Source organism: Candidatus Competibacteraceae bacterium, from assembly GCA_016699715.1.
Taxonomy (GTDB): Bacteria; Pseudomonadota; Gammaproteobacteria; order Competibacterales; family Competibacteraceae; genus Competibacter.
In genome coordinates this window covers 172,682-288,024 of the sequence record CP065007.1, presented here as the reverse complement: position 1 = coordinate 288,024, position 115,343 = coordinate 172,682, and the positions used below count along the sequence as shown (strand labels likewise).

At 61.4% G+C, this 115,343-nt stretch carries 100 protein-coding genes, 4 tRNA genes and 1 pseudogene (3 of these 105 only partly in view); 32 read left to right on the top strand and 73 right to left on the bottom strand.

What is annotated here, in order from left to right; genetic code table 11:
- Both IPM89_01330 and IPM89_01325 read right to left on the bottom strand, forming a co-directional pair.
- Positions 1-194 carry the 5' portion of a hypothetical protein gene (locus tag IPM89_01330; GenBank protein ID QQS54537.1) on the bottom strand. The gene continues 13 nt to the left of window position 1, outside the view, so only the first 194 of its 207 coding nucleotides appear in the window; its start codon is at positions 192-194; its stop codon lies beyond the left edge, outside the window.
- Between the two features lies 1 nt (position 195).
- The gene (locus tag IPM89_01325; GenBank protein QQS54536.1) at positions 196-333 is read right to left on the bottom strand and encodes a hypothetical protein; all 138 of its coding nucleotides are present in this window, start codon (positions 331-333) and stop codon (positions 196-198) included.
- A 252-nt stretch (positions 334-585) separates the two neighbouring features.
- Here IPM89_01325 and IPM89_01320 point away from each other — a divergent pair, with 252 nt between their 5' ends.
- Positions 586-3,450, top strand: coding sequence for a DUF349 domain-containing protein (locus IPM89_01320; protein ID QQS54535.1), 2,865 nt, complete (start codon positions 586-588; stop codon positions 3,448-3,450).
- 38 nt (positions 3,451-3,488) lie between these two features.
- Positions 3,489-4,361: an EamA family transporter gene (locus IPM89_01315; protein ID QQS54534.1), complete on the top strand. Its 873-nt coding sequence runs from the start codon at positions 3,489-3,491 to the stop codon at positions 4,359-4,361.
- A 12-nt stretch (positions 4,362-4,373) separates the two neighbouring features.
- Here the strand turns inward: IPM89_01315 and IPM89_01310 are convergent, their stop codons facing one another.
- The 24 genes from IPM89_01310 to IPM89_01195 form a co-directional block, all read right to left on the bottom strand.
- Positions 4,374-5,243, bottom strand: a complete 870-nt coding sequence (locus IPM89_01310) for a phosphoribulokinase (GenBank protein ID QQS54533.1) — start codon at positions 5,241-5,243, stop codon at positions 4,374-4,376.
- A gap of 241 nt (positions 5,244-5,484) precedes the next feature.
- Complete coding sequence (locus tag IPM89_01305; GenBank protein ID QQS54532.1) at positions 5,485-5,805, bottom strand: DUF2818 family protein; 321 nt, start codon at positions 5,803-5,805, stop codon at positions 5,485-5,487.
- 13 nt (positions 5,806-5,818) lie between these two features.
- A complete protein-coding gene (nuoN, locus tag IPM89_01300) occupies positions 5,819-7,258 on the bottom strand; it encodes an NADH-quinone oxidoreductase subunit NuoN (GenBank protein QQS54531.1) in 1,440 nt (479 codons plus the stop codon).
- A 42-nt stretch (positions 7,259-7,300) separates the two neighbouring features.
- Positions 7,301-8,815 (bottom strand): NADH-quinone oxidoreductase subunit M, encoded by a 1,515-nt coding sequence (locus IPM89_01295; protein ID QQS54530.1) that lies wholly within the window; start codon positions 8,813-8,815, stop codon positions 7,301-7,303.
- Between the two features lie 18 nt (positions 8,816-8,833).
- Positions 8,834-10,795, bottom strand: coding sequence for an NADH-quinone oxidoreductase subunit L (nuoL, locus tag IPM89_01290; protein QQS54529.1), 1,962 nt, complete (start codon positions 10,793-10,795; stop codon positions 8,834-8,836).
- 4 nt (positions 10,796-10,799) lie between these two features.
- Complete coding sequence (gene nuoK, locus IPM89_01285; GenBank protein ID QQS54528.1) at positions 10,800-11,105, bottom strand: NADH-quinone oxidoreductase subunit NuoK; 306 nt, start codon at positions 11,103-11,105, stop codon at positions 10,800-10,802.
- 97 nt (positions 11,106-11,202) lie between these two features.
- A complete protein-coding gene (locus IPM89_01280) occupies positions 11,203-11,805 on the bottom strand; it encodes an NADH-quinone oxidoreductase subunit J (protein ID QQS54527.1) in 603 nt (200 codons plus the stop codon).
- A gap of 43 nt (positions 11,806-11,848) precedes the next feature.
- Positions 11,849-12,346: an NADH-quinone oxidoreductase subunit NuoI gene (gene nuoI / locus IPM89_01275; protein ID QQS54526.1), complete on the bottom strand. Its 498-nt coding sequence runs from the start codon at positions 12,344-12,346 to the stop codon at positions 11,849-11,851.
- Between the two features lie 12 nt (positions 12,347-12,358).
- Positions 12,359-13,384: an NADH-quinone oxidoreductase subunit NuoH gene (nuoH, locus tag IPM89_01270; GenBank protein ID QQS55732.1), complete on the bottom strand. Its 1,026-nt coding sequence runs from the start codon at positions 13,382-13,384 to the stop codon at positions 12,359-12,361.
- A gap of 15 nt (positions 13,385-13,399) precedes the next feature.
- Positions 13,400-15,760 (bottom strand): NADH-quinone oxidoreductase subunit G, encoded by a 2,361-nt coding sequence (locus IPM89_01265; protein QQS54525.1) that lies wholly within the window; start codon positions 15,758-15,760, stop codon positions 13,400-13,402.
- Between the two features lie 37 nt (positions 15,761-15,797).
- Entirely contained in the window at positions 15,798-17,090 is a 1,293-nt protein-coding gene (gene nuoF / locus IPM89_01260; GenBank protein ID QQS54524.1) for an NADH-quinone oxidoreductase subunit NuoF, read from the bottom strand.
- Positions 17,091-17,096: 6 nt separating this feature from the next.
- On the bottom strand, positions 17,097-17,594 hold the full coding sequence (locus IPM89_01255; GenBank protein QQS54523.1) for an NAD(P)H-dependent oxidoreductase subunit E: 498 nt from the start codon (positions 17,592-17,594) through the stop codon (positions 17,097-17,099).
- Positions 17,594-18,853, bottom strand: a complete 1,260-nt coding sequence (locus tag IPM89_01250) for an NADH-quinone oxidoreductase subunit D (protein ID QQS54522.1) — start codon at positions 18,851-18,853, stop codon at positions 17,594-17,596. Before IPM89_01250 ends, IPM89_01255 begins: the two co-directional genes overlap by 1 nt.
- A 12-nt stretch (positions 18,854-18,865) precedes the next feature.
- Complete coding sequence (locus IPM89_01245; protein ID QQS54521.1) at positions 18,866-19,579, bottom strand: NADH-quinone oxidoreductase subunit C; 714 nt, start codon at positions 19,577-19,579, stop codon at positions 18,866-18,868.
- 11 nt (positions 19,580-19,590) lie between these two features.
- Complete coding sequence (locus tag IPM89_01240; GenBank protein ID QQS54520.1) at positions 19,591-20,067, bottom strand: NADH-quinone oxidoreductase subunit B; 477 nt, start codon at positions 20,065-20,067, stop codon at positions 19,591-19,593.
- Complete coding sequence (locus tag IPM89_01235; protein ID QQS54519.1) at positions 20,058-20,414, bottom strand: NADH-quinone oxidoreductase subunit A; 357 nt, start codon at positions 20,412-20,414, stop codon at positions 20,058-20,060. Before IPM89_01235 ends, IPM89_01240 begins: the two co-directional genes overlap by 10 nt.
- Before the next feature lie 302 nt (positions 20,415-20,716).
- Positions 20,717-20,801: transfer RNA gene (locus tag IPM89_01230), tRNA-Leu, on the bottom strand.
- Positions 20,802-20,813: 12 nt separating this feature from the next.
- Entirely contained in the window at positions 20,814-21,155 is a 342-nt protein-coding gene (gene secG / locus IPM89_01225) for a preprotein translocase subunit SecG (GenBank protein ID QQS54518.1), read from the bottom strand.
- Between the two features lie 9 nt (positions 21,156-21,164).
- The gene (locus IPM89_01220) at positions 21,165-21,917 is read right to left on the bottom strand and encodes a triose-phosphate isomerase (protein ID QQS54517.1); all 753 of its coding nucleotides are present in this window, start codon (positions 21,915-21,917) and stop codon (positions 21,165-21,167) included.
- Positions 21,918-21,979: 62 nt separating this feature from the next.
- On the bottom strand, positions 21,980-23,317 hold the full coding sequence (gene glmM / locus IPM89_01215; GenBank protein ID QQS54516.1) for a phosphoglucosamine mutase: 1,338 nt from the start codon (positions 23,315-23,317) through the stop codon (positions 21,980-21,982).
- 96 nt (positions 23,318-23,413) lie between these two features.
- Positions 23,414-24,244 carry a dihydropteroate synthase gene (gene folP, locus IPM89_01210; protein ID QQS54515.1) on the bottom strand — a complete coding sequence of 277 codons (831 nt, stop codon included), beginning with the start codon at positions 24,242-24,244 and terminating at the stop codon, positions 23,414-23,416.
- A 109-nt stretch (positions 24,245-24,353) separates the two neighbouring features.
- Positions 24,354-26,270, bottom strand: coding sequence for an ATP-dependent zinc metalloprotease FtsH (gene ftsH, locus IPM89_01205; GenBank protein QQS55731.1), 1,917 nt, complete (start codon positions 26,268-26,270; stop codon positions 24,354-24,356).
- 116 nt (positions 26,271-26,386) lie between these two features.
- Positions 26,387-27,007: a 23S rRNA (uridine(2552)-2'-O)-methyltransferase RlmE gene (gene rlmE, locus IPM89_01200; protein ID QQS54514.1), complete on the bottom strand. Its 621-nt coding sequence runs from the start codon at positions 27,005-27,007 to the stop codon at positions 26,387-26,389.
- Positions 26,997-27,266, bottom strand: coding sequence for a hypothetical protein (locus IPM89_01195; protein QQS54513.1), 270 nt, complete (start codon positions 27,264-27,266; stop codon positions 26,997-26,999). Before IPM89_01195 ends, rlmE begins: the two co-directional genes overlap by 11 nt.
- Here IPM89_01195 and yhbY point away from each other — a divergent pair.
- Both yhbY and IPM89_01185 read left to right on the top strand, forming a co-directional pair.
- Positions 27,265-27,576, top strand: coding sequence for a ribosome assembly RNA-binding protein YhbY (gene yhbY, locus IPM89_01190; protein ID QQS54512.1), 312 nt, complete (start codon positions 27,265-27,267; stop codon positions 27,574-27,576). The two genes, IPM89_01195 and yhbY, sit on opposite strands and share 2 nt — an antisense overlap.
- Positions 27,577-27,756: 180 nt before the next feature.
- Positions 27,757-32,421: a DUF3320 domain-containing protein gene (locus IPM89_01185; GenBank protein QQS55730.1), complete on the top strand. Its 4,665-nt coding sequence runs from the start codon at positions 27,757-27,759 to the stop codon at positions 32,419-32,421.
- A 113-nt stretch (positions 32,422-32,534) separates the two neighbouring features.
- Here the strand turns inward: IPM89_01185 and IPM89_01180 are convergent.
- From IPM89_01180 to IPM89_01155, 6 genes are all read right to left on the bottom strand, one after another.
- Positions 32,535-32,620 (bottom strand) — tRNA-Leu (locus tag IPM89_01180).
- 10 nt (positions 32,621-32,630) lie between these two features.
- A tRNA-Cys gene (locus IPM89_01175) sits at positions 32,631-32,704 on the bottom strand.
- A gap of 84 nt (positions 32,705-32,788) precedes the next feature.
- Positions 32,789-32,864: transfer RNA gene (locus tag IPM89_01170), tRNA-Gly, on the bottom strand.
- Between the two features lie 38 nt (positions 32,865-32,902).
- The gene (pgsA, locus tag IPM89_01165; protein QQS55729.1) at positions 32,903-33,460 is read right to left on the bottom strand and encodes a CDP-diacylglycerol--glycerol-3-phosphate 3-phosphatidyltransferase; all 558 of its coding nucleotides are present in this window, start codon (positions 33,458-33,460) and stop codon (positions 32,903-32,905) included.
- Between the two features lie 14 nt (positions 33,461-33,474).
- A complete protein-coding gene (gene uvrC, locus IPM89_01160; protein QQS54511.1) occupies positions 33,475-35,304 on the bottom strand; it encodes an excinuclease ABC subunit UvrC in 1,830 nt (609 codons plus the stop codon).
- A gap of 56 nt (positions 35,305-35,360) precedes the next feature.
- Positions 35,361-36,602 carry a sigma-54-dependent Fis family transcriptional regulator gene (locus IPM89_01155; protein ID QQS55728.1) on the bottom strand — a complete coding sequence of 414 codons (1,242 nt, stop codon included), beginning with the start codon at positions 36,600-36,602 and terminating at the stop codon, positions 35,361-35,363.
- 631 nt (positions 36,603-37,233) lie between these two features.
- Here IPM89_01155 and IPM89_01150 point away from each other — a divergent pair.
- The 4 genes from IPM89_01150 (at position 37,234) to IPM89_01135 (ending at position 40,844) form a co-directional block, all read left to right on the top strand.
- Complete coding sequence (locus tag IPM89_01150) at positions 37,234-38,247, top strand: quinone-dependent dihydroorotate dehydrogenase (GenBank protein ID QQS54510.1); 1,014 nt, start codon at positions 37,234-37,236, stop codon at positions 38,245-38,247.
- A gap of 25 nt (positions 38,248-38,272) precedes the next feature.
- Positions 38,273-39,304 (top strand): tRNA dihydrouridine(20/20a) synthase DusA, encoded by a 1,032-nt coding sequence (gene dusA / locus IPM89_01145; GenBank protein QQS54509.1) that lies wholly within the window; start codon positions 38,273-38,275, stop codon positions 39,302-39,304.
- Between the two features lie 101 nt (positions 39,305-39,405).
- On the top strand, positions 39,406-39,867 hold the full coding sequence (locus IPM89_01140; GenBank protein QQS54508.1) for a CBS domain-containing protein: 462 nt from the start codon (positions 39,406-39,408) through the stop codon (positions 39,865-39,867).
- Complete coding sequence (locus IPM89_01135; GenBank protein ID QQS54507.1) at positions 39,864-40,844, top strand: histone deacetylase family protein; 981 nt, start codon at positions 39,864-39,866, stop codon at positions 40,842-40,844. The genes IPM89_01140 and IPM89_01135 overlap by 4 nt, the downstream gene beginning before the upstream one ends.
- A gap of 16 nt (positions 40,845-40,860) precedes the next feature.
- Here the strand turns inward: IPM89_01135 and moeB are convergent, their stop codons facing one another.
- The 9 genes from moeB to IPM89_01090 all read right to left on the bottom strand — a co-directional run bounded on the left by moeB (position 40,861) and on the right by IPM89_01090 (position 53,358).
- On the bottom strand, positions 40,861-42,108 hold the full coding sequence (moeB, locus tag IPM89_01130; GenBank protein QQS54506.1) for a molybdopterin-synthase adenylyltransferase MoeB: 1,248 nt from the start codon (positions 42,106-42,108) through the stop codon (positions 40,861-40,863).
- A 32-nt stretch (positions 42,109-42,140) separates the two neighbouring features.
- Positions 42,141-42,764, bottom strand: coding sequence for a thiamine phosphate synthase (locus tag IPM89_01125; GenBank protein QQS54505.1), 624 nt, complete (start codon positions 42,762-42,764; stop codon positions 42,141-42,143).
- A gap of 11 nt (positions 42,765-42,775) precedes the next feature.
- A complete protein-coding gene (locus IPM89_01120) occupies positions 42,776-43,555 on the bottom strand; it encodes a thiazole synthase (GenBank protein ID QQS55727.1) in 780 nt (259 codons plus the stop codon).
- Positions 43,556-43,578: 23 nt separating this feature from the next.
- Complete coding sequence (gene thiS, locus IPM89_01115) at positions 43,579-43,779, bottom strand: sulfur carrier protein ThiS (GenBank protein QQS54504.1); 201 nt, start codon at positions 43,777-43,779, stop codon at positions 43,579-43,581.
- Positions 43,780-43,825: 46 nt separating this feature from the next.
- A complete protein-coding gene (gene thiO, locus IPM89_01110) occupies positions 43,826-44,908 on the bottom strand; it encodes a glycine oxidase ThiO (GenBank protein QQS54503.1) in 1,083 nt (360 codons plus the stop codon).
- A 48-nt stretch (positions 44,909-44,956) separates the two neighbouring features.
- On the bottom strand, positions 44,957-45,934 hold the full coding sequence (locus IPM89_01105) for a quinone oxidoreductase (protein QQS54502.1): 978 nt from the start codon (positions 45,932-45,934) through the stop codon (positions 44,957-44,959).
- A 72-nt stretch (positions 45,935-46,006) separates the two neighbouring features.
- Entirely contained in the window at positions 46,007-49,891 is a 3,885-nt protein-coding gene (gene purL / locus IPM89_01100) for a phosphoribosylformylglycinamidine synthase (GenBank protein QQS54501.1), read from the bottom strand.
- 363 nt (positions 49,892-50,254) lie between these two features.
- On the bottom strand, positions 50,255-52,519 hold the full coding sequence (gene ptsP, locus IPM89_01095; protein ID QQS54500.1) for a phosphoenolpyruvate--protein phosphotransferase: 2,265 nt from the start codon (positions 52,517-52,519) through the stop codon (positions 50,255-50,257).
- Positions 52,520-52,554: 35 nt separating this feature from the next.
- Positions 52,555-53,358, bottom strand: coding sequence for an RNA pyrophosphohydrolase (locus tag IPM89_01090; GenBank protein QQS55726.1), 804 nt, complete (start codon positions 53,356-53,358; stop codon positions 52,555-52,557).
- Between the two features lie 264 nt (positions 53,359-53,622).
- Here IPM89_01090 and IPM89_01085 point away from each other — a divergent pair, with 264 nt between their 5' ends.
- The 4 genes from IPM89_01085 to IPM89_01070 all read left to right on the top strand — a co-directional run bounded on the left by IPM89_01085 (position 53,623) and on the right by IPM89_01070 (position 61,851).
- A complete protein-coding gene (locus IPM89_01085; GenBank protein QQS54499.1) occupies positions 53,623-58,818 on the top strand; it encodes an alpha-2-macroglobulin family protein in 5,196 nt (1,731 codons plus the stop codon).
- A gap of 292 nt (positions 58,819-59,110) precedes the next feature.
- A complete protein-coding gene (locus IPM89_01080) occupies positions 59,111-60,433 on the top strand; it encodes a serine/threonine protein kinase (protein QQS54498.1) in 1,323 nt (440 codons plus the stop codon).
- Positions 60,390-60,983 carry a hypothetical protein gene (locus IPM89_01075; protein QQS55994.1) on the top strand — a complete coding sequence of 198 codons (594 nt, stop codon included), beginning with the start codon at positions 60,390-60,392 and terminating at the stop codon, positions 60,981-60,983. The genes IPM89_01080 and IPM89_01075 overlap by 44 nt, the downstream gene beginning before the upstream one ends.
- Before the next feature lie 28 nt (positions 60,984-61,011).
- Positions 61,012-61,851 (top strand): hypothetical protein, encoded by an 840-nt coding sequence (locus IPM89_01070; protein QQS54497.1) that lies wholly within the window; start codon positions 61,012-61,014, stop codon positions 61,849-61,851.
- 661 nt (positions 61,852-62,512) lie between these two features.
- On the opposite strand, the gene IPM89_01065 is transcribed toward IPM89_01070, so the two are convergent.
- On the bottom strand, positions 62,513-63,457 hold the full coding sequence (locus IPM89_01065; protein ID QQS54496.1) for an Rpn family recombination-promoting nuclease/putative transposase: 945 nt from the start codon (positions 63,455-63,457) through the stop codon (positions 62,513-62,515).
- A 238-nt stretch (positions 63,458-63,695) separates the two neighbouring features.
- Here IPM89_01065 and IPM89_01060 point away from each other — a divergent pair, with 238 nt between their 5' ends.
- From IPM89_01060 to IPM89_01030, 7 genes are all read left to right on the top strand, one after another.
- On the top strand, positions 63,696-65,615 hold the full coding sequence (locus IPM89_01060; protein ID QQS54495.1) for a protein kinase: 1,920 nt from the start codon (positions 63,696-63,698) through the stop codon (positions 65,613-65,615).
- A gap of 31 nt (positions 65,616-65,646) precedes the next feature.
- Complete coding sequence (locus tag IPM89_01055; protein QQS54494.1) at positions 65,647-66,567, top strand: formylglycine-generating enzyme family protein; 921 nt, start codon at positions 65,647-65,649, stop codon at positions 66,565-66,567.
- A 73-nt stretch (positions 66,568-66,640) separates the two neighbouring features.
- Complete coding sequence (gene avd / locus IPM89_01050) at positions 66,641-67,000, top strand: diversity-generating retroelement protein Avd (protein ID QQS54493.1); 360 nt, start codon at positions 66,641-66,643, stop codon at positions 66,998-67,000.
- Complete coding sequence (locus IPM89_01045; GenBank protein QQS54492.1) at positions 66,997-67,206, top strand: hypothetical protein; 210 nt, start codon at positions 66,997-66,999, stop codon at positions 67,204-67,206. Before avd ends, IPM89_01045 begins: the two co-directional genes overlap by 4 nt.
- A 10-nt stretch (positions 67,207-67,216) precedes the next feature.
- A complete protein-coding gene (locus IPM89_01040; protein QQS54491.1) occupies positions 67,217-67,486 on the top strand; it encodes an AbrB/MazE/SpoVT family DNA-binding domain-containing protein in 270 nt (89 codons plus the stop codon).
- Complete coding sequence (locus IPM89_01035) at positions 67,483-67,887, top strand: type II toxin-antitoxin system VapC family toxin (protein ID QQS54490.1); 405 nt, start codon at positions 67,483-67,485, stop codon at positions 67,885-67,887. Before IPM89_01040 ends, IPM89_01035 begins: the two co-directional genes overlap by 4 nt.
- A 269-nt stretch (positions 67,888-68,156) precedes the next feature.
- Positions 68,157-70,007 carry a sodium:proton antiporter gene (locus IPM89_01030; GenBank protein ID QQS54489.1) on the top strand — a complete coding sequence of 617 codons (1,851 nt, stop codon included), beginning with the start codon at positions 68,157-68,159 and terminating at the stop codon, positions 70,005-70,007.
- A 70-nt stretch (positions 70,008-70,077) separates the two neighbouring features.
- Here the strand turns inward: IPM89_01030 and IPM89_01025 are convergent, their stop codons facing one another.
- Positions 70,078-72,129 (bottom strand): glycogen debranching enzyme family protein, encoded by a 2,052-nt coding sequence (locus tag IPM89_01025; GenBank protein ID QQS54488.1) that lies wholly within the window; start codon positions 72,127-72,129, stop codon positions 70,078-70,080.
- An 87-nt stretch (positions 72,130-72,216) separates the two neighbouring features.
- Positions 72,217-72,654: a DUF192 domain-containing protein gene (locus IPM89_01020; protein QQS54487.1), complete on the bottom strand. Its 438-nt coding sequence runs from the start codon at positions 72,652-72,654 to the stop codon at positions 72,217-72,219.
- Positions 72,655-72,851: 197 nt separating this feature from the next.
- On the opposite strand from IPM89_01020, the gene tgt reads away from it, so the two are divergent.
- The 3 genes from tgt to IPM89_01005 are packed head-to-tail and all read left to right on the top strand — an operon-like array spanning position 72,852 to position 75,298.
- Entirely contained in the window at positions 72,852-73,967 is a 1,116-nt protein-coding gene (gene tgt / locus IPM89_01015) for a tRNA guanosine(34) transglycosylase Tgt (GenBank protein QQS54486.1), read from the top strand.
- A 58-nt stretch (positions 73,968-74,025) separates the two neighbouring features.
- Positions 74,026-74,616 (top strand): restriction endonuclease, encoded by a 591-nt coding sequence (locus IPM89_01010; protein QQS54485.1) that lies wholly within the window; start codon positions 74,026-74,028, stop codon positions 74,614-74,616.
- Positions 74,600-75,298, top strand: coding sequence for an S-adenosylmethionine-binding protein (locus IPM89_01005; GenBank protein ID QQS54484.1), 699 nt, complete (start codon positions 74,600-74,602; stop codon positions 75,296-75,298). Before IPM89_01010 ends, IPM89_01005 begins: the two co-directional genes overlap by 17 nt.
- 90 nt (positions 75,299-75,388) lie before the next feature.
- Here IPM89_01005 and IPM89_01000 read toward each other — a convergent pair whose 3' ends face one another.
- The 3 genes from IPM89_01000 to IPM89_00990 all read right to left on the bottom strand — a co-directional run bounded on the left by IPM89_01000 (position 75,389) and on the right by IPM89_00990 (position 81,755).
- The gene (locus tag IPM89_01000) at positions 75,389-76,390 is read right to left on the bottom strand and encodes a dihydroorotate dehydrogenase-like protein (GenBank protein ID QQS54483.1); all 1,002 of its coding nucleotides are present in this window, start codon (positions 76,388-76,390) and stop codon (positions 75,389-75,391) included.
- Between the two features lie 69 nt (positions 76,391-76,459).
- Positions 76,460-80,044, bottom strand: a complete 3,585-nt coding sequence (nifJ, locus tag IPM89_00995) for a pyruvate:ferredoxin (flavodoxin) oxidoreductase (protein QQS54482.1) — start codon at positions 80,042-80,044, stop codon at positions 76,460-76,462.
- A 52-nt stretch (positions 80,045-80,096) separates the two neighbouring features.
- Positions 80,097-81,755 carry an NAD(P)-binding protein gene (locus tag IPM89_00990; GenBank protein ID QQS54481.1) on the bottom strand — a complete coding sequence of 553 codons (1,659 nt, stop codon included), beginning with the start codon at positions 81,753-81,755 and terminating at the stop codon, positions 80,097-80,099.
- 325 nt (positions 81,756-82,080) lie between these two features.
- Between IPM89_00990 and IPM89_00985 the strand changes: the two genes are divergently transcribed.
- Positions 82,081-83,088 (top strand): zinc-binding dehydrogenase, encoded by a 1,008-nt coding sequence (locus IPM89_00985; protein ID QQS54480.1) that lies wholly within the window; start codon positions 82,081-82,083, stop codon positions 83,086-83,088.
- Positions 83,089-83,582: 494 nt separating this feature from the next.
- Positions 83,583-84,203 (top strand): protein-methionine-sulfoxide reductase heme-binding subunit MsrQ, encoded by a 621-nt coding sequence (gene msrQ, locus IPM89_00980; GenBank protein ID QQS54479.1) that lies wholly within the window; start codon positions 83,583-83,585, stop codon positions 84,201-84,203.
- On the opposite strand, the gene parC is transcribed toward msrQ, so the two are convergent.
- From parC to IPM89_00955, 5 genes are all read right to left on the bottom strand, one after another.
- On the bottom strand, positions 84,170-86,401 hold the full coding sequence (gene parC / locus IPM89_00975; protein QQS54478.1) for a DNA topoisomerase IV subunit A: 2,232 nt from the start codon (positions 86,399-86,401) through the stop codon (positions 84,170-84,172). The genes msrQ and parC overlap by 34 nt on opposite strands.
- A 13-nt stretch (positions 86,402-86,414) precedes the next feature.
- On the bottom strand, positions 86,415-86,978 hold the full coding sequence (locus IPM89_00970) for a Uma2 family endonuclease (GenBank protein QQS55725.1): 564 nt from the start codon (positions 86,976-86,978) through the stop codon (positions 86,415-86,417).
- Positions 86,979-87,138: 160 nt separating this feature from the next.
- Entirely contained in the window at positions 87,139-87,408 is a 270-nt protein-coding gene (locus IPM89_00965; GenBank protein QQS54477.1) for a hypothetical protein, read from the bottom strand.
- A gap of 30 nt (positions 87,409-87,438) precedes the next feature.
- Positions 87,439-88,725, bottom strand: a complete 1,287-nt coding sequence (locus tag IPM89_00960) for an IS66 family transposase (GenBank protein ID QQS55724.1) — start codon at positions 88,723-88,725, stop codon at positions 87,439-87,441.
- 345 nt (positions 88,726-89,070) lie between these two features.
- Positions 89,071-89,685 (bottom strand): hypothetical protein, encoded by a 615-nt coding sequence (locus IPM89_00955; GenBank protein ID QQS54476.1) that lies wholly within the window; start codon positions 89,683-89,685, stop codon positions 89,071-89,073.
- Positions 89,686-89,762: 77 nt separating this feature from the next.
- On the opposite strand from IPM89_00955, the gene IPM89_00950 reads away from it, so the two are divergent.
- Entirely contained in the window at positions 89,763-90,083 is a 321-nt protein-coding gene (locus IPM89_00950; protein QQS54475.1) for a hypothetical protein, read from the top strand.
- A gap of 108 nt (positions 90,084-90,191) precedes the next feature.
- On the opposite strand, the gene IPM89_00945 is transcribed toward IPM89_00950, so the two are convergent.
- Together IPM89_00945 and crcB are read right to left on the bottom strand one after the other, a co-directional pair.
- On the bottom strand, positions 90,192-90,560 hold the full coding sequence (locus IPM89_00945) for a DUF190 domain-containing protein (GenBank protein ID QQS54474.1): 369 nt from the start codon (positions 90,558-90,560) through the stop codon (positions 90,192-90,194).
- 72 nt (positions 90,561-90,632) lie between these two features.
- Positions 90,633-91,022, bottom strand: a complete 390-nt coding sequence (gene crcB / locus IPM89_00940) for a fluoride efflux transporter CrcB (protein ID QQS54473.1) — start codon at positions 91,020-91,022, stop codon at positions 90,633-90,635.
- 277 nt (positions 91,023-91,299) lie between these two features.
- Here crcB and IPM89_00935 point away from each other — a divergent pair, with 277 nt between their 5' ends.
- From IPM89_00935 to IPM89_00925, 3 genes are all read left to right on the top strand, one after another.
- Positions 91,300-92,739, top strand: coding sequence for an alanine:cation symporter family protein (locus tag IPM89_00935; protein QQS54472.1), 1,440 nt, complete (start codon positions 91,300-91,302; stop codon positions 92,737-92,739).
- Between the two features lie 76 nt (positions 92,740-92,815).
- Positions 92,816-93,865: an asparaginase gene (ansA, locus tag IPM89_00930; protein ID QQS54471.1), complete on the top strand. Its 1,050-nt coding sequence runs from the start codon at positions 92,816-92,818 to the stop codon at positions 93,863-93,865.
- 141 nt (positions 93,866-94,006) lie between these two features.
- Positions 94,007-94,222 carry a DUF2892 domain-containing protein gene (locus tag IPM89_00925; GenBank protein ID QQS54470.1) on the top strand — a complete coding sequence of 72 codons (216 nt, stop codon included), beginning with the start codon at positions 94,007-94,009 and terminating at the stop codon, positions 94,220-94,222.
- 73 nt (positions 94,223-94,295) lie between these two features.
- Here IPM89_00925 and der read toward each other — a convergent pair whose 3' ends face one another.
- Together der and IPM89_00915 are read right to left on the bottom strand one after the other, a co-directional pair.
- Entirely contained in the window at positions 94,296-95,681 is a 1,386-nt protein-coding gene (gene der, locus IPM89_00920) for a ribosome biogenesis GTPase Der (protein QQS54469.1), read from the bottom strand.
- 93 nt (positions 95,682-95,774) lie between these two features.
- The gene (locus IPM89_00915; protein QQS54468.1) at positions 95,775-96,815 is read right to left on the bottom strand and encodes an ABC transporter permease; all 1,041 of its coding nucleotides are present in this window, start codon (positions 96,813-96,815) and stop codon (positions 95,775-95,777) included.
- A gap of 566 nt (positions 96,816-97,381) precedes the next feature.
- Here IPM89_00915 and IPM89_00910 point away from each other — a divergent pair.
- From IPM89_00910 to IPM89_00900, 3 genes and pseudogenes are all read left to right on the top strand, one after another.
- The gene (locus IPM89_00910) at positions 97,382-98,674 is read left to right on the top strand and encodes a hypothetical protein (GenBank protein ID QQS54467.1); all 1,293 of its coding nucleotides are present in this window, start codon (positions 97,382-97,384) and stop codon (positions 98,672-98,674) included.
- Positions 98,675-99,016: 342 nt separating this feature from the next.
- Complete coding sequence (locus IPM89_00905; protein ID QQS54466.1) at positions 99,017-100,063, top strand: nitronate monooxygenase; 1,047 nt, start codon at positions 99,017-99,019, stop codon at positions 100,061-100,063.
- A 244-nt stretch (positions 100,064-100,307) separates the two neighbouring features.
- Positions 100,308-100,617, top strand: a pseudogene (locus tag IPM89_00900) (BrnT family toxin).
- Here IPM89_00900 and IPM89_00895 read toward each other — a convergent pair.
- The 7 genes from IPM89_00895 to argF all read right to left on the bottom strand — a co-directional run bounded on the left by IPM89_00895 (position 100,538) and on the right by argF (position 106,915).
- On the bottom strand, positions 100,538-101,227 hold the full coding sequence (locus IPM89_00895) for an electron transport complex subunit E (protein ID QQS54465.1): 690 nt from the start codon (positions 101,225-101,227) through the stop codon (positions 100,538-100,540). The pseudogene IPM89_00900 and the gene IPM89_00895 sit on opposite strands and share 80 nt — an antisense overlap.
- A gap of 43 nt (positions 101,228-101,270) precedes the next feature.
- Positions 101,271-101,909: an electron transport complex subunit RsxG gene (gene rsxG / locus IPM89_00890; protein QQS55723.1), complete on the bottom strand. Its 639-nt coding sequence runs from the start codon at positions 101,907-101,909 to the stop codon at positions 101,271-101,273.
- A 14-nt stretch (positions 101,910-101,923) separates the two neighbouring features.
- Positions 101,924-102,955, bottom strand: a complete 1,032-nt coding sequence (gene rsxD / locus IPM89_00885) for an electron transport complex subunit RsxD (GenBank protein QQS54464.1) — start codon at positions 102,953-102,955, stop codon at positions 101,924-101,926.
- 6 nt (positions 102,956-102,961) lie between these two features.
- On the bottom strand, positions 102,962-104,536 hold the full coding sequence (gene rsxC / locus IPM89_00880; GenBank protein ID QQS54463.1) for an electron transport complex subunit RsxC: 1,575 nt from the start codon (positions 104,534-104,536) through the stop codon (positions 102,962-102,964).
- Positions 104,533-105,102 (bottom strand): electron transport complex subunit RsxB, encoded by a 570-nt coding sequence (gene rsxB / locus IPM89_00875; protein ID QQS54462.1) that lies wholly within the window; start codon positions 105,100-105,102, stop codon positions 104,533-104,535. The genes rsxC and rsxB overlap by 4 nt, the downstream gene beginning before the upstream one ends.
- 4 nt (positions 105,103-105,106) lie before the next feature.
- Positions 105,107-105,688, bottom strand: a complete 582-nt coding sequence (gene rsxA / locus IPM89_00870) for an electron transport complex subunit RsxA (GenBank protein QQS54461.1) — start codon at positions 105,686-105,688, stop codon at positions 105,107-105,109.
- A 306-nt stretch (positions 105,689-105,994) separates the two neighbouring features.
- Positions 105,995-106,915, bottom strand: a complete 921-nt coding sequence (gene argF, locus IPM89_00865) for an ornithine carbamoyltransferase (GenBank protein ID QQS54460.1) — start codon at positions 106,913-106,915, stop codon at positions 105,995-105,997.
- Between the two features lie 220 nt (positions 106,916-107,135).
- Between argF and IPM89_00860 the strand changes: the two genes are divergently transcribed.
- Complete coding sequence (locus IPM89_00860) at positions 107,136-107,615, top strand: NUDIX domain-containing protein (protein QQS54459.1); 480 nt, start codon at positions 107,136-107,138, stop codon at positions 107,613-107,615.
- Positions 107,616-107,682: 67 nt separating this feature from the next.
- Here the strand turns inward: IPM89_00860 and ptsP (IPM89_00855) are convergent, their stop codons facing one another.
- A complete protein-coding gene (gene ptsP, locus IPM89_00855) occupies positions 107,683-109,440 on the bottom strand; it encodes a phosphoenolpyruvate--protein phosphotransferase (protein ID QQS54458.1) in 1,758 nt (585 codons plus the stop codon).
- A 12-nt stretch (positions 109,441-109,452) separates the two neighbouring features.
- Entirely contained in the window at positions 109,453-109,722 is a 270-nt protein-coding gene (locus IPM89_00850) for an HPr family phosphocarrier protein (GenBank protein QQS54457.1), read from the bottom strand.
- Between the two features lie 51 nt (positions 109,723-109,773).
- Positions 109,774-110,640: an RNase adapter RapZ gene (gene rapZ / locus IPM89_00845; protein ID QQS54456.1), complete on the bottom strand. Its 867-nt coding sequence runs from the start codon at positions 110,638-110,640 to the stop codon at positions 109,774-109,776.
- A complete protein-coding gene (gene hprK / locus IPM89_00840) occupies positions 110,631-111,575 on the bottom strand; it encodes an HPr(Ser) kinase/phosphatase (protein ID QQS54455.1) in 945 nt (314 codons plus the stop codon). The genes rapZ and hprK overlap by 10 nt, the downstream gene beginning before the upstream one ends.
- Positions 111,572-112,045: a PTS sugar transporter subunit IIA gene (locus tag IPM89_00835; protein ID QQS54454.1), complete on the bottom strand. Its 474-nt coding sequence runs from the start codon at positions 112,043-112,045 to the stop codon at positions 111,572-111,574. The genes hprK and IPM89_00835 overlap by 4 nt, the downstream gene beginning before the upstream one ends.
- A 9-nt stretch (positions 112,046-112,054) precedes the next feature.
- Positions 112,055-112,378, bottom strand: a complete 324-nt coding sequence (gene raiA, locus IPM89_00830) for a ribosome-associated translation inhibitor RaiA (protein ID QQS54453.1) — start codon at positions 112,376-112,378, stop codon at positions 112,055-112,057.
- Positions 112,379-112,539: 161 nt separating this feature from the next.
- The gene (locus tag IPM89_00825; GenBank protein ID QQS54452.1) at positions 112,540-113,994 is read right to left on the bottom strand and encodes an RNA polymerase factor sigma-54; all 1,455 of its coding nucleotides are present in this window, start codon (positions 113,992-113,994) and stop codon (positions 112,540-112,542) included.
- A 114-nt stretch (positions 113,995-114,108) separates the two neighbouring features.
- Positions 114,109-114,834, bottom strand: coding sequence for an LPS export ABC transporter ATP-binding protein (gene lptB, locus IPM89_00820; GenBank protein QQS54451.1), 726 nt, complete (start codon positions 114,832-114,834; stop codon positions 114,109-114,111).
- A gap of 2 nt (positions 114,835-114,836) precedes the next feature.
- Positions 114,837-115,343, bottom strand: the 3' portion of a protein-coding gene (gene lptA, locus IPM89_00815; GenBank protein ID QQS54450.1) for a lipopolysaccharide transport periplasmic protein LptA. Its footprint extends 18 nt past the window's final position; the window shows 507 of its 525 coding nt (coding positions 19-525); its start codon lies off the right edge, out of view; its stop codon occupies positions 114,837-114,839.
- Positions 115,342-115,343: a 2-nt sliver of an LPS export ABC transporter periplasmic protein LptC gene (gene lptC / locus IPM89_00810; protein ID QQS54449.1), read on the bottom strand. It continues 604 nt past the right edge of the window; only 2 of the gene's 606 nt are visible here; its start codon lies beyond the right edge, outside the window — the gene reads right to left on this strand; its stop codon straddles the right edge of the window (only 2 of its three bases are visible, at positions 115,342-115,343). The genes lptA and lptC overlap by 20 nt, the downstream gene beginning before the upstream one ends.

The following is a 115,343-nucleotide window of genomic DNA, read 5'->3' as shown; positions in this document are numbered from 1 at the left end:
CCCCCATATTTTCGAACGTATAAGGCCTTAGCCTGGCCGATCCAGCCATCGCGGCGAATCCGACCGCTGAGATGGATCACATCGGCTTCCAAGCCATTAATGTTGGTATCGGTCAGACTGGCGATCTGCCGGTAGGAGCAAAAGCTGGCGGCATTCAATTTACTTTCCAGCGCCGGGCCAATGCCGTTGATCATCTTAAGATTGCCTTTCTTTCTCACCTTCCCTGACCAACGCATCCATCAAATTACCGGTTTTCCGCTGTACCTCGCCCACCGCTGCCCTGACCGGACCGGTCATGGAGCCGGACTCATTCTTGTGGGTCTGCTCGCGCATGACATACTCTTTAATCGGCTATCACCTTAATATCATTTCGCTTTACACTTTCCATGGATTTCACTGTGGCAAGCGAAAGTAGTGCAAATACCCTAACCGGCCTCAAGATGGTTGCGACACGGCAATACGCGCCGCGGCAACAAGTCCGAGCCGGTATGCTAAAGTAGTCGGCATAATTAGCTGCCGGATATTGATCGAATCCACCCGAACCGGCAGGGCTTCACCCCACCCCCGAGCCATATCGATCTCCTCATGATCCTGAGCCGTTTCTTCAAACCCAAGTGGCAACAAGCCAACCCTGAAACCCGCAAGCAATCCCTGCGGGATCTGGACAGCAGCGATCCAAAACTGCTCGATCTGGCTCGGCGGGACCCCGATCCAGCCGTCCGCCGCGCCGCGCTGGAGCGACTCGACGATCTCGACCTGTTACGCCGCATCGCCGACGAAGATACCGACGCGACCCCTCGGGATGCCGCCCTGGCGCGCTATTATTCCTTGCTGGCCGGCAAAGTCGCCGGTGGCCCGACGCTGGCCAGCCGCTTGGAACGACTGCGGTGCGATCCGGATGCCAACCTTGTGGAATTTTTACTGCAACAGGCCACCGAGCCCGAATTGCGGTTGGTGGCGCTAGAGCGGATTAAGCTGGAATCCGCATTGGCCGACATCGCCATCGGGAATTCTCATCCAGACCTGCGGCTGGCGGCGCTGGAACGTGTGCGCGATCCTGAACTGCTCGATCGGATCGCCCGCCAGAGCCGTAACCGCGACAAGCGCCTGCACCGCCGGGCACGGGAACGCTTGGATGCCCTGCACACCGAACAGGCGCGTGCCTTGAGCCTGGAGCGACTGTGCGCTGAAATGGAATGTTTGAACTGGGATGGCGAAAGTGGCCTCAACGCAGGTCGGTTTCCCAAACTGGAACAGGAATGGCGCGAACAGGACATCGGCGCTCCACCCGAACTCCAGGCACGCTACGCGCAAGCTCGCGGTCGGTTTCTGGCCGAACGCCAAGCCAGCGCCAACCGCCGGACTCAACGACTGGAACTGCTTGCCACGCTGGAATCCCTGTTGGAACGGCTCCGCCAGCACAGTGAATCCAACTCAGAACTTGACGCGGCGATGCAGTACGCCACCACCGAGGCACCTACCGCCTGGACCCACCACGGCCCCGCCCAGGATAGCGAAAGCCGGCGGCAAACAGCACGATTCCAACAACTGCTTCAAGACATCCAAGAGCAAGAACGCCTCCTGCGGCGCAACCATAGCCGTACCGAACGCTTGCGCGAAGCGCTGGCGCAAGGCGAAACCTTGCTCCGACAGCCCAGCGAAGTACGCGACGCCGATCTCAAGCACCTGCGGCAGCGCTGGGAAGGACTGGAGCGACCGGAATCGCAAGCCCTCGCCAACGACCTGCAAAGCCATTTCGACGGTCTACTCGACAAACTGCGTGCCCGCCAACAACGACAGGCTCAGCATCGCGATCAGGAATGGCAAGACATTCAGGACCGGGTGTGCCAGCTCGAAACAGCCGTCGGGGATGGCGAATTGCAACAGGCCACCCAATTGCAGGAGCAAGTTCGCCACCAGATCAAACACAACATCGGCCTGAGCCGAGGACAAATGGCGGCGATCGAGGAGCGACTACAATCCTGCGCCGCGCGCATCGGCGAACTGCGCGGCTGGCGGCGCTGGGGCGCCAGTCAGGCTCGGGAGCAGCTTTGCGCCGCCGCTGAAAGCCTGATCGACCTCGACGCCGATCCGGCCGATATCGCTCAGCGCATCCAGCAAGTCCGTGCGGCCTGGAAAGAACTGGACCATCACGAAGGCGGTGCGCCCAAGGGACTATGGAAACGTTTCAACAACGCCTGCGAGCGTGCCTACGCCCCGTGTCAAGCCTATTTCGAGGCCCAGACCCGCGAGCGCCAGCACAATTTCGACCAAAAAACAGCGCTTTGCGAGCAACTGGAACAGTTTGAGGCGACCACCGACTGGCGACAGGTGGACTGGCGTGAAGCCGATCGGCTATGCCGCCGTGCCCGTGAACAATGGCACCAGCTCGGGCCGGTCAACCGCGCCGACCGTAAGGCCATCGATCGTCGCTTCCAACAGATCCTGCGGCGCCTGGACGCGCACCTCGATGTCGAACGTCAACGTGAACTGGAACGGCGCCAGCAATTGATCCAACAGGTTCAGGTTCTGGCGGACAACCCCGATCTGCGCATCGCCGTCGAAACCGCCAAACTCGCACAGGCTCAATGGCAGCCCACCGTGCAAGGCTCTTACCGGCAAGAACAAGCCTTGTGGAAGGCTTTCCGCACCGCCTGCGACGCGGTATTTGCCCGTCGTCACACTGAACAGCAAGCCGCCGACGCCGAACGTCAAGCCAATCTGACGCACAAGCTGGGCTTGTGCGAAGAGATCGAGTCGCTCGCCCTGATCGACCGTGAACAACTGGCGCGGGCGAACACCCGACTACAGGCGGCGCAACACGAGTGGCAGATCATCGGGTCGATACCCAGAACCGAACAACGTGCGACCGACCAGCGCTTTGAAGCAGCCGTTCGACAGTTCGCCCAACGGGAAAAACTCCTGCGCCAGGCCGATATCCAGGAAAGCTTCCAGCACTTGCGGCAGCGCGGCCAGTTATGCGCCCGACTGGAAGCCGCGTTGGAAACCCAGCGGGACGATACCCTGCTCTCATCGGTCCACCAGGAGTGGGCGGCCTTGCCGGATCTGCCGGCGGCGCCGGCAGCGGCACTGCAACAGCGCTTTGACGCCGTCTGTCAGGCACTGGTGGGCACTCCCGACCAAATGCAGGCCGCGCGCGCGCGTCTGGAGCATAACCTGGAACGCAAGCAAGCCTGGTGCGTATGCATGGAGATCGTGGCTGGCGTGGACTCGCCGCCTGAGTTCGTACAACTGCGAATGGAGTATCAGGTCGCCCGCTTGTCGGCCTCGCTGGCTGGTGCCGCCGTCGAAACCGAAGCGCTCTACGATCCCCATCAATTGCAGGAACGGTGGTGGCTCACCGGCGCGCTGCCGGCTGAAGCAGCAGCGGAACTGGATACCCGATTCCTGCACGCCGCAAGGGTCTGGTGGCAGCGGGAGGAAGCCTGAAATCGTTGCCCGGTAACGGCGCTCCGGCCCGTTACGGCATGCAACCTGGAGATCTGCTGCTAGCGCTACTCGCGAACACCGCTTGGGCGTTCAACTTTATCGCCGGCAAGGCGGGGGTCACCCACTTCCAGCCCTTTCTATTTACCAGCCTGCGTTTTGCCGTCCTGTTGCTGCTACTGCTACCGTTTCTGCGCCGGATTCCGGGCCAAATGGGCGGCGTACTGGGAATCGCCCTGGTGCAGGGCGTTCTGCATTTCAGCCTGATTTTCGCCGGTCTGGAGGCTAGCGGCGACATCGCCTCGGTCGCCATCGCCAGCCAGCTTTATGTACCGTTTTCGACCGTGCTGGCCCTGTTCCTGTTGGGCGAAACCCTGGATGCCCGGCAGGTGACCGGTATCGCCCTGGCGTTCGGCGGCGTGCTGGTCATCGGCTTCGATCCGGTGGTATTCCGCCATCTCGACGCTCTGCTGCTGGTCACCGCCGGCGCGGCGGCGATGGCGCTCGCCACCATTCAGATGCGGCGGTTGCGGGGGGTCGGCGTGTTCGCGCTGCAAGCTTGGATCGCACTGTGCGCCACGCCGGCACTGGCGCTGCTCTCGCTGTTGTTCGAGCAGGGACAATGGACCGCTCTGCGCACGGCGAGCACCCTGGAACTGGCCGCGCCGGTCTATTCCGCCTTGGGCGCGTCCCTGATCGGCCACGGCATCGTCTATTACCTGCTCGGCCGTTATCCGGTTGGGGTCACCACACCGCTACTGCTGCTGAACCCTGTGCTGGCGGTCGCCTTCGGCGTGTTACTGTGGGGCGATATCCTGACCTGGAAGCTGGCTTTGGGCGGCGCGATGACCTTGGCCGGCATCGCCGGCATCGCCATATCCCCACCGAGCCACGGAGGCGCGCGCGCCACCTGAGTGAACCCGCCTTCATAGTTCCCGGCGAACCAACCGTTCAATCAACGGTTGCAGGATGATTTCCATGGCGAAGCCCATCTTGCCGCCCGGCACCACGATGGTATTGCGGCGCGACATGAATGAGTCATGAATCATATGAATCATATAAGGGAAATTCGGCTGGGTTTTGCGAGCGTCCTTGAAACGGATCACGACAAAGCTTTCATCCAGCGTGGGGATATCGCGAGCGGTGAAGGGGTTGGAGGTATCCACCGTCGGCACCCGCTGAAAATTAATGTCGGTGCATGAAAACTGCGGCACGATATAGTGGGTGTAATCGTACATCCGCCGCAAAATGGCGTCGGTGACCGCCTCGGCGCTGTAGCCCCGCTCAGCGGTATCGCGGTGGATTTTCTGGATCCATTCCAGGTTGACGATTGGCACCACCCCGATCAGCAAATCCACATAGCGGGCGACATTGACCTTGTCGGTCACCACCCCACCGTGCAAGCCTTCGTAGAATAACAGGTCGGTCCTGGGCGGTAATTGCACCCAAGGCGAAAATGTTCCCGGGTCTTGGCCATAACGCTCGGCCTCTTCTCGGCTGTGCAGGTAATAGCGCCGCAGGCCGCTGCCACGCTCGCCATACTCCATGAACAGCGCTTCCAAGCGGTTGAACAGGTTCCCCTCGGGACCAAAGTGACTAAGATTGTGCCCCTCCCGGTAAGCTTGTTCGCATTGCCGTTGCATTTCCAGCCGATCATGGCGATGGAAGCTGTCGCCTTCGACGATGACGGCATTGATGCCATCTCGACGAAAAATATGCTCCATCGCGACCCGAACCGTCGAAGTGCCGGCGCCAGACGAACCGGTAATGGCGATAATCGGATGCTGTTTTGACATGATCGCCCTAGCAGTGACTGACAGGCAGCGAATGATAGCCCAACCTATATGACAGTGCGGCACATCAATGCGGAGGTACCCGATCAGGGGCTGACCTGTTTCAAATTAGCGAGATAGTCGGTTTGGCGAACGACGATAGCAAAAATGGGGGAACATAAGGAATATCAGAGAGAAGATCAGGGTCGGGTACTACACGAACATCGTCCGGCGGCGAAATGTCCGATTCAAATGCTTCCAGACATCATTGCCCACTCTGCTGTAGTAAGCGCCGCAGCTGGTGACGATAGATAAATCCAGGCATGGCGCTCACCGCAAACAGACACAAAGTCACCACATAAAACTCCCACCCCTGCGTATGCAGGACACCGGTCGTCTTGTATTCGAAACCAAAGCCTACACCAACGACCAAGCCGTAAAGCAATCCCCACTCGGCCAACCTCAGCCAAGAAGGCTTAGCCCGCTGACGCGGAATCGTGCACAGCCAGCGTTCACTCAGCCAAGGCAGGTTGGCGGCCACCACCGCCAACCCCAGCCAAAACCCAACCAGCAGGCCCTGCGACATGCCCAAACGATACCTAGTTCAGCAATGCCGTGGCGCACCAACTCATCAGCGCGGTCGGATACAACCCCAACACCACCAACAACAGCCCATTGGCGCTGATAACAATTTCAGTGTCACGGCTGATCTCGATAGGCGCGCTCTGTTCAGGCTTATCGAAGTAAAGGCACTTGACCACCCGCAGATAATAGAACGCACCGATCACCGAGAACACCACGCCGAGGACCGCCAACCACACCAACCCCACATCAACCACCGCCTGCAACACGACCCACTTGGCGTAGAAACCGGCCATGAACGGAATGCCGGCCATCGACATCATGACGACCATCATCAGGAACGCCAGCCACGAATTGCGGTCGTTCAGACCCTTGAAGTCATCAATATTTTCAGCCTCGAAGCCGGTCCGGCTCAGCATGATGATCAGACCGAAGGCACCAACCGCCATCAGTACATAAACGATGGCGTAAAACATGGCTGCGGCATAGCCCTCCGGCGTGCCGGCCAGAACGCCCAACAGCAGAAACCCAACATGGGAAATAGTCGAATAGGCCAACATCCGTTTGATGTTGGTCTGGACGATCGCGACCAGGTTTCCCAGCGCCATGGATAGCGCCGCCAGGATGATCAGCATCTGCTGCCAGTCGCCCTGCAACGAACCCAAGCCATCCACCAAGACCCGCATGATCAAGGCGAAAGCCGCCAATTTGGGCGCCGAACCGATGTACAGGGTCACCGAAGTGGGCGCGCCCTGGTAAACGTCCGGCAACCACATATGAAAAGGCACCGCGCCCAGCTTGAATGACAGTCCAACCACCAAAAACACCAGTCCGAACACCAAGACCAGATTATCCGCGCCTTGCCTAGCGACGGCGTCGGCCACCACTTGGAGATCCACGCTGCCGGTCGCGCCGTAGATCATCGAGATGCCGTACAGCAACATACCGGACGCCAGCGAACCCAGGACGAAATACTTCATGGCAGCTTCGGAGGACACCGGAGAATCCCGATCGGTCGCCACCAAAGCATAAAGCGACAACGACAGCAACTCCAACCCCAGATACACGCTGAGCAGGCTGTGGGCGGATACCATGACCATCATGCCGAGCACACCAAACAGACCCAGCACGTAGTACTCGCCCTTGAACAGATCGCGCTGGCGCAGATAATCGCGCGAGTAGAGAAAGCCGGCGGCGGTGGTCAGGTAGATGAACAGCTTCAGCAGATCACCCATCGCATCCTTGACGTAGTGACCGAACATCGTGGTCACCGGCGCCTGCGCGTAGGTCAAAAGCGTCAGCAGGGCCGCGCCCAGCAAGGTCAGTTGCGCCAACCCGTAGGTAATGTGGCGCTGCCGCTGTTCCAGGAACACATCGACGACCAGCACCAAACACGCCATGGCCAGCACGAACAGTTCCGGCAGCACCGGCAAGAAATCAGGGGCGACGAAGTTCATGGGGTTTCCCTATTCTCCGATTCTTCTCTGCGACAGGATGCCTTACAGCTTGGAAGCGGTGACATGTTGCAGTAGGTTCTCCACAGAGGCATGCATCACGGATGTCAGCGGGTCGGGCCAGACGCCGAGCAGTAACACCGCCACCGCCAGCAGGCTCAGTATGATAATTTCCCGGGTATTTACATCTTTCAGCTCGGCGACGTGACTGTTGCCGATGTCGCCGAAGATCACCCGCTTGATCAGCCACAGCGTGTAAGCCGCGCCGAGAATCAAGGTGGTCGCCGCCAGGAAAGCAATCCAGAAACTGGCCTTGAAACTGCTCAAGATCACCAGAAACTCGCCGATGAAGCCCGAGGTGCCCGGCAAGCCAGCGTTAGCCATGCCGAACAGCACCATGAACGCGGCGAACACCGGCATGGTATTGACTACCCCGCCGTAGTCCTTGATCTGGCGGGAATGCATCCGGTCGTACAGCACGCCCACACAGAGGAACAGCGCGCCGGAGATAAAGCCGTGCGATACCATTTGCACCATGCCGCCCTCAATACCCATGGCCGCGCCACTCAGGCTGCCGGTGTGGCGGTAGATGCCGAACACGATGAAGAAACCCAAGGTTACAAAACCCATGTGGGCGATCGAGGAATAGGCGATCAGCTTTTTCATATCCTGCTGAACCAGCGCCACCAAACCAATGTAGACCACCGCCACCAGCGACATGGTAATCACCAGCCAGTCCAGCATACCCGCCGCATCCGGGGTGATCGGCAGGGCGAAGCGCAGGAAACCATAGCCGCCGATCTTCAAGGTAATCGCCGCCAGAATCACCGAGCCGCCGGTGGGCGCTTCGACATGGGCGTCCGGCAACCAGGTATGCACCGGCCACATCGGCACCTTGACCCCGAAGCCAAGCATGAAGGCGAAGAAAATCAGCACCTGCTCGGTCAAGCTGAGCGGCAGCTTGTGGAAATCGAGAATCTCGAAACTACCGGCCTGGTTGTACATGTAGATCAGGGCGATCAACATGAACACCGACCCCAGAAAAGTGTACAGGAAGAACTTGAGGGTAGCGTAAACCCGGCGCGGCCCCCCCCAGATCCCGATGATCAGGAACATCGGGATCAACATCGATTCGAAGAAGACGTAGAACAGAATGGCGTCCAGCGCGGCGAACACACCGATCATCAAGCCTTCCATGATCAGGAAGGCGGCCATGTACTGGGCAATCCGATACTGCACCACTTCCCAACCGGCGATCACCACCAGCAGGGTCATGAACGCGGTGAGCAGGATCAGCGGCATGGAGAACCCATCCACACCCAAGTGATAATTGGCGTTGAGGGCCGGAATCCAGGGCATGAATTCCTGAAACTGCATCGCCGCTGTCGCGGGATCGAACGATGAGTACAAGGGGATGCTAATCAGCAAGCTCAGGATTGCCACCGTCAGCGCCAGCGCCTTGGCGCGCCCGGGGTTTTCATCACCCACGAACAACACCGCGACGCCGCCCAGAATCGGGAACCAGATGACAAGACTCAGCAAAGGCAGTTCCGACAGCATGGTTTTTCTTCTTCCAGGTTAGCGGGTGACGAACCAGGTCAACAGGACCAGCAGGCCGACGATCATGGCAAACGCATAGGTATATAGATAACCGGTCTGCACCTGCCGGGTGATGGCGCCGAACCAGCCCACCAGCCGCGCCGTGCCGTTCACCATCAGGCCGTCGATCAAGCCCGCGTCGGCGTACTTCCACAGCGCGGTGCCCAAGCTCCGACTGCCGCGCATGAACACCGCCTGGTAAATCTCGTCGAACAGATACTTGCGCACCATGATGTCGTACAGCGTGGCAAACTTCCGCTGGATCAGCTCCGGCAAATCCGGCCGCATCATGTACAGATAAAACGCCAAACCAAGCCCGGCGAGAACCAAGATGAAGGGCAGACCAATCACGCCATGCAAAGCGAGATCGAGAGATCCACCGACTTCATGGAAGTGTTCCTTGAAATGCTCCAGCACGTTATGTTCAGGGGATACCACGATGGGTCCATCGAACACCGTTCCGAACAACAATGGTCCGATCGCCATGGCACCGATCACCACCGAGGGAATCGCCAGCAGGATCAGCGGCACGGTCACCACCGCCGGAGTCTCGTGCAAATGCTCCTGGGTGTGATGGTCCATGCGCTCCTTGCCGTGAAACACGAGGAAGTATAGCCGGAACGAGTAGAGCGAGGTCACGAACACACCCAGCATCACCGCGAAATAGGCAAAGCCGGCACCGGCAATATGCGAGTAATGCACCGCTTCAAGGATACTGTCCTTGGAGTAGAAACCGGCGAATCCCGGAGTACCGATCAGCGCCAAGGTGCCCAACAGAAAGGTGAACCAGGTAATGGGCATATACTTCCACAATCCACCCATCTTGCGGATATCCTGCTCGTGGTGCATGGCGATGATCACCGAGCCGGCGCCCAGGAACAGCAACGCCTTGAAGAAGGCGTGGGTCATCAGGTGGAAGATGGCGGCGGAATAGGCGGACACACCCAGCGCCACCGTCATATAGCCCAATTGCGACAGCGTCGAGTAAGCCACCACCCGCTTGATGTCATTCTGGACGATACCGAGGAACCCCATGAACAGGGCGGTGATCGAACCGATGACCAGCACCACGCTCAGCGCCGTTTCCGACAACTCGAATAGCGGCGACATGCGAGCCACCATGAAGATACCGGCGGTCACCATGGTGGCGGCGTGGATCAGCGCCGAAATCGGGGTGGGGCCTTCCATCGAATCCGGTAGCCAAACATGCAGCGGTACCTGCGCCGATTTGCCCATCGCACCGATGAACAACAGGATGCAGATCAAGGTCATCAGCGACCAGTCGACGCCGGGGATAACCTGCACGGTCACATCGGCCATCAGCGGCGCGGCGGCGAATACGTCGGCGTAGTCGATGCTGTTGAAAGCCATCAGCACCGCGGCGATGCCCAATAGAAAACCAAAATCGCCGACTCGATTGACCAGAAAGGCCTTGAGACTGGCGAAAATGGCGCTCTCGCGTTTGTACCAGAAGCCAATCAGCAGGTAGGACACCAAGCCTACCCCCTCCCAGCCGAAGAATAATTGCAGGAAGTTGTTGGCCATCACCAGCATCAGCATGGCGAAGGTAAACAAGGCGATATAGCTGAAGAAGCGTTGATAACCATCGTCGTCGTGCATGTAACCGATGGTGTAGATATGGACCATCAACGACACGAAGGTTACGGTGGAAATCATCACCGCCGTCAGGTTATCCACCAAAAAGCCGACTTCCATGTGGATGCCTTCGATCACCATCCAGGTGTAGAGCGACTCGTTGTATGGCTCGGCGCCGTTCAAGACATGATGGCGAAGCACCACCAGCGACAGCAGGAAGGAAACCGCCACGCCGATGATGGTTACCCAGTGGGCGCCGGCTCGGCCGATTTTCCGGCCGAACAGACCGGCGACGATGGCGCCAAACAGGGGGGCAAGCACAATCCCGAGATAGACGTTTTGCATGCGGCTAACCCTTCAGCGTATCGAGGTCGGCGACGTTGATGGTACGGCGGTTGCGGAACAGCACCACCAGGATGGCCAAGCCGATAGCCGATTCGGCCGCCGCCACCGTCAAAATAAAAAAGACGAAGACCTGGCCGGTGGTATCGCCGAGAAACCGTGAAAAAGCGATGAAATTAAAATTCACCGCTAGCAGCATCAACTCGATCGACATCAGCAGGATAATGACGTTCTTCCGGTTCAGAAAAATGCCGGCCACGCTGAGACAAAAGAGGATCGCTCCCAGCACAAGATAATCAGTCAGCGCGATCATCTATTCCCCGCCTTGTATTTTTGAAATGGGTGAAAATCGGTCAGGCAAACAGGCGGGTACACGGACGACACCGGATCTCCCCGCCAACAAAACCGCACTACTTCTTCTCCGGCGCCATACGCACCAATCTCACCCGGTTATCGCGCGACGACACCCGAACCTGTTGGCTAGGATCTTGGGACTTGGTTCCCTCGCGGCGACGCATCGTCAGCGAGATGGCGGCAATGATCGCAACCAACAAAATCACGGATGCGATTTCGAACGGATAGACGTAGAAAGTGTACAAGACACTGCCCAATTCCTTGGTATTACTGTAATCGGCCGCGTGCGAAATCAGATGGTATTGTTCAGTGGCAAAATAGCTGGATCCGACCACCAATCCCATTTCGACCACGATCAGCAACGCCACCGTCGCACCGACCGGCAGGTATTTGATGAAACCCTCTCGTACCGGGTCGACATTGAGATCCAGCATCATGACCACGAACAAGAACAGCACCATCACCGCGCCCACATAGACCAGTACCAGGGTAATAGCCAGGAACTCAGCCTCAATCAGCAACCACAGGGCGGCGCTGGTAAAAAAGGCCAGCACCAGGAACAGCGCGGCATGTACCGGGTTTCGGACCGTAATCACCCGCACCGCCGCGAATATCAGGATCAGCGCGAAGACGTAGAACAGAAACTTTTCAAATCCCATGAGCGAACCTGTCTTCTTCTTTGCTTAGGCAAGTGGGAGTCAGCTAGCGATAAGCCGCGTCGGCGGCCCGATCGGCGGCGATTTGCGCTTCCCAGCGGTCACCGTGAGCAAGCAACTTCTCCTTGGTCATGATGTGCTCGCCGCGTTTCTCAAAATGGTAATCGAATACCCGGGTCTCCACGATCGAGTCCACCGGGCAGGCCTCTTCGCAAAACCCGCAAAAAATACACTTGAACAGATCAATATCGTAACGGGTGGTGCGGCGGGTGCCGTCCTCCCGCTGCTCGGATTCGATGGTAATCGCCAACGCCGGGCAGACCGCCTCGCACAACTTGCAGGCAATACAGCGTTCTTCACCATTGGGATAACGGCGAAGAGCATGCAAGCCGCGGAAGCGTGGCGACAGCGGGGTGCGCTCCTCGGGATATTGCACCGTAATCTTCTTGGCAAACAGATAGCGGCCGGTGACTCCCAAGCCGAGCAATAGCTCCCACAGCACAAAACTCTTGAAGTAATGCCGAAGGGTGTTGAGGGTATTCATCGCTTTCTCCGCTCAATCAAACCACGGGCCAACCTGCGCCAACACACCCAATCCAATCACCAGCAACCAGACCAGTGTCACCGGGATAAAGACCTTCCAACCCAAGCGCATGATCTGATCGTAGCGATAGCGCGGGAAGGTGGCGCGGAACCACAGGAAAAACAGCAGCAGGAATGAAATCTTGATCACCAGCCAAAGCGCGCCGGGCACGAAGGAGAACAATTCGCCGAGCACCGGGATACCCTCGAACGGCGACAGCCAGCCACCCAAAAACAAAGTAGCCGCCAACGCCGACACCAGGATCATGTTGGCATATTCCGCCAGGAAGAAAACCGCGAAAGCCATACCGGAATAATCCACATGGAATCCGGCCACGATTTCCGATTCTCCCTCGGCCACATCGAAGGGAGCGCGGTTGGTTTCGGCCACGCCGGAGATGAAATACACAAGAAACAAAGGCAACAGCGGCAGCCAAAACCAGTGCAACGGACTACCCTGCTGGGCCAGAACGATCTGATTGAGATTGAGGCTACCAGCGGCCATCAGCACTCCGACCAAAGCAAAACCCATGGCAATTTCATAGGAAACGATTTGAGCCGCCGAGCGCATCGCGCCCAGGAAAGCGTACTTGGAATTCGAGGACCAGCCGGCGATAATCACACCGTACACACCCAGCGACGTCAGGGAAAGCAGGTAGAGCAAACCAGCGTCCAAATGGGAAATCAGCATGCCATCGCCGAAGGGGATCACCGCCCAAGCCGCCAGTGCCGGCCCAAACGCGGCCACCGGCGCCAGCAGAAACAGGAATCGGTCGGCGCGGGTGGGGATGATGATTTCCTTGAACATCAGCTTCATGGCATCGGCGATGGGCTGCAGCCATCCCTTGGGACCCACCCGATTCGGACCGATCCGAACCTGCATGTAGCCAATGACCTTGCGTTCGGCGAAAGTCAGATACGCCACCCCCAGCAACAGGGGCGCCAACAGAGCAACGATTTTCAGCAGGATAATAACGACTGTCAGCAGCGTTTCCACGATCCAGGATCCTTGTTGTTATTGGATAGCCACCGGGCCAACCGCCGGACCAAGTGCCACGCTGGCGTACAATCCCGCCGGAATCCAGGCACAACCCTTGGGTACGCTCTCATCCAACACCAGCGGCAGATCGACCGCCGCGCCGTTCTGGCGTACCTGGACTTGTTCGCGCTCGGCCACGCCCAGATCCCGCGCCACATCCGGATGTAGCCGCACCTCAACCGGCCGCGCCAGCGGGCTTAGCTGCAGGGATCGTGCGCGCCGGACCAGCGAATCGGCGGCATAAATCGGCACTTCCGCCACCCGATGTAACCCTTCGGACTTAAAGGGGGCCAAGGATTTTCCGGAATCCAGCGTATTGTCAGGTTGGACTCGAGCGCAGGCGTTCTCGGCTTCGGCGCGTATTTGTTCGGAACTGACGTAATCAAAACCGGCCAAGCCAGATAGGTTGCCCAAAACTCGCAGCACCTTCCAGGCTGGTCGCGCCTCGCCAAACGGCTTGCTGGCCCCCGAAAAGCTCTGCCAGAGACCTTCGGCATTGACATAAGTACCGGAAGTTTCAGCGAAAGTAGCTACCGGCAAGACGACATGAGCATAGGCTTTGCTGGCGGCACTGGCGAATGGATTGAGCGACACCACCCATTCGGCCGCTTGCAGGGCCTTCAGTGCTGCGGCACCATCCCAGCAGTCCAATTCCGGCTCCACTCCCAGCAGCACATAAGCCTTGCGGGGCGACCCCAGCATCGACTGCGTATCCAGGCCCACCGCTGGTGCCGGCGCCCCCCCCGGCAAGCGGTGCGGCAGCGCGCCGGCCAGCCAGCCACCCGCCGAGTTGGCGGCTTCGGGCAGATAGCCCAAGCGGGCACCGCTGCAAGAAGCCACGAAGCCGGCCAGTGCCCGCAGGCGCGCGAAGGCTGGATGGGCAACGGCAAGATTGCCCAGCAGCACGGTGGCGGGCGCCTGATTGACCAGATGATCGGCAATGGCGCGTTCGGTTTCCCCGGCAGACACGCCGTCGACCAGGGCGGCGAGTTCCGTCGGCAGATCCTGGCCTTTCAATTCCGCGACCGCCCGCGCCACGCCAGCCAGCGCCGCCACCATGCCGGCGGGGTCGGCGATCACCTTGGCGGCAACCGGGAAAAGAAACTCGAAGTCACGGGGATTGATCAACAGGATTCGACTACCCGCCAGCGCCGCCTTGCGCAAGCGATGGCCAGCCAGCGGTTGCTCCATCCGTATGTTGGAGCCGATCAGCAATGCCGCTCCCACCTTCTCCAAGTCCGCTAATTCCTGCCCCAACCAAGGGAACACTGGCGCCGTATCCTGATCGCTGAAATCGGCCTGCCGCAGCCGGTGGTCGATATTCGTCACACCCAAGCCACGCGCCAGCTTCTGCGCCAGATACAATTCCTCCACGGTGGCGGTTGGCGACAACAGGAACCCAATCGCCTCGGCGCCATGCTGGGCGATCACCTTCTGCAAACCCTTGCTTGCCGTTTCCAAGGCCACTTCCCAATCGGCTTCCCCGCCTTGTACCCAAGGACGGCTCAAGCGGTCATCGCTGTAAATACCTTCGTAGCTGAATCGGTCGCGATCGGAAATCCAGGTTTCATTGATTGCCTCGTTCTCGCGCGGCACCACCCGCATGACTTGACCACGCAAGGTGTGAATGAAGATATTGGACCCGACGGAATCGTGCGGTGCGATGGCGGGATGCTGTACGTATTCCCAGGAACGACCCCGGTAGCGGGACGGCTTGGCGGTCAGCGCGCCCACCGGGCATAGATCGATGACGTTGCCGGACAGTTCCGAGCTGACACTGTGAGCCACGTAGGTTCCGATCTCCACGGACTCACCACGCCCGGTGGCGCCTAATTCGCGCAGGCCGGCGATTTCCTCGCCAAAACGCACGCAGCGAGTACAGTGAATGCAGCGCGTCATGTCGGTGGCGATCAATGGCCCGATGTTCTTATCCTTGACCACCCGTTTGCGTTCGGCGAACCGCGACACATCGGCACCGTAACCCAGCGCCATGTCCTGCAATTCGCATTCGCCGCCCTGGTCGCAAATCGGGCAATCCAGCGGATGGTTGATCAGCAAAAACTCCATGGTGCCCTTTTGCGCGGCGCGCGCCTTGGGCGACTCGGTATAAACTTTCATGCCTTCCATCACCGGCGTGGCGCATGCGGGCAAAGGCTTGGGCGCCTTCTCCACCTCGACTAGGCACATCCGGCAATTCGCGGCAACGGATAGCTTCTTGTGATAGCAAAAACGGGGGATGGCGATACCCGCCGCATCGGTGATTTCGATGAGCATCGCGCCCTTACACGCCTTCAGCGGGATGCCGTTGACTTCGATGTTGACCTGTTCCTCGCTCATCTCTTATCCACTGCAACCGTGTTATGGATTTTGTGGCTCAGGCGGCCAACGCCGTCGCGCCGGCGATCATACTGCGCTTGTGCTCAATGTAGTAGGCAAATTCGTGGCGGTAGTGTTTGACGAAGCTGCGAACCGGCATGGCCGCGGCATCGCCCAACGCGCAGATAGTGCGTCCTTCGATTCGGCTTGCCACGCTGTCCAGCAAGTCCAGATCCTCGGGCCGGCCCTTGCCTTCGACGATGCGGGTCACCATCCGATACAGCCAGCCGGTGCCCTCGCGGCACGGGGTACATTGGCCGCAGGATTCGGAGTAGTAGAATCGGGAAACACGCTGCAGCACCCGCACCATATCCGTGGTTTCGTCCATCACGATCACCGCGCCCGAACCCAGCATCGAGCCCGCCTTGACCACGGAATCGTAATCCATATTGACTTTCATCATAATCTCGCCCGGCACCACTGGTACCGAGGAACCGCCTGGAATCACTGCCTTGAGCCGGCGACCCCGCCAGATCCCGCCGGCCATGGCCAACAGATCGGCAAAGGGCGTTCCCAAGGCGATCTCGAAGTTGCCCGGTTTGTCAACATGACCGGAAATCGAGAAGATCTTGGTGCCTCCGGCATTGGCGGTACCAAGCTCGGCAAACCACTCGCCACCATTACGGATGATCGATGGAACCGAGGAAAACGATTCGGTGTTGTTGATGGTGGTCGGCCGACCGTAGAGGCCATAGTTAGCCGGAAACGGCGGTTTGAAACGCGGCTGACCCTTTTTGCCTTCCAGCGATTCCAGCAGGGCGGTTTCCTCGCCACAGATATACGCACCGGCGCCCAAGGTCGGGTACAGATCGAAATCGATGCCGCTGCCCTGGATGTTCTTGCCCAGCAATCCAGCGGCATAGGCTTCCTTGACCGCATTTTCGAAACGCTGGTAGGGCTCGTCCAGGAACTCGCCGCGCATATAATTGTAGCCAACCGTGGAACCGGTGGCAAAACCGGCGATCGCCATGCCTTCGACCAGGGCATGCGGATTGAACCGCAGGATATCGCGATCCTTGCAGGTGCCCGGCTCGGACTCGTCGGAATTGCAAACCACATATTTTTGGACGGGGGCGCTGCGCGGCATGAAGGTCCATTTCAAGCCGGTCGGGAAACCCGCGCCACCGCGACCACGCAGACCGGATTTCTTGACCTCGTCGATCACTTGGTTAAATGTCAATTCGCCGGCAAGAATTTTCTTCCATGCCTCATAACCACCCAAGCCAGCGTAAGTCTCGATCGACCACGGCCGGTCCAAACCGAGTGTCCGGTAACAAACCTCATTGGCCATCGCGGTTCACTCCAGGCTATCGAGCACCCGATCCACCTGTTCGGGGGTCAGATGTTCGTAATAGACATGATCGACTTGCATCATCGGTGCTCCGCAGCATGCGGCCAGACATTCCTCTTCTCGCTTCAGAAAAAACTTGCCGTCCGCCGTGCTTTCGCCCAGTCGAATGCCTAGTTTTTTCTCGATATGCGCCAGAATGGCGTCGCCTCCGCGCAACATGCAGGAAATATTGGTGCAGACCGAAATACTGTGCCGGCCAACCGGTTTCAATTCGAACATCGAGTAAAAGGTCGCCACCTCGTAGACGGCGATCGGCGGCATCCCCAGATATTCAGCCACCGCATCCATCAATTCAGTGGTGAGATAGCCGCCGTTCTCGTGCTGGACCTCGCGCAGGGCGGCCAATACGGCAGATTGTTTCCGATCGGCGGGATAGCGGCTAACCCATTCATCAATTTCCGCACGGGCATGAGCGGACAACAAATCACTCTTACGTGCGCTCATCAGCGGTCGACCTCCCCAAACACGATATCCTGGGTACCAATGACGGCGACGACGTCGGCCAACATGTGGCCGCGGGTCATCTCATCCATGGAGGACAGATGGGCGAAACCCGCCGCCCGCACCTTGAGCCGGTAAGGTTTGTTGGCGCCGTCGGAAATCAGGTAGATCCCATACTCGCCCTTGGGATGCTCGGTAGCCACGTAAACCTCGCCCTCGGGCACACAGTAGCCTTCGGTAAAGAGTTTGAAATGATGAATCAGTGCTTCCATATCCTCTTTCATCTTTTCCCGCGGCGGCGGCGCGACCTTATAGTCGTCCAGTATCACGGGGCCGGGGTTTTCCTTCAGCCATTGCACACACTGTTTGATGATGCGATTGGATTGGCGCATCTCCTCGACCCGCACCAGATAGCGATCATAGCAGTCGCCGTTGACGCCAACCGGGATATCGAAATCCATCTGATCGTAGACGTCGTAAGGCTGCTTCTTGCGCAGATCCCAAGCGAAACCGGATCCTCGCAGCATAGGGCCGGAAAAACCCAGTTGCAAAGCACGCTCGGGAGTCACCACGCCGATACCGACCGTCCGCTGCTTCCAGATGCGATTGTCGGTCAACAAGGTTTCATACTCATCCACACGACCTGGAAAGCGCTCGGTAAAGGCTTCGATGAAATCCAACAAGGAGCCTTGGCGGGTGGCGTTCCGCGCGTCCACGTCTTTCTTGCTATGGCATTTGGAATGCTCATACTCGTACTTGGGTATCGCATTCGGCAGATCGCGATAAACGCCGCCAGGCCGGAAATAGGTCGCGTGAAACCGCGCTCCAGACACCGCTTCGTAGCAATCCAGCAAATCTTCCCGCTCGCGGAAAGCGTAAATGAACATGGTCATGGCGCCAATATCCAGACCATGCGCGCCAATCCACAACAAGTGATTGAGGAGCCGTGTTATTTCCGCGTACATGACTCGGATGTACTGGGCTCGCGGCGGTGGCTGTATACCCAACAGCTTTTCGATGGCCAGCACGTAACCGTATTCGTTGCTCATCGCCGACATATAGTCGAGCCGATCCATGTAACCGATGCTCTGGTTGAACGGCTTGCTTTCCGCCAGCTTTTCGGTCCCGCGATGCAGTAGGCCGATATGAGGATCGGCGCGCTGTACCACTTCGCCATCCATTTCCAGTACCAGGCGCAACACGCCGTGGGCGGCCGGATGCTGCGGCCCAAAGTTCAGAGTGTAATTGCGAATCTCAGGCATCAGTGGTTTTCCTCAATGAGACTCGGACAGATAACGACTGTCATTGCGGATGACGCGGGGCACCAATACGCGCGGTTCAATGCTTACCGGTTCGTACACCACGCGACCGCGTTCGGGGTCGTAGCGCATTTCGACATGACCGATCAATGGGAAATCCTTGCGGAACGGGTGCCCGATAAAGCCGTAATCGGTAAGAATGCGCCGCAGATCCGGGTGACCTTCGAACACGATGCCGTACAGATCGAATGCCTCGCGCTCATACCAATCGGCTGCAGCCCACAGCCCCACCACCGAGGGCACCACCGGAAATTCGTCATCCGGCGCGAACGCGCGCGCGCGAAGCCGCTGATTGCGGGAAACCGACAAAAACTGGTAGACGGCGGCAAATCGGCCTTTACCGGCGAACTGGTGGCCACCGGTGGCATTCTGGATGGCTGTGGCGGCGCGTCCAGTCGCCCGTTCGACCACCCCACGACTGAATCCTTTGTTGGAGGACTCGCCGGTCGCCCATTCCACGGCACCGTAAGCCTGATAGTCGACACCGCAAATATCCATGACCTGCTCGAACACAAAATCTGGTTCGTCACGTAGCGCGGTAAATACTTCGATCAGTCTTTCCGGCGGAACTTCAATGGTCACTTCCCCATGATCCAGTTTACATTCCAATAGAATGTCGCCAAACCGGGTTTGGAGTTTTTCCACGAGATTTTGGAGAGCGTCGGCCATGGGGCATTATCTCAACGGGCTATGGTGTTGGTGCGTCGTATTTTATCGTGTAATTGAAGGATTCCGTACAGCAACGCTTCCGCCGTCGGTGGACAGCCGGGCACGTAAACATCCACCGGGACGATACGATCACAACCACGCACCACGGCATAGGAATAGTGGTAATAACCGCCGCCGTTAGCACAAGATCCCATGGAGATCACCCAGCGCGGCTCGGCCATCTGATCGTAAACCTTACGCAAGGCTGGCCCCATTTTGTTGCACAGGGTACCGGCGACGATCATTACATCGGATTGGCGAGGACTGGGCCGGAACACAATGCCAAATCGGTCCAGATCGTAGCGAGATGCACCAGCGTGCATCATCTCCACCGCGCAGCAAGCCAGACCGAAGGTCATCGGCCACATCGAACCCGTGCGTGCCCAATTGATCAGTTTGTCGGCCGTGGTGGTCACCACACCTTTTTCAAGAATGCCTTCTATTCCCATTCCAAGGCTCCTTTTTTCCACTCATAAATGAAACCGATCACCAGGATGCCGAGAAAAACCGCCATCGCCACAAAACCGAACAAACCGATTTTGTCGAGCACGACCGCCCAAGGAAACAGAAACGCAATTTCCAGATCGAAAATAATGAAAAGAATTGCCACCAGATAATAGCGGACATCGAATTTCATCCGGCTATCTTCGAACGATTCAAAACCGCACTCGTAGGCCGACGATTTTTCGCTGTCGGGGCGGCGTGGCCCGAGGAAAAAACCGAGGCTGATGGCAATCGTGGCGATTGCAATGGCGATGACGATGAAAATTAGGACTGGGAGATAATTGGACAACATCAGGATCGCACCTTCGACATGGCGGGCCGGAAGAAAGCGCTGCGGCGGCTAGTTAGGTCTTGGATCGGCGACGAAGGTTTCCGACAAGCTCAGCGACACGATCCCGGAATATTTCGTGGGCGCTATACGAAAGACGGTCGAGGCGTGGTGCTTATTGTAGTTAAAACGCCGCATCAATCATAAACCTCATGGGTGGTGGCCGCACTTCATTCCCTATCGTGAGCCAGTAAACAACATCAAGGTGTCCAGAAATATCGAAAGCATCTTGGCTGCGGTCCTAAGACACTTTCGCCCTATAATTTTGGTACCGATGGCCGGACTCGAACCGGCACGGCTTACGCCACTACCCCCTCAAGATAGCGTGTCTACCAGTTCCACCACATCGGCACGAGCAAGTCGTTATTTTCGCGGCAACTGAGGCACGTCCGCGGGGCCGCCACCCACATTAGGCTGTGGGGCTGTGGCTTCCTCAACCTGCAACCGTTCGACGACGCTCTTGGGGACGCTGGTTTGCGTGGCAAAGTAAGCCAGTGTCAGGCTAGTCAGAAAGAACACGGTCGCCAACACGGAGGTCGTCCGACTCAGGAAGGACGCGGCGCCGCGCGCTCCAAACATCGTCGCGGACGACCCACTGCCGAACGCCGCGCCCGCATCGGCGCCTTTGCCCTGTTGTAGCAGCACCAACGCGACCAAGGCGACGGCGACGATGATGTGCGCGACGAGAATCAGAGTGTGCAGCATGGCGGCAGTTTAACAGCCTGCCTTGGCAATCGCCAGAAACTCCTTGGCTTCGAGCGAAGCACCGCCGATCAAACCTCCGTCGATATCCGGCATGGCCAGCAGCTCCGCGGCATTGGCGGCTTTCATGCTACCGCCATACAGAATGCGAAGCTGGTTCGCCAGCGCAGAATCCAGTTGCGTCAACTTGGCGCGAATGAAGGCATGAACCTCCTGGGCCTGCCCAGCAGTGGCGGTCCGACCGGTACCGATCGCCCATACCGGCTCGTAAGCAATCACCGCATCGGCAAAACCACCAATGCCTTCCAGATCCAACACTGCCTTGATTTGCCGCTCGACCACCGCCTCGGTTACCCCCTGCTCGCGTTCCTGCAGAGTCTCTCCGACGCAGAGGATGGGCTTGAGTCCGACCTTACGGGCGGCGGCAAACTTTCGAGCGACAATCTCGTCGGTTTCACCATACAGGGTACGCCGCTCCGAGTGGCCGACGATGGCGTAGTCGCAATGAAAATCCTGCAACATCGAACCCGCCACCTCTCCGGTGTGCGCCCCCGAGGCGTACTCGGACAGATTTTGCGCGCCCCAGCCAACCGAGGAGCCAGACAATTGCTGCTCGACCAGCCCCAGGTATACGAACGACGGAAACACCGCCAGTTCGACGGCCGCAACCTCGGCGGCACCTTCGCGAACGCCTTGCAGCAACTCGCGAATGCTGTTGGCCGAGCCATTCATTTTCCAGTTTCCAGCCACGAACTTACGGCGCATATCGCTATCTCTCCCACTTTGAAAATCCCGGGGAGTTTACGTTTTTTACCCTCGAAAATCAATCACGCCGACAACGCATCCCGCACCACGCTGGCCAATTCGCGAGCGTGGCGCTCGACGGTTCCGGCATCCATACCCTCGACCATCACTCGAACCACCGGCTCGGTTCCAGAGGACCGCAGCAGCACTCGACCGTTGTCGCCCAACTGATTTTCGACGGCCTGAACCGCTTCCTGGATCGGCGCCCGCTGCAAATCCACACGCCCGGCAACCGACACATTGATCAGCGTTTGTGGACACTTGCTCATACCGGCCTTGAGATCGTGTAGACTCTTGCCGGAACGCAGCATCGCCGACAAGACTTGTAATGCGGAGATGATGCCATCACCGGTCGTGGTTCGATCCAAGCAGATAATGTGACCGGAGCTTTCGCCCCCCAGAATCAAATTTTCAGCCAGCAGGCATTCCATTACATAGCGGTCTCCAACCCGGGCGCGGCGCAGTTCGAGCCCCAGAGCCCGCAGCGCTACTTCAAGGCCCAAGTTGGTCATCAATGTACCGACCACGGCGTTGAACCGGGCGCCGATACGCAAACGGTCGCGGGCGATGATGAACAGCAGTTCGTCGCCATCCAGAATTTCACCGCGATGGTCCACCATGATCACCCGGTCGCCATCTCCGTCAAAGGCGATGCCCAGATCGGCGCTCTGTTCCTTCACGGTCGCGCATAACGCCGCCGGCTTGGTGGAACCACAGTCCAGATTGATGTTTAGCCCGTCGGGAGCGACGCCCAAGGGAATCACGGCCGCGCCCATTTCCTCAAAGACGCTCGGAGCAATGTGATAGGTCGCACCGTGCGCGCAGTCCACCACCATCTTGATACCCGCCAGACTGGTATAGGCGGGTATCGTGCTCTTGCAGAACTCAATGTAGCGGCCGGCGGCATCGACGATACGCTCGGCCTTGCCCAAGGCGTCTGGCTCGGCGGTTTCCAGCGGTTGCGCCAGCAATTCCTCGATTTGCTTCTCGACCGCATCGGGCAATTTTTGTCCGTCGCGGGAGAAAAACTTGATACCATTATCGTAATAGGGATTGTGCGAGGCACTGACCACGATACCCGCGCAGGCGTGCAGAGTGCGCGTCAAATAGGCGATACCGGGCGTGGGCATCGGACCCAGCAGAGCGATATTGACCCCGGCCGCCGACAGCCCCGCCTCCAGCGCCGACTCGAACATATACCCGGAAATGCGCGTGTCCTTACCGACGACGACTTTGTTGAAACCTTTGGTCTGGAGCACCCGTCCGACCGCCCAGCCCAGCTTCAACACGAACTCCGCCGTAATCGGATGTTCGCCGACCCGCCCCCGAATACCGTCCGTACCGAAGTAGCGTTTCTCCATTCCATATTCCCCTAAATTCAACGAAATAAAAAATTATTGTAGCGGGGAGTACGGGCAAAGCGCACTTCCCTGATTGACGGAGGCTGACTCCGCTCCCTAGCCAGCCGCCAGCACGGCGGCGCAGACGCGCAAGGCCTGGACCGTCTCCCGGACATCGTGGGCGCGGACGACACGCGCCCCCCGCCAAACGGCGATCGTCGCCGCCGCCAGACTGCCGGCCAGCCGCTCGCCCGCGGGCACATCCAGCAACGCGCCGATCATGCTCTTGCGCGAGATGCCGACCAGTACGCCAGCCGCCAGGTCGGTAAACCGATCAAGATGGCGGAGCAGGTGCAGATTGTGCTCCAAGGTCTTGCCGAAACCGAAACCGGGATCGACCAAAATCCGCTCGCGGGTAATGCCGGCCGCCTCGCAGGCACACACCCGCGCCGCTAAATAATCGCGGACCTCGGCAACCACATCGGCGTAAACAGGTCCTTGTTGCATGGTGACGGGTTCACCCCGCAAGTGCATCAAACAAACCGGCAGGCCACTGGCCGCCGCCACCGCCAGCGCCCCTGGCATTTGCAGTGCTCGCACGTCGTTGATCAGGCCGGCGCCGGTTCGCGCCAGCTCGCGCATGAGTTCGGGTTTACTCGTGTCCACCGAAATCGGCACCGGTAACTCGCACGCCAGCCGTTCCACCACCGGCAGCACCCGATCCAGCTCTTCCTGTACCGATACCGGCGCCGCGCCCGGCCGGGTGGACTCGCCGCCGACATCGACCAGCGCCGCGCCTTGCGCCACCATGATTTCAGCGCGACGCAACGCCGCATCCAGTTGCAAATATTGCCCGCCGTCGGAAAACGAATCGGGAGTGACGTTGAGCACCCCCATCACGGCCGGCCGGCTCAGATCAAGCGTTTTTCCCGCGCAATTTATTAGCATGGTTGACACACTCCCACAAAAAAACCTTCTCCCGCTAGCGGAAGAAGGTTTTCTCTGCGAGGAGCCCTGCTCCCGCCTGGGAGAAGGGCAAAAAAAGCCAGCGGAAAACTCAATGCTGCTGGGCAGGTCCGCCGATCGGCTTTTCGCCTCGCCGATCCTTGTCCAAACTCACCGGCGAACCGGTGCTGGGCGGGTCCGAATCGGTGTTCGAATCCGCTGGCTCGCGTGGCGGCCGACCGGCCATGATGTCGTCGATTTGCTCGGCGTCGATGGTCTCGTACTTGATCAGCGCCTCAGCCATGGCATGCAGCCTGTCGAGATTGTCGCGTAACAACTGTTCGGCACGCCGATAATTGCAGTCGATGATCGAACGGATTTCCTCGTCGATGACGTGGGCGGTTTCGTCGGACACGTTCTTGTGTCGGGTCACCGACCGTCCCAAAAACACCTCGCCATCGTCCTCGCTGTAGGTCAGCGGCCCCAGCCGGTCGGACAATCCCCATTTGGTCACCATATTGCGGGCGATATCGGTAGAGCGCTCGATATCGTTCTGCGCGCCGGTGGTGACGAAATCCGCCCCGAAAACGATGGCCTCGGCGATCCTCCCACCGAACAGGCTGGAGATCTGACTTTCCAGCCGCTGCTTGCTGAAGCTGTAGCGGTCGCCCTCCGGCAGAAACATGGTCACGCCCAGCGCCCGTCCACGCGGGATGATACTGACTTTGTATACCGGGTCGTGCGCCGGCACCAGCCGCCCGACGATGGCATGGCCGGCCTCGTGATAGGCCGTGAGCTTCTTTTCCTCCTCGCTCATCACCATCGACTTGCGCTCGGCGCCCATCATGATCTTATCCTTGGCCTTCTCGAAATCTTCCATGTCCACATCGCGCTTGTTGGCGCGAGCGGCGAACAGAGCCGCCTCATTGACCAGATTGGCCAAGTCCGCCCCGGAAAAACCGGGAGTGCCACGAGCGATGACCACTGGCTTGACATTGTCGGACAGCGGGACCTTGCGCATATGGACCTTGAGAATCTGCTCGCGGCCCCGCACGTCAGGCAAGGGAACCACCACTTGCCGATCAAAGCGGCCCGGACGCAGCAGTGCCGGATCGAGCACATCGGGGCGGTTGGTGGCGGCGATGACGATAATGCCTTCGTTACCTTCGAAGCCGTCCATTTCCACCAGCAACTGGTTCAGGGTTTGCTCGCGCTCGTCGTGACCGCCACCCAGACCCGCGCCGCGATGCCGGCCCACGGCGTCGATTTCGTCGATGAAAATAATGCAGGGCGCGTGCTTTTTGGCCTGTTCGAACATATCGCGCACCCTGGACGCACCGACGCCGACGAACATTTCCACGAAGTCCGAACCGGAGATCGAGAAAAACGGCACTTTGGCCTCGCCGGCAATGGCCTTGGCCAGCAGCGTCTTGCCGGTGCCGGGCGAGCCGACCATCAGCACTCCGCGTGGAATTTTGCCGCCGAGTTTCTGGAATTTGCCGGGATCGCGCAGGAATTCCACCAATTCGGCGACTTCCTCCTTGGCCTCGTCCACGCCAGCGACATCCGAGAACGTGATCTTGATCTGATCCTCACTCATCATCCGGGCGCGCGACTTGCCGAACGACATCGCCCCTCGGCCAGCGCCGCCACCCTGCATCTGCCGCAGGAAGAAGACCCAGATCCCGATCAACAACAGCATCGGGAACCAGGAGATGAAGATCTGCATCAACAGTCCCTGCTTCTCCGGCGGTTGGCCTTCAATATCGACACCGTGCTTGAGCAGCTCACCGATCATGGCGCTGTTATCCGTTTCCGGACTGTACGTGGTGAAACGCTCGCCACCACCGGTCCGGCCCTGAATGGCGCGCCCGTCGATCATTACCTGCGCGATTCGCCCTTCCTTGGCTTCCTGCAGGAACTGCGAGTAGGACATTTGGGCGGATGGCGCCACCTTCGGGCCAAAACTGTTGAAGACAGACATCAAGACCACCGCAATGACCACCCACAGAAGGATATTTTTTACCATGTCGTTCAAGGTGCGCACCTCAACACTGCAAAAGCTTGTGATCTGATACCGGAATGGGGAATCGCCCACCCCTTCCGGACTTAAGAGGTTCAAAAATCCAATATTTTTAGACTAGCTCATCCACGATAGTTCCTAGCCAACGCGTACTGTTCGGCACTACGGGCGCGTGACGCCTTGGGCTTGCGGGGCGAAACAGCGGCGAACGCGGCACGCAGTTCCCTGAGAAATGGATCGACGCCTTCACCCTGAAATACCTTGACCAGAAAATCCCCACCGGGCCGTAAACATTGTCGGGCAAAATCCAGCGCCAATTCGGCCAAATACATGCCACGTGGCTGATCCACCGCCTTGATACCCGTGGTATTGGGGGCCATATCGGATATTACAAGGTCTACGGGCCGGTTGTTCAGTGCATTCAGCAATCTTTCCAGCACCGCTGCCTCGCGGAAATCACCCTGGATGAATTCCACCCCGGCCAGCGGTTCAAGCGGCAGCACATCCAACGCGATCACCACGCCCCGTGGGCCAACCAGCCGCGTCGCCAGTTGCGACCAGCCTCCGGGTGCCGCGCCCAGATCCACTGCCGTAACACCGGGCCGTAACAATCGGTCCTTTTCCTGTATTTCCAGCAGCTTGTAGACCGACCGGGAGCGGTAGCCCTCCGCTTGGGCGCGACGCACGTATTCATCGCTGAAGTGTTCCCGCAACCAGCGAGTACTGCTTTTACTACGGGCCATCTGGATGCTGTTTCCGTGTACGGTTAAATTGAGCCATGACCCGACGGGCTCGAATGACGATCCAGACCAAACCCAGCAACCCGTAGCTCAGCAAGAGCAGCAATTGCAGCGACAGACTCTCCAGCGCCCGCCCCTGCACCAGCAGCAGCAACACGCCAACCGCCAGGATAATCCCCAAATCCAGCTTAACCTCATTCAGAGGGCTCGGAGCTACCGTCAGACCCTTACCGCCGGTTACACTGTTAGAATCTTTCGCCATGTCCGGTTATCCCGTGCTCACTCTGACCAACCCGCAAAAGCGTCATCTCAAAGCCCTGGCCCATCACCGCAAGCCGGTCGTGATTATCGGTGACAGCGGCATCACGCCGACGGTCACCCATGAGATCCTGCTGGCTCTCGACCATCACGAACTGATCAAAATTCGAGTCAACGCCGAAGATCGCGAAACGCGGGAAGCGATGATCGCGGAGATTTGCGCGACGACCGACGCGACGCTGGTCCAGCGGATCGGACACATCGCCACGTTGTTCCGCCGCAATCATGAAACGCCGCGCATCGAACTGCCGTGAACTATCCAAGGATTGTCAACGGTTCAGCAGCGTGGCGTCAATTGCGGATCGTGCGTTTTTACGCGCCAGCCTGAGCGAACCGACGAATAATTCAGGGTTTACGAGCAAGAACCGCTCTTTTTGAAGGATTATTCTATGAGTGCGACGCCCGTCAACGCCCAAATCGTCCAGCAGCTTGGCATGGCCCGGCAGGAACTGCTCGATCTGGGCCTTCGCAATCCACTGCTGAACTACCGAACCTCAAAGGCTCGTGGGGCTGACATTGTGGGCGGGCGCTCAGCCGATATCTTCGATTTGCTGATGCGCCAAGGCAAAGCCATCGGTTTCCTCGGTGTGCCCGAACCGCAAAACGACGAGGCAGGGCGACCAGAGCCAGGGAGCGACCAGGGTTCGAATCTCCTAACTCCCCACACCGAGAAGGTGCTGCAATCCCGCCTGCTGAAAACGCACTACGCTGCCAAAAGTTTCATCGAAGAGCGCGGCGCTAATGTCCTGTTCCTCGCGCTAGGGATGCTCACCTGGTTTGAAAATGAGAGCAACGAACAGCCGCGTAAGGCTCCGCTCATCCTGGTGCCAGTCGATCTGGACCGGAAAAACGTTCGCGGCCGGTTCCAAATCCACTATAACGACGATGATTTGGAACCCAACCTGTCGCTTGCCGGCAAGCTGAAAGATTTCGGTATCGTGCTGCCCCCTTTCCCGGAATCCGACGATTTCGATGTTTCAGCCTATTTCAACGCCGTTCGGAAGGTGATCGAACAGAAGCCGGGCTGGTCCTTGGCCGAGGATGAGGTCGCCCTCGGCTTTTTTTCCTTCGGTAAGCTCCTCATGTACCGGGATTTGGATGACAGCGCTTGGTCTGAAGCTGGAACACTGTCGGCGCATCCGCTCATCACATCGCTGCTCGGCGAGGGGTTCCGGGATGAACCGTCCCCGTTTACCGATGAGACCCATGTCGATCAGCATATCGATCCAGGCGCCACACACCAGGTCGTCGATGCCGACAGCTCCCAGTTGCTTGCGGTGCTGGATGTGGCCAGCGGTCGCAATTTGGTCATTCAGGGACCGCCCGGCACCGGCAAGTCCCAGACAATCACCAACCTCATCGCCGATGCCTTTGGCCGTGGCCAGAAGGTGCTGTTCGTTTCCGAGAAGATGGCGGCGCTGGAGGTCGTGAAGCGCCGTCTCGACGAGGTCGGCATTGGTGACGCCTGCTTGGAACTGCACAGCTACAACGCGCACAAGAAAACGGTGCTGGGCGAATTGAAGCGAGTGGTTGAACTGGGTCGGCCGTTGGGTCGGGATACAGACGGCCAGATCCAACTCTACCGGGAATTGCGGGACCGTCTCAACGCTTACAGTGAAGCGATGAACAGCCCACTGGGTGCGGCTCGCTGTACGCCACACCAGGCTATCGGGGCAGCGACTCGATTGCGCGAGCGGCTTACTGAGGTGGAACTGCCACAATTGCCTCCCGAGCATCTCTCGCCCGACTCGTTCCGGGCGACTTTGCTGAACTGGTCCAGGGATGACCTGCTTAAGAAACAGATGTTGGCTGACCGCGTGCAGGCCCATCTATTTTGGGAGATGGGCCCGCCAGCTCGGCACCTATTTTGCCAAAGCCAACTCCGCGTCCTGCTGCCAGCGGACAAGGAGGAAATCCGCAGGATGCTGACAGGGTTGCAAGACACGTTCATCAAGCTCGATGCCACCGCTCGATTGCTGGCCGCGACCATGGGCGTGGCAGTGCCCGCCAATCACCATGGCGTCGGTCTGCTCGACTTCGCTCGCCGTTTGCTGGACGCGCCGGTGCTGAAGGGAGTGGCGATCCGCAGTCGCCTGTGGGTCGAGGCGAGGGAACGAGTGGAAACGCTCCTACAGACCGGCCAGCAATACCAGAAACTTCAGGCACGCTACGAAGACGTATTGATCCCGGAAGCGTGGGACCAAGATCTGCTGGAAACCCGCCAGATACTGAACCGACTGGCACACAAATGGTGGCGCGGATGCTCCGGTGAGTATCGGCGGGCGCGTAATTACCTCGATGGTCTGTGCAAGGGTTCAGGGCCACGCGGGGCGGACCGACAACTTGAGTTGGTGGACGCTGTGCTTGAAGCCAACCGCGTGCGCGGGAATCTGCGGGAACTGGAGACGGTCGGGCGCGAACTGTTTGGTGCCGGTTGGCAAGGCGAGCGTTCCGACTGGTCGCAATTGGACGCGGTCATCCACTGGGTAGCCAGCCTGCATGCCGGTATTGCGGACGGAACCCTTCCCCCCGCCCTGATCGACTATGTTGAGGTCGGGATCGATCAAGACAAATTACAGCGCTTGGCGCAAGAAACGCGGACGCTGCTGGACACAGGGGGACACTACTACCAGCTTGCCATCCAGCGATTGGATTGCCGCAACGGAATGCTAAGCCCGACCAGACCCGACAGCGACTGGCGCACTCACGCCAGCGTCGTAGCGTCGATGCTCGAAAATCTGGACACCCTCTCCCAACAGATCGCCTTCAACCACTATGCGAGCGAGTTAACCGACGCCGGGCTCGACTGGCTCCTGCGGATTGCTCGGGATTGGCCTCATGCGGGTACGCATCTTGAGGCCATATTGCTTCACGCCTACTTCGACACGCTGATTCGCAAGGCGTATGAAGAACGCGCGCCGATCCGATATTTCGACGGCGGCAAGCACGAACTGGACATCGGCCAGTTTCGCGATTTGGACCGAACCCTCCTGAAACTCAACCGGATCAAGCTGGCTTCCCAGCACTGGGAAAATCTGCCACACAGTACGGGGGGCGGCCAACTGGGCGTACTGGCACGCGAGTTTGAAAAGAAAGCTCGTCACCTTCCTATTCGAAAGCTCATGACACGCGCAGCGCGGGCAATCCAGGCGATTAAGCCAGTGTTTATGATGAGTCCTTTGTCAATTGCGTCTTACCTGCCACCGGGGAGCGTCAGCTTCGATCTGGTGGTCTTCGATGAAGCGAGCCAGGTAAAACCAGTCGATGCGCTCGGCGCCATCGCACGCGGCAGGCAACTTGTAGTGGTCGGCGATAGCAAGCAGTTGCCGCCAACCCGTTTCTTCGACGCCATGATCGGGGATGGCGACGAGGATGAAGAGATCGAAAGCGCCACGGCCGACATGGAGAGCATCCTTGGGCTGATCGTAAGTCGAGGCGCGCCCCAGCGCATGTTGCGTTGGCACTACCGAAGCCGTCACGATTCCCTCATCGCTGTTTCAAACCATGAGTTCTACAACGACAGGCTGGTGATCTTCCCAAGCCCGCACGCCGAGCGGAATCACCTGGGTCTGGTGTTCCGGCCCCTGCCGGATACCGCTTACGACCGTGGTAAGACGCGCACCAACCCCCTCGAAGCCAAGGCGGTCGCCGAAGCCGTGCTGGATCATGCCAGACAACGACCCGACCTGACGCTGGGCGTTGCGGCATTCAGCTCGGCCCAGACGCAGGCGATTCTCGATCATCTTGAATTACTGCGCCGCCGCGATTCGACTTGTGAGGACTTCTTCAACCAGCACCCGCACGAACCGTTCTTCGTCAAGAACCTGGAAAGCGTCCAGGGCGACGAGCGCGACGTGATCTTTATCTCTATCGGGTACGGCAAGACGGCCGAAGGCTACGTCGCACACAACTTTGGTCCGCTCAACGGCGAAGGTGGCGAGCGACGTCTCAATGTATTGATCACCCGTGCTCGGCTACGCTGCGAAGTCTTCACCAACTTGCGCCACGATGACATCGATTTGGCGCGTACCCAATCTCGGGGAGTTGCGGCCCTGAAGACCTTCCTCAAATATGCGGAGACCGGTGTGCTTGATGTGCCACGGCCAACCGGCGGCGAAGCTGATTCGCCCTTTGAGGAGGCCGTTATGCAGGCAATTGCGTCCCACGGTCATCAATTGCACGCCCAGGTTGGTTCAGGCGGCTTCTTCATCGACTTGGCGGTTCTCGATCACGAGCAACCCGGACGCTATCTGCTCGGAATCGAGTGCGACGGCGCGACTTATCACAGTTCACGCTCGGCGCGGGATCGGGACAGGTTGCGCCAGCAGGTGCTCGAGGGTTTGGGGTGGCGCATTCATCGCATCTGGAGTACCGACTGGTTCACCTACCCGGATCGCGAGTTGCGCAAGGCGCTGGCGGCCATCGAGCAGGCCAAGGCTGGGCAAAATGCATCGACGCCCGTTATCGAAACAAAGCCCGAGCGATCCGAAGAGGCCACCGACATACCCCTTCAAAGGGCTGAGAGCGACGAAGCATCAGAGTCTATTCCCTCGGTCCCGGATTATCGGCTCGCGAGCCTTTCGCTGTCGCTTGAAGGTGAAGAACTCCATCGGGTATCGATGGCCAAGCGGGTGGAGTGGGTCAGGGGAGTCGTCGACGGTGAAAGCCCTGTGCATCGAGAAGAGGTCGTCCGCCGCATCGCCGAAGCGGCCGGAATCAAACGGCTGGGCAATCGCATCCAGAACGCCATCGACCAGGCAATCGAAATGGCACTCCGCAGTGGTCAGGTGTGCAGCAAGCGTTCGCAATGGCTGTGGAGCCCGCATATGACCACGGCGGTGGTCCGCAGCCGCGCCAAACTGCCGGCCAACATGCGTAAGTTGGATAAAGTCGCGCCGGAGGAGATCGAACAAGCCATCCTGTTGGTAGCCCGTGAGAGCTACGGGGTCGAGCGCGACGCTGTTCCGGCGTCTGTCTGCGAGAAGCTTGGGTTTGGCCGTGTCACCGAGGATATGCGCAACATCGTCTCGATCATTCTGGATGATGCCATTCAGCGTGGGGTCATCCAGAATGTGGCTGGACACATTGCTATAGCTTAAGCCCGGCCTGAAACAGCATCTTATGGAGTCCACGTTATGCAGGACATTCATGAAAAGCTTGTAAGTTTCGCGACAAACTGCATCAGTTGGGTATTTGCCTAACCACCTGATTATGGTGCTGGTGGTGGGACTCGAACCCACAAGGCCGCGAAGCCGCAGGATTTTAAGTCCTGTGTGTATACCATTCCACCACACCAGCGAGGGGAGGTTGGAGGCTAGGGTCGGAATCGAACCGGCGTCCACGGCTTTGCAGGCCGCTGCATGACCACTCTGCCACCTAGCCCGGTGACGAAGACTTATGCACCCAGCGGTATCAATGCCCGGTCGCATAAAAAAGCCTCGATTTTATTTCGAGGCCAGGGAATCTTGGAGCGGGAAACGAGACTCGAACTCGCGACCCCAACCTTGGCAAGGTTGTGCTCTACCAACTGAGCTATTCCCGCCGCGCAGAAGCGTTATATTAACGCAAAAAATTGGCTCGTCAAGCCCTCAGCGCCGGCCATGCCGCCAATAGATAATGCAACATGGACCAAAGCGTCAGTACCGCGGCAACCAGCAACAAACCCTGCCCCACCGCCAGGGTCGGGAAAAAACCGCCGAGTGGCTCCCGATATAGCAACAGCAGCACGGCAACCATTTGGGCGGTGGTTTTAACCTTGCCGATCATGGACACCGCTACTCGCCCATGACCGCCGATCTGCGCCATCCACTCCCGCAATGCGGAAATAGCGATTTCGCGGCCGATGATGATCATCGCCGTTACCGCCATCAATGGGGTGGGAATGGCCTGCACCAGCAAAACCAGTGCCGCCGCCACCATCAGTTTGTCGGCAACCGGGTCGAGAAACGCGCCGAAGGCGGAAGTCTGGCCAAGCCGCCGGGCCAGGTAGCCATCCAGCCAATCAGTCAGCGCCGCCAATCCGAACAATGTGGCGCATAGCAGATTGGCGCCGCGATATGGCAGAAAAAACACACCCACGAAAACCGGTATCAAGGCGATCCGCAGCAGGGTCAGAAAAGTGGGCAGGTTTAGTTGCATGGCTCGACGGGCGGTCAACTTTCATCGTGGAAAATATCGTAGATACGTCGCGCCAGGTCGGCACTAATGCCATCTACTTGGGTAATATCCTCGACACCAGCCCGTGCTAGTTGTTTCAAGCCACCGAACTGCCCGAGCAACGCCTGCCGGCGTTTGGTTCCGATGCCGGGAATGCTTTCGAGCGCGGAAGTGGTGCGCCCTCTGGCCCGGCGCTGGCGGTGGCCGGCAATCGCGAAGCGATGCGCCTCGTCGCGGATCTGCTGCACCAGATGCAGCGCGGCTGAATCAGCCGGCAGTATAATCGGGCGACTTTCCTCGAACAAGTAAAGCGTCTCCAACCCCGGCTTGCGTCCCGTCCCCTTGGCAATGCCAACCACCACGGGTCCGGTAACTCCCAACTCATCCAGTACCTTGCGGGCCTGAGTCAACTGGCCTTTGCCACCGTCGACGAACAGGACATCCGGCAATCGTTCCTGTCCATCACGCAGGCGAATGTAGCGTCGGGTCAGTGCTTGGTGCAGGGCGGCGTAATCGTCGCCCGGAGTAACCCCTTCGATATTGTAGCGACGATAGTCGGATTTGACCGGCCCTTCTGGACCGAATACCACACACGATGCCACCGTCGCCTCGCCGTAAGTGTGGCTGACGTCGAAACATTCCAGTCGAACCAGTTCGACTTCGCACCCCAGCGCTTCCTTTAGCGCCTCCAATCGGCGACGCATCCCGACCTGACTAGATAGGTGGGCGACTAGCGCGTGCTCGGCGTTTTGGAGCGCCATGGCCAGCCAGCGGGCGCGCTCGCCACGCGGGCGGTGGACGATTCGCACCCGATGCCCGGCCCGCTCCTGAAAGGCTTGGATCAACAGCGCTATCTCCGTCGGTTCGTGGCTGATCAACAGATCGGTCGGAATGGTCTTGTCGAGGTAGTACTGCGCCAGAAACGCGCTCAACACGGCACCCGCCTCCTCTTCTTCGGGCAGACGGGGGAAAAATGCCTGGTTGCCGAGCAGTCGGCCGCCGCGAAACATAAAAACCTGCACGCAGGCCACGCCACACCGCACCACGCAGGCCACCACATCAAGATCGCCGCTCTCGCCCTCGACATGCTGGCGCTGCTGGACCTGCCGTAAATCGGCAATCTGGTCGCGACAGAGCGCCGCCTGCTCGAAATCCAGCGCGGCGGCGGCGACCTCCATCCGCAGCACCAGATCGTCGATCACCTGCCCGCTCTTGCCTTCCAAAAACAGGATGGCATCGCGCAGATGGCGTTGGTAACCCGTTTCGTCGATCAAACCGACGCAGGGTCCGGTGCAGCGCTTGATCTGATATTGCAAACAGGGACGGCTTCGACCATGGAAAAAACTGTCCTCGCATGATCGCAGCCGAAAAGCTTTCTGCAGCAGGTTCAATGTATCGTGGACGGCATTGGCGTTGGGATACGGGCCGAAATAGCGCCCCGCCGCGCGCTTGGCGCCCCGATGCAGCACCATGCGGGGAAACGCACCGGCGGATACATGAATGTAGGGATAACCTTTGTCGTCGCGCAACAGAATATTGTAGCGCGGCTTAAACTGCTTGATCAGCGTACTTTCCAGAATTAGCGCCTCGACCTCGGTATGGGTCACCGTGACTTCGACGGCACGGATACGGGCAACCAGGCTGCGCACCTTGGCGGCTGTCTGGTTTTCCCGGAAGTAGCTGGAAACGCGCTGCTTGAGATTGCGAGCCTTACCGACATAAAGCACCGCGCCGCGCTCGTCCAGCATCCGATAGACGCCGGGCAACGCAGTGAGATGCTTGAGAAAAATCCTGGGGTCGAACGGCGGTGGTGGAGTTGCGGTCATCTTGGCGATATCGCGGCCCGCAACCTGGGCCACTCACTCAAAATGACCGCGCCAGATCAGGAATTATCCCGTCGGATATCGTATTTCTCCATCAAACGGTAGAGCGTCATGCGTGAAACCCCCAGTTCCTGGGCGGCGCGGGCGATGTTGAAGCGGGTTCGCAGCAAGGTCGATTGGATCGTTTCGCGATCGGCCGCCATCCGGGCTTCGTCCAGGGTCACAAAGCCGCGCCCAAGCGAGCGCCGTTCCAGTTCCAGGTCGTCGGGGGTGACATACGGCCCCTCGCTCAACAGCACTGCCCGGCGTACCCGGTTCATCAATTCCCGCACGTTGCCTGGCCAATCGTAACGATTGATGACCTCCAACGCATCGCGGCTCAAGCCCTTGGCGGAAGTCCTGGTTTCCGCGGCAAACTTGGTAAAAAATTGCTTGGCCAGCAATTCGACGTCGTTCTTGCGCTCGCGCAGAGCCGGTGCCCGCAGGTGCAACACATTGAGCCGATAGTACAAGTCCTCACGGAACCGACCGTCTCGGACCACCTGTTCCAGATGGGTGTTGGTGGCGGCGATCACTCGGACATTGACTGGAATCGGCTTGGTGCTGCCCAGGCGGCGGATCTTCTTTTCCTCCAGAAACCGCAATAGATTGGCTTGCAGTTCGGGAGCAAGGTCGCCGATCTCGTCCAGAAACAGCGTACCGCCATTGGCGGATTCGAGGTGGCCGACCCGGCGCTCGCCGGCGCCGGTGAACGCGCCCTTCTCATGCCCGAACAGTTCCGATTGAATCAGATTGGCGGGTAGCGCGGCACAGTTCATGGCGACGAACGGCGACACCACGCGGGCGGAATACTCATGAATGGCGCGGGCCGTTTGCTCCTTGCCGGTACCACTTTCACCGGTAATCAGCACCGGCACATCCACTTCCGCTGCTTTCTGAATGCCCCGAAACAGGGTTTGCATGACGGCGCTGTTACCGATCAATCCGTACTGGGATTCCGTCTCGCGCTGCTGGCGAAGAGCGGTTTCGGTCAGATTTACCATTCCGTAGGCGTGCCCAAGCGTCACCACCAGGCGCGCGGGATCAATGGGCAGGGTATGATAATCACAGCAGCGCTCAGCGATGATGCTGGACAGTAACTTGCGATCGAGGCACTGGCGAGACAGCGCCATGACCCACTGCATCTTTCGGCGGGCCAACATCAGGTCGATCACCCACTGGACCGATCGCTCGGGCTCGCAGCTAAAAAGGATAACCAAGCCCACCTCAAACGAATGCTCGGTGAGCAACGTTCTGGCCATGACGGGTTCTTGGGCCCAATACACTTCCCAGTCCGCCGCCGCGATTTTCTGGAGCAATGTCTCATCAACCGCTCCCGTGCTCAAAATCAGAAGCTTGCGCATCGAATCTCACCTACGTCGATTGGATGGAACACCGAGTTTCGCCTACCTGAGAAGGACACTCGGAATCATTAGTCGTCATACTCAAAGACACTCACGCTATACTGCGCCACCTTCAAAACATCCAATCCGACCAAATACCCTAAAGATGCCTCATAAATGTTTTATTTGTAATCAGTAACCTGCGATGAGCCAGATCGTATCAGTTTGAGAAATAACCTCAAAATCCCGACAAGGCTCCACCATGCATACAAAATCATGGCGCTAAACTTGGCTGACTTGTCATCCTTGATACTTGAAAAAGACACAGTAGTGTAAATATTATCCACTGAACCGTAGATATTGTCTACTACAATAGCCTTGGTTTCTCGAGAAATCTGTATTATGAACCTACACTATTGATATTTCTCTGTCAGGAAGGCAACACACCTGCCCTTTTCCGAGTAGTTCCCAGCCGACGTTTCATGTGACGATAGTCGCCCTATCCTCACGCTGGTGGCTTTTTTCCTCATCATTGAGCCCAAGGATAGTGATGCTCTATTTTCCGTTACGTACCCTGCTGTTTCAGCTCAACCCAGAAACCGCTCACAATTGGACGATTGGCTTACTACGTGCCACACCTACCTTAGCACTGGGCGCGCTATTCGGAGCGTGCGTACCATCCCAGCCGCGCCGGGTCATGGGACTGGATTTCCCTCACCCGGTTGGACTAGCGGCCGGTCTGGATAAAAATGGCGAATGTATCAGAGCGTGGGAAGCATTGGGGTTCGGCTTCATCGAGATTGGCACGGTCACTCCGCGCGCCCAGCCGGGCAACCCCAAGCCTCGAATGTTTCGGCTGCCGTTGGCACGGGCGTTGATCAACCGGCTAGGCTTCAATAACAAGGGGGTGGATTATCTGATCGAGCAAGTGCGGCGATCCGGCTTCAAGGGCGTGTTGGGCATCAATATCGGCAAGAACGCCGATACCCCGGTGGAGCGGGCAATCGACGACTACCTGATCGGCCTGCGCAAGGTCTACCCCTGGGCCAGCTATGTCACCGTCAACATCTCCTCGCCCAACACGCCGGGCCTACGCGACCTGCAATACGGCGCGGCGCTGGAGCAATTATTGGCGGCATTGCACGCGGAACGACAACGACTGTGCGATGCCCATGGTCGCTACGTGCCGCTGGCGATCAAGATCGCGCCGGATCTGGCCGACGCCGATTTGCTCACGGTGGGACAGACGCTGCTCCGGCACGGCATGGATGCGGTCATTGCCACCAACACCACCTTCTCCCGAACCGGCGTGGAAAGCTTGCCTCACGCCGGGGAAACCGGCGGCCTGAGCGGCGCGCCGCTGCGGGAGCGCTCAACCGCGGTGGTGCGGCGCTTGGCCGATATCCTGGCCGGCGAAATTCCGATCATTGCCGTGGGGGGCATCCTGAGCGGGGCCGACGCCGCCGCCAAGATCGAGGCCGGCGCTAGTCTGGTGCAAATTTACACCGGCTTTATCTATCGCGGCCCGGACCTGATCCGGGAAGCGGTGCTGGCATTGCGTTAACTTTTCCTCGGCTCGCTTTCTCACCATGCTCGACCGTCTAATCGCCGTCGCACCGATGTTGAACTGGACCGACCGGCACTACCGGTATTTCCTGCGATTATTGAGTCGCCATACCCTGCTTTACACCGAAATGGTCACGACTGGGGCGATACTGCGCGGCGATCGGGAACGACTGCTGGTCCATGATCCAATCGAACATCCGCTGGCCCTGCAACTGGGCGGCAGCGACCCCGCCGAACTGGCCCGCTGCGCCCGCATCGCCGCCGACTGGGGCTACGACGAGATCAATCTCAACGTCGGCTGCCCCAGCGATCGGGTTCAATCGGGCCGGTTCGGCGCCTGTCTGATGGCGGAACCGGATCTGGTGGCGGAGTGCGTGGCGGCGATGCGGGCGGCGACGGATCTACCGGTGACGGTCAAAACCCGCATCGGGATCGACCAGCGGGATTCCTACCAGGAACTGGCGGATTTCGTGCGCCGGGTCGCGGCGAGTGGGTGTACGGTATTCATCGTTCACGCCCGCAAAGCCTGGTTGAGCGGCTTAAGTCCGAAGGAAAACCGGGAAATTCCGCCGCTGCGTTATGAGATTGTGCATCAACTCAAGCAGGATTTCCCCGGATTGATCATCGTACTTAACGGCGGGCTGACCACACTGCAACAGGTGACGGAACAGTTGCGGCGAGTGGACGGCATAATGATCGGCCGCGCGGCTTACGAGAACCCTTACCTGCTGGCCGAGCTGGATCGACGGTTTTTCGGTTCGAGCGCGCCGCCACCGAACCGTCATCAGGTGGTTCGGGCATTGCTACCCTATCTGGCGGAACGACTCCGGGCGGGAACGCCGCTGCACTGCATGACCCGACCTATCCTCGGATTGTTTCAGGGCCTGCCGGGCGCACGGGCCTGGCGACGCGTCTTGAGCGAACGGGCCTGGCGGCACGGAGCGGGGGTGGAGGTGGTGGAAGCAGCACTGGAACGGGTGGCGGAAGCCGACCGAGAGACTCAAATCGCGGACGTGATTCCTAGCCACGATGCAGGATCGACGACAAGGGCGTAAAGTGACATCCGCCCGCATTAATCGCGGTTTCCCCAAGACCTATCCACCGTGACAAAATTTTCGGGCGCGAAACGCCACGACTCTGTAAAGGACCGCCACCGATGTACGAATTTCTGCAATATCAAATTCGCGACGTAATGACTGTCGACCCCATCGCCATCAGTCCAAAAGCCAAACTGCGCGAGGCCGAGGAATTATTCGAAACCCACGACTTCAACGGCGTGCCGGTGGTGGACAGCCAGCGCGACTTGCTCGGCATGCTAACCAAGTTCGACTTACTGAATGCGTTTCGTTTCGACGCTCACACCCTGGTCCCACATTACGACGACATCATGGAGCAGACCGTCGAAACGGTGATGACTCGCGAGCCGGTCACCGTCGCTCCACAATTGCCGCTCAGCCGACTGCTGCAAAAACTGGTGGAAATCCGCACCAAGAGCCTGCCGGTGGTCGAGGAAGGCAATCGATTGGTCGGGATCATCTCCCGCCAGGATGTTCTGAAAGCGCTGCGCCGCGCCACAACCAAACGCGAGGCATCTGCTCACGAGGACCCAGCGCCATGACCACTCTGCTCTACACTCATTCGGCTTGCCAGGAACACGACACCGGTTTCGGCCACCCGGAGTGCGCGGCCCGACTGACCGCCATCCTCAACGCTCTCGGCGCCGCCCCGTTCGCGGCGCTGGAGTGGCGCGACCCACCCGAGGCCACGCGCGAGCAACTCACCCGCATCCACAGCCAAAGCCACGTCGAGCGTATCCTCGCCCGGATTCCCAAACACAAACATTACGCCATCGACGGGGACACCGTTGTTTCGCCGCGCTCGGGAGAGGCCGCCCTACGGGCGGCGGGCGCGGTCTGCGCGGCGGTGGATGCCGTGCTGCGACAGGAAGCCAACAACGCCTTCTGCGCCATCCGGCCGCCCGGCCACCACGCCAAACCGGCACAGGCCATGGGGTTTTGCCTGTTCAACAACGCCGCCATCGGCGCCGCCCACGCCCGCGCCGTTTACGATCTGGAACGGGTGGCGGTGATCGACTTCGACGTGCACCACGGTAACGGCACCCAAGCGGCGTTCGAGCATGACCCCGGCTACCTGTACGCCTCCACTCATCAGGCTTACATCTACCCCGGCACCGGCCTCCGCGAAGAACGCGGGGTCGGCAATATCGTCAACGTCCCATTGCTGGCCGAGAGTGGCTCGGCCGACCTCCGCCACGCTTGGCATCAGGACATCGAACCCGCGCTACGGCGGTTCCAACCGGAATTGATTCTGATTTCGGCCGGCTTCGACGCCCATTACCTGGACCCGCTGGCCGAACTCAATTTCAACGAGGATGACTACGAGTGGCTGACCCGAGAGATTCTGACGGTCGCGGCCGACTGTTGCGAAAGTCGAGTGGTATCGGTGTTGGAGGGTGGCTACAACCTATCGGCGCTGGCCGCCAGCGTGGCGACTCACGTCAAGGCGCTGATGGAAGGCACCGCGCACGGTCCAACCCGCTTTGGTCAAGGACATCCTGGCACGGCAGAAGGCTAAACGGAACGCAAACGGCTCATGAACGTTCGATCACCGCCAAGGACGGTGGCTCCATGCCACCGTCCGCGAAACCATTGGCGGTTTCCGCCAGCCCGCCGCGCAGCCACCCCTCATACCCGCCTTGCAGCAGCGAAAGCCGCCCTTGCAACTGCTCCTTGAGCAGCTGATAGGCTCGCACGGCCCGTTCACCCCGCTGGCAGTAGAGCAAAAGATCGTCGTTTGGCCCCACCCGCGCGGGTAGGCTCTCGATCCGCTCCAGCGGTGCGTGTTCGGCCCCTGGAATATGCCCGGCGGCAAACTCGGCTTCGGTGCGGACATCGATCCAGCGTAATACGGGACACCGCCGACCAGCCTCCAAGCTAAGCCAGGGCAACTCGTCGATGGACATGGCCTGCTCCGTCGCGGGCCTCTCATCCGCCTGAAGTTCCGAAGTATTGGCGCAAACCCATTCGGTCTCGGTGAGCGCGCGGATCGTGGGCGCCCCGCCGCAAACCGGGCAACTCGGATCACGAGGCAATCGCGGTTTTTGAAAGCGCATCGTCAGCAAATCGACCGTGAGCAGCGCGCCGATCAACGGCTCTCCGATCCCCAGAATCAACTTGAGCGCCTCGTGGGCCTGCAAGGTTCCGAACAGGCCGGGCACCGTCCCCAGCACACCCGCTTGGGCGCAGGACGGTACCGTTTCGGGGTCCGGCATTTCTGGAAAAAGACAACGATAGCAAGGCCCCCCCGGCGCGGCGTAGACCGCGAGCATCCCCGAAAACGCGCGGATACTGGCGCCGACATAGGGCTTGCCCGCCAGTACGCAGGCGTCGTTCACCAGGTATTTGGTGACGAATCGATCAGAGCCTTCGATCAGCAGGTCATACGCATCGACCAGGCGCGCGGCGTTGGCCAGATTGAAAGCCTCGGGGTAAACCTCGATCTGGAGATGCGGGTTGAGCGCAAGCAGACGGGCGCGGGCTTGCTCGACCTTGGCCGCGCCGCAACCTGCCGTGTCATACAAAACCTGCCGCTGAAGATTACTCAGCTCGACCTGATCGGGATCGATGATACCCAAACGGCCGACCCCGGCCGCGGCCAAGTACAGCAAGGCCGGCGCGCCCAAGCCGCCGGCGCCGATCACCAGCACGCTCGCCTGTCGCAATTTCCGCTGACCGTCAAGCCCGATCTCGGGCAAAATCAGATGCCGGGCGTAGCGCAGTTGCTCTTCGATACCGAGCGCGCTTGTTGCGTCTGGGGACTGATGGAGAGGGTTGGACATCCCGAAGCGTCTCTATGCGGTTTTTTCGAAAGCTATGCGCGGGCCGCGGCGGCGCGGAAGAGATTCAGCCAGGCACGGACCCGCCCGTCCGGGTCTGGGGCGCGCAGCACGTCGGAGACGACCGCGATGGCGTCCGCCCCCGCCGCCAGCACCGCCGGCGCCCGTTCCAAGCTGATCCCGCCGATGGCGACCAGCGGACCACTAAGACGGGTTTTCCATTCGCCGATGCGCTCGAGTCCTTGCGGGGACCAGGGCATCTTTTTCAAGGTCGTCTCGTAAATCGGCCCCAAGGCGACGTAATCGGGCTTGGCGTCCAGGGCGTTCGCCAGTTCTTCGGGACTGTGGGTGCTGATCCCCAGCTTGATCCCGGCCGCCCGGATCGCTACGCGGTCGGCACCCGCCCAATCTTCCTGCCCCAGATGCAGCCATGCCGCGCCTTCCTGAATGGCTTCCCGCCAGTAGTCGTTGACGATCATCTGGCAGTCGTCGTAATCGGCGGCGATGGCCAAGGCTTCGCGGATTTGACGACGCACCTCCGTTTCGGGCCGCCCCTTGATTCGAAGCTGGATCGTCCGCACGCCCAGCGGCAGGAAGCGGCGCACCCAACTTACGTCGTCCACCACGGGATAAAAACCATGGCTACTGGCAGTCTTCATCAAATGTATTCCTATGACTGGTGCCAGAACGGCGTTCCGGTGACGGGTGTGCTCGGTTCAGCCATTTCCTGAACCGGCATCGCGCCGGCGAGGTAAGCCAACCGTCCGGATTCGACGGCCAGACCGAAAGCGCGCCCCATCTGGACCGGATCGGTCGCGCGGGCAACGGCGGTGTTGACCAGTACGCCGTCGAAGCCCATTTCCATCGCCGCGATGGCGTGGGACGGTTTGCCGATGCCGGCATCCACGATCAGCGCGATATCCGGGTAACGGGCGCGCAAGGTCCGCAGCGCATAGGGGTTGTTCAATCCTTGCCCCGAACCGATCGGCGCGCCCCACGGCATCAGGATCGAGCAGCCAGCCTGAATCAGCCGCTCCGCCACCACCATGTCTTCAGTGGTGTACGGAAAAACCTGAAAACCCCGTCGGCACAGTTCTTCCGCCGCCTCGACCAGCAGGAACGGGTGCGGTTGCAAGGTGTAATCGTCGCCGATCACTTCCAGCTTCAGCCACGCCGTCTCGAAAATTTCCCGCCCCATCTCGGCGGTGGTCACGGCTTCCTTCACGGTCTTGCAACCGGCGGTATTCGGCAGGACCTGTACCCCCATCTCCTTGATCGTGGACCAGAAGCGGTTTCCAGCCCGTTCGGTCGCTGACTCCCGCCGCAGCGAGACGGTCACGATCTCGGCGCCCGAGGCGGCGATAGCCTGTTGCAGCACCGCCAGCGACGGATAGCGGGCGGTCCCCAGCAACAGCCGCGAACGCAACTGGCGGCCCCCAATTTCCCAGATCGATGGGTTCGAATCGACCACCGCTAACCCCCCTGCATCGGAGATACGATTTCCAGACGATCGCCGTCCTGAAGCTGACGGGTGGTGTAGTCGCCACGCGGCACGAATTCATCGTTGCGCGCCACCGCGATCCGCGCGTCTTCGTAGCCCAAATCATGGATGGCTTCCGCCAGTGAACGGGGGCTTTCCAAGGTTTTCTTCTCTCCATTGACTTCGATGATCATGCACGACCTCAACACGTATTCTCGGGTTACCGTAACGGTGGGCATTCTAGCGCGGGGTGGGCACCTCCCAAAGCTTCGCCGTCTCGGCGGGCCGGCGCTGGTCGCAAATGAAGGTTGCGACGGTCTCCGCGACCAGCGGGCCAAGCAGATAACCATGCCGGTATAAGCCATTGATGCGCAATAAATTATCTTGCTGGACGATGCGAGGCAAATGATCGGGCAAGGTCGGTCGGCACTGGACATTCATCTCCACGATCTCCGCTTCGGCGAAAGCCGGATGCAAGGCGTAAGCCGCCGAAAGCAGCTCCAGGGCGGAACGGACGGTCGCTGGCCGCAACGAGTCGCTTTCGATGCTGGTCGCCCCGACCACGAAACGATCTCCGGGACGCGGCACGATATACAGCGGATAACGAGGGTGCATCATGCGGATCGGGCGGCGCAGGCGAACCTCGCTGGTACGCAGAGTCAAAATTTCACCCCGAACCCCCCGCAAATCCGTCATCTGGTCACTGGCCGCCAATCCCCGGCAATCCAGCACCCAGTCGAAGCCACGGCGTTCGCCCAGCACGGTGATCTCTCCCGGCGCCAAGTCTTCAACCTCGGTCATGAATTCCACTCTCGCGCCATCCCGACGCAGCGTCGCGACCAGGGCGGGCAGCAAGGAACGCGGGTCGATCTCGCCTTCGGGGGAAAGGTATAGCCCTTCGCCGAAGCGGCCTTCCAGTTCGGGTTCCAACTCGCGCAACTCGTCGCGCCGCAACCATTGCAGATGCGCGCCGAAGCCGGCGTGCTCGACCCGCTCGGCCAGATGTTGCATGCCCGCCCGGTCCCGATGATGCGCGACCACCAGCGTGCCCTCGCAGCTCATGTGCACGGCTTGCGCGAGCGTCGGCACGATTTGCCGCCACAACGCGAGGGCCGAGATGCCCCAGCCAGCGATTTCGGTTTCCGCCTCGCTCAGTTCGCAGTACGGAGCCAGCATCCCCGCCCCGACATGGCTGCAATGATGGTCCAGACGCCCGCCGCCGCGCTCGTAAACGCTGATTCGATGCCCCTGGCGCTGCAAGCACAGGGCATGGGTCAGACCGGTAATGCCCGCGCCGATCACGGCGATGTGGTATGGATGCACTTCGTCCTCTTCAAGCTTGGGGGGACACTCGCATTAACGGCCGCCGTCTCAAGGCAGCAGCACGGTGGAGCCGGTGGTCTTGCGTGCTTCCAGATCGCGATGCGCGGCGGCGGTTTCGGCCAGCAGATAGGTCTGCCGCACTTCGATCCTGACCGCCCCGCTGGAAACCACCTCGAACAGTTCGGCGGCGCTGGCCAGCAAATCCGCGCGCTCAGCCGTGTAGGCCATCAGGCTGGGCCGGGTCAGGAACAGCGAACCCTTGGCGGCCAGAATACCCGGATCGAAGGGCGGCACCGGTCCCGAGGCGTTACCGAAGCTGATCATCATGCCCAGCCGGCGCAGACAGTCCAGCGAGCCCATGAAGGTCTCCTGACCGACCGAGTCATAGACCGCCACCACGCCTTGACCGCCGGTGATCTCGCGCACCCGCTCGGTGAAATTTTCGCGGCTGTAAACGATGACGTGATGGCATCCGTGGGCGCGGGCCAATTCGGCTTTCTCGTCGCTGCCCACCGTACCGATCACAATCGCCCCCAGATGTCGCGCCCACTGACTGACGATCAGCCCAACTCCGCCGGCGGCGGCGTGCAGCAAAATGGCATCCCCCGCCTGCACCCGGTAGGTACGCCGCAGCAGATACTGCGCGGTCATGCCTTGCAGCATCATCGCGGCGGCGGTTCGATCGTCGATGGTGTCGGGCAGCGCCACGACCCGGTCGGCCGGCATCAAGCGGACTTCGGCGTAGGCGCCGACCGGCGGGCTGGCATAGGCGATCCGGTCGCCGGCCTTGAATTCGCTCACCCCCTCGCCCACCGCCTCCACTTGCCCCGCGCCTTCCATGCCCAGCGTCCAGGGCAGCGACGGCAAGGGATACAGGCCGGTGCGGTGATAGACGTCGATATAGTTGAGGCCGACGGCGCCGTGGCGCACCCGAAGCTGGCCCGGCCCGGGCTCCCCCACCTCCACCTCTTCCCAGCGCAGCACTTCGGGACCGCCGTATTCATGGATGCGGATGGCTTTGGGCATGACCTTCTCCTCAAATGGTGAATGGGGAATTATTCAAGTGTAGGCAAGCCTTCAACGGCTGCAATCCGCGATTCAACCGAGCCAGCGCCGGGCGTTGCGGAACAGCCGCAGCCACGGCCCGTCTTCGCCCCAGCCCTCGGGATGCCAGGAATATTGCATCGTGCGGAACAGCCGCTCCGGATGCGGCATCAGGATGGTGAAACGACCGTCGCGGCTGCTCAGGCCGGCAATCCCGCCCGGTGAGCCGTTAGGATTGGCGGGATAAGTCTCGGCGGGTTGCCCGCGGTTATCCACGAAACGCAGCGCGGCCACGCCCGCCGCCAGCGCCGCATCCGCGCCGCCCGCGTCGCGGAATTCCGCTCGTCCCTCGCCGTGTGCCACCGCGACCGGCAGCCGCGAACCTTCCATGCCGCGCAGGAACAGCGACGACGACGGCAACACCTCCACCAGGCTCAGCCGCGCCTCGAACTGCTCCACCCGATTGCGCACGAAGCGCGGCCATGCTTCGGTTCCGGCGATCAACTCATGCAGATTGGACAGCATCTGGCAGCCGTTGCAAATTCCCAACCCGAAACTGTCCGGACGGGCGAAGAACGCGGCGAACTGCTCGCGGACACGGGGGTTGAACAGGATCGACTTGGCCCAGCCCTCGCCGGCGCCCAGCACGTCGCCGTAGGAAAATCCGCCGCAGGCCGCCAAGCCGTGGAAATCCGCCAGAGCGACCCGGCCGGTCATGATGTCGCTCATGTGCACATCCACCGCCGCGAAGCCGGCGCGGTCAAACGCCGCCGCCATCTCGATCTGACCATTCACGCCCTGCTCGCGCAGGATGGCCACCCGTGGGCGCGCGCCGCCATTGGCGATGAACGGCGCCGCCACATCCTCGGCGGGATCGAAGCTCAGCCGCGCGCTCAAACCCGGATCAGCCGGATCGCAGGCGGCTTCGAGCGCTTCGCGGGCGCAGTCGGGATGATCGCGCAGCGCCTGTAGGTGAGTGCTGGTTTCCGACCACAATCGCCGCAATTCGACGCGGCTGGCGCTAAACACGGACTCGCCGGCATGGCGCAGAATCAGCCGGTCCTGGTCGTTCGGCGCGCCAATCACATGGCTATACTCGCCCAGTCCGGCGGCGATCAAGCGTCCCAATACCCCGTCGCGATCCCGCGCCCGCACCTGCACCACCGCGCCCAGTTCCTCGGCGAACAGCGCCGGCAGCAACTCCTCGCCCAGATCGTCCAGCAGCACCGTCACGCCGCGACCGCCGGCAAACATCATCTCCGCCAGCACCGCCAGCAGCCCGCCATCGGAGCGGTCGTGATAGGCCAGCAAGCGACCGGCCGCGTTGAGTTCCTGAATCACCCTGAAGAAAGCCGTCAGATCTTCCGGCTGGTCCAGGTCGGGAACGGCGTCGCCCAACTGGTTGTAAACCTGCGCCAGCGCCGAGCCGCCCAATCGATTTTTCCCACGACCGAGATCGATCAGAATCAGGTCGGTGTCGCCCCGGTCGGCGCGCAGTTGCGGCGTCAGGGTGCGGCGCAGATCCGGCACCGGCGCGAAGGCGGAGACGATCAGCGATAGTGGTCCCACCACGCTCTTGCGTTCGCCGTCCGCGTCCCAGACCGTTTTCATCGACAGCGAATCCTTGCCGACCGGAATGGCGATACCCAGCGCCGGGCACAGTTCCATCCCCACGGCCCGGACGGTATCGAACAGCCGGGCGTCCTCGCCGGGGTGACCGGCCGCCGCCATCCAGTTGGCCGACAGCTTGACATCGCCCAGCTTGTCGATCCGGGCGGCGGCGATGTTGGTCAGCGCTTCGCCGACCGCCATCCGGCCGGAAGCCGGCGCGTCCAGCAGCGCCAGCGGCGCGCGCTCGCCCATGGCCATCGCCTCGCCGGTATCGGCATCGAAGCTGGTGGCGGTCACCGCGACATCGGCGACCGGAACCTGCCAGGGTCCGACCATCTGATCGCGACAGACCAGTCCGGTCACGGTGCGGTCGCCGATGGTGATCAGGAAACTTTTGTCGGCCACCGCCGGGAAGCGCAACACCCGCGCCACGGCGTCGGCCAACCCGACCCCCGCCAGATCGAGCGGCCACAGCGCGGCGGGCTCCCGCGTCACCTCGCGCAGCAGTTTCGGCGGCTGGCCGAACAACACGTTCATCGGCAAATCCACCGGCCGGTTGCCGAACTGGCGGTCATCGACCGTCAAATGCGGCGTTTCCGTGGTCAGGCCGATCACCGCATACGGGCAACGCTCGCGTTCGCACAGCGCCTTGAAGCGCTCCAGCTCCTCGGCGGCGATGGCCAGCACATAGCGTTCCTGCGCCTCGTTGCACCAGATCTGCATCGGCGACATGCCGGGATCGTCGTTCGGTACATCGCGCAATTCGAAGCGCCCGCCCCGCCCGGCGTCGTGGACGATTTCCGGCACGGCGTTGGATAGCCCGCCCGCGCCAACATCGTGAATCGAGAGAATGGGGTTGTTCTGACCCAGCGCCGCGCAGCGGTCGATGACTTCCTGGACACGGCGCTGGATTTCCGGATTGCCGCGCTGCACCGAGGCGAAGTCGAGATCTTCGTGCGAGCTGCCCGCCGCCATGCTGGACGCCGCGCCACCGCCCAGCCCGATCAGCATCGCCGGACCGCCCAACACCACAATGGCGGCGCCCGGCGGCAGTTCGGCCTTGTGCACATGCGGTTCGCGGATATTGCCCAGGCCGCCGGCGATCATGATCGGCTTGTGATAGCCGCGTCGCTGCCCGTCGGGACCGTTTTCCTCGAAGCTGCGAAAGTAACCGGCCAGGTTGGGGCGGCCGAACTCGTTATTGAAAGCCGCCGCGCCGATGGGGCCTTCGAGCATGATCTCCAGCGCCGAGACGATGCGCGCCGGTTTACCGTAATCCCGCTCCCAGGGCTGGACGAAATCCGGAATGCGTAAGTTCGACACGGAGAAACCGCACAAGCCAGCCTTGGGTTTGGAACCGCGCCCGGTCGCGCCTTCGTCGCGGATTTCGCCACCGGAACCGGTGGCCGCGCCGGGGAAGGGCGAAATGGCGGTCGGGTGATTGTGCGTCTCCACCTTCATCAGGATATGCACGTCTTCCGGGTGATAGCGGTACTGATGGTCGGTCGGATCGGGGAAAAAACGCCCGGCGAAAAACCCCGTCATCACCGCCGCATTATCGTGGTAGGCCGACAGCACGTCGGCGGGGTGGCATTCGTGCGTGTTACGGATCATCGCGAACAGGGAGCGCTCTTGCGCGATGCCATCGACGATCCAGTCGGCGTTGAAGATCTTGTGCCGGCAGTGTTCGGAGTTGGCCTGCGCGAACATCATCAGTTCCACATCGCTGGGGTTGCGTCCCAGACGGATGAAGCTGTCGAGCAGATAGTCGATTTCGTCCTCCGACAGCGCCAACCCCAGTTCGCGGTTGGCGACCATCAGCGCGTCGCGCCCGCCGCCGAGCAAATCCACGCTGGCCAGCGGCATCGGTTCGGTCTGGGCAAACAGCACGGCGGGATCGTCGTCCGGCCCCAGCACCGCTTCGGTCATGCGGTCGTGCAGCAGCGGTTTGAGTTCGGCTGACTCGCCGTCGGTCAACGAACGTTCCGACTCCAGGTAATAGGCCACGCCCCGCTCGATGCGGCGGACATGTTGCAAGCCGCAGTTGCGGGCAATGTCAGTGGCTTTGGAGGACCAGGGCGAAAGAGTGCCAGGACGCGGAACGACCAGGAAAGCGGGTTCACCGCCGAGATGGCGCTGGGTCGCGGCGGGGCCGTATTGCAGCAGCCGGTCCAGCACCTCGCGATCGTGCGTGATCAGGCGACCGTCCACGAAATGGACGAACTCGGCGTAGACCTCGGTGACGACTGGCACCCGCTGGCGCAGCGCGGCCAGCAACTTCTCCAGACGGAATGGCGACAGGGCGGGGCTTCCACGAAAACGCAGCATCGCGAACACTCTCCTGGATCAGCGGGAAAGCGCGGATGATAGCAGCAATCGCCGATTTACCGGCCATGGTGGAGCGGTACGAACCCAGGGCAATCGCGCTATGGCAACCCTCTTTGAGTGGTGGAAGCGTGGACCGCCGAGACCAATCCCCTCTGCCGCTGGCGCGGCGCCCCCTTTGAAAAAAGGGGGGTTGGGGGGATTTCCGCTCCTGAGTCGGCCATAACTCATTGAGGAGAGTATATGTAGCCCTTGACAGAGGGACTTGGTAAGGCCAACCGCAAGCTTGCCTCGTTGGAGATGAGCGATACCGCCCGACCCTCATCCAGCTTTACCGGGCCGAGCGATAGCCACTGCCTGCTTTTTCTACTTCCCCACCCGTAACAGGCCGCTCAAGCCCTGCTGGTCGAGGAACAGATTGGCGTGCTCCCGGATGGCGGCGGCGTTATCCATCCGCATCGCCTCGGCGAGAACATCCTGAGCGGCGTCATGGCGAATGCTGCGGATCATCCACTTGATCTTGAGCAGGCTGCCCAGATTCATGCTCAGGCTGTCCACGCCCATCGCCATCAACAGCAGGGCGGACGCCGGATCGCCGGCCATCTCGCCGCACACGCCGACCGGCTTGCCGGCGGCCCGGACGCCCTCGATCACCTGGCGGATCGCCATGAGCACCGCCGGATGCAGCGGGTCGTACAGCTTGGCGACCCGGTCGTTGTTGCGGTCCACCGCCAATAGGTACTGGGTCAGGTCGTTGCTGCCGATAGAAACGAAATCCACCATCCGCACCAAGCGATCGATCTGATACACCGCCGACGGTACTTCCACCATGATACCCACCCGCGGCGTCCGAACCGGCACCCCGTCTTCCCGCAATTCCATCTCGGAACAACGCAGCAAATCCAGCGCCTCGCTCAACTCGCTGATGCCGCCGATCATCGGAAACAGGATCGCCAAGTTGGGATAGACCGCGCCGGCCCGCAGCATCGCTCGCAACTGCGTCTTGAACAGGTCGGGCTGATCCAGGCTGATGCGGATACCGCGCCAGCCCAGAAACGGGTTCTGCTCACTGATGGGAAAATACGGCAACGGCTTGTCGCCGCCCACATCCAGGGTGCGCAGCACCACCGGATGCGGTTCCATGATCCGCAGCACTCGGGTGTAGATGGTGGCCTGCTCTTCCTCGCCGGGGAAGCGATCGCGCAGAAAGAAATGCAGCTCCGAGCGATACAGCCCCACCCCCTGTACCCCACTGTTGCGGGCGGCGGCGATATCGGCGAACAAACCGGAATTGGCGTGCAGTTCCAGGCGATGGTCGTCCAGCGTCTCGGCTGGCAGATCGCGCAGATGCTGCAAGCCACGCGACAGTTCGGCTTCCTCGGCAATCAGCTTCAGATATTCCTGACGCAATGCCGAGCTGGGCTGGATGCAGACCCGTACCGTATAGCCATCCACCGCCACCTCACGGCCATTCAAGCGGCCCGGCGGCAGGTTGCTGACGCCGAACACCGCCGGCACCCCCAGCCCGCGCGCCAGCAAGGCGACGTGCGAGGCACCGGTGCCACGCACCGATACCAGCCCCTTGAGCTTCTCGGGCGGCACGTCCAGCAGTTGGGAAACGCTGATCTCCTCGCCCATCAGAATGGTGTGGTCGGGATAATGGCGGTTGACCACCTGCTCCTCCTGCAGGCGGTCCAGCAGACGCTGGCCGAGATCAAGGATGTCGGCGGCACGCTCGCGCAGATAGGGGTCGTCCATTTCCGTGAAGATATTGGCGTATTCCAGGACCGTGGCCCGCAGCGCGCCGGGCGCCCAGTTGCCAGCGGCGATCCGCTCCAGGGTGCCGTTGACCAGGCTGTCGCTGCTCAACAGCAGCGCGTAAGCGTCGAACAGCGCCCGGTCGCCAGCCGCCAGCAGCAGCCGCATCCGCTCGCTCAAGCGTTGCAGTTCGGCCAATTCCGCCGCCACCGCCTGGCGGAAGCGCGACGCCTCGGCCTCCGGATCGTCGATGTCCTTATCCGGTACCTGGTTCAGCGCGGTGGCCGGAAACACCACCACCGCCTCGCCGATCGCCAGACCGCGGGCGCTGGCGACCCCCTCCAGAAATAGCGTGCCCGACAGTGCGTCGTCGTCGAGTCGTTCCAGCGCTTGGCGAATTTCCGCCTGGTTGATGCAGCCGGCCAGTTGCGCCGCCAGCGTCACCAGAAACGACTCCTCGTCGACGGTGTACTTACGCTGCTCGCGATGCTGCGACACCAGCACGCCAAACACCTTGCGGCGGCGCACGATCGGCACGCCGATGAACCCACGGAACGGGGCTTCACCGGTGGCGGCGATGTAGCGGAAAGCGGGATGGGCCGGGGCGTTATCAACGTTGACCGGCTCGGCCCGGGTGGCGGCCAGCCCGGTCAGCCCTTGACCGAGTTTCAGCCGCACCTTGCCGATCGCGCCCGGCCGCAGGCCATCGGTGGCCATCAGCACATGTTCGCCACGGGTGTGATCGGTCATGTATACCGAGCAGACATCGGTGTGAATCGCGGCCTTGACCTCGACCACGATCAAGTTGAGCGCCTCGCTCAAATCGCGGGTAGCGTTGATGTCCTGCACGATACGCCGCAGGATGTCCAGCATGGAACCGTCCTCAACAGGCAGCGAATCGGGAACCGTCAGCGCCGGAACATGCGGTGCGGGCGCGAGACGGTCGGACGCGGCGAGCAAACCTCGTCCGGGGATGCCATGACGACTGGCGGCGGCTCCAGCGCCGGCACGGTGGGGGTTGCCTCCAATCCACTCAGGCGCCGTGCCGAAACCACCATGCGGGTGATGACGGGGTGCTGGCCGATCTCCACCCGTCGTAGTGGCAATACGACCACCTGCTTGACCACGGTGGTAGGTGATCGGGCCGACTCGGGCGGCCGGGGTCGGCCCGGCAACGACGGGTGGGATAAATCAATATCGTGCTGCCTGGAGTCGCGCGGCGCCCGTCGTGGTGGGCGGCCAGAAAACAGCAGCGGAGCCAGTTCGTACAGCGCCCGCCAGTAAACATGACGCTTAAAGGGCACCACGGCGCGCAGCGGGTACCAGTAGTCCACCCACCGCCAGTGGTCGAACTCGGGGCGTTCGGACAAATCCAGCCGCACTGCTTCCTCATCGCCCAGCATCCGCAACAAAAACCAGATCTGTTTCTGGCCGATGCAGCTCGACTTGCCGCCGCGCCGGATCAAACGCTTGGGCAAGCGGTAACGCAGCCAGCCCTTGGTGCAGCCGATCACTTGAACGTGCTCCGGCCGCAAGCCAACTTCTTCGGCCAGCTCGCGAAACATGGCCTGCTCGGGCGATTCATCCCGTTGGATGCCCCCCTGGGGAAACTGCCAGGACCGCTGCCCGATCCGCTTCGCCCAGAAAAGGCGCCCTTCTTCGTTACACAGAATGATGCCAACGTTCGGCCGATAACCCTCCGAATCGATCACGGTTGGAAACCGATAGGCTGCAATGAATAATTCATCGTATTTTTTCATAAGTATCAATCCTTGTTCCACTGGAATATCCATCGCAGTCACAAAATTTCTCGTGAGCCTTGCTGGCCGGGCAGGGGCGAGCACCGCATTTGCGCCCGACCAGCCGCTCTGGAACCCGCTATCATCAATACAATCAATCATAGCCCGCGATCGGGGCAAGTGTCGGAGCACGCTCGCGCCAGTCGCCCCCGCTGTCATGATTTCAAGGAGCCCGCGATGCGCCGTTTCCTGTTTCCGTTCTTCCTGCTGGCGCTACTGCTGTCGGTCGGCGCCCGCGCCTTCGACGATCCGACACTGGCGGTGGCCGCCGCCCAGTACCTGCAATCCATTCGCGACAACCGCGACCCCGCGAGTCAGCCAACCGCCACACTGACGCAACAAGCCGCGCAACTGGCCCGGCAAAACAATCTGAGCGCCGCCATCGAGCGCTACGAAACCGCCCTGGCCGCCAGCGCGCCAGCGGCGGTCTGGCTGGATCTGAGCCAAGCCTGGCGCGCTTTGGCGCAAAGCACCAAAGACGCGCAAACCCGGCGGCAGGCGCGGGAACGCACCCGGCAGGCGGCCTGGAACGCCCTCCAGGCGGCACGCGCGCCGTTCGAACGCGCCCGCGCCCTGTTCTGGCTGGGCGAACTGTACGACCAGGACCGGTCGCCCAAACAAGCGTTGGCCGCGTTTCGCGAAGGGCTGGAACTGGAAGACAACCCACGCATCGCCAAGCGTTATCAGGAACTAGCCGACGCCAACGCCTTCCAGATCAAGGGCGTCTCGGTCGAATCCGACAGCGCCGCGCCGAAAATCTGCCTGAACTTCTCCGACGACCTGGCCAAGGGCCGGCGGATTCATTACGAGGATTACCTGCTCGTCCAACCCGCCATCCAGGCGGTCGCCAGCGCCAAGGAACGGCAATTGTGCGTGGAAGGAGTCAGCCACGGCCAAAGCTACACCATGACCGCTCGAGCCGGCATCCCCTCCGCCACCGGCGAGAAAACCCGCGTCAGCCAGGAGTTCACCGCCAAGGTCGAGGATCGCGAGCCGACCCTGGGTTTCCGCGGCGCGACCTACGTGCTGCCCAAGACCGATGGCCAGCATCTACCCTTGACCAGTGTCAACCTGGACGCGGCGCGGCTGCGGGTGCTGCGGATCAACGACCGCAACCTGCCGCGGGAGATCGAAAACCGTCGCATCACCAACCTGCTGGACGGCTACGACCTCAACGCCATCGCCCAGCAATCCGGCGAGCAGGTGTGGGAAGGAACCCTAACCCTGGCCACTGGCGAGCGCAACCAGGAAATCACCACCGCCATCCCGGTCGGCGAGATCCTGCGCGACCCGCAACCGGGCATTTACATTGTCTCCGCCGAGCGGGTCGGCCAGGACCCGGACAGCTACGAGAACCGGGCCACGCAATGGCTGGTGGTTTCCGATATCGGGCTATTCACCCTGCGCGGCGACGATGGCTTGCATGTGTTCGCCCGCTCGCTGACCGGCGCCAAGCCGTTGCCAGGCATCGAACTGCGGCTGTTCGCCCGCAACAATGGCGAACTGGGTCAGGCGGTCACCGACCGCCAGGGCTACGCCCGGCTCGATCCGGGTCTGCTGCGCGGGGCCGGCGGCCGCGAGCCGGCGGCGCTGATGGCTTTCGGCAAGGGCGACTACAACTTTCTCGACCTGACCAAGCCGGCCTTCGACCTCAGCGACCGGGGCGTCGGGGGCCGCGCCGCGTCGGGGCCGGTGGACGCCTTCCTGTATACCGAGCGCGGGGTCTATCGGCCCGGCGAAACCGTGGAACTGATGGCGCTGGTGCGCGACAGTCGTGGTTACGCCCTCCCCGAGACGCCGCTGACCCTGAAGGTGTTCCGCCCGGACACCGTGGAAATCGCCCAGTTGCGGCCAGGCAATCCGGCGCTGGGCGGCTACCATGCCCAGTTGCCCATGCCATTGAACGCCCGTACTGGAACCTGGACGATCAAGGCTTATAGCGATCCCAAGGGCGAACCCGTTGGGCAACTGAGCGTTCAGGTCGAGGATTTCGTACCGCAGCAGTTGAAATTGGAGCTGAACTCGGCGGCAACGGTGCTGAAGCCGGGTGAGCCGGCGGTGATGGACATCGACGGCCGCTTCCTGTACGGCGCGCCGGCCGCCAACCTCAAGGCCGAGGCCGAACTGGTGCTGGACGAGGACGCCAACCCCTATCCGGCCTTCCCCGGCTATCGCTTCGGGCTGGCGCAGGACAGTTGGACCGCGCAACGTTTCCCGGTGGCGCTGGCCGGCACCGACGCCCAGGGCAAGGCGCAAGCGTTGATCGCGCTGGACCAGACGCCCGACACCACTCGGCCGCTGCTGGCCAAGGTGCGGGTATCGCTGTTCGAGCCGGGCGGGCGGCCGGTGAACCGCAGCCTGGATCTGCCCTACCGGACCCAGCCGTTCGCCATCGGCATCAAGCCGCGTTTTGGTGATGGCGGCGTCCAGACCGGGCAGGAAGCGGCGTTCGAGGTGATCGCGCTCGACCCGCTGGGCCAGCCGCAGGCCAAAAGCGGGCTGCGCGCCGAACTGGTGCGCGAGGAGTACCAGTATTACTGGTATCACGACGATGGCCGCTGGAACTACAAGATGATCATCCGCGACAGCGCGCCCGCCGGCGGGCAAACCCTGAACCTCGCCGCCGACCAGCCGGCCGTCGTGACTCAGCGGGGGCTGGACTGGGGCCATTACCGGCTGGACGTGCTCGATCCGGCCACCGGCGTCGCCTCCAGCGTGCGCTTCACCGCCGGCTGGTTCGAAACCCCCAGCGAGGGCGACACCCCCGACCAGATGAAGGTGACGCTGGACCAGCCACGCTATCAGGCCGGTGAAATCGCCAAGATCTTCGTGCGCGCGCCCTTCGCCGGCGAGGTGCTGCTAAACGTGGTCGGCGACCGGCTGTGGCTGAGCAAAACCGTCAGCGCCAGCGCCGACGGCGCGACGGTGGAACTGCCGATTCCCGCTGAGTGGGGTCCGGGGGTATACATCGCCGCCACCGCGTTCCGCCCGGCGGACAGCGCCAAGCAGCGCGGACCGGGCCGGGCCATCGGCGTGGCCTGGGTGGGGCTGGACCCCGCGCCGCGCACCCTGACCGTCACCCTGGACGCGCCGACCGAATGGAAGCCGCGCCAGACCGTGGAACTGCCGGTCGCGGTCGCGGGACTCGACGCGGGCCAACCGGCCTGGCTGACGGTGGCGGCGGTGGATGAAGGCATCCTGCAACTGACCGATTTCGCCACGCCGGACCCGGTGCAATACTTCCTCGGCAAGCGCCGGCTGGGCATGCAGGTGCTGGACCTGTACGGCAAGCTGATCGAAGCCGGCGGGCGACCGGGCCAGCTCCGGGCCGGCGGCGACGCCGGCAGCCGGCAACTGGACGCCTCCGGCATCCGCACGGTGAAAACCCTGGCGCTGTTCTCCGGGCCGGTGGCGCTGGACGGCGACGGGCGGGCGCGCGTGCCGCTGGCGCTGCCCGACTTCAACGGCCAGTTGCGCCTGATGGCGGTGGCCTGGAACCACGACCGAGTTGGCCAAGCCGAAGCCAAACCGCTGGTGCGCGATCCGCTGGTGGCGCAAGTCTACCTGCCGCGCTTTCTGGCGCCGGAGGACGAAAGCCGGATCACCGTAACCGTGCGGAACCTGAATGCCCCGCCGGGCGATTATCAACTGCGTCTGAGCGCCGAGGGCGCGGTGGCGGTGGACGAACCGGCGACCTTCACCTTTACGGTGGCCGATGCCGCCACGCAGAATCAGGACAGCCGGACCTTCACCCTGCGCGGCCGGCAACCGGGCAAGGGCCAGGTTCACTTACAGATCACGGGACCGAACGGCTTCCAACTGGCGCGGGAAGCGGATATCGGGGTGCGGCCGGCCCAGACCCTTGTCAGCAATCGCACCGCGCAACGCCTGAATTCCGGCGAAACGCTGCGGCTTGGTGGCGAGGTGTTGAGCGGCTTTCTGCCCGGTACCGGCCAGGCGCGATTGAGCGTCGCCAGTCGGCCCAATCTTAACGTGCCCGAACTGCTGGCCGAACTGGACCGCTATCCCTACGGTTGCCTGGAACAAACCACCAGCCGCGCCCTGCCGCTGCTGTATTTCAATCAGGTCGCCCAAGCCTGGGTCGGCCAGAACGCCACCGAAGCCGGCCTGCGGGCGCGGGTGCAGGAGGCGATCCAGCGCATCCTGAGCTTGCAGGACGCCGGCGGCGGTTTCGGGCTGTGGAGCCCCAGCAGCAATATCGAGGACTGGTTGTCGGCCTACGCCATGGACTTCCTGGTCCGCGCCCGGCAGGAGCAGTATCTGGTGCCGGAAGTGGCTTATCAGAGCGGCTTGAAACGCTTGCGGGAGCGGGTAAACGAAAGTGATTTCGACACCGAACAGCTTGGTTGGCGGGCCTACAACCTGTACGTGCTGGCGCGGGTGCAGCAGGCGGCCATCGGCGATCTGCGCTACCTGCACGACAACTACTTGCAGAAACTGCCGAACGCGCTGGCGCAAGCCCAACTGGGTGCGGCGCTGGCCCACTACGGCGAACTGGGCCGGGCGCGGGAAGCCTTCACCGCCGCGCTGAACCGGACCGAACGGACGACGACGCGCGATTACGGCAGCCCGCTGCGCGACCGGGCAGCGCTGCTGGCGCTGCTGGCCGAGGTGAAGCTGCTGCCGGAGCGGGTGCCGGACCTGGCCGGGCAAGTAGCCGCCGACTACAACACCCGTCGCTACAGCAGCACTCAGGAACAGGCCTGGCTGCTGTTGGCGGCGCGGGCGCTGCTGCAACAGCCGGGGCAACTGCAACTGGCGGTGGACGGGCGGACGATCAGCGCCGATCCGTTTTACCAGTCGCTGGCGGGGGAAACGCTGACCCAGGGGCTGACCGTAACCAACCAGGGCGGACAACCGGCCTGGTACACCCTGAATCGGAGCGGAGTGCCGGTCACGCCGCAACCGCCGGCCCAGGAAGGCTTTAGCATCAGCCGCCGCTATTACACCCGAACCGGCAAGGCGGTGGACCCGACTCAAATCCATCAGAACGATTTGCTGGTGGCGGTCATCAGCGGCGAAGCGGCGGGCAGGGAGCAGCAACAGGCGCTGGTGGTGGATCTACTGCCGGCGGGGCTGGAAATCGAGAATGCCCGGCTGGCGCACAACGCCTCGACTGCTGAACTGGCCTGGTTGCCGGAACTGACCGAAACGCTGCACACCGAGATTCGGGACGACCGCTTCGTGGCGGCGCTGGACCTCGATGCGGGCGACAAGCGGCAATTCACTCTGGCCTATCTGGCGCGGGCGGTGACGCCCGGCGTCTACCGGCAGCCGGCGGTGTATGTGGAGGATATGTATAAGCCGTGGCAGTTCGGGCGCGGCGTGATGGGAACGGTGAAGGTGGAGTAAGCCGGCGGACAGGCCGGGTTGCCGGGCCAGGGATCGGCCCGCGCCCGACTGTCGCGCCGTCGATGTGCCCGAGTAACCTCGCTCGGGTGCTTCCGGCGATTCCCGATCATATTTTTCTCGCAACTTCATACTGATAGGAACAGTACGTTGGGAACCTTCCAGAGGGGCAATATCGATGTCACCAAACAACACGGAGTGTCCGGGTTGTTTCCGTAAGCGCACGACGACAGATGAGGAATGTCCACGCTGCGGATACAACCCCAAGGACAAGCGCTCGGTATCGCTATTGCCTATGCAGACGCAATTGAGGCGGTATGTGATCGGCGAGAAGCTGGGACAAGGCGGTTTTGGCATCACCTATCGCGGTTTCGATCTGAAGCTAAAAATGGAAGTGGCCATCAAGGAGTATTTCCCGAGCGATTTCGCCAATCGAGCCGACGACCGGAAAACGCTGGTTCTGCTCTCGCCGGAAAATACCGAACTGTTCGACTATGGCTTGAGGGCATCTACTGAGGAAGCGCACACCCTGGCCAAATTGCAGCATCCCAACCTGGTGCGGGTGCTCAATTTGTTCGAAATGAACGCCACCGCCTATCTGGTGATGGATTACTACGAAGGCGAAACGCTCCACGACTATCTGGTCCGGCAGCCGGGCAGGAAATTGCCTTGGCGCGAGGCAATCCAGGTGTTGTTACCGGTGCTGGACGGTTTGCAGGCAGTGCACGACCAAGGTTTTTTGCACCGGGACATCAAGCCGCGCAACCTCTATCGCACGCACCAGGGTCAGATCATCCTGCTCGACTTCGGCGCGGCCCGGCAAGTGGTCAGTGATCGCGGCCACAGTATAGCGATTTATACCAATGGCTATGCGGCTTACGAGCAGCATACTCAGGGTGAGCAAGGCCCATGGACTGATGTGTACGGCGCGGCGGCCACGCTCTATTTTCTGCTCACCGGACAGACTCCACCGGCGGCGGATGCCCGCGCAATGGACGACGCGCTCAAGCCGCCCCGGCATCATGTTCCCGAACTGCCGCCCGCTTCTCGACAACATCCTGCGCCGCGCCCTGGCGGTGACCTCGGAACAACGCCTGCAATCCACCCAGGAACTCAAGCAACAACTCGAAACCGTGCTGGCGACGGAGGCAAAAAAACCCTCTTCGAACGGGCAAGGAGCGCGCAAGCCACCCAGGAAATTGAACGCACGGGCCGCCGCGATTGCTTTGTCGTTGGCAATTCCGGGGTGGGGTACATGGCTGGTCTTTTCCAACGGGACCACACCGCCCGCTCCACCGACACCGACCACTGCCCCCATCGCCGAGCCTGTGCCCCGACCGCCAGTTCCGGTCAAGGGCACTCTGGCGGTTTGCAGCGAGCCACCGGGAGCGACGATTCGGGTGAACAACGCCTTGCTGGGTTTGGCGCCGCAAGACTTCGTACACCCCGAGGGGCGGGTTACGGTCGAGGCGATCCTGGAGGGCTATCAGCCGCGCCAGGAATCGGTCTGGATTATGGCGGGGCGACGCAGCGATGTGGTGATCCGGTTGGAGCCGGTCCCGCCGCCGGCGAGCATGACCCCGCCGGTCGCCGAATCGCCGCCGGTGGTGGAACCTGAGCCCATTGTGGAGCCACGCGCCTATCTGACGGTCAAGGCCACGCCGGCGACCGCTCAAATCCGCATCATGAACATTGGCCCGGCGTATCGGGACGGGATTGAACTGACGCCGGGCGATTTTGATCTGGAAGTCAGCACCCCCGGCTATCAAACCTACCGGGCGTGGCGCCATCTGGCGGCGGACGTGCAAAAACTGCCGATCGCGTTGCCAGCGGAACCGCCAACCCCCACCACGCCGCCCCCGGACCCGGAAGGCATGGCCCGCCGGCAGCAACTCGATCTCCAATTGGCGGTGGCCAAAAAATTGTTGGAAGCGCGGGAAACGCAAGCGGCGCGGCGGGCTCTGGAGGATGCCAAGGCATCGGATCGGGAAGGACGGGTGGAAGCATTTCGGCGGGAACAGGCCACGATCATGCAAGCAACGGCGCTGGCCTTTCTAGAGCAGGGCCAAAGAGCGCTGGCCGAACGGGTAGCGGAGGACCTAAGCCAGTGGGACCCGCAAAGCCCCGAATACCTCGCGCTGCGAACGCGCTTGAGCGACGGACGGTAAGACACCGCCCACGAACATGAGGGAGAACATGATGCAAAGCAGGTGGCATTGGATCGGACTGGGGATTGTATTGGGGCTGAGCCACTGGCCGGCATGGAGCGCGGACCCGGACCCGGAGGCGGTGCGGCGGCTCATGGAAAAGTACCGGCGGGAAGCCGAGGCGGAGAAACACCCACCGGCCCACAAATCTACGGCCAAGCCGGCCCCCAAGCCCACGCCCAAGAAGCCGACGGTGAATTACGATCGTGAAGCCTGGAAATCGGCGGAGAACTGCGGAACGGCGGCGTGTTTCGAGGCATATCTAGCCGATTATCCGAAGGGGCAGTACGCCCGGATGGCGCGGGCGCGGTTGAAATCGGAACCAATACCGCAGACATCAAAAATAACAACTGTGCCAGTGGCGTCCCCAGCCGTGGAACAGGTTATAGAACGACCACTTAGCTGGCCGATGACAGTAACGGTGGTCGAATTCGCGATGCGCGGCGGCCTGATTGAACAGGCCGGGGCGATCATCGCCGATGTGATGATGTCGGCGATCGCCAACACCGGCCGCTTTACCTTGAAAGATCGCTTGCCGTTGTCGGCGGCGGCCAAGATCGCCAAAGCTCAGGAATTCGGCTCCACCGGCCTACTCGATCCCAAGACCGCCGCCGAACTGGGGCGGCTGTATGGGGTGGATGCCGTGGTGACCGGTGGCGTGTACAAGCTGGGCGACCTGATCACCGTCACGGCGCGGCTGATCGATACCAAGACGGCTTCCCTGCTGCGCAGCGGCCAGATCCAGGGCAAGGATATCGACACCATTCTGTTTAAGATGAGCGAATTGGTGACCATGATCATGGTTCCACCAGAACCACCAGCGAAGTAGAGATGGAGTTCATCTGGCTCCCACGCTCCGGCGTGGGAGCAGGTCCAGACGCTCCAGCGTCGCGGTTTCGAAGACCACCCGCAAGAGCCTGAGCTATGGGTCGAGACCGCTACCGTAGTACTCGTTCATCTGATACTAAATGCCTCTTGAATCCTTCATTATGTGCAGGTCGATACAAAATAATATCTATTAAAAACAATATCTTGTCATTAAAGTAACTGCTGGTTTTCAGACGCGTTTGGTATGACAACCGTGGGTCTTGATGTAAAGTTTGTGAGCCATCGGTAATTTTTGAACAATAACATCGGCGGGGAACTATAGCATCGTCGTTGGGGGCTGCTAGGTAATACCAATTCTGCATAGATTTTACGCTATTGCCTGTAGGTCGTAGGTTGGGCAAAAGCGCAGCGTTGCCCAACAATGAGCCTGGATGCTGGGCTAACAGCTCAATTCTATTCAGAAACGGTATAAGGAGTTTGTCGGCGTCCGCAGCGTTCGGACTCCTCCCTCTGGCCCCCTCTCGCTGGGAGGGGGATGAATGGTGAGGCTTGTGGAAAAATTGGGCTGTAGCGGCGGGTTTGCGACGGACGGCGATTGGGCTTTTTGATCGGGTTTCCACACTGGAGCACGGCGACGATCAAGGAGCTTTTTTGACTACGAATCAGGCCGACGGGCGACGCCGGGGCGTTTTGGGGAACACCTCATCGAGGGTGGCGGCGCTCAACAGCCGCAGGCTCCAAGTCCGCAAGTCTGCTTCATCGGCCTCAGCCAGGCGTTGCTGAATCCGTTTCGGCAGCGCCCCGAACTTGTGCTCCAGTAGCTCCCGTAACAGTTTGGCTTCACCCTCGCGATGGCCACGTTCGTAAAGTTGCTGCGCAGCGGTAAGCATGGCGTTCTCCAGCTCAGGTCGGGAATGGGTCAGCAGACCGCGCACGGCGTCGGGGGCCAGCGGGGTCACATGGAACAGGTAGGTCAGTAAAGCATGGACGATGCGCGCGCCGTTGCGTTCCCCATACAGGCCAACGGCCAGTTCGAGTAGGCGTCGGGTGCGTTCGGGATCGCCGCTGGCGGCGTTGCGCAGGGCTTCGATAAACAACTGAATCGCCAGCGGCGGTTCGGTGGGCGGTTGCCAGTCGCTCAGATCGTAGAGCAGGTAGCTGAAGTCCGGCAGGTAGGGCCGCAACAGGGCCTGTTGCGCGGCGGTCAGGGCAAACTCGTCGCCGAAGCGGAGTGGGAGAGTGAACGACGCCGCGCCGTGATAAAGCACCAGCGGGAGGATCGGCGTCCGGACGGGTTGTTTGCCGTACAGACGACCCAGATAACCGAGTAGTTGGGCGAGTAGCCCCGGGTCCAGATAAGACTTGTGCTCGAACAGCAGGTACAACTGACGCAGTTCGCCGGAACGGGTGGTTAGCGAGAACAACAGGTCGGATTGCAGTTCGTTGAGGGTTTCGTCGATCAGGCTGGTCGGTTCGGCGGCGAGCGTGTCAAGGTTGAATTCGGTTTGGAAAGCGGGCGGCAGGAGCAAACGAAAGAAGGCCCTCGCTTGGTCGAGATCGGCAAGGAAATCGCGAACGAAGACATCGTGAGGATGCGGAACGGACATGGCCGGGTCAGATCGAGCGGTGGGGTTGGCGCAGTATCGCCGGCATACCGAATTCGGTCAACGCGGCGAGTGCGATGCGCGGGTAGTCAGGGGTTCGATTTTCCCGGTTCCCGCACCCCGGGTCGCCGTCGCGCGGCAACGAAAAGAAGCGCCCACATCGAGCGTCTTGGAAAACGGCGCTATCCTATTGCCCTGATACAATAATCGTACAACCGTATTTATCGAGGGAGTTTGCCGCATGACCGCGCCATCGGAAGAAACCCGCGTCCAGCCGGTCGAGGTGACCTGTCCGGGGTGTTTCCACCCGCGCGAATGGGACGCGGCCGGAGTGTGCCCGATTTGCCATTACCGCGCCGGTCTGGAGGGGCGATCCGCCGCGCTGCTGCCGGTCGGGACGCAACTCAAGGGCTACGTGGTCGGGGAAAAGCTGGGCCAGGGCGGATTCGGGATCACCTATCGCGGTTTCGACATGACCCTGAAGATGAAGGTCGCGGTCAAGGAATACTACCCCAGCGAATTTGTCGGGCGCTCGACCAATCGCAAGATGGTGGTGCTCAACGCCCACGAGCATGAAGACCTGTTCCAGTACGGACTACGCACCTTCCTGCAGGAAGCGCAAACGATCGCGCAATTACGGCATCCGCATCTGGTGCGGGTCGTGAACTTCTTCGAACTGAACGACACCGCCTATCTGGTCATGGACTACTACGAGGGCGAGGACCTGGGGCGGCATCTAAAACCGCCCCGGAGAGGACAACCGGGAGTCCGCTTGCCGTGGCGACGGGCGATCAAGTTGCTGCTACCGGTGCTGGACGGCTTGCAGAAAGTGCATCAAGCCGGCTTCATGCACCGGGACATCAAACCGGGCAACCTGTATCTGACTCGGGACGACGAACTGATCCTGCTGGACTTCGGCTCGGCCCGGCAAGTGAGCGGCACCCACACCCGCAGCCTGCTGATCTTCTCCGAAGGCTTTGCCCCCTACGAACAATACCTGCAAGGTCATCTAAACCGACAAGGGCCATGGACCGACGTCTACGCCGTCGCGGCCACCCTGTACTTCATGCTGACCGCGCATCGGGTGCCGTCGGCGCTGGAGCGGAAGGAGGCCGAACTGCTGCAACAACCGGACTTGCTGAAACCGGCTCGTCATTTTGTCCCCGACCTGCCGCCGGCGCTGGACGCCGCCCTGCTTCGGGCGCTGGCGGTGGAACCGGAACAGCGGCTGCAATCGATTACAGCATTCAGGCAGCACCTGGAAACCGTGCTGGCGGAAGAGGACAAACCGCGTCCGACCTCGCTGCCCGAACCGCCGACCCAGCCCCGAGTCGCGCCAAAACCGCCGATTCCGCCCAAAGCGGTCCCGGTACGGCCGGTGAAGCCGCTCCCAGAAGCGCCGTCCCCGCCTAAAACGACTCTGGAACGGTCCGGCCAGCCGAACTGGCGGGTTGCGGCGGTGGTCATCGCCATGATCGGGTTGATAGCGTGGGGCGGGTGGTCGATTGGGTTGAGAACTTCGCCGGATTCGCCAAAGCCGCCAGTGATCGTGACGCCGCCGGTCGCCGAATCATCACCGGTTGCGGCGACGCCGCCGGTGGTGGAACCTGAGCCCATTGTGGAGCCACGCGCCTATCTGACGGTCAAGGCCACGCCGGCGACCGCTCAAATCCGCATCATGAACATTGGCCCGGCGTATCGGGACGGGATTGAACTGACGCCGGGCGATTTCGATCTTGAAATCGGCGCCCCCGGCTATCGAACCCACCGGGCGTGGCACCATCTGGTGGCGGGCGTGCAAGAACTGTCGATCGTATTGCCAGCGGAATCACCCGCGCCCGCCACGCCGCCCCCGGACCCGGAAGGCATGGCCCGCCGGCAGCGACTCGATCTCCAATTGGCGGTGGCCAAAAAATTGTTGGAAGCGCGAGAAACGCAAGCGGCGCGGCGGGCTCTGGAGGACGCGAAAGCATTGGATCGGGAAGGGCGGGTGGAGGCGTTCCGGCGGGAACAGACCACGCTCATGCAGGCTGCGGCGCTGGCCTTTCTAGAGCAGGGCCAAGAGACACTGGCCAAGCGAGTGGCGGACGATCTGGGCCAATGGGAGCCGCAAAGTCCCGCATACCAGGCATTGCAAGCGCGCTTGAGCGGCGGACGGTAAGACACCACCAACGAATACGAAGGAGATCACGATGCAAAGCAGGTGGCCTTGGATCGGATTGGGCATTGTATTGGGGCTGACGGTTTTGCCAGTGTGGAGCGCGGACCCGGACCCGGAGGCGGTGCGGCGGCTGATGGAAAAATACCGGCGGGAAGCCACGAAGAAACCACCCCCGACCCCCAAGCCGGTGACGAAGCCGGCGCCCAAACCCAGGTCGAGACCGGCGCCCAAACCCAGGTCGAAACCCACGCCTAATCCCGTGTCCACGCCGGTGATGTCCAGCCGGGTCGATGTGCCCGAGATGGTGCGCATCCCTGGTGGGTGTTTCCAGATGGGCAGCCCGAACTGGGAGGAGGGGCGATTGAGCGACGAGCGCCAACACCGGGTTTGTGTCGAGGCGTTCGAGATCGGCGTTTACGAAGTGACCCAAGGGCGATGGCGGGCGGTGATGGGCGACAACCCGTCTCGTTTCAAGGACAGCGACAACTACCCGGTGGAACAAGTCACCTGGAACGACATTCAGACGTATCTGCAAAAGCTCAACGCCCGAACGGGGCGGAACTACCGCCTCCCCACCGAAGCCGAATGGGAATACGCCTGTCGAGGTGGAGTTACAGGACAACGCTACTGTGGTGGCAACGACCCCGAGCGGCTGGCTTGGCACGGCGATAACAGTGGTGTCCGAACCCACCCGGTGGGTCAAAAAGCCGCCAATGGCTTCGGGCTTTATGACATGAGCGGGAACGTCTGGGAATGGACCTGCTCGTCATATGATGAAAGCTACGGCGGCGCGGAGATCCGATGTGCCGATAGTAATACAGGCGGCCCCTTGGCGGTGCGGGGCGGCTCCTGGTTCCACACTCCCGCGTGGGTGCTTTCCGCCGCCCGCTTCGGGAACACGCCGACCAGCCGCAACAACACCATGGGGTTCCGCCTCGCCAGATCCTTATAACGCTTTAGATCTTTGATCTTTTACCCTTTATCCCCGCGCGAAGCGCGGGCGATTTTTTGAAAAGTTATCCACAATGACCGATGAAAACGCGCGCGATGCGGTCCCCCGGGCAGTGCAAGCCTGCCACGAGTTGCTGGCCTGGCTGATCCCGCAACTGGATTTGTTCCCCCGCGCCCGGCGGTTTACCCTCGGCGAGCGGCTGGAAAGCGGCCTGCTGCGGGTGCTGGAAGCGCTGGTCGAAGCCGCCTACAGCCGGGAGAAACGGGCGGCGCTGGCCACCGCCAACCGCACCCTGGAAGTCGAACGGCATCTGTGGCGGTTGGCCCACGAACTGCGCGTCATCCCGCTCAAGCGCTACGAACACGGCGCCCGGCTGATGGACGACCTCGGCCGGCAGATCGGCGGCTGGCTGCGCGCCCGAACCGCCCCATGAAGCGACTGCACAACCTCTGGCCGCAGCTCATCACCTTCGATAACCTGTGGCGAGCTTGGCGACAAGCCCGGCGCGGCAAATCCCGCAGTGCCGGCGCGGTCGCCTTCGAGCTGGCCCTGGAACGGTTGCGCCCGCACCCGCGCAAGGCCCAGCTCAGTGACAGCATGATGATCATAGATATAAAATGTATCTATATGACCAGATAAGGAACCCATTATGCAAACCGCCAAGATCTTTCGGCACGGTGGAAGCCAGGCAGTGCGCCTGCCCGCTGAGTTTCGGTTTGACACGAGTGAAGTATTTGTCTGGCGCGATACCGCCACCGGCAACGTGGTGCTCTCAATCCACCCGGCATCCTGGACGGATTTTCTGGCGCTACGCGACCAAATGCTGGCCGGGGACCGGGATGAAATCGAGCGTTTTTCGCTGGATCGACGCGACTCGCCAACAGTTGACCGCGATCCTTTTGTCGGGTGGAGGGAATGAGTTCCCGTTTTCTGCTCGATACCGACACCTGTAGCTACATCATCAAGGGCAACCATCCGGCGCTGGACCGCCGCTTGCGGGACTTGAATCCCGGACAGGCCGCCATTTCCGCCATCACTCGGGCGGAATTGCGCTTTGGCATCGCGCTGCGCCCGGAAGCCACCCGACTGGCCATACTCGTCGAAGCCTTTCTGCAATTTGTGGTGACCTTACCCTGGGATGCCCCCGCCGCCGACCAATACGGGGCTTTGCGGGCGGCGCTGCAACAGATCGGGCAACCCATCGGCGATCACGACACGATGATTGCAGCCCATGCCCTGACGGCAAATGCAACTCTGATCACCCACAACCTGGCACACTTCGAACGAGTAAGTGGGCTTTCCTGCGCTGATTGGACATAAGCAATTCGGGCTCAAGTCTTGTCTTTTGTATCTCCGATATCGCCAACCTGACTCAGAAAATCGTTGCCATGGGAGTAAGCCGACAAAAAAACCAGGCTTGACCACCAAAGCTTCCCAGTCCCCCCGAAATCGGCTTGTCCTCAAAAACAGGCATCTTTCTTGCTAATCTCCTGCATGGACGCTCCTTCCGAACGCCACATAAATCTCCGCGCAACTGGCCCTAAACCGGTTACGCTTATTTATTCCCAACTCACCCCTCGCAAAACTTCATGCACGACCTCATTCCCCTGACGATCGCCGTCATCCTCCTGGTCGGCGTCGGCGCGCAATGGCTGGCCTGGTGGCTGGGTCTGCCCGCCATTTTGCCGCTGCTGGCCGTTGGCATCATCGCCGGCCCGGTCACCGGCTGGCTCAACCCCGACCACCTGTTCGGCGAGTTGCTGTTCCCCATGGTCTCGCTCGGCGTCGCCGTCATCCTGTTCGAGGGCGCGCTGACCCTGCGCTTCGCGGAAATCCGTGGCCGGGCCCGCGTGGTCCGCAATCTGGTTTCGTTCGGCGCACTGATCAACTGGCTGCTCATCGCGCTCGCCACCCGCCTGTGCATGGATTTGCCCTGGTCCATGGCCCTGCTGTTCGGCGCGCTGGTCACCGTCACCGGCCCCACCGTGGTGGCGCCGCTGCTGCGCAGCGTTCGTCCCCAGCGTGAAATCGCCAGCATCCTGCGCTGGGAAGGCATCCTGATCGACCCCATCGGCGCCTTGCTGGCGGTGCTGGTGTTCGAGTTCACCATTTCCGAGCAGGATCAGATCCAGAATACCCTGCTGCTGTTCGGCGCCAACATCGTCGCGGGCGCCCTGCTCGGCCTGGCCGGCGCCTGGCTGCTCGCCAACCTGATCCGCCGGCAACTGCTGCCCGAATACCTGCACCGCATCGGCAGTCTGGCGCTGGTATTGAGCGTGTTCGCCTTGTCCAACGCCCTCGCCGCCGAATCCGGCCTGCTGGCGGTGACGGTCATGGGCATGCGGCTGGCCAACACCCAAAATCTGATCATCGAGGACATCCTCAACTTCAAGGAAACCCTCACCCTGCTGTTGATCTCGATTTTGTTCATCGTGCTGGCGGCGCGGCTCGATCCTCATGCCTTTGCCGGAATGGGCTGGGGCGCGTTTGGCGTGATGTTGGCGATTCTCTTCGTCGCCCGCCCCGTTACGGTGTGGTTATCCGCCATTGCTTCGAAGCTCGACTGGCGGCAAAAAGCGGTACTGGCCTGGATCGCCCCGCGCGGCATCGTCGCGGCGGCGGTCTCCGCGCTGTTCGCCCTGCAACTGGAACGGCTGGGCCATGCCGAGGCCCGCACCCTGGCGGCGCTGACGTTTTTGGTCATTCTGGTCACGGTCATCCTGCAAAGCCTCACCGCCAAGGCCGTGGTGAAAAAGCTGGGACTGGCGGCGCCACCACCGCGCGGGGTGCTGCTGGTGGGCGCCACTCGAGTCGGACATGCGATAGCCAAGGCGCTGCACGAAAGAGAGATTCCGGTCATTCTGGCCGATCCGGTCTGGCAGAATCTCCGCGCCACCCGCATGGCCGGCATCCCCGTCTACCACGGCAATGTCATGTCCGAACACGCGGACACCTATCTGGATCTCACCGGTATTGGCAAATTGCTGGCCATGTCGCTGTGGATGGAACGCAATACCCTCGCTGGCCTGTACTACCGACCGCTGTTTGGGGCCGACCAAATCTACACCCTGCGCCTGGACGAGGAGCGGGACAACATCAACCGCAACCGGGTGATTGCGTCCTATCGTACCGCCCGGTTGTTCGGCGAGCAGGTCACCTTCGCCCGACTGCAGGACCGGCTGGATCAGGGCCACACCATCCGCGCCACGCCGCTGACCGCCAATTTCGACTTTGCCGCCTTCCGCGAAAAATGGGGCGAGCAGGCCATTCCGCTGTTCGCGCTCGACCCCAAGGACAAGCTCCGGGTGTTCTCGACCCGGGAAACGCTGCAACCCGCGGCCGGCTGGACCGTGATCAGTCTGTTGCCACCGGCGGAACCGAACCGCGGCGGCAACGGCAAGGACAACGCTAAAAACAAGGACAGGAAGGAGAACGGCTAAGGAGCAGAGCAGCGGGAAGGCCGGTTAACCACCCCGGTGAACGACCGGCCTCGTTTCGACTCGTTTCGAATTAAGCGGCGGTCGGCGGCTCCGAACGAGAGGCTGCTTTCCGCGGCCGCAACTGCTCCAAGCGTTGCCAAGCCTCCAGCACGCAAGCCACCGACCAGGCTTGGGCCGGTGCGCCGCGCGGATGGTGCGGCGGCGCGCCGTCGAAGATTTCGCTGACCGTGCCCAGGCCGGCATCGAACAGATGATCGCGGATCGGCTCCAGCCAGGCTTGCGCCGCCGCCGCGTCGCCATGCACCCGGTATTCGGCCAAGGCGTAGTGCCCCAGCAGCCAACCCCAAACCGGCCCTTGATGGTAGCCGCCGTCCCGTTCCATCGGGTCGCCCAGGTAATGGGGCCGGAATTCGGCATGGCACGACGCCAGGGAACGCAGACCATGGGAGGTCAGTAACTCCCGACCGCAGACCCGCACCACCGCCTGCCGCACCGCCGGATCGAGCGGACTATGAGGCAGGCTGACCGCCAGCAACTGATTGGGGCGAATGCTCGAATCGTTGCCGTCGGGTCCGTCCAGCACGTCGAACAAGCCTTCGCCGTCGGGCCGGACGAAGCGACGGAATCCCATCCGCGCCTGCGCCGCCAGATCATCGTATAGCGTCGGCGACTGCCGCAAGCGCCGGGCGAAGCTCGCCAGACAGAGCAAGGCGTTGTACCAAAGCGCATTGATTTCCACCGGCTTGCCGATACGCGGCGTCACCACCCAGTCGCCGACCTTGGCATCCATCCAGGTCAACTGCGTCCCCGGCTCGCCGCATCGCAACAGGCCATCGACCTCATCCTGGCCGATACCGTAGCGGGTCCCGGCGACATGCCAGGCGACGATCTCCTGCAAGACCGGAAACACCTCGGCCAGGGTTTTGGTGTCGGCGCTCGCCTCCAGATAGGCCCGCCAGGCTTCGACATACCACAGCGCGGCATCGGCGGTATTGTAAGCCAGCGGCTCGCCTTCGGCGGAAAACAGATTGGGCAACATGCCCCGATCGGCGAAACGGGCGAAGGTCAGCAGGATGCGGCGGGCAATATCACAGCGACCGGTCGCCAGCGTCAGCCCCGGCAGCGCGATCATGGTGTCGCGACCCCAGTCGCCGAACCAGGGATAACCGGCGATCACCGTCTCGCCCTCGGGCAAATCCGGCAATGGTCGGGCAACCAGGAAGCTGTCCGCCGCCAGCACCAGTTGCCGGACCCAGTCCGGGGCCTGTCGCAGTTCGGGAACCTGGGTGGTGGCCTGCTCCAGCAAGCGGGCTTCACGCGCCAGAAATCGCCGCCGCGCCGCGTCCAGATCGAGTTCTACCTCCTCGTGCAGGCTGGCGACGACGCCGGTCCAAACGCCTGGACGCAAGGTCAGCACCGCTTCTCCCAGGCAAAAATGATGGTCGCGGTGCGCCAGGCCGCGTTCGTGCTCGACCGGTAGGTCGTAATTCTCGAACCAGTTGGCGCCGTCCACCATAACGCCGTCGCGAATCCACAACCGCAGGGTGAAATCCGGGGTGCGCACCCGCCGCGACGCGGGATCGGGCGCCTCCAGCACCGGCTGGAACTCGTTCATCCGGGTTTTGACGTGATGGTCGCGGCCGTTCACCAGCAGGCGAACCTTCAGCTTCAGGTCGCGGGCGGTGCTCTCCGCCGCCAGCCGGTAGGCAACGTAGCTGGTGTTGGCGCCCGGCTCCAGCCAGATGCACTGCTCCAGCACGATATCGCCGATCGCGAAACGCCAGACCGGCATCCGCCCTTCCAGGTGGAACGATTCGAGGTGAACATGGCCGCGCGGACTGACCATATCGATGCCGGCCCAGCGGTTGCTGAACAATGGGATTTCCCGGTCCCGGTCCACCAGAGTGGCGTCGGCTTTGGCGAATACCAGCCAGCGACCGAGCGGCGGTTGCACCGGCGCCACCAGCAGGCCGTGGTAGCGCCGAGTCAGGGTACCGGCCACGGTGCCGGCGGCGTAGCCGCCCAAGCCGTTTGCCAGCCACCACTCGCGCCGCTCAGCCTGCGGAAGATCGCCGCACAATGCCCGGCCGCAGCGAATGAAACGCGGGATATCACCGTTCATGGGATCACTCGTCGGTTGGCTAAAATCGCGACATTTTGCAGTAAGTTCCAGACCCGGCATAGGGAAAACAACGCCCATCCCGCCGGCTCATTCCACTCGCAACCGGTCGCCGACCCGGATGCCACGCCGGGCCGCTTCGCCGGCGTTGATCTCCAGGATATAGCGGACCTCGCTGGTATCGCTGGGATACGATGGACAGTTCGGCGTCGCGCAGGGCGGCACGTCGGCCTCGATCTGCGATAGCCAGCCATTAACGTCGAAATACAGCAAATCCAGGGGAATATAGGTGTTTTTCATCCAGAACACCGCCGGACCCGGCGACTGCACGAACAGCATGCCCTGGTCGCGCGGCAGCTCCCGGCGGTACATCAGGCCGCGCGCGCGCGCTTGCGGCGTTTGCGCGATCTCGACTTGAAACGTTGCCGGGCCGACCGTGACCCGTTGCGAGTCGAGCGCGAAGGTGGGCGTGGCCACCAGCGCGATCAGCCAGCATGACAGGAGAATGGCACTGCGGTAAGGCTGCATCGTGAATCTCACCTTATATGCTTCGAACAAGAGCAAAAGCCCGGCTTCGCGGCGCTGAAGCGGCCGTCTCAATCGAGCCATCGGTAAACCCGGATTCTGGAGATTCCGGTAAACCGACGCAACACGCCTTGCCAGTCCAGCCCCTTGCCGCCAAGATAAGCGCCCCGCAATCCCACCGCACGGTTCGCCCTATATCCATGCACTTTCAGCGACTGCAAACCGATGGCGCCGCCCGCCGTGGCCGGTTGACCTTCCCCCGTGGCACGGTGGAAACCCCGGCTTTCATGCCGGTCGGCACCTATGGCACGGTCAAGGCCATGACCCCGGAGGAACTGCGCGCCGCCGGCGCCGAGATCATCCTCGGCAACACCTTCCATCTCATGCTGCGCCCCGGTACGGCGATCATCGAACAGCACGGCGATCTGCACGACTTCATGCACTGGGACGGGCCGATTTTGACCGACTCCGGTGGCTTCCAGGTATTCAGCCTGGCGGCGATCCGCAAGATCACCGAGGCCGGCGTGAAATTCCGGTCGCCGGTGGACGGCGGAATGGTGTTTCTGGGGCCGGAGGAGTCGATGGCGGTGCAGCGGGCGCTGGGCGCGGACATCGTGATGATCTTCGACGAATGCACCCCTTACCCAGCCACCGAAATCGAAGCGCGAACGTCCATGGAACTGTCGCTGCGCTGGGCGCGACGCAGCAAGATCGCCCACGACGACAATCCCGCCGCCTTGTTCGGCATCGTCCAGGGCGGCATGTACCCACCCCTGCGCCGTATCTCGGCCGAGGGGCTGCGCGACATCGGCTTCGACGGCTACGCCATCGGCGGGCTGGCGGTCGGCGAGCCACTGGCGGAGCGACTGGCGATGCTGGACTGCACCGTGCCGCTGCTGCCGGAGGCCGCGCCGCGCTACCTGATGGGCGTCGGCAAGCCGGAAGATATCGTCGAGGCGGTGTGCCGCGGCGTGGATCTGTTCGATTGCGTGATGCCGACCCGCAACGCCCGCAACGGCCATCTATTCACCCATCACGGCGATATCCGTATCCGCAACGGCCGATATCGAACCGACACCCGACCGCTGGACGATACCTGCGGCTGCTACACCTGCCGGCACTACAGCCGTGCCTATCTGCGCCATCTGGACCGGTGCAACGAGATTCTCGGCGCCCGGCTCAACACGATTCATAATCTGTACTACTACCTGGATCTGATGCGCGAGCTGCGAGCGGCCATCGCCGAACAACGGCTGGCGCGGTTCGTGGAGGTTTTCCACGAGAAACGTAGTCTGGGGCGCGCTCACCCGGTATGATTCGACGCTGGCCTACGGCTCCAATGTCTCCGCACCACGCTCTCAACCAAGAGACCCCATGTCCCTGGAAATTTTGCCAAGCTTTATCACAACCAACTACGAAATCCACGAATGGCGCCATGCCTGCGCCATTCTCGCTCAAGATTTTCCGGTCGAACTGAATGAATTGATTGATGTATTGACCCGCTTCCGGCTCAGACAAAGCTGGATCGTTATCGGCGGTGGCAATAAATCCCAAGTGTCCAATTGGATCGACAGCGAACTTGCCGCAAAAGGCTGGATGCCGAAGAATTTCGATACCCGAATTGTCGTTGACCAAGTGTCACTGGATTCACCCACACACGAAGTTGACTGCTTCAAGAACCGGATCGCTTTGGAAATCGAATGGAACAACAAAGATCCATTCTACGACCGGGATTTGAATAACTTCCGATTGCTTTTCGATCTCCGGGTAATTTCGGTTGGCATCATCATCACTCGCTGTGACGAACTCCAGGATCTCTTCAATAGTTTGGGAAGAGGCAAATCCTACGGTAATTCGACCACACACATATCCAAGCTGTTACCGCGCATTCAGGGCGGTGGCGGCGCGGGTTGTCCATTGCTGGTTTTCGGTATCAGGCGCTCATTGTATGAAGAAGACTGCTGACAGCATCCAGACAACCGCCGCCCAGGACTTAGCCGCCAAGGTCGCCGGAACCTATGCGACCATCCTGGCCGACCCGCCCTGGCGTTTCCAGAATCGCACCGGCAAGATGGCGCCGGAGCATCAACGGTTGCTGCGCTACCCAACGATGACTCTGGAGGAGGTGTGCGCGCTCCCGGTGAAACCCCTTCTTGCCCCCAACGCGCATCTCTACCTGTGGGTTCCCAACGCCCTGCTGGCCGAGGGGCTGGAAGTCATGCGTTGCTGGGGCTTCACCTACAAATCCAACCTGGTTTGGTACAAGGTGCGCAAGGACGGCGGCCCGGACGGCCGGGGGGTCGGCTTCTACTTCCGTAACGTCACCGAACTCATCCTGTTCGGCGTGCGCGGCCACATGCGCACGCTGCAACCGGGTCGGACTCAAACCAACGTGCTGATTTCGCAAAAACGCGAGCATTCCCGCAAACCCGATCAGATTTACCCTATCATCGAATCCTGCTCGCCCGGCCCCTACCTGGAATTGTTCGCCCGCTTCCGCCGGCCCGGTTGGGATCAGTGGGGCAACGAGGATGTCGAGGCCAATTCGCTGAACGGCATCGCGCTCCGGAAAGGGCATGTGGACCCGCGGGCAGACCCGCAAATCCGCCTACTCGAAGTCCCGCGCCAATATCGCGGGCCATCCTGAAACGGCGGCCAGAAAAAAGGGGATTGCGTCCTCGCAATCCCCGCAAGACCTCCAAGCGATGTGTAGAGGTCAATCAGACAGCAAGTGCTCTTACAGATAGTCGCCCTTGTAGCTTTCCAGCGTCTTGATGTAGTTGGCGCGCTCGAACGCGGTCGGATCGGCGACGTTACGCTGACTCATCGAACCTTTCATCTGCTTCACCGACGTGTAGCGGTGCAGCTCCATCCAGGTCTGCAAGCCGTTGTGCAGGGTGCCGATATAATCGATGCCGTTCTTGAGCAGAGCCGAGGTAGTCATCACCACATCAGCCCCCGCCATTAGATACTTGACCACCTCGGTCGCGCTTTGCACGCCGCGGGTCGCGCCCAGCGAGGCGCGCAACCGTCCATGCAGAATAGCGATCCACAGCAACGGCAGGCGAATCTCGTCCGGCGTGCTCAGTTGCAGGTTCGGCGCCACCTCCAGTTTGTCCAGATCGAAATCGGGCTGGTAGAAGCGATTGAACAATACCAGGGCGTCGGCGCCGGCATCGTCCAGCGCCTTGGCCATCGAGCCGATAGCGCTGAAAAACGGGTTCAGCTTGACCGCCACCGGCACGGTCACCGCCGCCTTCACCGCCTTGACGATCTCGATGTAGCGTGCCTCGACCTCGCGGCCGCTGGTGGTCAGATCGGCGGGGATGTAGTAGATGTTCAGTTCGATCCCCTTCGCCCCCGCTTCCTGCATCAACTGCGCATATTCGATCCAACCGGTATTGGTAACGCCGTTGAGGCTGCCGATGATCGGGATATCCACCGCCGCCGACGCCTGCCGCAGCAGTTCCAGGTAGTTGTCCGGGCCAACGGTGTAATCGTCTACCTCCGGGAAATAGTTCAACGACTCGGCGAAGCTCTCGGTACCGGCGGTCATCAGATACTCCAGCGCCGCGCTCTCGTGTTTCAACTGCTCCTCGAACAGCGAGAACATGACCACGGCCGCCGCGCCGGCGTCTTCGAGGCGCTTGATGTTGGCCACGCTCCCCGACAGCGGCGCGGCCGACGCCACGATGGGATGCTTCAGTTCCATCCCCATGTAACTGGTTGTTAAATCCATGATAATTCCTTCTGCGTGCAGAATGCCGATGGCTGGCGGTTCCGGCTCACCCGAAACCGCCATGCGCCCTTAGGGTTTGTATTTCGGTTGGAACGTGTCGCCGCTGCGGGCCGCCATGTCCTCGTACACCGACCAGCGCCGGTTGATCCCCTGCTGGGCCAGATCCATGAGACGCGTGGCCTCCTTGGGGTTGGTATGGGCCAACACCTTGTAGCGCACTTCGTTGTAGGCGTAGGTCTTGAGCGGGATCTTCGGACGCCCGGAATCGAGGACGAACGGGTTCTCGTTGGATTCGTGCACCATCGGGTTGTAGCGGAACAGCGGCCAGTGTCCGCACTCCACCGCCAGATGCTGCTGATCCAGTCCGCGCTGCATGTTGATGCCGTGAGCGATGCAGTGGCTGTAGGCCAGAATCAGCGATGGCCCCCGGTACGCCTCGGCCTCTCGAAAAGCCAGCAGAGACTGCTGCGGGTTGGCGCCCATGGCGATGCGCGCGACATAGACATTTCCATAGGAAATCGCCTGCAACGCAATGTCTTTCTTACCGATTTGTTTGCCCGCCGCCGCAAACTTGGCGACAGCGCCCATCGGAGTGGATTTCGACATCTGGCCGCCGGTATTGGAATACACCTCGGTATCCATCACCAGAATATTGACGTCGCGACCACTGGACAGCACATGATCGACACCGGACGAGCCGATGTCGTAGGCCCAGCCGTCACCACCGACGATCCAGACACTGCGCCGCACCAACTGGTCAACGATGGACAGCAATTGCTGGGCGCGCGGGTCGTCGATCTCGCGCAAGCGCTGTTTCAGCTCGGCCACCCGGCCCCGCTGCCGGCGGATGTCGGTCTCGGTGGTCTGATCGGCGCTGAGTAACTCACTCACCAGATCTTCACCGATTCGTCCAGCCAGTGCCTTGAGCAATTCGCCGGCGTATTCCAGATGCTTATCGGCGGTCAGGCGGAAACCCAAGCCAAATTCGGCGTTGTCCTCGAACAGCGAGTTGGACCAGGCCGGGCCGCGCCCTTCGCTATTGACCGACCACGGGGTGGTCGGCAGGTTGCCGCCGTAGATCGAGGAACAGCCGGTGGCGTTGGCCACCAGCAAGCGGTCGCCGAACAATTGCGACAGCAACTTGACGTAGGGGGTCTCGCCACAGCCGGCGCAGGCGCCGGAGAATTCGAACAGCGGCGGCAGGAACTGCACCCCGCGCACCGTGGAGAAGTCCACCCGGCCACGATCCATCTCCGGCAGGGTCTCGAAAAAGCTCACATTGGCCTTTTCATCCTCCAGCACCGGTTCCTTGAGCGCCATGTTGATGGCCTTGCGTCCGGTCTGTTCCTTGCTCTTGGCCGGGCAGACCTCGACGCACAGCCCGCAACCGGTGCAATCCTCCAGATACACTTGCAGGGTGTAGCGAATATCCGGGAAACCCCGGGCGTCGATAGGCGCGGTCCTGAATGCCTTCGGGGCGCTTTCCAAACTGGCTTCGTTGTAGAACTTGGAGCGGATGACGCCGTGCGGGCAGACCATGCTGCAATTGCCGCACTGGATGCAGACGTCCGGTTCCCAGATCGGTATGAAGTTGGAGATGTTGCGCTTTTCCCATTGGGTGGTGGCGCTGGGATAGGTGCCATCCACCGGCAGGGCGCTGACCGGCAGTTCGTCGCCGCGCCCGGCCATCATCATCGCCGTTACGTTCCGCACAAACTCCGGCGCATTGGCCGACACGGTCGGCGGTAGTTCGATGGTGCTGGTCGCCCGAGCCGGCACGGGGATTTCGCGCAGGTTGACCAGCGTGTTGTCCACCGCCTCGAAGTTCTTGCGCACGACCTCCTCGCCCTTGCGCATATAACTCTTTTTGATCGAGTACTTGATCTTCTCGATCGCCTTATCGCGCGGCAGCACCCCCGAAATGGCGAAGAAACAGGTCTGCATAATGGTGTTGATCCGCGTCCCCATGCCGTTGTCACGGGCCACCTTCTCGGCATTGATACCGTAGACCTTCAGCTTCTTGGCGACGATCTCTTCCTGCACCGGCCGGGGAATTCGCTCCCAGATCTCCTCCGGTTCATGCGGACTGGTATTCAACAGGAATACGGCGCCCGGCGCGGCGTTCTTGAGCACATCGCCACGGTTGAGGAAATTGAACTGATGGCAGCCGATGAAATTGGCCGACTGCACCAGATAGGGCGAGCGGATCGGTTCCGGCCCAAACCGCAGGTGGGAAACGGTCTGCGAGCCGGATTTCTTGGAGTCATAGACGAAATAGCCCTGGGCGTAAAACTCCGGGTCGTCGCCGATGATCTTGATCGAGTTCTTGTTGGCGCCGACCGTACCGTCCGCGCCCAGTCCGTAGAACATCGCGCGCACCACCTTGTCGGACTCGATCATGAAGCTGGCATCGACATCCAGACTGGTGTGGGTCACGTCGTCGATGATGCCGACGGTGAAATGGTTCTTGGGCTTGTCCTTGCGCAATTCGTCGAACACCGCCTTGCACATTGCCGGCGTGAATTCCTTGGAAGACAGTCCATAACGGCCGCCGATAACTCGGGGCATGACCGGTGAGGGCAAGGTCCCGGCGGTCTGCGCTTCCACCAGGGTATTGACGACTTCCAGGTACATCGGCTCGCCGGTGGTGCCCGGTTCCTTGGTGCGCTCCAGGACGGCGATGGACTTGACGCTGGCCGGCAAGGCCGCCAGGAAATGGCTGGCCGACAGCGGCTGGTAGAGACGCACCTGGAGCACCCCCACCTTTTCGCCGCGCGCATTCAGATAAGCGGCGGTTTCGCAAGCGGTTTCCTGACCGGAACCCATCAGGATCACCACCCGATCGGCGTTCGGATCACCGACGTAGTCGAACAGGTTATATTGGCGGCCGGAAATACCCGCGAATTTGTCCATGGCCGCCTGCACGATGCCGGGTACCTTGGCATAGAACGGGTTGACCGTTTCGCGGCTCTGGAAATAGACATCGGGGTTCTGGGCGGTGCCGCGGATGAACGGCCGGTCGGGGTTCAACGCCCGGGCACGATGCGCCAACACCAGGTCGTCGCGAATCATCGCCCGGATGTCGTCATCCGACAGCAGGGTGAGCTTGTTCACCTCGTGCGAGGTACGGAAGCCGTCGAAGAAATGGATGAAGGGCACCCGCGCTTCCAGGGTGGATGCCTGGGCGATCAGCGCCATGTCGTGAGCTTCCTGCACCGAACCGGAGGCCAACAGGCAAAAACCGGTCGGGCGCACCGCCATCACGTCCTGATGGTCGCCGAAGATCGACAACCCCTGTGTTGCCAGCGAACGGGCAGCGACGTGAAATACCGCCGAGGTCAACTCGCCGGCGATCTTGTACATGTTGGGGATCATCAGCATGAGCCCCTGCGACGCGGTGAAGGTGGTGGTCAGCGCACCGGTCTGTAACGCACCGTGCGCCGCGCCGGCCGCGCCACCCTCGCTCTGCATTTCCATGATCATGGGGACGCTGCCCCAGATGTTCTTGATGCCTTCCGAGGCCCATTGATCCGCCAACTCGGCCATGGTCGAGGACGGCGTGATGGGGTAGATGGTGCAGACTTCGTTGACCCGGTAGGCGACGTAGGCCGCGGCCTCGTTGCCATCGATGGTTGTGACTTGCCGTTCGGTCATTTTACGCTTCTCTCTAAGCCCGCTGGATACTGCGGACGATGGTTTCTTGTTGTCAAACCGTGGGTTCCGACGTTTCGGCCGGCGGTTCTGGGATCATCTCGATGGCGTGGCAGGGGCATTGCTCGAAGCACACCGCGCAGCCGGTGCAGAGATCGTAGTCGTAGCGGTAGCGGTTGCCCGGCCCCAGCTTGATCACCGCGTCTTCGGGGCAAGCACCGTAGCAGCCGTCGCATTCGTAGCAGTTGCCGCAGGACAGGCAGCGCTTGGCTTCGTACAGCGCCTCTTTTTGGTTCAGGCCGCCCACCACTTCCTCGAAGCTGCTCTGGCGGACTTTCATATCCAGATGGCTCTGCGGGCGCTGGGCGGCGTCGGTGTAGTACCAGACGTGCAGCTTGTCGAAGGTGGCCAGCGCGTGCTTGGACGACTTGACGTAGCTTTCGCCCGTTCGCAACCAGGCGTCGATGTTGCGGGCGGCCTTCTTGCCGTGGCCCACCCCGATGGTCACGGTACGGTCGGAGGGCACCATGTCGCCGCCGGCGAACAGGCCCGGGTAGCCGGTCATCATGTTTTCGTTGACCATCACCACGCCGTCGCTCTTGAGTTCCACGCCCGGCACCCGGGTCATGAAGCTGGTGTCCACGTCCTGGCCCAGCGCCATGATCAACGCATCGGCTTCCAGAGTCTCGAGTTCGCCGGTCGGGCGCGGTCGGCCCTTCTCGTCTATTTCCATCACCTCGACCGTAAAGGTGGTTTCCTCGATGTTCTTGATGGTGCGCAGCCAGTGGATCTTCACACCTTCTTCCAGCGCCTCGTCAGCCTCGAACTCGAGGGCCGGCATGTGAGCGCGGTCGCGGCGGTAGATGATCAACGGCTCGTAGCCCAGCCGCTTGGCGACCCGGGCGGCATCCATGGCGGTATTGCCACCGCCGTAGATGGCGACCCGCCGGCCCAGCTTGGGAGCGTTGCCGGATTCCACGTCCTTGAGGAAGGTCAGTGCGTCGAACATTTTTCCGGCGTCGCGGGCCGGGATCTCGGTGCGCTTGCTGATGTGGGCGCCCACGGCGACGAACATGGCGTCGAAGTTGCCGGCCTGTTTCTCGGCCAGCAGGTCGTCAACCCGGTGGTTGAGCACGATCTTGACGCCCATGTTCTCGATGCGCTTGATCTCGGCGTCCAGCACGTCGCGCGGCAGGCGGTAGGCGGGAATACCGAAGTGCATCATGCCGCCGGCCATTGGGCCAGCCTCATGAATTTCGACGGTATGACCGAGACGGGCCAAATGGTAGGCGGCGGACAGGCCGCTGGGACCGGCACCGACCACCAGCACCCGCTTGCCGCTGGAGGGAACGGTGATTTCGAACTGCCAGTTTTCCCGCAGCGCCATCTCGCCGAGAAAGCGCTCGACGGCGTGAATGCTGACCGAGGAATCCAGCTTGGCGCGATTGCAGTTGCTCTCGCAGGGGTGGTAGCACACGCGACCATGCACCGACGGCAGCGGGTTGTCTTGGGTCAGCGTTTGCCAAGCCTCCTTGAAACGCCCCGCCTGCGCGTGCGTCAGCCAGCCCTGAATGTTTTCGCCCGCCGGACAGGCATTGTTGCAGGTCGGCAGCAGATCCGCGTAGATCGGCCTTTGAATGCGCTGCGGACCTACGTTGCGTTTCTCGTGAGTCAGGTCCAGCGGGCGCGTCATGTTGATTGGCTTGTCTGTCATCGTGCTTCTCTTGCAATCGTCTGGTGGTGAAAGATGACCCTCGGCCTGGAAGGGCGGTGAGGGTCCGAGGATACAACCAGTCCCGTCGGTCGCGGTCATGATGACGGTTTTTTAAAGGTAGTATGGGCAAGGCCGAGAGGTTGTACAGGGCTGGCTGTCGCACGGTCATGTCGGGAGGCTTGCATGGATGGAGCCGGTCGCCCGCGCTATGCTCGCTAGTAAAGTTAGAACATTTTACTGGAAAGTGAATATAAGGTCGGCCATGAGCCCCCTCCGCCGCGCGCCCGACCGTAACCCCGACTCGACCGCCCGAAAGGAACATGCCATGAAAGCCCTGATCCTCCCGCAACTTGGTGGCCCCGAGCAGTTGCGCATCGATGAAATCGCCACGCCGGAACCTGGTCCCGGACAGGTCCGCGTGCGCCTGAGCGCCATGGCGCTCAATCGTCGCGATGTCTGGATTACCCTCGGTCAGTATCCCGGCATCCGCCTGCCGTGCATCCTCGGTTCGGACGGGGCCGGCACGGTCGACGCGCTCGGCCCCGACGCCCCGGTGGAGCTGCTCGATCAACCGGTACTCCTCTACCCCGCCTACGATTGGGGCGACGACCCTCGCTTCCCCAGCTCGACCTTCCGGGTCCTGGGGATGCCGAATCCCGGTACTTTCGCCGAATACCTCTGCGTTCCCGCCCGTCACGTTTTCGCCAAACCGGCGCATCTGAACTGGGAACAGGCCGCCGCCATCCCTCTGGCCGGGCTGACCGCCTGGCGGGCGCTGATGACCCAGGCCGCGGCGCAAGCGGGCGAAACCGTGCTGATCACCGGCATCGGCGGCGGGGTGGCCACCTTCGCGCTGAAGTGGGCGGTGGGGCTGGGGGCGCGAACTTTCGTCACCAGCGGCGACGACGGCAAACTGGAACAGGCCCGGCGAATGGGCGCGGCCGGCGGCGTCAACTACCGCGACGAGCATTGGGCCAAACGACTGGCCGAACTGAGTGGCGGCGTGGACGTGGTGATCGACGGCACTGGCGGCCCCGCTTTCAAGGACTGCTTTTCGCTGCTGAAACCGGCTGGGCGGCTGGTGGTTTACGGCGCGACGGCCGGCAATCCGCCGCGAGGGTTGGAAATGGCCAAGCTGTTTTTCCGGCAGGCGCGCATCATTGGCTCCACCATGGGTTCACCCGCCGAATTCGCCGCCATGCTGCACTTCGTCGCCGAACACCGCATCGAACCGGCGCTCGACCGGGTTTTCCCGTTCGAGCAGGCGGTCGCGGCCCACCAGCGGTTGCTGGCCGGCGAACAGATGGGCAAGATCGTGCTGCGGCATGGATAAGGTGGCCACCGAAGCTGGGCCAGCGGACCAGCCGGGTGGTACATTCAAAGCTAATCCAAAATAGTCGATTGATTTTTCACATCAAAAAATACCTAGCAAAACGCTTGACGCGGTGCAATACCCGCCTTATACTGCAATGCAACATTCCTAGTGAATGTTATCTCCAAATCCTCCTTTGGTGGTTTTTTGCCGGGTCAGATCCATTGCCCCGGCATTTTTTATTGCGGCCGCAAAAAAATCTTGACGCACTGCAACAAAATCACTTAGGCTGTAGCTGGCATCGTGAGATGTCGTTCTTCTCCACACCTTCCTTTGGTGGTTATTTGCCGGAGCCCGCAAGCTCCGGCTTTTTTTATGCGCGCGACCCGAACAGGCATGAGACCACCCTCGCCCAGGCGGGGAACTTTCCCGACGCATGGGTTCCATAGGCAAGCGGACCACGCGACCGCCCGTCCATCATCCGAACCATCCAGCCACCCCGAAGTCCGCCCACCATGACCGCGCGCCCATCTCGCTTCCCCCCTTATGGAAAACTTCTGGTCTTCTGCGCCAGCCTGTTACCGCTGGTCTGGCTGTGCTGGCTGGCATGGCAAGATCGATTGGGCGCCAATCCGGTCGAAACGCTGAGTCATCGCACCGGCGACTGGAGCCTGCGCTTCCTGCTGCTGACGCTGGCGGTGACGCCATTGCGGCGGCTGAGTGGCTGGAACGGGCTGCAAAAGTTCCGGCGGATGCTGGGCCTGTTTGCGTTTTTCTATGTTTGCCTGCATTTCAGCGTGTACCTGATTTTCGACCAATTCTTCGATCTATCGGCCATTTTCGCGGACATCGCCAAGCGCCCCTACATCACGGTCGGTTTCGCCGGCTTCCTGCTGCTGGTCCCGCTGGCGGCGACCTCCACCAACGGCATGATCAAACGGCTGGGGCGAAACTGGCAGCGCTTGCACCGACTGGTCTACCTGATCGGCGTGCTGGGCGTGGTGCATTACTGGTGGCTGGTCAAGGCCGACATCAGCGAACCGCTGCTGTATGCCGGACTGCTCGCCGCATTACTGGGGTATCGAGCCTGGTGGCGGAACACTCACTCCCCCACCACCGCCCGCTCCACTCGCTGAAAGCCGCGCGGCAACAGCTTGCCCCGCCGGCCCCGCTCACCGGCATAACCGTCCAGATCGGCCGGTTTGAGCTTCAGATCCCGCTTGCCGGCGGTCAGCATCAGACACCGTTCCGGCGGCACGATGGCCAAGGCTATCAGCCGCTCCTCGCCCGGCAGATCGAGAATTTTGTTGCCCTTGCCCTTGGGCAAGCGCGGCAGATCTTTCACCGGGAACACCAACAACCGGCCACCGCCGCCGATGGCCGCCAGCCGGTCGCCATCCAGGCTGGTGACCGGTAGCGGCAACAATATCTTCGCCTTTTCCGGCACGGTCAGCACCAGCTTGCCGGCCTTGTTGCGGCTGAGCAGGTCGTCGAAGGCGCAGATGAAGCCGTAACCGGCATCGGTGGCCAGTAGATACAAATCCTCGGGATTACTCAGCAACAGGCTCACGAAGCTGGCCCCGTCCGGCGGGCTGAGCTTGCCGGTCAGTGGTTCGCCGTAACCGCGCGCCGAGGCCAGTCCCGCCACCGGCAGGGTATAGGTCCGCCCGGTGGTATCCAGGAACACCGCCGACTGATTACTGCGCCCTTGCGCCTGGGTCAGAAAGCCATCGCCGGATTTGTAATTCAGCGCCATGGGGTCGATCTCGCGGCCCTTGGCCGCCCGCACCCAACCCTTTTGCGACAGCACCACCACCATCGGCTCGCTGGGGGTCAAACTGGTTTCGTCCAGTGCCTGCGCCGGCCGTCGTTCCACCAGCGGGCAGCGGCGCGGATCGGCGTAGCGTTGGGCGTCCTCCTGGATTTCCTTGCGGATCAGCCCTTTCAAACGCTGTTCCGAGCCCAGTAATTGTTGCAACTGCGCCAGTTCCTTGCGGAGTTGATCCTGCTCGCCCCGCAGCTTCATCTCCTCCAAGCGGGCCAGATGCCGCAGCTTGGTCTCCAGAATGGCCTCGGCCTGGATGTCGGACAATTGGAAGCGGGCCATCAGCACCGCCTTGGGCCGCTCTTCGGTGCGCAGAATGCGGATCACTTCATCCAGATTGAGATAGGCGATCAGCAGGCCGTCGAGGATATGCAGGCGCTGTTCGACCTGATGGCGCCGATGTTCCAGCCGTCGCCGTACCGTGACCAGGCGATATTGCAGCCATTCCTCAAGAATCTGTCTGAGGTTCTTGACCTGCGGCCGGCCGTCCAGACCGATCATGTTGAGATTCGCCCGGTAGCTCTTCTCCAAATCCGTGGTGGCGAACAGGTGGTCCATCAGCAAATCCCCGTCCACCCGGTTGGAACGCAGCGCCAGCACCAGCCGGGTCGGGTTTTCGTGGTCGGATTCGTCGCGCAGATCCTCGACCATCGGCAACTTTTTTTCCCGCATCTGCGCGGCGATCTGTTCCATGATCCGTGCTCCGGACACCTGATGCGGCAGGGTAGTGATCACCACATCGCCGTTTTCCCGTTCGAAGCGGGCGCGCAACCGCACCGAACCATTGCCGGTCTGGTACAGCTTGCGGAGTTCCTCGCGGGGGGTGACGATCTCCGCGCCACCGGGATAATCCGGCGCGGGCACGAGCTCGCAGAGCGCGTCCAGGTCGCCGTCGGGATGGTCCAGCAGGTGGATGCAGGCAGCGGCGATTTCGCCAAGATTATGCGGCGGGATGTCGGTGGCCATGCCGACGGCGATGCCGGTAATGCCATTGAGCAAGACGTTCGGCAGGCGGGCGGGCAGCCGCACCGGTTCGTCCAGCGTGCCGTCGAAATTGGGTATCCAGTCCACCGTGCCCTGGCCGAGTTCGGATAGCAGCACTTGGGCGAACGGCGTCAGCCGGGCCTCGGTGTAGCGCATGGCGGCGAACGACTTGGGATCGTCCGGCGAACCCCAGTTGCCCTGCCCGTCCACCAGTGGATAACGGTAGGAGAAGGGCTGGGCCATCAGCACCATGGCCTCATAGCAGGCCGAGTCGCCGTGCGGGTGATATTTGCCGAGCACGTCGCCGACGGTGCGGGCGGATTTTTTGTGCTTGGACCCGGCGCTCAGGCCCAGTTCGGACATCGCGTAGATGATGCGCCGCTGCACCGGCTTCAAACCGTCGCCAATGTGGGGCAAGGCCCGGTCAAGAATGACGTACATGGAATAATCCAGGTACGCCTTTTCGGTGAAGACTTTCAGCGATACACGTTCGGTACTGTCGGCGGTAAAGGCTAATTCGGTCATTCAGAAACGTCGCTCAGGAGTTGGGAAAGAGTTCGGCTAGATCGATCACGGCGTCGGGACACAAAATCGGCGCGATCTGGCCGACGCGGCGGCAATCTCGCTGCCGGTACTCGCCGTTGATCGGCTCGCGGTGGATTTCCAGTTGTCGATTCTGGATATCCAGTAACCAGACTTCGGGGATACCGTTTTTTGCGTACAGAGGAATTTTGACATCGCGATCATAGCGGAGCGTGCTGTCGGATATTTCGATGAGCAGCAAAACATCTTCGGCATGGGGATGAGCGGTTCTGTAATAGTCGTCCCGCCAACGCAGTAAGGCAATATCGGGCTGAGGTTCTTCATAGCCGCCAAGTATGACTGGATTTTGTCCAGCTACGACTGCCTTGCCATACAAGCGGTGAGCAAGGAAACTCATTAAATAATTATTATGGCCGGCATGTTCACTGCCAATCGGCGCCATTTCGATAATCTCCCCATCGATCAATTCCACTCGTGAGTCTTCATTCAGCAAACCGACTTCCGCCATACGGTGATATTCGGCGACGGTCCAGCGATGATGAGGTTGGGAGTTCAGCAATTCGCGTTCCGCCAAAGGTGTTGACATGGTTCGTCCTCCCACCAGAAAGATTTGAATGCGAAAACGGCTATTTGGTTGGCGTGTGATTCAGCAGCTTTTGCACCAACGGCATGAGCAGTGCTTTATCGGTCGGCTCTTTGACGATCTCGATGCCAAGCAATCATGCAGCAAGGATTTCCAGGTCTTCATCAAGGTAGCTACGATCTATACGCTTGTGATTGACCAGCAGAGTGGTGACGGTACGTTCGGAAACCCCAAAATAATGCGCTGCATCTTCTCTCACATCAGCCGAATAATCGCCGTCCATCTGCTCTTCCAATGCTTCGAACGGGCACAACAGTTCAGCGGCAAATGCCCGCTGAAACTTTTGCCGATAGGTATAAGCCCGCGTTGCAGACAGTAACCGCTCGTTTAGACAGCCGGTGGTCAACCTGTCACCTAGGTAGCCGTTCTCCCCCCTCTACCGGGGCAAGGGGGCGAGAGGCAGTCCGGCGCGGCGGTCGGCGATGGCGCGTTCGAGAGTGCGCCAAGGGGAGTGGCCGCGCTGGCGGCAGGTATCGATGACGCTGGCGAGCAGAGCGAAGACCCGCGAACCCACCGGGGTGCGGGTACCGTGACTGATCTTGCGCGCGATCACCCAATGGCGTAGTGCCCGCTCTGCTACATTGTTGGTCAGTGGCAGTTCGGGATGACTCAGCACCTGGAAGATGGCTTCCCAGTCGTTGAGCAACTCCACCGCCAAGGCGTGGGTTTTGGCGTGGGCGTGACCCTGGCGCCGTTCGCAGGCCGCGCGCAACGCGGCCAGTACCATCATGTGTTGGGTCGGCGGCGCGACCGGCGGCGGACCTTCGCGGGCCGCGTAGACCGCCGCCATCAGCGCCTCCAAGGTCTCCAGCACGAACCGGCCAAAGACACGGGCCTCGCGGTCGCCACTCTCGGCCAAGCCCCGCGCCTTGCGAATCAGGTGTGCCCAACAGCGTAACCGGCGCGGGTGGTTGCGGTAGGCCATCCAGCCATCGCTCATCAGCCAGCCGCTAAAGCCGTCCAGCACGTTCTCGACCCGCTCCTTGCCGCGCCCGGCCACGTAGTACAGGGTCGCGGTCGCCGCGACAAACACCCACAGCCACAGCGGCCGGCCGTGTTCGGGCCAGGAGGTTTCGTCGGCGTGCAGCAGATGGCTGTCCAGAACCGCCTGGACGAGTTCGTCTTCCGCCGGCGCCACGGCCGCGCCGGCTTCGTGGAGCGTCCGATGGATCGTGCCGGTACTCAGCTTCAGTCCCAGCCACTCGTCCAGGAATTCGCGAATCCGCGCCCGCGACAGCCGGAACCGGAAAGCCAGTGCCACGATCAGCGCCGCCAACCCCGGCCCCACCAGCCGCCATTCGCTGAGTTCAATCCCCGCCAGCAGTGGGTCCACCACGCCCTGGCCGGCCACGGCCCGGGTCCGATGGCCACAGGCGCAGGGGGCTTCGTCATAGCGATGGTCCACGACCCACAGCGTCAACCCCGGCCGCGCCGGATCGCCCCAGTGCAGGTCGACCGCCTGAAACCCGGTGTAGGCCACCGCACCCACTGGGTCCAGCGGCCGGCCACAACCGGCGCAGGTGTCGGGGTAATGGGCCTGTTCGGCATTCGCCTGGAACACCTGAGTCCGGCCGATCCCCGGCGCCCCCGGCTGCTTACCCGGTTTACGGGCGGGTTTCGCGTCCGCCGGTTTCGCCTCGGCCGACGGCGGTTCCGCCGGCACCGGCTTCGCGTCTGCCGGTGCCGACTCGGGTCCCTCGTCCGCCGCATCGGCGGCATCCGATTCCGGCCCGTCACCCGGTCGGTCCCACGGCGCCCGACTGCTCGGCGGCCGCGAACTGTTGTCCGGTCCCTGATTCAACCGGTCCAGCGCCTCCTTCAAATCGTCCAGCAGCTTGCCCGACAGCGCACGCACCTCGGCCTCCCCAGCGAATCCAGGTAGGCGTGGTCTAATTGGCGCAGGCTATGTGGGCTGAGGTGCATGGCGGTTGATCGTGGGGCTGGACTCTAGTTTTCCATACCTACTCCCCGAGGGGAAGTTAGCCATTACCGGGAGGGGTGTGAAGAGTTACTCACCTAGCAGACGTGCCAATTCGAAGCGCCGCCCCGTTTCCCATTTCGGCCGTAGTACAATGCGGCCAACCTTGCCGGATTCGTCGTCCAGGCTGAAAGCGAAGGCACGATCGGCCGACGGAGACGCTGCTAGCACCTGCACCGAAACACCCGAAAGATCCGCAAGACGTTGATCTGGGAGCGGTCCCGATTGGAGGCCACAAGCAACTCGCAGTGCACGGGCGGTCTCGTATCCATGTCGCCAAGCAGGAACTTGATCGCGTGGAGGTAGTTCGGTTGCCGGGAGCAAGGGCATGTCTCCGGGCCGCGCCTCCATTCCGATAGTGGCCGCCAGCGCGGTAAAACCACTCATTCGGGGGGTGGATCTTCCAGGTTGATGATCGGCGGCCAGTTCCTGAATCGCATCCCAACCGAAGCCCTCGGTGTCGGCAAACAGGCGCTCGATTTCTTCCGCGGGAGCTTCATCGGGGTCATAACCAGGGAGCGCCTCCAACTTCCGGTAATCAGCCATTTTTAAGTCGGCGCGTTCCGCCTGCAACTCGTCCCAGATTCGATCAAAGTTGGTCAGAGAAATCGTCTTTGCCCATAGTTGCCCCTGAATCTGTTCCATGAATCGGTCTACAACTGCAATGAATTGCCTTGAATCCATCTATCCTTTCCGTCAAAAACCGATTCCCTTGACGGATCGTGAGCAACCCGAAACAAGCACATTCTTCGACCGTGCCTTCATCCAGCCGCTCCCCACTGACGGCAATATCCAATGCTTCTGTCATCGTAGCCTCCACCGATGCCTCTGGCCAGACCGCCGGTATCCAGTTCTGGGGCACCAGCCTCATCGTCGGCCCGCGGGGCGAATGGCTCGCCTCCACCCCCACCGACGGGCCGGCCACCCTGGCGGTGGAACTGGACCTGGGTCGTTCCGAACCGGTGCGGCGGCTCTGGCCCTACCCGCGCGACCGGCGGATCGATGCCTACGACGGGTTGCCGCAACGCTACCTGGACCGCTGAGGTGCTCCCGCGAACCCCCATCCCCGCAACAGCAGCGCCGCCGCCACCGGCTCTACCATTCCGTCGAGATCCCTCTTTGCCCGGCGCGGGGCAACCCGCGCGGCGACTTCAAGTGGATTTCCGCCCTGGCGCGGCTTCCGGTGCGTCCGCGTCGCCCGGATCGGGTACGGTCACGCCGAACCGAGCCGGGATATGCGCGTAGAACGCCCGGATCTTCTCTTCCCGCAACAGATCGAGCAGGCCCCGTGCCTCGGCGTCGGTGACGATGAACTCGACTTCCACCGTGAGCGTCCCGGCCAACTCGAAAAAATGATCTTCATGCAACGCATGATGGCGGCCGAAACCGGCCATCGCCCGGAAGGCCGAACCGCCACGAATACCCCTCCGGTTGGCCTGCTCCAGCAGCCATTCCCACAACAGCCTGCCGCGATGTCGCTGGTTCTCGCGCAGGTAGAATCTGAGAAACGAACCTTCCATCGCCGATCCTCCCATCAGTGCTCTGTTTGCGGGCCGCGATCAGGTCAGCCCGATCATCGAACGGCCAGCCCCTCAAGACCGGGGCAGAAACATGCGTACCGTCAGGATGCCGAGCGCGGTCAGCGCCAGCGACCCGAACAGATGCACGCCCGCCGTCGTTATCGCCCAGCCGACCTGACCGCGAGCGATCAGGGTGACCACTTCGGCCGAGAAGGTGGAAAAAGTGGTCAATGCGCCCATGAAGCCGGTGATCACCAGTAGCCGGATTTCCGGGGGCAGGCTGGTATTGATCGAGAAATAGGCCACCGCCACTCCGATCAGATAGCCACCGAGCAGGTTCGCGGCCAGCGTGCCGAGCGGCAGGGTCGGAAAAACGGGGTTGAGGGCGATGCCCAGCCACCAGCGCAAGCAGGCACCGAACCCCGCACCGCAGAACACGGCGAGAAACATGTAAGCATTCATTATGTTAGACCTTATTGGTCAACAATCATCCCAGCGGCGCGCGCGTCCCATCCATCCGGGAAAGGGAAGTCTGTCCGCTCGATTGCTTGAAGATTCGAGCCCGCGCTCATCACCATTTAGGCTTAACTTCGCGCTAACTGAGCGTTGCGGCGCAATGTTTCCCCAATTGACCACTCACATTTTTGTTGAGCCGCCGGTTTTATTTTCGCATCCTTTGACCGGCTCTCGCACTCGACAATGCCGGCGCACACCTATCCACTTACTGGAGAAAACCACCATGCTGGATTTCTTGAACGATCTATTGTGGGGCAAGGTACTCATCACCGTCCTCGTGATTCTCGGGCTCACCTTCACGATTCGCTCGCGCTTCGTCCAGTTCCGTTATTTTGCCCGGATGTTCCGAATACTCGGCCAGGCTTTCAAGCACCAGGCCGGTCATCTCAGCTCCTTCCAGGCACTCACGTTGAGCGTGGCCGGACGGGTCGGCGCCGGCAACATCGCCGGAGTGGCCGTGGCCATCACTCTTGGCGGTCCGGGCGCTATCTTCTGGATGTGGATCATCGGCCTGATGGGCATGGCCACCAGCTATTTCGAATGCTCGCTGGCTCAGTTGTTCAAGCAGGCCGAACCCGACGGCACCTATCGCGGCGGCCCGGCCTATTACATCGAACACGGGCTCGGACAAAAATGGCTGGCCGTGCTGTTCTCCGTGCTGCTGCTGGCTACTTTCGGTTTTTCGTTCAACGCCTTGCAATCCTACACCGTGGCCACGTCCTTCAGCGACGCCTTCGGCATACCGACCTACGTGACCGGCATCGGCCTGGTCGCGGTGCTGGGCTTGATCATCTTCGGCGGCATCCGCCGCATCGCCGAAGTCGCCGAGATCGTGGTCCCCGTCATGGCCCTGGGTTATTTCGTCATGGCCATCGTCGTCATGGTCACCCATTTCGACGCCATTCCCGCCGCCCTGGCGCTGGTCTTCAAAAGCGCCTTCGGCCTGGAGCCGGCGTTTGCCGGCGGCATCGGCGCGGCCATCATCATGGGCGTCAAGCGCGGCCTGTTCTCCAACGAAGCGGGCCTGGGCAGCGCCCCCAACGTGGCGGCCGTCGCCTACGTTCCCCATCCGGTCAATCAGGGCATCGTGCAATCCTTCAGCGTGTTCATCGACACGATCATTCTCTGCACCTGCACCGCCTCCATCATTCTGCTGTCGGGAGTATTCCAACCCGGCACCGAACTGGGCGGCGTGGCCCTGACTCAGGCGGCTCTGGCGAACGAGATGGGCGAATGGGGCCGGTCGTTCGTCAGCCTGGCGCTGATGCTGTTCGCCTTCACCTCGATCATGTACAACTACTACCTGGGTGAAAACAGCCTCAACTTCTTCAGCCCACACAACAAAACCCTGTTCACCGGCTATCGCGTCCTGACGCTCGCGCTGGTGATGTGGGGCTCGTTGCAAGATCTCGGCACGGTGTTCGGCTTCGCCGACGTGGCCATGGGTTTCCTGGCGCTGGTGAACCTTGTCGCGCTGGCCCTGCTGTTCAAGGTCGGACTGCGGCTGATGGATGATTTCGACGCGCAGATCGCCAGCGGGATCGAGCGACCGGTGTTCGATCCGGCCAAATTCGCCGATCTGAAACTCGATCCGCAATCCTGGGTGCTGGAGGAACCCAGCCTCGAAATCGCGGCCGAACCCGCTCCCGAACCGGAAGGCTGAACCGATGGCGCGGTCCGGTCAACGCGCTCATGACCGGGCCGCGGTCGCCGCCTGAATATCCTCTGGAGCGAACCTCATGCAAAAGCGCATCCTCATCGCTTACACGGGCGGCACCATCGGCATGCGCCGCACGCCCCAGGGCTACGTTCCCGAATCCGGCCTGGACCGGTTGCTGGCGCGGATGATCCCGTCCGATCTGGCCGAGGACATGCCGGATTACGTGGTACACGAATGCCGCCATCTGATCGACAGCGCCAACCTCCATCCCCGCGACTGGTATCGGATCGCCGACCTGATCGCCGGCCACTACCGCGAATACGACGGTTTCGTCGTGCTGCACGGCACCGATACCATGGCCTACACCACGTCGGGCCTCTCCTTCGCCTTGCCGGGCCTGACCAAGCCGGTCATCGTCACCGGCTCGCAGATCCCGCTGCGGGAGATGCGCAACGACGCCCGCAACAACCTGTTGACGGCCCTGTTGCTGGCCGCCAGGGACCCGATTCCCGAAGTGTGTCTGTACTTTAACGGCCGGCTGATGCGCGGCAATCGCGCCGTCAAACTCAAGGGCGAGGCGCTGGATGCGTTCGATTCGCCGAATTACCCACCGCTGGCGAAAGTCGGCATCCACATCGAGATCAACCGCGCCGCGCTGCTGGATCGAACCGGCGCCGAGGTGTTTCAAATCCTCCAGCCCACCGATGGGCAGGTCGCGGTGCTGAAAGTGTTCCCTGGGCTTTCGGCCGGCCTGCTCGCCAAGGTGCTCGAACCGCCCCTGCGGGGCTTGATTCTCGAATCCTACGGCATCGGCTCCGCCCCAATCGAGTCGCCGGGTTTTCTGGCAACGCTGGCGGCGGCGACCGCGCGCGGCGTCACGATTGTGGCCATCTCCCAATGCATCGAAAGCCGGGTCGATCTGAGCAAATACGCCGTGGGCACGGCGCTGGCCCGGACAGGCGTGCTCGGTGGTTTCGACCTGACGACCGAAGCGGCCTATGCCAAGCTTAACCATTTGCTGTCGTTGGGCATCCAGACGGAAGAGGTGCGCGGGAACATGCAACTGAGTTGGTGCGGGGAATGTTCGGCGCCGGACGAGCCGTTCGGCCGGGCCAGGAGCCTTTACTGAAGCTGCGGCAACTCGAGCCGCTCGTGTCGGGTCAAACGGGCGTTATCCGCCTGAAACTCCTTAGAGTTGACAATTCGCAACCAGTCCCAACGATCCATCGGTACAATCCTTGAGTATCCGTCCACCCTGGAGAACGAAACCATGAACATCGTCAAGAATATCGGTTCGGCCGACAAGATCGCCCGTCTCGTGGTCGGCGCCCTGCTGATCGTGCTCGCATTGATGGGGACGATCGGCTGGTGGGGCTTGATCGGCGTGGTGCCGATCGCCACCGCGCTGATGAACTGGTGCCCGGCCTACAGCCTGCTCGGCATCAAGACCTGCCCGACCGACAATCCCCCAACGCCCTCGAACTAAGCCGCCAGATCGTCTCGCGTCGGACGCCGGCCGCCTGGAGCGGCCGGTTTGGTTTTTGCCTCCTTGCCACGCCTCACCGGCCCGCTTTCCGATGCCCGCCGGTCTTGGGTCGGCCGCCCCTCGTCAATGTGGGCTTATAGGGATTGTCGCCGCCCCTGAACTCGATTCGAATCGGCGTACCCCACAGGTCCAGCCGCTTGCGGTAGACGTTGGTCAGATAGCGCCGGTAGCTTTCCGGTACGTGCTCGATGCGGTTGCCGTGAATGACGATCATCGGCGGATTCTGCCCGCCCTGATGCGCATAGCGCAGCTTGATGCTGTGACCATGCACCAGCGGCGGCTGGTGGGCGGCCAGCGCGTCCTCCAGAATCCGGGTCAGCTCCGGGGTGGCCAGCTTGCGGGTGGCGGCGGCGTAAGCCTCCCGCACCGAAACCATCAAATCGCCGACACCGGTACCATGCAGGGCGGAAACGAAATGGATTTTGGCGAAATCGAGGAAGTTGAGCCGCCAGTCGAGATCGCGCTTCACTTGGGCGCGGATGTCGGGATCGAGCCGATCCCATTTATTGACCGCCAGCACCAGCGCCCGGCCGCTGTCCAGCACCAGACCCAGCAGGCTGGCGTCCTGATCGCTGATGCCCTGGCGGGCATCCAGCACCAGCACCGTCACATGGGACTGCTCGATCGCTTGCAGCGCCTTGATGACGCTGAATTTCTCCACCACCTCGCTGACTCGTGAGCGGCGGCGCACCCCGGCGGTATCCATCAGCACATAGCGCTGACCGTCGCGTTCGAAGGGCGCGGCCACGCTGTCGCGGGTGGTGCCGGGCAGATCGCAGGCCAGCATCCGCTCCTCTCCCAGCAGGCGGTTGACCAGGGTGGACTTGCCGACGTTGGGCCGGCCGACCACCGCCAGCTTGATGACCGGTTCCTCCGGTTCCGTCGTCGCTTCGTCTGCCTCGTCAGGGGCTGGTAATACGGCCAGCACCTCTTCCATCAAGTCTTCGACGCCCTGATTGTGGGCGGCGGCGACGACGTGCAGGTGGTTCAGGCCGAGGATATGAAACTCGGCGCTGAGCAGGTCGGGATCGCGATGTTCACCTTTGTTGATCACCAGATGCAGCGGCTTGCCGGCGCGGCGCAACTGGCTGGCGATTTCCTCATCGGCGGCGGTCAACCCGGCGCGGCCGTCCACCAGCAGCAGCACCAGGTCGGCTTCTTCGATGGCCCGCCAGACCTGACGCGCCACCAGGCCGTCCATTCCGGCGTCGTCGCCGGTCAAGCCGCCGGTATCGACCAGCACGCAGGGTCGCGGGCCGCGCTGACTGATGCCGTACTGGCGGTCGCGGGTCAACCCCGGCATGTCGGCCACCAGGGCGTTGCGGGTGCGGGTCAGGGAGTTGAACAGAGTGGATTTGCCGACGTTGGGCCGGCCGACCAGGGCGATAACGGGGAGCATGGGAAACACTTCGGAGGTGGCGAAATCAGGAAGATTGCGCCGGATTATGCCTGAAAGTGCGTCCCCGGCCGTAACTGTTCGGGTGCGACCGGTTCAAATCGCCGTCTTGCGGGGATCGAAGGCGTCGCGGACCGCCTCGCCGACGAACACCAACAGGCTAAGCAACAGCGCCAGCACCACGAAGCCGGAGACGCCCAGCCACGGCGCTTGCAGGTTGTCCTTGCCCTGGCGCAGCAGATCGCCCAGCGAGGCCGAGCCCGGCGGCAGGCCCAAACCGAGGAAATCCAGGGCGGTGAGGGCGACGATGGAACCGGACAGGATGAACGGCATAAAGGTCAGGGTCGCCACCATGGCGTTCGGCAGTACGTGCTTGAACATGATGCGACCGTCGCTCATGCCCAGGGCGCGGGCGGCGCGGACGTAATCGAAATTGCGGGCGCGCAGGAATTCGGCCCGCACCACGCCGACCAGCGAGGTCCAGCCGAACAGCATCAGGATCAGCAGCAGGGTCCAGAAACCCGGCACCACCACGCTGGATACGATGATCAGGATGAACAGTTGCGGCAGTCCGCCCCAGATTTCCAGAAAGCGCTGGAACAGCAGATCGAGCCGGCCGCCGAAGTAACCCTGCACCGCTCCGGCCGCCACGCCGACGACCGAGGAGGTCAAGGTGAGCAGCAACCCGAACAACACCGAAATCCGCAGGCCGTAGATCAGCCGGGCCAGCACGTCGCGGCCCTGGTCGTCGGTGCCCAGCCAGTTTTCGGCGGACGGCGGGGCCGGGGCCGGCACTGGCAGATTGTAGTTGACGGTGTCGTAGCGGAAGTGGACCGGGGGCCAGAACATCCAGCCGTCCTGGCCGATCAGGTCGGCGAGGTAAGGGTCGCGGTAATTGGCGGTGCTGGGAAACACGCCACCGAAATCGGTTTCGGCGTAATCCTTGAGCACGGGGACGTAGAGCGTGCCGTGATGGTAAACGAGCAGTGGTCGGTCGTTGGCGATGAATTCGGCGCTCAGGCTCAGGCCGAACAGCAGCAGGAACAGCCACAACGACCACCAGCCGCGTCGGTTGGCTCGAAATTGCGTGAGCCGACGGCGGGTCAGAGGGGTGAGGTGAAACCGGGATTGTTTCATGCGGCGGCAATGTTAACGGTGGGATCGAGAACGGTCCAGAGGATCGGCAACACGCATAAGGTAGGCAAACTTGGGAAACCATTTATGTAACGCTATACTTGTGACATAAGTCTAGATAGTAACGCGGTCACTAACGATAACACGGCCGCCACCCAGGCAGCATATTCCGCCATATCCACCAATCTCGTAGCAGTGGGTAATCTTTGGAGGGACAATAAACATGTCGCGATTTTTAGGGCTCCGTAGTCCGCGATGAATGTTATACAGCCAATAAAACCCTGCATAATCAACCAGTTTCTATCAGAGATAGCGAAATATGGTTGATAGGCGGAAACCGTATAATCATTTGTTTCGCGGACGCTTCGCGCCCGCGAAACGGGGCGGCGGATAGGCATCCGCTGGTTGCTTGGCGCTTCGCGCCGCACAACCACGCGGATCAAGCCGACATCGGCCGTCAAAGCCTTCGGCTTTTCCGTCCTCGCGGCTTATCCGCCGCCCCGTTGGGCATCACGAGACGCTGAGACATCCGGATGACAAGCTCACATGTCAGCGCGAAGGCATAATACATGGGGACCTCAATTGAACTGTGCGTTGGCGACGTTTCCCTATCATACTCCAAGAACTTCATGGGAGATGATTATGGGTTTCTATTCCAGGAAACGGATCTAACCCACCGAAAGACGGATTCAATAGATTACAACTATTACGAAGAACATCCTGAAGAGCACGAAGACCTTGGCATTGCTGAGGAACGTTTCACAAGGAAACTCTCTCGTGTCTTGCCTCGTCTCAATATGCTCGGGTCCAGTCTTGAAGTCGCACGAGCCGAGTATCAAGCCCTGGTTTCCGAAGCCGTCGAGATAGCAAGCTATGATGAATCGGAAGACCCAAGACCGGAGTATCTCTCATTCGAAGAATTCTGCGATCTGGCTTGCCGCTATCCGCTGAACGACCTGAAGAACGATTACGTCGAATACGACACACCGGACCGAGAAACGCTTTCACAGGGACGGTTCGCCACTGATATCGACATTATTGAGCGGATTCCATCAAACGACGATTCGGATCTTTATTGGTCCGAAGCCAGCTTCCTTTCCGCGAGGGTTTGCATTCTAAGCGCGCAATCAATGCTACAGGTCTTTGGTCTTAGTGCGGCCAATGCTGAAGCGGAGGTGACATGGGAGTTTGGCCCAATCGTCCATGCTGGTTGGGTTCCACGAGAGGCGTTCCGACCAGGGGCAAGGAAAACGCAAAAAATTCTCATCGCCACTGAAGGAGCATCCGACGCACGAATTATTCGGCGATCGCTGGATATTCTACGTCCAGATGTGGCGGACTTTTTCAACTTCGTTGATGTCGATGAACGGCACCATTTCTGGGGAACTGGCAATCTCGTGAAGTTTGCGGAAGGGCTTTTGCGAATTGACGTTTTGAACCAAGTTTTATTCGTATTGGACAACGACGCGGAAGGGGCCGGGGCTTTCCGCAAACTCGAAAATCTGGAACTGCCGGGCAACATGCGAGCGATGATCTTGCCCGAGCTTGAAGAGTTCAGAACATTCTCCACCCTTGGTCCGGAGGGCGTCAGCGTTTCTGACATCAACGGTCGGGCTGCCGCGATTGAGTGCTACCTCGATCTTCGTTTGGGTCCATATCCCGCGCCGCAGGTCATATGGAGCAACTTCAAGAAAGATATTGGCAAATGGCATGGCGCGTTGGATTCTAAGGAATCCTACTCAAAGAATTTCTACAATACTTCAGACGAACGGCTACAGAACGGCAGCTATGATACATCTAAACTTTCGGCGTTGATTGATGCACTGATTCAAGAGGCGGAGTTGATAGCTCCAGTGGTGTGAGGGGAGAACTGGGACAGGCTACTATCAATTCGCCCGGCCAATGAATCGCCCAACAAGCGCATACAGCCGACCCCAAAAAGCGCCGCTCGTTCCTCGCTCTGCTTTTCGGGTCCGGTTATGGCTGTCGTTTCGTGGACGCTTCGCGCCCGCGAAACGGGGCGGCGGATTGCAATCCGCTGGTTGCTTGGCGCTTCGCGCCGCACAACCACGCGGATCAAGCCGACATCGGCCGTCAACGCCTTCGGCTTTTCCGTCCTCGCGGCTTATCCGCCGCCCCGTTAGGTCAGTTCCGAGCTTTTATTTGTCGCTCAAAGCGACACAATCTGTACCGAGGAGATAAGAATGAACCTGCAAGAACTTCTGGGGGTACAGCTGCCAATCATTCAAGCCCCCATGGCGGGTGTAGCGGGCAGCGAGCTTGCTATCGCTGTCTGTAATGCAGGAGGGCTTGGTTCTCTTCCCTGCGCAACGCTCAGCCTGGATACCATGCGCCAGGAGTTGCAGCTCATTAGAGAGCACACTACTTGTCCATTCAACGTGAATTTTTTCTGCCATTCAGAACCAGAGCCAAACCCTGTCCGCGAGGAAGCCTGGAGGGCCATAGTTTCACCGTACTTTGATGAGTACGGCATAAACGACATCGCATCGACTTCCACCCCAAGCAGACTTTCAATTAGCTGGGAAGCAATTGAGGTATTGGCTGAATTTGAGCCCCCAGTTGTGAGCTTTCACTTTGGGTTACCACCAGCCGATATGTTGGCTAAAGTGCGTAGTTGGGGCGCTAAAATTCTGTCTTCGGCAACGACCGTGAAGGAAGCACTCTGGCTTCAAGCAAAAGGCGTAGACGCCATTATTGCGCAGGGTCTTGAAGCGGGTGGCCATCGCGGCATGTTTCTTTCCGATGATCTCAATACCCAAGCAGGAATCTTCGCATTAGTACCACAGATAGTGAGGGCCGTGAAAATCCCAGTCATAGCAGCAGGTGGGATAGCAGATGCCAAAGGTGTAACAGCAGCATTGGCGCTCGGTGCTACGGGCGTTCAAATCGGGACTGCTTACTTGCTTTGTCCGGAAGCCAAAACCAGCAACTTACACCGCACGGCGTTGAAAAGCGATGCAGCGAATGTTACAGCGATCACAAATCTCTTTAGCGGCCGCCCCGCGCGCGCAATAGTCAATCGCCTTATGCGGGATTTAGGACCCTACAATGAGACCGCGCCTGCTTTCCCTTTGGCTGGAATCGCTATTGCTCCATTAAGGAGTAAAGCCGAAAGCCAGGGAAATATCGATTTTTCGCCATTATGGGCAGGACAGAACGTGTCAGGATGCAAAGAGGTTCCTGCAGCCATGCTTACGAAATCATTTGTTAATTCACCGAATGAGGTTTAACAATCAGATCATGTCGCCCGCAAAATACATGATATGGGACGGCTTTTGCTTCGCTCCAGCCGCCCCATATCATGGGCATTGGCAGTAGTAAAACGAAACCCTATGAGGTGACATCATGAAAAATAAATATACCGCGCTCGTAAAGCAAGAAGATGATTGGTGGGTAGGTTGGGATGCATGGCTCACGGTGACACCTATGAATCAGTATCAGCAAATGCCAAAGAAGTCATCCAGCCATGGATAGATACCGCGCGAGAATTTGGTGATCCTGTTCCAGAACCAAAAGGCGAAATCCGTATTCTTCGATGAAATATGCGGTGCGGTATTTTGATGAAGAGCATTCCTCCGAAGAAGACCGCTTCATCATGCCTGGCATGAGCAACCAAAGCCGCGTGCTGATCGTCTGTCACCGCGAAAGAGAGGGTGGCAATACCATTCGCATCATCTTTGCGCGAAAAGCCCATCCCAATCCCTTCAGGCACCCGCTTCGTGCAACACCCCCACCGGTTTGGCTTCAACTCGGCGCTTGGCGCGGGCATCGAGCACGTTCTTGACGGCAATCAGGCAACCCAGACCGATAAACGCCCCCGGCGGCAAAATCGCCAGCAAAAAACCACGGTAATTATCGATCAGATGTAGAGTCAGCCCCTTGCCGAACTCCCCGAACAGCAAATCGGCCTGCGCGAACAGCGTCCCCTGCCCCACCACCTCCCGCAGCGTGCCCAGCAACACCAGCGCCAACAGAAACCCCAACCCAGTGGCAATCCCGTCCACCGCCGCCTTCGCCACGCCGTTCTTGAACGCGAACGCCTCGGCGCGGCCGATCACACAGCAGTTGGTGACGATCAAGGGGATGAAAATGCCCAGCACGGTGTAAAGCCCCGGCAAAAAGGCGTGCATCGCCAATTCCACGGTGGTCACCACGCAGGCGATCACCATGACGAACACCGGAATTCGCACCTCCGGCCGCACCAGATTGCGGATCAGTGACACCGTCACGTTGGAGGTCAGCAGTACCAGCAGGGTCGCCAAACCGAGTCCCAGGCCGTTGACCACCGAGTTCGACACCGCCAGCAGCGGGCATAAACCCAGTAACGCCACGAAACCCGTGTTCTGGGTCCACATGCCATCCTTGAGAATCTTCCCATAACTCGTTTCGCTCATGATCGCTCCTCTCGCACAACTCGTCCCCGCGCGCTCGACTCTTTCAGGGCTGAGACGACTGGCTGACCGTCTTCGCGCCAACCGCCGGGGCAAACAATGGCTCGCGGTGAGTCTGGACGTACTCCAGAAACTTATGGGTGGCCTTGACCACCGCGCGCGGGGTAATGGTCGCGCCAGTGAACTGGTCGAACACGCCACCATCCTTTTTGACCTTCCATCTTTCCGGCGTTGGATTGCTCAGCGAGCGACCCGCAAACGCCAGAATCCACGGTGAACGTTTTTCGTCGATGGCGTCGCCCAGACCGGGGGTTTCCTTATGCGCCAGCACTCGTACTCCGGCCAGGGTGCCGTCGGCATACACCCCGACCAGCAACTGAATCGGCCCGCCGTAACCGTCCGGCGCGGTCGGCGTGGCGAACAGCGCCACCGGCTGGCCGTTGCGGCGCGCCCGGTAAACGGTCACCGGCTGGTCGGTGCCCAACCACTCCGGCGCCACCACCTCGATGTGATCATCGATCACGCGGTTGTCGTAGCGCTCGGCCGGCACCAACCGGTTCAGGCTCACTTCCAGCGCCGCCCGATTGGCCGCGGCGATGATGTCCTTGGTGCCGCCATGGGTCACGGCAACCAGCCCGGTGCCGACCACGGCGAAGCCGGTCAGGATCAGGGCGGCAATCCCCATGCTGCGCGCGGTTTTCATCCGCGTCGCGCTCCAAACACCCGAGGTTGGGTATACAAATCGATGGTGGGCGCGGCGATGTTCATCAACAACACGGCAAAGGCCACCCCGTCGGGATACCCGCCGAACGCCCGAATAACGTAGACCAGCACGCCGATCCCGGCCCCGTAAATCAGTCGGCCACGCGGCGTGGTGCTGGCCGTGACCGGGTCGGTGGCGATAAAGAAAGCACCGAAAATCGCCGCGCCGCTCCAAACGTGAAACCAGGGCGGTGCGTAGTGTTGCGGATCGACCAGGTAGAACACGGTGGCGATCAGCGCGAGCCCGCCCAGCATCCCGGTCGGAATCCGCCAATCGGCGGCGCGGCTGTAGACCAGCCACAGCCCGCCGGTCAGAAAACCCAGCGCCGCCCATTCCCAGCCGCTGCCGGACACGATCCCGAACACCGGGCTGTCGCGGATCTCGGTCACCGTCAAACCCAGGCCCAATTGGGTACGCAACACATCGAGCGGCGTCGCGCCGGTCAGTCCATCCGCGACGAGGCGTCCCGCGCCACCGAACACGATCTCCAAGGTTTCCGGCAAACCCAGCGCATGCGCCTGCCCGACCCCGTGGGGAATCGGCCAGGTGCTCATCTCGCGCGGAAACGAGATCAGCAGCACCACGTAGCCGACCATGGCCGGATTGAAGGGGTTGTAGCCCAAGCCGCCGTAGAGATGCTTGGCGACCACGATGGCGAAGACGACGCCCAGGGCCGTCAGCCACCACGGCGCCAGCGACGGCAGCGCCGCCGCCAGCAGCCAAGCGGTGACCACGGCGCTACAGTCGCCCAGATGCAAGGCCAGTGGCTTGCCGCGCACCGCCAGCATCAGCGTCTCCGCCGCCAGCGCCACCACGGTGGCAACCGTCAGATTGACCAGCACACCCCAACCGAAAAACCAGGCCAGCGCCACGATGCCGGGCACCATCGCATACAACACCCGGCGCATGACCTGGCCGACACCGGTTTCGCGCAGAATATGAGGAGAAGTCGCGGTCTTGAAGCGCATCGCCGCTCAGCCGCCCCGCTCGGCGCCGTCGGCGGCAACCGCAACCGATGGCTGTGGCTCGTCCACCGACACGGCGACCCGACCCGGTTTGGCGCGGGCGACCGCCGCCTCGATGGGCAACTTGTCCACCTCGGTCACCGCCGCCGGAGCCGGGCGGGGCGGGGCTTTCTGGCGCAGCTTGGCTTCCCGTTCCTTTTGCTCGCGTTCCAAGCGCTCCAGGCGGGCCTGATGCCGCTGTCGAGCCAATTCGGCCTTTTGCTTCTCTTTCTCCTGCGCCCAGATTTCGTTCTTGGCGTAGCGGTAGAACTGCACCAACGGGATGTGGCTGGGGCAAACGGTGCTGCAACAACCGCATTCGATGCAACTGAACAGGTGGTAATCCTGCGCCTTGTCGAACTCCTTGGCGCGGGCATGCCAGTACAACTGCTGCGGCAACAGCTTGGCCGGGCACACATCGACGCAGGCCCCGCAACGGATACAGGGCATCGGCGGCTGTTCGGGCGTCAACGCCTCGGCGCCGGCGGCGAGGATGCAGTTGGTGGCTTTGGTCACCGGTACCCCGTCGTCGTGCAGGGCAAATCCCATCATCGGCCCGCCCATGATCAGCCGCTCGACCCCATCCCGATAGCCGCCGCATAACTCGACCAGCGCCGCGAACGGCGTACCGAGCAAGACCTCGACGTTGCCCGGTTGGGCGACTTGACCGGTCACGGTGACGATGCGGGACAGCACCGGCTCGCCAAAATCGATGGCGCGATGAACGGCATGGGCGGTGGCGACGTTGAAACACTGGACACCGATATCGATCGGCAAGCCGTCGAACGGGATCTCCTTCCCGGTCAGCAGCCGGATGAGCTGTTTCACGCTGCCGCTGGGATAGCGGGTCGGTACCACCCGGACCTGATAACCGGTTCCGGCACAGGCCGCGGTCATGGCGGCCACCGCGTCCGGTTTGTCGTCCTCGATGCCGATCAATACCTCACGCGGCTCCAACAGATGCACCATGACGTGCAGACCGGCGACGATTCCAGCCGCGCGCTCGCGCATCAGTCGGTCGTCGCAGGTGATCCAGGGCTCGCACTCGGCGCCGTTCAAGATCAAGGTTTCCAGCGGCTCGTCATGGCCGCCCGGATTCAGTTTGACCGCGCTGGGAAACACCGCGCCGCCCAGCCCGACCACGCCGGCATTGCGCAGCGCGCCGCGCACCTCGCTCGAATGCAGCCGACGGTAGTCCAGCGCTTGCCGCTCGATCCAGCGCTCCTCGCCGTCGGTTTCGATGATCACGCACGAATCCGGCAGGCCGGAGGGATGCGGCACCGGCCGCGATTCCACCGCTATCACCACGCCCGAGGTCGGCGCGTGCACGGCGGCGCTGATATAGCCGTCGGCCTGGCCGATCATCTGACCTTTCAACACCCGGTCACCGGCCTGCGCCAGGGGCTTGGCGATGGCGCCGATATGCTGGCGCAGCGGCACCGTCAACTGGCGGGGCAAGGGACCGGCCAGGATTGGTCGCTGGTTGGATTCGGCCTTGTGACGGACGGTCTTGAGCCCACCATGGAATGGAAACAGCGCGCTCATGCGGCGGCCCGGTCCGCCGGTTGGTGGATCGTGGAGGCGGCGGGATAAGTCCACTTCCAGTTTGTGATGGTTTGCGCGACCGGTACCATATCGATGCAATCGACCGGGCACGGCGCCAGGCACAATTCGCAACCGGTGCACTCCCGGCTGATGATCGTATGCATCTGCTTGGCCGCGCCGAGAATGGCATCCACCGGACAAGCCTGGATGCACAGCGTACAACCGATACAGTTTTGCTCGTCGATGACCGCGACCATTTTCGGTTTCTCGATCCCATTGTCCGGATTGAGCGGCTTGGGATCGCGACCCAGCAGTTCGGCCAGGGCGACGATGCCGTTCTCGCCGCCCGGCGGGCACTGATTGATGTCCGCCTCGCCGGCGGCGATGGCCTCGGCATACGGCCGACAGCCGGCATAACCGCATTGACCGCACTGGGTCTGTGGCAGGATGGCGTCGATCTTGTCCACGATGGGATCGCCTTCGACCTTGAAGCGCACGGCGGCAAACCCCAGCAGCAGGCCCGAGATCCCCGCCAGAGCGCTCAACACCACAATCGCCGCAATCATCGTCTCAACCTCTGGCCAGACCGGAAAAACCCATGAACGCCAGCGACATCAGCCCGGCGGTCACCAAAGCGATGGCCGCCCCACGAAACGGCACCGGCACATCCGCTACCGCGATGCGCTCGCGCATGGCGGCGAACAGCACCATCACCAGCGAGAAACCGATCGCCGCGCCGAAGCCGTACAAGCCCGACTCGACGAAGCCGTGCCGGGTCTGCACGTTGAGCAGCGCCACGCCCAATACCGCGCAGTTGGTGGTGATCAGCGGCAGATAGATCCCCAGCACCTGATACAGCAGGGGACTGGTCTTGTGCACCACCATTTCGGTGAACTGCACCACCACCGCGATCACCAGAATGAAGGCGATGGTGCGCAGATATTCCAAGCCCAGCGGCGCCAGCAGATACTCGTCGGCCAGATAGGCGCAGATAGCCGACAACGTCAACACGAAGGTAGTCGCCAACCCCATGCCCATGGCGGTTTCCAGCTTGCGGGAAACCCCCATGAAGGGGCACAAACCCAGGAATTTCACCAGCACGAAATTGTTGACCAGGATCGTCCCAATCAGAATCAGCGCATATTCTTTCATGGCGCGCGATGTCCGGACAGTAACATTCCGGGCCGTGGAAAAAAGCCCGCGAATCTGGAGAAGAGCTTGCAAGAAACGCCCGCGGTTGCGAATGCGACCCTGACAGGCGATGGCGGCGGGAACAGCGCAGGCACGCAACAGGGCGAGAAACAACGACAATTCGCGCGGGCTAATCTACCAGATTCGCCCGCGCTTTCGCCAGACGGCTTCGGCGCAAGCTTATAGCGTCCGGCTATGTGGGCCGCCGCCCCACTCGCGCGGTCGCTGACCAGACGCAGAAACCGCGACGGGTCCGTTTCAGCCATTTCAAGCGGAGACCGACACATCCGACAACAGAAACTCCATCAGCGCCTTTTGGGCATGCAGGCGGTTTTCGGCCTCGTCCCACACCTGGCTTTGCGGCCCATCGATCACCTCGGCGCTGACCTCCTCACCTCGATGCGCCGGCAGGCAATGCAGGAAAATCGCCTCGGGCTTGGCCTGAGCCATGATCTCGGCGTTGACCTGATAGCCGCTGAAATCCCGCAGCCGCTGTTGCTGCTGCTCCTCCTTACCCATACTCGACCATACGTCGGTGGCGATCAGATCAGCGCCTCGGGCGGCGACCAGCGGATCGCGCAGCAGCACCACCCGGCCGGCGGCGCGCTCGAGTAAATCCGCGTCCGGCTCGTAACCGGCCGGAACGGCGATACGCAACTGAAAATCGAACTGACAGGCGGCGCTGAGGTAACTGTTGCACATATTATTGCCGTCGCCGATCCAGGCCACGGTCAAGCCACGAATGTCGCCGCGCTGCTCGATGAAGGTCTGGATATCGGCCAGTAACTGGCAAGGATGGTTGTAATCGGTCAGCCCGTTGATCACCGGTACGCTGGAGTACTTGGCGAAACGCTCCACCTTGGCGTGTTCGAAGGTACGGATCATCACCAGATCCACCATGCTCGACAGCACCCGCGCGGTATCCTCGATCGGCTCGCCCCGACCCAGTTGCGTATCGCGCGGCGACAGGAAGATGGCGCCACCTCCCAATTGCACGATGCCGGCCTCGAAGGAAATCCGGGTGCGAGTCGAGGCTTTTTCGAAGATCATGCCCAGCACCTTCTGGGGAAACGGCGCGTGGCGCTCCCCCCGCCGGTGTTGTGTTTTCAACTCGCCGGCGCGCCGCAGTACGTGCCGCAACTCCGCGGGCGCCAGATCGAACAGGCTAAGAAAATGGCGTGGTTTCATGAATAGGGATCGCTGAAAATACGGATTGCCGGCAATCCGTTCTGGTGGCCGCACAGCAGCTTGGGGAACATGCGCTCCGGCCCGGTGCGGAAATTCCGCAAGCTGCTTTCCAAAATCAAAACGGCGACACTGGTGAGCCGCCGTAAAAAATATTATAAGTCAGAAGTCGATCTTTTGGCGGGTGGGTGCCACCTTCCTCCACATCACCGGATGATTCGCGATGCCAGTCAATTTCTGCCCGCAATGCGGCAACTCCTTGCAAACCGCCGTCATCGATGGCCGCTCCCGACAACGCTGCACCGCCGCCGACTGCGGCTACGTGCATTGGGACAATCCGGTACCGGTGGTCGCCGCCATCGTCGAATTGGACGGCGCGGTCATTCTGGCCCGCAACCGGGGCTGGCCGGAGAAAATGTATGGGCTGATCACCGGTTTTCTGGAGCGGGACGAAACCCCGGACGCCGCCGTCCTGCGCGAGGTGCGCGAAGAACTGGGCCTGGAGGTCACCACCGCCCACTTCATCGGCTATTACCCGTTTTTCGAGATGAACCAGTTGCTGCTGGCCTTCCATGTGCCGGCGCAAGGGACTATCGCCCTCGGCGAGGAACTGGCCGGCATCAAACGCGTGCCGGTCGAACGGCTGAAGCCGTGGACCATCGGTACCGGCCCCGCCGTCCGCGACTGGCTGGCGAACCGTTGATCCAGCGTCTAGGCCGGATCTTCCACCGCTGCTCGCCATCCGGTCGGTGACGGCCTGAAGGCAAGGATCAATTCTCGGCGACGCTCTTCAGCGCTTCGGCGTATTTCTCGGCGTCGGTGGTGCGCAGCAGGCGGCGGACCACCGGGGTCAACTCGGCAACCTCGCTACTCTGAATGACCCGCTTGATCTCCAGCAGCGTGGTGGGATGCATGCTGAATTGGGTCAGGCCCAACCCCAGCAACAACCGGGTATAGCGAGGATCGCCGGCCATCTCTCCGCACAGGCTGACCGGAATGCCGGCTTTGCGGCCGGCGAGGATGGTGTTGTGAATCAGCATCAGCACCGCCGGATGCAAGGGATCGTAGAGATAGTTGATCTCGTCGTCCACCCGGTCGATGGCCAGAGTGTACTGGATCAGATCATTGGTGCCGATCGACAGAAAATCCAGATAGCGGGCGAACTGGGGGGCGCACACCGCCGCCGCCGGCACTTCGATCATACCGCCGACCGGCATCTTCTCGTCGAAGGCCAGACCCCGATCGCGCAATTCCTGCTTGGTCTCCGCCACCAGCCGCAGCACCTGGAAAACCTCCTGGATGGCGGACAGCATCGGAATCATCATGCGCACTGGCCCGTGCGCCGAAGCCCGCAGGATGGCGCGTAACTGCGGGCGAAACATCACCAGATCCTTGAGACACATCCGAATCGCCCGCAAGCCGAGGGCCGGATTGGTGCAGACCGGGCCGCCGCCGCGGCCGCCGTCCACCTGCTTGTCGGCGCCGAGATCGGCGGTACGGATGGTGATGGGGCTGCCTTCCAGGGTCTTGATCACATGCAGGTAAGACGCCAGATGCTCTTCCTCGTCCGGTACGTCGGGGCGATTCATGAACAGGAATTCGGTACGGTACAAACCAACCCCGTCGGCCACTACGTCCCGCACCGCCGCGGCGTCTTCCGGCAATTCGATGTTGGCGTACAACTCGATCGTCAGCCCGTCGCGGGTGATTGCCGGCTTGCCCTTGAGCTTGTTCAACTCGCGCTGCTGCCGGCGCTCCTCCTTTTGCTTGTGCCGATAGTAACGCAGGATGCGCTCATCCAAACCAAGTAGAATCACGCCATGGCGGCCATCGACGATCACCGGTTCGTCGTGGCCCAGGTAGGCGCGGGCATTGCGCGCGCCGACCACCGCCGGGATGCCCAAGCTGCGCGCCAGAATGGCGGTGTGGGACAGCGGACCACCGTACTCGGTCACGAAAGCCAGTACCCCCTGATGCTGCATCAGGATGGTGTCGGCCGGGGTCAGGTCGTCAGCGACGACGATGCGTCCTTCCAAGCGGCTGGACGCCAGGTCGGTGTAATCGGGGTCGTTCAGATAAGACGGGTCCTCGGTCACCAGCACGCGCTGCACCCGCCGCACCACATGCTCCACATCGTCCTTGCGGGTGCGCAGATACGGATCGTCCATGTCTTCGAACACCTGGACCAGCAGATCCCGCTGGATCTTCAACGCCCATTCGGCGTTGCATTTGCGCGTGCGAATCAGCTTGATCGGCGCTTCGGTAAAAGTCGCGTCTTCCAGCATCAGCAAATGGGTGTCGATAAAGGCGGCAACCTCCGTCGGCGCCGTCGGGGGAACCTGCACCCGGACATCGCGCAACTGCCGCCTGGCTATCTTCAGACTATTCAGAAAACGCTGGACTTCATCCTCAACGATGGCGTCGGGGATGGTGTACTCGGTGATTTCCGGCTGGTTACGCTGCAGCAGGTAGGTTCTGCCGATCGCATACCCCCGGGAAACCCCGATGCCATGCAGCGAAAACGGCATGCGGAAGCCCTCTCATTCGCTCTCGTCGAAGCGGCGGCGCACCAAATCTTCGAGGTGTTCAAGCGCCTGTTCGGCCTCGGGGCCGCTGGCGCACAACTCCAATTGAGTGCCACGCGCGGCCGCCAGCATCATGACGCCCATGATGCTTTTGCCGTTGACTTCGCGCCCGTCGCGCAACAACCGGATCTCGGCGTCGAATCCGGCCGCCAGGGTCACGAACTTGGCGGCGGCGCGGGCGTGCAACCCCAGCCTGTTGATGATGACAATTTCCCGCTTCAGCACCCTGACGCTCCCTCTATTCCCCAGCCGATCCAATCGCAATCGCTCATTGGGCTACACCGTCAATTTTAGTTCTCGATGACGGACCATGACATGGTCGCGCAGTCCGCTGAAATGGCGAGCCAGGGCCTCGGCGACGAACACCGAGCGGTGCTGGCCGCCGGTACAGCCGATGGCGACGCTCAGATAACTCCGCTCGCCGCGCTCGAATCGCGGCAACCATCCCTCCAGAAAATGGCCGATGTCGGCGATCATCGCGCCAACGTCCGGCTGACGACCGAGAAAATCGATCACGGCCGCGTCCAATCCAGTCAGCGGACGCAGCTGCGGCTCCCAGTGCGGGTTGGGCAGGCAACGCACATCGAACATGAAATCGGCGTCGGCGGGCACGCCGTTCTTGAACCCAAACGATTCGAACAGCAGCGACATCGCCTCGCCGGCCGTCTCGTGCACACGGGCGCGAATCAGCTCGCGCAATTGGTAGAGATTGGTGTCGCTGGTATCGACGATCAAATCGGCGCAGGCGATGATCGGCTCCAGCAACCGCCGTTCCCGCTGAATCGCTTCCCGCAGCGGAATGTCGCCCAACGCCAGGGGATGCCGGCGCCGGGTTTCGCTGTAGCGCTTGAGCAGAGTCTCGTCGTCGGCTTGCAAAAACAACACGTCCACCCGCAGGTCGCTGGCGCGCAGCTCGGTCAAGGTGCTGGGAAACTGGTGCAATTCATCGATGAAATTGCGCGCGTCCACCCCCACCGCCACGGTCGGCGGCAACAGGTCGCTGGCGGCGGTGATTTCCCGCGCCAGGGGTAGAATCAGTTTGAAGGGCAGATTGTCGACGCAGTAGTAGTCCAGGTCTTCCAGGGTTTGCAGCGCGATGGTCTTGCCGGAGCCGGACAAACCGCTGACGATGATTATTCGCACGGAACGGCTCCCGCCATGGTCTTTTCCATGCGCGCCATCAGATCCTGCTCGGCGTGATATCCGCTTAACCGCAGGATGTGATCACGCACCGCGCATTCCACCAGCACCGCCAGATTGCGGCCGGGCGCGATCGGCAGGGTGATCGCCGGCACGTCGACGCCCAGAATCACTCGATTTTCCCGCATACCCTGCAGCCGGGCATCGGCCGGTGGCGATATCTCCTCCATCTTGACCAGGTGGAGAATCAGCCGGATGCGCTTGTTGCGTTTGATGGCACTGTCTCCAAACATGCGGCGGATATTGAGGATGCCGAGCCCGCGCACTTCCAGCAGATCGATCAAAGCGGGCGGGCAGGTCCCTTCCAGGACCGACGACGCCACCCGGGTCAAGGTCGGGGTATCGTCGGCGATCAGACGATGACCGCGACTGATCAGCTCCAGGGCCAGCTCGCTCTTGCCGATACCGCTACCGCCGGTGATCAGCACCCCCAAGCCAAACACTTCAAGCAATTCGCCGTGCACCACGGTGGAGGCGTCCAGACCATGCCGGTAATGATTGAGCTGCTCCAATACCACTTCGGGCGTGGCTGGACTGGACCAGAGCGGAATGCCGGCCTTCTCGGCACCGGCCCGCAGCGCCTCGACCGGCTCCCCACCGCCGCACACCAGCACCGCGCCGGTGGGAAATGCCAGCAGATCGCGGATCAATGCCTCCCGCACCGTCGATTCGAGCCGCCCGAAAAAACCGCTTTCCTCGGGACCGCAGATTTGCAGCCGGGGCGCATGAACCCAGTTCAGCCGGCCGTACAGGGGAACGCCGGCTTCAGCCAACGGCCATAGAATGCGTTCCGCCCCCGCCGCGCCACCAGCCCAGTGCAGGTTCAGCGCGGTTTTCAGCGCCTGAAATACATCCTTCGCCCGCGCCGGCTGGTTCATGGCAAGCTCATGACGGCCGGCTTCCAATCCCGGAACCGGCTAAACAGCATCTGGTCGGAGTCGGTTTCCCGCAATTGCTGGCAAAACGCCTGATCACTGAACATTTCCGCCAGATAGGAAAGAATCTTGAGATGCTCGTCGGTGTAATGATCCGGCACCAGCAGACCGAACACCAAGTCCACGGGCTGCCGGTCGATGGCGTCGAAATCCACGCCCTTCTTCAGCTTGACGAACGCGCCAATAGCCTGCTGGCTGTGCTCGAAACGACCATGGGGCAGGGCGACCCCATGGCCCAGACCCGTACTCCCCAAACGCTCTCGACCGATCAGGCTATCGAAGATCGGCCGGACCGCCAAATCGGGCTGACCGGTGGCAAGCAGCTCGCTCATTACCTCAATGACCCTTTTCTTGCTGGCTACTTCGCTGTCGCAGACGATCCGGTCGGAGGTAATCAGGTCTGTAATATCCATAAGACTCACTCAAGGCTGGGAATAGCTGCGCGCCTTTTCGTCACGATGCTTGTCCGTCAGTTTTTCCTTGTGTTTCTTGATCTGACGGTCGACCTTATCGATCAGGGCATCGAGCGCGGCATACATATCTTCGTCGATGGCATCGGCGAAGATTTCGTTACCGGCCACATGGATCGTCGCTTCGGCCTTCTGGCGCAGTTTCTCGACGCTGAGAATCACCTGGGCGCTGGTCACGTTGTCGAAATGCCGCTCGATGCGTTCCAGCTTGTCGTGCACGTAGTCGTGCAGCGCCTGGGTGATTTCCACATGGTGTCCGCTCAGTTTGATTTGCATGACATGGGCTCCTGACTGGCAGGTCTCGTTTGGGTCGGGCGTCGGAACCGTCGATCGGCGCGCGATCCATGGCGGTCGTTCGACCGTTGCGGATTCGAACCGTCCGGCATCCCCGGACGCCCATTGCGATGCCCCTTGCGGGGCGGGTATCCCCCGTCCGTTCAGACGAGGCGTTTACGATCCGAAGAAGAGGGAACAGACATGGCTTCCCGATATTTTGCCACCGTGCGCCGGGCCACATGAATACCCTCGGCCTCCAGCAGCTTGGCGATCTTATCGTCGCTGAGCGGCTTACCGGGGTTTTCCGCCTGGATCAGCTTGCGGATCATGGCACGGATGGCGGTGGACGAACACTCGCCGCCGTCACTGGTACCGACATGGCTGGAAAAGAAATATTTCAGCTCGTAGATTCCTCGCGGCGTATGCATGTATTTCTGGGTGGTCACCCGCGAGATGGTCGATTCGTGCATGCCCAGCGTCTCGGCGACATCCCGCAGAATCAGCGGCTTCATGGACTCGTCGCCCTGTTCCAGAAATTCCCGCTGACGCTCGACAATGCAGGTGGCCACCTTGAGCAGGGTTTCGTTGCGATTTTGCAGGCTCTTGAGAAACCAGCGCGCCTCCTGCAGATGGTTCTTCAGATAGGCCGTGTCGCCGTTCGGGTTGCTTTGCCGCGCCAGGGCCGCGTAGCGGGTGTTGATACGCAGCTTGGGCATGTTATCGGGGTTCAGCTCGACCCGCCAGGTATGACGCTGGCGGTAGACCAATACGTCCGGAACGACGTACTGCGGCGCGGCGTTGGACAGGCGGGCACCCGGGCGCGGGTCCAACGACTGAATCAGGCTCACGATACCCTGTAGCGCCTCGCGCGTCACTTTGAGCCGGCGCATCAAGCCGGTGAAATCGCGATCAGCCAGCAGTTCCAGATGATGCTCGACCAGGCGGCGCGCCTCGACCAGCCACGGGGTATCGGCCGGCAGCACCTCCAGTTGCAGCAGCAGGCATTCGGCCGGGCCGCGGGCACCGACGCCCTGCGGATCGAATCGTTGAATCTGCCCCAAGACCTTCTCGGCCTCGGCCGGCGTCATCGCGATTCCATCGTGCAAACCCTGGCAAATCTCCTCCAGCGACGAGGTCAAATAGCCGGACTCGTCGATCGCGTCGATGATGGCGGTGGCGACCGCCAGTTCCCGCTCGCCGAACGGCGTCAGCCGCATCTGCCAGTACAGATAGTCACGCAACGATTCCCCGGCACCGGCATAGCGCTCGTAGGGGTCCCATTCCTCGTCCTCACCGCGGGAATAGTTGGTCGCGCCGTCATACGATTCGTAGACATCCTCCCAGGCACTGTCCACCGGCAGTTCGTCCGGCAGGGTGCTGGCCGTCGCGTCGATTTCGGTTTCGGAGCCGTCCGCCGTCTGCGTAGCCGAGGCTTCCGGTTGCACCGGCGGATCCTCCGGTTCGTCGGCCTGCTCCAGCATCAAGTTGGAATCGAGGGCCGCCTGTACCTCCACCTGCAAGTCCAGGCTGGACAATTGCAGCAGGCGAATCGCCTGCTGCAATTGGGGGGTCATGGTCAGTTGCTGACCCAGGCGTAGCTGTAATGACTGTCTCATAAGCATTCAAGCCTGCATCAAGCCGCTTCACTTAACCTAGCTATAATCCTAGCGGGTTTTCGGCTAGAGTGGCTAACGTGGCGGACATTTGCCAGCCGACCAGCACCCGCCAGGTCAAAGCTGGAACGATTCGCCCAGATAAACCCGACGGACCTGTTGATCGGCGAGAATCGTGCCGGGATCGCCCTCGGCGATCACCCGGCCCTCGTTGAGAATATAGGCTCGGTCGCAAATCCCCAGGGTCTCCCGGACATTGTGATCGGTGATCAACACGCCGATCCGGCGCTCGCACAGGTGGCCGATGATGCGCTGGATATCCAGCACCGACAACGGATCGACTCCGGCAAACGGCTCGTCCAACAACATGAACGCCGGCCGGGCCGCCAAGGCCCGGGCGATCTCCACCCGCCGGCGCTCGCCGCCCGACAGGCTGATGCCAGGGCTGTCGTGCAGGTGGCCGACATGCAGCTCGTGCAACAGCTCCTCGGCCAGCGGCCGGCGCTCGGCCTTGCTGAGATCCACGCGGGTTTCCAGAATCGCCATCACGTTTTGCAGCACCGTCAGCCGCCGGAATATCGACGGTTCCTGTGGCAGGTAGCCGACTCCCAGCCGCGCCCGCGCATGCATCGGCAGATGGGTCAGGTCGCGATCGTCCAGCAGCACCCGCCCCTCGTCGCAATGAATCAGGCCAACCATCATATAGAAGGTTGTGGTCTTGCCGGCACCGTTCGGCCCCAGCAGACCGACCACTTCGCCGCTGGCGACGGTCAGTGAGGCGGCATCCACCACCACCCGCTTGCGGTAGTGCTTGACGACCTCCTTGGCAATCAATTGGGCCATGATCAGGGCTTCTTGGCGGCGGGGAGTAGGCTTTGCCCGCGCGGCTGGATGGTGAACTGGATGCGACCGTTCGTACCGGCGCCGCGCGCGCGCACCACATCGCCCTTGAGGTCGTACTCCACCCGATCACCGGCAAACACATCCTGTCCCTGCACCAGCCGGGCATTGCCGCTCATGACGACCTTGGCGCTACCGACGTTGTACTCGACCCGCTGGCTGGTGCCCAGGATTTCCGGCTTGTCGACCGCCGGCTTGTAGCGCAGGTTGACGGGCTTTCCCACCGCTTCCATCCGTTCGAAGCTGCTGTCCTTGACATGGATGGTGGCGGTGTCGGCGGTCAACCGCATCGAACCCTGACTGATCACCACGTTGCCTTCGTAAACGCTCACGCCGGTCTTCTGATCCAACTGGCCGCGGCTGGCCTCCAGATGAATCGGCTGTTCGCGATCCTCCGGCAGGGCAGCGGCCGAGGACGCCACCAGCGCCAGCGCCAGCGCCAGCCCGAACTT

Coding starts and splice junctions, on each gene's coding strand:
- IPM89_01325 (QQS54536.1), bottom strand. CDS start 333: ATGCGCGAGCAGACCCACAAGAATGAGTCCGGCTCCATGACCGGTCCG.
- IPM89_01320 (QQS54535.1), top strand. CDS start 586: ATGATCCTGAGCCGTTTCTTCAAACCCAAGTGGCAACAAGCCAACCCT.
- IPM89_01315 (QQS54534.1), top strand. CDS start 3,489: ATGCAACCTGGAGATCTGCTGCTAGCGCTACTCGCGAACACCGCTTGG.
- IPM89_01310 (QQS54533.1), bottom strand. CDS start 5,243: ATGTCAAAACAGCATCCGATTATCGCCATTACCGGTTCGTCTGGCGCC.
- IPM89_01305 (QQS54532.1), bottom strand. CDS start 5,805: ATGTCGCAGGGCCTGCTGGTTGGGTTTTGGCTGGGGTTGGCGGTGGTG.
- nuoN (QQS54531.1), bottom strand. CDS start 7,258: ATGAACTTCGTCGCCCCTGATTTCTTGCCGGTGCTGCCGGAACTGTTC.
- IPM89_01295 (QQS54530.1), bottom strand. CDS start 8,815: ATGCTGTCGGAACTGCCTTTGCTGAGTCTTGTCATCTGGTTCCCGATT.
- nuoL (QQS54529.1), bottom strand. CDS start 10,795: ATGCAAAACGTCTATCTCGGGATTGTGCTTGCCCCCCTGTTTGGCGCC.
- nuoK (QQS54528.1), bottom strand. CDS start 11,105: ATGATCGCGCTGACTGATTATCTTGTGCTGGGAGCGATCCTCTTTTGT.
- IPM89_01280 (QQS54527.1), bottom strand. CDS start 11,805: ATGGGATTTGAAAAGTTTCTGTTCTACGTCTTCGCGCTGATCCTGATA.
- nuoI (QQS54526.1), bottom strand. CDS start 12,346: ATGAATACCCTCAACACCCTTCGGCATTACTTCAAGAGTTTTGTGCTG.
- IPM89_01265 (QQS54525.1), bottom strand. CDS start 15,760: ATGAGCGAGGAACAGGTCAACATCGAAGTCAACGGCATCCCGCTGAAG.
- nuoF (QQS54524.1), bottom strand. CDS start 17,090: ATGGCCAATGAGGTTTGTTACCGGACACTCGGTTTGGACCGGCCGTGG.
- IPM89_01255 (QQS54523.1), bottom strand. CDS start 17,594: ATGAGCGCACGTAAGAGTGATTTGTTGTCCGCTCATGCCCGTGCGGAA.
- IPM89_01250 (QQS54522.1), bottom strand. CDS start 18,853: ATGCCTGAGATTCGCAATTACACTCTGAACTTTGGGCCGCAGCATCCG.
- IPM89_01245 (QQS54521.1), bottom strand. CDS start 19,579: ATGGCCGACGCTCTCCAAAATCTCGTGGAAAAACTCCAAACCCGGTTT.
- IPM89_01240 (QQS54520.1), bottom strand. CDS start 20,067: ATGGGAATAGAAGGCATTCTTGAAAAAGGTGTGGTGACCACCACGGCC.
- IPM89_01235 (QQS54519.1), bottom strand. CDS start 20,414: ATGTTGTCCAATTATCTCCCAGTCCTAATTTTCATCGTCATCGCCATT.
- secG (QQS54518.1), bottom strand. CDS start 21,155: ATGCTGCACACTCTGATTCTCGTCGCGCACATCATCGTCGCCGTCGCC.
- IPM89_01220 (QQS54517.1), bottom strand. CDS start 21,917: ATGCGCCGTAAGTTCGTGGCTGGAAACTGGAAAATGAATGGCTCGGCC.
- glmM (QQS54516.1), bottom strand. CDS start 23,317: ATGGAGAAACGCTACTTCGGTACGGACGGTATTCGGGGGCGGGTCGGC.
- folP (QQS54515.1), bottom strand. CDS start 24,244: ATGCTAATAAATTGCGCGGGAAAAACGCTTGATCTGAGCCGGCCGGCC.
- ftsH (QQS55731.1), bottom strand. CDS start 26,270: ATGGTAAAAAATATCCTTCTGTGGGTGGTCATTGCGGTGGTCTTGATG.
- rlmE (QQS54514.1), bottom strand. CDS start 27,007: ATGGCCCGTAGTAAAAGCAGTACTCGCTGGTTGCGGGAACACTTCAGC.
- yhbY (QQS54512.1), top strand. CDS start 27,265: ATGTCCGGTTATCCCGTGCTCACTCTGACCAACCCGCAAAAGCGTCAT.
- IPM89_01195 (QQS54513.1), bottom strand. CDS start 27,266: ATGGCGAAAGATTCTAACAGTGTAACCGGCGGTAAGGGTCTGACGGTA.
- IPM89_01185 (QQS55730.1), top strand. CDS start 27,757: ATGGCCCGGCAGGAACTGCTCGATCTGGGCCTTCGCAATCCACTGCTG.
- pgsA (QQS55729.1), bottom strand. CDS start 33,460: ATGCAACTAAACCTGCCCACTTTTCTGACCCTGCTGCGGATCGCCTTG.
- uvrC (QQS54511.1), bottom strand. CDS start 35,304: ATGACCGCAACTCCACCACCGCCGTTCGACCCCAGGATTTTTCTCAAG.
- IPM89_01155 (QQS55728.1), bottom strand. CDS start 36,602: ATGGCCAGAACGTTGCTCACCGAGCATTCGTTTGAGGTGGGCTTGGTT.
- IPM89_01150 (QQS54510.1), top strand. CDS start 37,234: ATGCTCTATTTTCCGTTACGTACCCTGCTGTTTCAGCTCAACCCAGAA.
- dusA (QQS54509.1), top strand. CDS start 38,273: ATGCTCGACCGTCTAATCGCCGTCGCACCGATGTTGAACTGGACCGAC.
- IPM89_01140 (QQS54508.1), top strand. CDS start 39,406: ATGTACGAATTTCTGCAATATCAAATTCGCGACGTAATGACTGTCGAC.
- IPM89_01135 (QQS54507.1), top strand. CDS start 39,864: ATGACCACTCTGCTCTACACTCATTCGGCTTGCCAGGAACACGACACC.
- moeB (QQS54506.1), bottom strand. CDS start 42,108: ATGTCCAACCCTCTCCATCAGTCCCCAGACGCAACAAGCGCGCTCGGT.
- IPM89_01125 (QQS54505.1), bottom strand. CDS start 42,764: ATGAAGACTGCCAGTAGCCATGGTTTTTATCCCGTGGTGGACGACGTA.
- thiS (QQS54504.1), bottom strand. CDS start 43,779: ATGATCATCGAAGTCAATGGAGAGAAGAAAACCTTGGAAAGCCCCCGT.
- IPM89_01105 (QQS54502.1), bottom strand. CDS start 45,934: ATGCCCAAAGCCATCCGCATCCATGAATACGGCGGTCCCGAAGTGCTG.
- purL (QQS54501.1), bottom strand. CDS start 49,891: ATGCTGCGTTTTCGTGGAAGCCCCGCCCTGTCGCCATTCCGTCTGGAG.
- ptsP (QQS54500.1), bottom strand. CDS start 52,519: ATGCTGGACATCCTGCGGCGTATCGTGCAGGACATCAACGCTACCCGC.
- IPM89_01085 (QQS54499.1), top strand. CDS start 53,623: ATGCGCCGTTTCCTGTTTCCGTTCTTCCTGCTGGCGCTACTGCTGTCG.
- IPM89_01080 (QQS54498.1), top strand. CDS start 59,111: ATGCAGACGCAATTGAGGCGGTATGTGATCGGCGAGAAGCTGGGACAA.
- IPM89_01075 (QQS55994.1), top strand. CDS start 60,390: ATGACCCCGCCGGTCGCCGAATCGCCGCCGGTGGTGGAACCTGAGCCC.
- IPM89_01070 (QQS54497.1), top strand. CDS start 61,012: ATGATGCAAAGCAGGTGGCATTGGATCGGACTGGGGATTGTATTGGGG.
- IPM89_01065 (QQS54496.1), bottom strand. CDS start 63,457: ATGTCCGTTCCGCATCCTCACGATGTCTTCGTTCGCGATTTCCTTGCC.
- IPM89_01060 (QQS54495.1), top strand. CDS start 63,696: ATGACCGCGCCATCGGAAGAAACCCGCGTCCAGCCGGTCGAGGTGACC.
- IPM89_01055 (QQS54494.1), top strand. CDS start 65,647: ATGCAAAGCAGGTGGCCTTGGATCGGATTGGGCATTGTATTGGGGCTG.
- avd (QQS54493.1), top strand. CDS start 66,641: ATGACCGATGAAAACGCGCGCGATGCGGTCCCCCGGGCAGTGCAAGCC.
- IPM89_01045 (QQS54492.1), top strand. CDS start 66,997: ATGAAGCGACTGCACAACCTCTGGCCGCAGCTCATCACCTTCGATAAC.
- IPM89_01040 (QQS54491.1), top strand. CDS start 67,217: ATGCAAACCGCCAAGATCTTTCGGCACGGTGGAAGCCAGGCAGTGCGC.
- IPM89_01035 (QQS54490.1), top strand. CDS start 67,483: ATGAGTTCCCGTTTTCTGCTCGATACCGACACCTGTAGCTACATCATC.
- IPM89_01030 (QQS54489.1), top strand. CDS start 68,157: ATGCACGACCTCATTCCCCTGACGATCGCCGTCATCCTCCTGGTCGGC.
- IPM89_01025 (QQS54488.1), bottom strand. CDS start 72,129: ATGAACGGTGATATCCCGCGTTTCATTCGCTGCGGCCGGGCATTGTGC.
- IPM89_01020 (QQS54487.1), bottom strand. CDS start 72,654: ATGCAGCCTTACCGCAGTGCCATTCTCCTGTCATGCTGGCTGATCGCG.
- tgt (QQS54486.1), top strand. CDS start 72,852: ATGCACTTTCAGCGACTGCAAACCGATGGCGCCGCCCGCCGTGGCCGG.
- IPM89_01010 (QQS54485.1), top strand. CDS start 74,026: ATGTCCCTGGAAATTTTGCCAAGCTTTATCACAACCAACTACGAAATC.
- IPM89_01005 (QQS54484.1), top strand. CDS start 74,600: ATGAAGAAGACTGCTGACAGCATCCAGACAACCGCCGCCCAGGACTTA.
- IPM89_01000 (QQS54483.1), bottom strand. CDS start 76,390: ATGGATTTAACAACCAGTTACATGGGGATGGAACTGAAGCATCCCATC.
- nifJ (QQS54482.1), bottom strand. CDS start 80,044: ATGACCGAACGGCAAGTCACAACCATCGATGGCAACGAGGCCGCGGCC.
- IPM89_00990 (QQS54481.1), bottom strand. CDS start 81,755: ATGACAGACAAGCCAATCAACATGACGCGCCCGCTGGACCTGACTCAC.
- IPM89_00985 (QQS54480.1), top strand. CDS start 82,081: ATGAAAGCCCTGATCCTCCCGCAACTTGGTGGCCCCGAGCAGTTGCGC.
- msrQ (QQS54479.1), top strand. CDS start 83,583: ATGACCGCGCGCCCATCTCGCTTCCCCCCTTATGGAAAACTTCTGGTC.
- parC (QQS54478.1), bottom strand. CDS start 86,401: ATGACCGAATTAGCCTTTACCGCCGACAGTACCGAACGTGTATCGCTG.
- IPM89_00955 (QQS54476.1), bottom strand. CDS start 89,685: ATGGAACAGATTCAGGGGCAACTATGGGCAAAGACGATTTCTCTGACC.
- IPM89_00945 (QQS54474.1), bottom strand. CDS start 90,560: ATGGAAGGTTCGTTTCTCAGATTCTACCTGCGCGAGAACCAGCGACAT.
- crcB (QQS54473.1), bottom strand. CDS start 91,022: ATGAATGCTTACATGTTTCTCGCCGTGTTCTGCGGTGCGGGGTTCGGT.
- IPM89_00935 (QQS54472.1), top strand. CDS start 91,300: ATGCTGGATTTCTTGAACGATCTATTGTGGGGCAAGGTACTCATCACC.
- ansA (QQS54471.1), top strand. CDS start 92,816: ATGCAAAAGCGCATCCTCATCGCTTACACGGGCGGCACCATCGGCATG.
- IPM89_00925 (QQS54470.1), top strand. CDS start 94,007: ATGAACATCGTCAAGAATATCGGTTCGGCCGACAAGATCGCCCGTCTC.
- der (QQS54469.1), bottom strand. CDS start 95,681: ATGCTCCCCGTTATCGCCCTGGTCGGCCGGCCCAACGTCGGCAAATCC.
- IPM89_00915 (QQS54468.1), bottom strand. CDS start 96,815: ATGAAACAATCCCGGTTTCACCTCACCCCTCTGACCCGCCGTCGGCTC.
- IPM89_00910 (QQS54467.1), top strand. CDS start 97,382: ATGGGGACCTCAATTGAACTGTGCGTTGGCGACGTTTCCCTATCATAC.
- IPM89_00905 (QQS54466.1), top strand. CDS start 99,017: ATGAACCTGCAAGAACTTCTGGGGGTACAGCTGCCAATCATTCAAGCC.
- IPM89_00895 (QQS54465.1), bottom strand. CDS start 101,227: ATGAGCGAAACGAGTTATGGGAAGATTCTCAAGGATGGCATGTGGACC.
- rsxG (QQS55723.1), bottom strand. CDS start 101,909: ATGGGGATTGCCGCCCTGATCCTGACCGGCTTCGCCGTGGTCGGCACC.
- rsxD (QQS54464.1), bottom strand. CDS start 102,955: ATGCGCTTCAAGACCGCGACTTCTCCTCATATTCTGCGCGAAACCGGT.
- rsxC (QQS54463.1), bottom strand. CDS start 104,536: ATGAGCGCGCTGTTTCCATTCCATGGTGGGCTCAAGACCGTCCGTCAC.
- rsxB (QQS54462.1), bottom strand. CDS start 105,102: ATGATTGCGGCGATTGTGGTGTTGAGCGCTCTGGCGGGGATCTCGGGC.
- rsxA (QQS54461.1), bottom strand. CDS start 105,688: ATGAAAGAATATGCGCTGATTCTGATTGGGACGATCCTGGTCAACAAT.
- argF (QQS54460.1), bottom strand. CDS start 106,915: ATGAAACCACGCCATTTTCTTAGCCTGTTCGATCTGGCGCCCGCGGAG.
- IPM89_00860 (QQS54459.1), top strand. CDS start 107,136: ATGCCAGTCAATTTCTGCCCGCAATGCGGCAACTCCTTGCAAACCGCC.
- ptsP (QQS54458.1), bottom strand. CDS start 109,440: ATGCCGTTTTCGCTGCATGGCATCGGGGTTTCCCGGGGGTATGCGATC.
- hprK (QQS54455.1), bottom strand. CDS start 111,575: ATGAACCAGCCGGCGCGGGCGAAGGATGTATTTCAGGCGCTGAAAACC.
- IPM89_00835 (QQS54454.1), bottom strand. CDS start 112,045: ATGGATATTACAGACCTGATTACCTCCGACCGGATCGTCTGCGACAGC.
- raiA (QQS54453.1), bottom strand. CDS start 112,378: ATGCAAATCAAACTGAGCGGACACCATGTGGAAATCACCCAGGCGCTG.
- IPM89_00825 (QQS54452.1), bottom strand. CDS start 113,994: ATGAGACAGTCATTACAGCTACGCCTGGGTCAGCAACTGACCATGACC.
- lptB (QQS54451.1), bottom strand. CDS start 114,834: ATGGCCCAATTGATTGCCAAGGAGGTCGTCAAGCACTACCGCAAGCGG.